The sequence below is a fragment of the Methylotuvimicrobium sp. KM2 genome, from assembly GCF_038051925.1.
Taxonomy (GTDB): Bacteria; Pseudomonadota; Gammaproteobacteria; order Methylococcales; family Methylomonadaceae; genus Methylotuvimicrobium.
On sequence record NZ_CP150634.1, the window covers coordinates 1,787,157 to 1,902,499 of the forward strand.

At 50.2% G+C, this 115,343-nt stretch carries 98 protein-coding genes, 1 other RNA gene and 1 pseudogene (1 of these 100 only partly in view); 62 read left to right on the forward strand and 38 right to left on the reverse strand.

Going from position 1 to position 115,343, the window contains the following annotated elements; all coding sequences use genetic code 11:
• Positions 1-752: 752 nt before the first annotated feature.
• The 10 genes from WJM45_RS07620 (at position 753) to WJM45_RS07665 (ending at position 8,932) form a co-directional block, all read left to right on the forward strand.
• Positions 753-2,096 (forward strand): ATP-binding protein, encoded by a 1,344-nt coding sequence (locus tag WJM45_RS07620; protein WP_341328362.1) that lies wholly within the window; start codon positions 753-755, stop codon positions 2,094-2,096.
• Between the two features lie 105 nt (positions 2,097-2,201).
• Complete coding sequence (locus WJM45_RS07625; protein ID WP_341328363.1) at positions 2,202-2,537, forward strand: hypothetical protein; 336 nt, start codon at positions 2,202-2,204, stop codon at positions 2,535-2,537.
• A gap of 784 nt (positions 2,538-3,321) precedes the next feature.
• An RNA gene (ffs, locus tag WJM45_RS07630) (signal recognition particle sRNA small type) lies at positions 3,322-3,418 on the forward strand.
• Positions 3,419-3,459: 41 nt separating this feature from the next.
• The gene (gene dnaX, locus WJM45_RS07635) at positions 3,460-5,088 is read left to right on the forward strand and encodes a DNA polymerase III subunit gamma/tau (RefSeq protein WP_341328364.1); all 1,629 of its coding nucleotides are present in this window, start codon (positions 3,460-3,462) and stop codon (positions 5,086-5,088) included.
• The gene (locus WJM45_RS07640; RefSeq protein ID WP_341328365.1) at positions 5,085-5,408 is read left to right on the forward strand and encodes a YbaB/EbfC family nucleoid-associated protein; all 324 of its coding nucleotides are present in this window, start codon (positions 5,085-5,087) and stop codon (positions 5,406-5,408) included. The genes dnaX and WJM45_RS07640 overlap by 4 nt, the downstream gene beginning before the upstream one ends.
• Position 5,409: 1 nt before the next feature.
• Entirely contained in the window at positions 5,410-6,006 is a 597-nt protein-coding gene (recR, locus tag WJM45_RS07645) for a recombination mediator RecR (protein ID WP_341328366.1), read from the forward strand.
• Positions 6,007-6,016: 10 nt separating this feature from the next.
• Entirely contained in the window at positions 6,017-6,355 is a 339-nt protein-coding gene (locus WJM45_RS07650) for a histidine triad nucleotide-binding protein (protein ID WP_341328367.1), read from the forward strand.
• A gap of 129 nt (positions 6,356-6,484) precedes the next feature.
• Positions 6,485-7,435, forward strand: a complete 951-nt coding sequence (gene cysK / locus WJM45_RS07655; protein ID WP_341328368.1) for a cysteine synthase A — start codon at positions 6,485-6,487, stop codon at positions 7,433-7,435.
• A 23-nt stretch (positions 7,436-7,458) separates the two neighbouring features.
• Entirely contained in the window at positions 7,459-8,121 is a 663-nt protein-coding gene (locus tag WJM45_RS07660) for a TatD family hydrolase (RefSeq protein ID WP_341328369.1), read from the forward strand.
• Positions 8,114-8,932: a tRNA threonylcarbamoyladenosine dehydratase gene (locus WJM45_RS07665; RefSeq protein ID WP_341328370.1), complete on the forward strand. Its 819-nt coding sequence runs from the start codon at positions 8,114-8,116 to the stop codon at positions 8,930-8,932. Before WJM45_RS07660 ends, WJM45_RS07665 begins: the two co-directional genes overlap by 8 nt.
• A gap of 247 nt (positions 8,933-9,179) precedes the next feature.
• On the opposite strand, the gene WJM45_RS07670 is transcribed toward WJM45_RS07665, so the two are convergent.
• The 3 genes from WJM45_RS07670 to WJM45_RS07680 form a co-directional block, all read right to left on the reverse strand.
• Positions 9,180-10,121, reverse strand: coding sequence for a zinc metalloprotease HtpX (locus WJM45_RS07670; RefSeq protein ID WP_341328371.1), 942 nt, complete (start codon positions 10,119-10,121; stop codon positions 9,180-9,182).
• A gap of 7 nt (positions 10,122-10,128) precedes the next feature.
• A complete protein-coding gene (locus WJM45_RS07675; protein WP_341328372.1) occupies positions 10,129-11,790 on the reverse strand; it encodes a putative transporter in 1,662 nt (553 codons plus the stop codon).
• A gap of 261 nt (positions 11,791-12,051) precedes the next feature.
• On the reverse strand, positions 12,052-12,648 hold the full coding sequence (locus WJM45_RS07680; protein ID WP_341328373.1) for a hypothetical protein: 597 nt from the start codon (positions 12,646-12,648) through the stop codon (positions 12,052-12,054).
• A 383-nt stretch (positions 12,649-13,031) separates the two neighbouring features.
• Here WJM45_RS07680 and WJM45_RS07685 point away from each other — a divergent pair, with 383 nt between their 5' ends.
• The 3 genes from WJM45_RS07685 to nhaD all read left to right on the forward strand — a co-directional run bounded on the left by WJM45_RS07685 (position 13,032) and on the right by nhaD (position 17,880).
• Positions 13,032-15,119 (forward strand): sodium:proton antiporter, encoded by a 2,088-nt coding sequence (locus tag WJM45_RS07685; protein WP_341328374.1) that lies wholly within the window; start codon positions 13,032-13,034, stop codon positions 15,117-15,119.
• Positions 15,120-15,228: 109 nt separating this feature from the next.
• Positions 15,229-15,810, forward strand: a complete 582-nt coding sequence (locus WJM45_RS07690) for a DUF1269 domain-containing protein (protein WP_341328375.1) — start codon at positions 15,229-15,231, stop codon at positions 15,808-15,810.
• A 663-nt stretch (positions 15,811-16,473) separates the two neighbouring features.
• Positions 16,474-17,880, forward strand: a complete 1,407-nt coding sequence (nhaD, locus tag WJM45_RS07695; protein ID WP_341328917.1) for a sodium:proton antiporter NhaD — start codon at positions 16,474-16,476, stop codon at positions 17,878-17,880.
• 96 nt (positions 17,881-17,976) lie between these two features.
• Here nhaD and WJM45_RS07700 read toward each other — a convergent pair whose 3' ends face one another.
• The 3 genes from WJM45_RS07700 to WJM45_RS07710 form a co-directional block, all read right to left on the reverse strand.
• Positions 17,977-18,717: a DUF5020 family protein gene (locus WJM45_RS07700; RefSeq protein WP_341328376.1), complete on the reverse strand. Its 741-nt coding sequence runs from the start codon at positions 18,715-18,717 to the stop codon at positions 17,977-17,979.
• A gap of 1 nt (position 18,718) precedes the next feature.
• Positions 18,719-20,956: a fused MFS/spermidine synthase gene (locus WJM45_RS07705; RefSeq protein WP_341328377.1), complete on the reverse strand. Its 2,238-nt coding sequence runs from the start codon at positions 20,954-20,956 to the stop codon at positions 18,719-18,721.
• A gap of 682 nt (positions 20,957-21,638) precedes the next feature.
• Entirely contained in the window at positions 21,639-24,431 is a 2,793-nt protein-coding gene (locus WJM45_RS07710; protein WP_341328378.1) for an EAL domain-containing protein, read from the reverse strand.
• A gap of 389 nt (positions 24,432-24,820) precedes the next feature.
• On the opposite strand from WJM45_RS07710, the gene WJM45_RS07715 reads away from it, so the two are divergent.
• Positions 24,821-25,876 (forward strand): HD domain-containing phosphohydrolase, encoded by a 1,056-nt coding sequence (locus tag WJM45_RS07715; RefSeq protein ID WP_341328379.1) that lies wholly within the window; start codon positions 24,821-24,823, stop codon positions 25,874-25,876.
• A gap of 11 nt (positions 25,877-25,887) precedes the next feature.
• Complete coding sequence (locus WJM45_RS07720) at positions 25,888-30,294, forward strand: transporter substrate-binding domain-containing protein (RefSeq protein WP_341328380.1); 4,407 nt, start codon at positions 25,888-25,890, stop codon at positions 30,292-30,294.
• Between the two features lie 731 nt (positions 30,295-31,025).
• On the opposite strand, the gene WJM45_RS07725 is transcribed toward WJM45_RS07720, so the two are convergent.
• The 3 genes from WJM45_RS07725 to WJM45_RS07735 all read right to left on the reverse strand — a co-directional run bounded on the left by WJM45_RS07725 (position 31,026) and on the right by WJM45_RS07735 (position 36,964).
• The gene (locus tag WJM45_RS07725; protein ID WP_341328381.1) at positions 31,026-32,558 is read right to left on the reverse strand and encodes a methyl-accepting chemotaxis protein; all 1,533 of its coding nucleotides are present in this window, start codon (positions 32,556-32,558) and stop codon (positions 31,026-31,028) included.
• Between the two features lie 182 nt (positions 32,559-32,740).
• Complete coding sequence (locus WJM45_RS07730) at positions 32,741-35,827, reverse strand: efflux RND transporter permease subunit (protein WP_341328382.1); 3,087 nt, start codon at positions 35,825-35,827, stop codon at positions 32,741-32,743.
• A gap of 45 nt (positions 35,828-35,872) precedes the next feature.
• Positions 35,873-36,964 carry a hypothetical protein gene (locus WJM45_RS07735; RefSeq protein WP_341328383.1) on the reverse strand — a complete coding sequence of 364 codons (1,092 nt, stop codon included), beginning with the start codon at positions 36,962-36,964 and terminating at the stop codon, positions 35,873-35,875.
• A gap of 124 nt (positions 36,965-37,088) precedes the next feature.
• On the opposite strand from WJM45_RS07735, the gene gcvH reads away from it, so the two are divergent.
• The gene (gcvH, locus tag WJM45_RS07740; protein ID WP_341328384.1) at positions 37,089-37,472 is read left to right on the forward strand and encodes a glycine cleavage system protein GcvH; all 384 of its coding nucleotides are present in this window, start codon (positions 37,089-37,091) and stop codon (positions 37,470-37,472) included.
• Between the two features lie 50 nt (positions 37,473-37,522).
• Here gcvH and WJM45_RS07745 read toward each other — a convergent pair whose 3' ends face one another.
• A complete protein-coding gene (locus tag WJM45_RS07745) occupies positions 37,523-37,654 on the reverse strand; it encodes a hypothetical protein (RefSeq protein ID WP_341328385.1) in 132 nt (43 codons plus the stop codon).
• A gap of 325 nt (positions 37,655-37,979) precedes the next feature.
• On the opposite strand from WJM45_RS07745, the gene WJM45_RS07750 reads away from it, so the two are divergent.
• The 3 genes from WJM45_RS07750 to mazG all read left to right on the forward strand — a co-directional run bounded on the left by WJM45_RS07750 (position 37,980) and on the right by mazG (position 40,250).
• The gene (locus WJM45_RS07750; protein ID WP_341328386.1) at positions 37,980-38,342 is read left to right on the forward strand and encodes a diacylglycerol kinase; all 363 of its coding nucleotides are present in this window, start codon (positions 37,980-37,982) and stop codon (positions 38,340-38,342) included.
• 175 nt (positions 38,343-38,517) lie between these two features.
• Positions 38,518-39,450 (forward strand): carbohydrate kinase family protein, encoded by a 933-nt coding sequence (locus tag WJM45_RS07755; RefSeq protein WP_341328387.1) that lies wholly within the window; start codon positions 38,518-38,520, stop codon positions 39,448-39,450.
• Positions 39,447-40,250 (forward strand): nucleoside triphosphate pyrophosphohydrolase, encoded by an 804-nt coding sequence (gene mazG / locus WJM45_RS07760; RefSeq protein ID WP_341328388.1) that lies wholly within the window; start codon positions 39,447-39,449, stop codon positions 40,248-40,250. The genes WJM45_RS07755 and mazG overlap by 4 nt, the downstream gene beginning before the upstream one ends.
• Before the next feature lie 726 nt (positions 40,251-40,976).
• On the opposite strand, the gene modC is transcribed toward mazG, so the two are convergent.
• Genes modC through WJM45_RS07780 form a run of 4 tightly spaced genes read right to left on the reverse strand, consistent with a single transcriptional unit; the run spans position 40,977 to position 45,041 of the window.
• The gene (gene modC, locus WJM45_RS07765) at positions 40,977-42,053 is read right to left on the reverse strand and encodes a molybdenum ABC transporter ATP-binding protein (RefSeq protein ID WP_341328389.1); all 1,077 of its coding nucleotides are present in this window, start codon (positions 42,051-42,053) and stop codon (positions 40,977-40,979) included.
• 3 nt (positions 42,054-42,056) lie between these two features.
• The gene (modB, locus tag WJM45_RS07770) at positions 42,057-42,734 is read right to left on the reverse strand and encodes a molybdate ABC transporter permease subunit (protein ID WP_341328390.1); all 678 of its coding nucleotides are present in this window, start codon (positions 42,732-42,734) and stop codon (positions 42,057-42,059) included.
• Entirely contained in the window at positions 42,731-43,495 is a 765-nt protein-coding gene (modA, locus tag WJM45_RS07775) for a molybdate ABC transporter substrate-binding protein (RefSeq protein WP_341328391.1), read from the reverse strand. Before modA ends, modB begins: the two co-directional genes overlap by 4 nt.
• Positions 43,496-43,526: 31 nt before the next feature.
• The gene (locus WJM45_RS07780; protein ID WP_341328392.1) at positions 43,527-45,041 is read right to left on the reverse strand and encodes an alginate export family protein; all 1,515 of its coding nucleotides are present in this window, start codon (positions 45,039-45,041) and stop codon (positions 43,527-43,529) included.
• 133 nt (positions 45,042-45,174) lie between these two features.
• On the opposite strand from WJM45_RS07780, the gene WJM45_RS07785 reads away from it, so the two are divergent.
• The 8 genes from WJM45_RS07785 to WJM45_RS07820 all read left to right on the forward strand — a co-directional run bounded on the left by WJM45_RS07785 (position 45,175) and on the right by WJM45_RS07820 (position 51,301).
• Entirely contained in the window at positions 45,175-45,393 is a 219-nt protein-coding gene (locus tag WJM45_RS07785) for a LysR family transcriptional regulator (protein ID WP_341328393.1), read from the forward strand.
• A 39-nt stretch (positions 45,394-45,432) separates the two neighbouring features.
• Positions 45,433-46,086 (forward strand): LysR family transcriptional regulator substrate-binding protein, encoded by a 654-nt coding sequence (locus tag WJM45_RS07790; RefSeq protein WP_341328394.1) that lies wholly within the window; start codon positions 45,433-45,435, stop codon positions 46,084-46,086.
• Positions 46,087-46,385: 299 nt separating this feature from the next.
• Entirely contained in the window at positions 46,386-46,712 is a 327-nt protein-coding gene (locus WJM45_RS07795; RefSeq protein ID WP_341328395.1) for a Plug domain-containing protein, read from the forward strand.
• Between the two features lie 70 nt (positions 46,713-46,782).
• Positions 46,783-47,958 (forward strand): transposase, encoded by a 1,176-nt coding sequence (locus tag WJM45_RS07800; protein WP_341325239.1) that lies wholly within the window; start codon positions 46,783-46,785, stop codon positions 47,956-47,958.
• Between the two features lie 78 nt (positions 47,959-48,036).
• Positions 48,037-49,677 (forward strand): TonB-dependent receptor, encoded by a 1,641-nt coding sequence (locus tag WJM45_RS07805; RefSeq protein WP_341328396.1) that lies wholly within the window; start codon positions 48,037-48,039, stop codon positions 49,675-49,677.
• 14 nt (positions 49,678-49,691) lie between these two features.
• The gene (locus WJM45_RS07810) at positions 49,692-50,285 is read left to right on the forward strand and encodes an ABC transporter substrate-binding protein (RefSeq protein ID WP_341328397.1); all 594 of its coding nucleotides are present in this window, start codon (positions 49,692-49,694) and stop codon (positions 50,283-50,285) included.
• Entirely contained in the window at positions 50,245-50,415 is a 171-nt protein-coding gene (locus WJM45_RS07815) for a di-heme oxidoredictase family protein (RefSeq protein ID WP_341328398.1), read from the forward strand. Before WJM45_RS07810 ends, WJM45_RS07815 begins: the two co-directional genes overlap by 41 nt.
• A 52-nt stretch (positions 50,416-50,467) precedes the next feature.
• Positions 50,468-51,301 carry a TOBE domain-containing protein gene (locus WJM45_RS07820; RefSeq protein ID WP_341328399.1) on the forward strand — a complete coding sequence of 278 codons (834 nt, stop codon included), beginning with the start codon at positions 50,468-50,470 and terminating at the stop codon, positions 51,299-51,301.
• A 56-nt stretch (positions 51,302-51,357) separates the two neighbouring features.
• Here the strand turns inward: WJM45_RS07820 and WJM45_RS07825 are convergent, their stop codons facing one another.
• Both WJM45_RS07825 and WJM45_RS07830 read right to left on the reverse strand, forming a co-directional pair.
• The gene (locus WJM45_RS07825; RefSeq protein WP_341328400.1) at positions 51,358-54,177 is read right to left on the reverse strand and encodes an EAL domain-containing protein; all 2,820 of its coding nucleotides are present in this window, start codon (positions 54,175-54,177) and stop codon (positions 51,358-51,360) included.
• 9 nt (positions 54,178-54,186) lie between these two features.
• Positions 54,187-55,548, reverse strand: coding sequence for a FecR domain-containing protein (locus WJM45_RS07830; RefSeq protein ID WP_341328401.1), 1,362 nt, complete (start codon positions 55,546-55,548; stop codon positions 54,187-54,189).
• 1,254 nt (positions 55,549-56,802) lie between these two features.
• Here WJM45_RS07830 and WJM45_RS07835 point away from each other — a divergent pair.
• The 4 genes from WJM45_RS07835 (at position 56,803) to WJM45_RS07850 (ending at position 59,602) form a co-directional block, all read left to right on the forward strand.
• Positions 56,803-57,081 (forward strand): hypothetical protein, encoded by a 279-nt coding sequence (locus WJM45_RS07835; protein WP_341328402.1) that lies wholly within the window; start codon positions 56,803-56,805, stop codon positions 57,079-57,081.
• Between the two features lie 544 nt (positions 57,082-57,625).
• Complete coding sequence (locus WJM45_RS07840) at positions 57,626-58,099, forward strand: hypothetical protein (protein ID WP_341328403.1); 474 nt, start codon at positions 57,626-57,628, stop codon at positions 58,097-58,099.
• Positions 58,011-58,985 carry a reverse transcriptase domain-containing protein gene (locus tag WJM45_RS07845; RefSeq protein WP_341328404.1) on the forward strand — a complete coding sequence of 325 codons (975 nt, stop codon included), beginning with the start codon at positions 58,011-58,013 and terminating at the stop codon, positions 58,983-58,985. Before WJM45_RS07840 ends, WJM45_RS07845 begins: the two co-directional genes overlap by 89 nt.
• 281 nt (positions 58,986-59,266) lie before the next feature.
• Positions 59,267-59,602 (forward strand): hypothetical protein, encoded by a 336-nt coding sequence (locus WJM45_RS07850; protein ID WP_341328405.1) that lies wholly within the window; start codon positions 59,267-59,269, stop codon positions 59,600-59,602.
• A 139-nt stretch (positions 59,603-59,741) separates the two neighbouring features.
• Here the strand turns inward: WJM45_RS07850 and WJM45_RS07855 are convergent, their stop codons facing one another.
• The 5 genes from WJM45_RS07855 to WJM45_RS07875 form a co-directional block, all read right to left on the reverse strand.
• Positions 59,742-60,017: an antitoxin gene (locus tag WJM45_RS07855; protein ID WP_341328406.1), complete on the reverse strand. Its 276-nt coding sequence runs from the start codon at positions 60,015-60,017 to the stop codon at positions 59,742-59,744.
• The gene (locus WJM45_RS07860) at positions 60,007-60,288 is read right to left on the reverse strand and encodes a BrnT family toxin (protein WP_341328407.1); all 282 of its coding nucleotides are present in this window, start codon (positions 60,286-60,288) and stop codon (positions 60,007-60,009) included. Before WJM45_RS07860 ends, WJM45_RS07855 begins: the two co-directional genes overlap by 11 nt.
• 275 nt (positions 60,289-60,563) lie before the next feature.
• The gene (locus WJM45_RS07865; RefSeq protein WP_341328408.1) at positions 60,564-60,977 is read right to left on the reverse strand and encodes a nuclear transport factor 2 family protein; all 414 of its coding nucleotides are present in this window, start codon (positions 60,975-60,977) and stop codon (positions 60,564-60,566) included.
• A gap of 228 nt (positions 60,978-61,205) precedes the next feature.
• Complete coding sequence (locus WJM45_RS07870; RefSeq protein WP_341328409.1) at positions 61,206-62,003, reverse strand: class III extradiol ring-cleavage dioxygenase; 798 nt, start codon at positions 62,001-62,003, stop codon at positions 61,206-61,208.
• 119 nt (positions 62,004-62,122) lie between these two features.
• The gene (locus tag WJM45_RS07875) at positions 62,123-62,467 is read right to left on the reverse strand and encodes a hypothetical protein (RefSeq protein ID WP_341328410.1); all 345 of its coding nucleotides are present in this window, start codon (positions 62,465-62,467) and stop codon (positions 62,123-62,125) included.
• Between the two features lie 238 nt (positions 62,468-62,705).
• On the opposite strand from WJM45_RS07875, the pseudogene WJM45_RS07880 reads away from it, so the two are divergent.
• Positions 62,706-63,613 (forward strand): annotated as a pseudogene (locus tag WJM45_RS07880) (site-specific integrase).
• Positions 63,610-64,755 (forward strand): IS91 family transposase, encoded by a 1,146-nt coding sequence (locus WJM45_RS07885; RefSeq protein WP_341325984.1) that lies wholly within the window; start codon positions 63,610-63,612, stop codon positions 64,753-64,755. The pseudogene WJM45_RS07880 and the gene WJM45_RS07885 overlap by 4 nt, the downstream one beginning before the upstream one ends.
• Before the next feature lie 300 nt (positions 64,756-65,055).
• On the opposite strand, the gene WJM45_RS07890 is transcribed toward WJM45_RS07885, so the two are convergent.
• Positions 65,056-65,742: a hypothetical protein gene (locus WJM45_RS07890; protein ID WP_341328411.1), complete on the reverse strand. Its 687-nt coding sequence runs from the start codon at positions 65,740-65,742 to the stop codon at positions 65,056-65,058.
• Between the two features lie 104 nt (positions 65,743-65,846).
• Here WJM45_RS07890 and WJM45_RS07895 point away from each other — a divergent pair, with 104 nt between their 5' ends.
• Positions 65,847-66,035 carry a hypothetical protein gene (locus WJM45_RS07895; RefSeq protein ID WP_341328412.1) on the forward strand — a complete coding sequence of 63 codons (189 nt, stop codon included), beginning with the start codon at positions 65,847-65,849 and terminating at the stop codon, positions 66,033-66,035.
• Between the two features lie 137 nt (positions 66,036-66,172).
• Here WJM45_RS07895 and WJM45_RS07900 read toward each other — a convergent pair whose 3' ends face one another.
• From WJM45_RS07900 to WJM45_RS07920, 5 genes are all read right to left on the reverse strand, one after another.
• On the reverse strand, positions 66,173-67,363 hold the full coding sequence (locus WJM45_RS07900) for a zinc ribbon domain-containing protein (RefSeq protein ID WP_341328413.1): 1,191 nt from the start codon (positions 67,361-67,363) through the stop codon (positions 66,173-66,175).
• Positions 67,364-67,375: 12 nt separating this feature from the next.
• Entirely contained in the window at positions 67,376-67,798 is a 423-nt protein-coding gene (locus WJM45_RS07905; RefSeq protein ID WP_341328414.1) for a zinc ribbon domain-containing protein, read from the reverse strand.
• A 154-nt stretch (positions 67,799-67,952) separates the two neighbouring features.
• The gene (locus WJM45_RS07910) at positions 67,953-68,525 is read right to left on the reverse strand and encodes a GTPase (protein WP_341328415.1); all 573 of its coding nucleotides are present in this window, start codon (positions 68,523-68,525) and stop codon (positions 67,953-67,955) included.
• 12 nt (positions 68,526-68,537) lie between these two features.
• Positions 68,538-69,431 (reverse strand): GTPase, encoded by an 894-nt coding sequence (locus WJM45_RS07915; protein ID WP_341328416.1) that lies wholly within the window; start codon positions 69,429-69,431, stop codon positions 68,538-68,540.
• A 244-nt stretch (positions 69,432-69,675) separates the two neighbouring features.
• Entirely contained in the window at positions 69,676-71,142 is a 1,467-nt protein-coding gene (locus tag WJM45_RS07920) for a hypothetical protein (RefSeq protein WP_341328417.1), read from the reverse strand.
• A gap of 318 nt (positions 71,143-71,460) precedes the next feature.
• Here WJM45_RS07920 and WJM45_RS07925 point away from each other — a divergent pair, with 318 nt between their 5' ends.
• From WJM45_RS07925 to WJM45_RS07985, 13 genes are all read left to right on the forward strand, one after another.
• A complete protein-coding gene (locus WJM45_RS07925) occupies positions 71,461-73,143 on the forward strand; it encodes an FAD-dependent oxidoreductase (RefSeq protein ID WP_341328418.1) in 1,683 nt (560 codons plus the stop codon).
• Between the two features lie 79 nt (positions 73,144-73,222).
• Complete coding sequence (gene feoB / locus WJM45_RS07930; protein WP_341328419.1) at positions 73,223-75,742, forward strand: Fe(2+) transporter permease subunit FeoB; 2,520 nt, start codon at positions 73,223-73,225, stop codon at positions 75,740-75,742.
• A 212-nt stretch (positions 75,743-75,954) separates the two neighbouring features.
• Positions 75,955-77,943 carry a cation-translocating P-type ATPase gene (locus WJM45_RS07935; protein ID WP_341328420.1) on the forward strand — a complete coding sequence of 663 codons (1,989 nt, stop codon included), beginning with the start codon at positions 75,955-75,957 and terminating at the stop codon, positions 77,941-77,943.
• Positions 77,944-77,946: 3 nt separating this feature from the next.
• Positions 77,947-78,669 carry an ATP-binding cassette domain-containing protein gene (locus tag WJM45_RS07940; RefSeq protein ID WP_341328421.1) on the forward strand — a complete coding sequence of 241 codons (723 nt, stop codon included), beginning with the start codon at positions 77,947-77,949 and terminating at the stop codon, positions 78,667-78,669.
• Positions 78,656-79,591 (forward strand): SufD family Fe-S cluster assembly protein, encoded by a 936-nt coding sequence (locus tag WJM45_RS07945; RefSeq protein WP_341328422.1) that lies wholly within the window; start codon positions 78,656-78,658, stop codon positions 79,589-79,591. Before WJM45_RS07940 ends, WJM45_RS07945 begins: the two co-directional genes overlap by 14 nt.
• 419 nt (positions 79,592-80,010) lie before the next feature.
• A complete protein-coding gene (locus tag WJM45_RS07950; RefSeq protein ID WP_341328423.1) occupies positions 80,011-80,748 on the forward strand; it encodes a ZIP family metal transporter in 738 nt (245 codons plus the stop codon).
• A 3-nt stretch (positions 80,749-80,751) separates the two neighbouring features.
• Positions 80,752-81,222, forward strand: a complete 471-nt coding sequence (locus WJM45_RS07955) for a DUF2202 domain-containing protein (protein WP_341328424.1) — start codon at positions 80,752-80,754, stop codon at positions 81,220-81,222.
• A gap of 35 nt (positions 81,223-81,257) precedes the next feature.
• The gene (locus WJM45_RS07960) at positions 81,258-81,896 is read left to right on the forward strand and encodes a class I SAM-dependent methyltransferase (RefSeq protein ID WP_341328425.1); all 639 of its coding nucleotides are present in this window, start codon (positions 81,258-81,260) and stop codon (positions 81,894-81,896) included.
• 230 nt (positions 81,897-82,126) lie between these two features.
• Positions 82,127-82,369 (forward strand): SDR family NAD(P)-dependent oxidoreductase, encoded by a 243-nt coding sequence (locus tag WJM45_RS07965; protein ID WP_341328426.1) that lies wholly within the window; start codon positions 82,127-82,129, stop codon positions 82,367-82,369.
• A gap of 279 nt (positions 82,370-82,648) precedes the next feature.
• The gene (locus tag WJM45_RS07970; RefSeq protein ID WP_341328427.1) at positions 82,649-83,512 is read left to right on the forward strand and encodes a restriction endonuclease; all 864 of its coding nucleotides are present in this window, start codon (positions 82,649-82,651) and stop codon (positions 83,510-83,512) included.
• Positions 83,513-83,593: 81 nt separating this feature from the next.
• The gene (locus WJM45_RS07975; protein ID WP_341328428.1) at positions 83,594-83,986 is read left to right on the forward strand and encodes an MAPEG family protein; all 393 of its coding nucleotides are present in this window, start codon (positions 83,594-83,596) and stop codon (positions 83,984-83,986) included.
• Between the two features lie 110 nt (positions 83,987-84,096).
• Positions 84,097-84,825 (forward strand): hypothetical protein, encoded by a 729-nt coding sequence (locus WJM45_RS07980; protein WP_341328429.1) that lies wholly within the window; start codon positions 84,097-84,099, stop codon positions 84,823-84,825.
• A gap of 559 nt (positions 84,826-85,384) precedes the next feature.
• A complete protein-coding gene (locus WJM45_RS07985; RefSeq protein WP_341328918.1) occupies positions 85,385-86,134 on the forward strand; it encodes a gamma-glutamyltransferase in 750 nt (249 codons plus the stop codon).
• A 100-nt stretch (positions 86,135-86,234) separates the two neighbouring features.
• Here WJM45_RS07985 and WJM45_RS07990 read toward each other — a convergent pair whose 3' ends face one another.
• A complete protein-coding gene (locus WJM45_RS07990) occupies positions 86,235-87,137 on the reverse strand; it encodes a LysR family transcriptional regulator (protein ID WP_341328430.1) in 903 nt (300 codons plus the stop codon).
• A gap of 106 nt (positions 87,138-87,243) precedes the next feature.
• Here WJM45_RS07990 and WJM45_RS07995 point away from each other — a divergent pair, with 106 nt between their 5' ends.
• The 5 genes from WJM45_RS07995 to WJM45_RS08015 all read left to right on the forward strand — a co-directional run bounded on the left by WJM45_RS07995 (position 87,244) and on the right by WJM45_RS08015 (position 91,360).
• Positions 87,244-87,846, forward strand: coding sequence for an NAD(P)H-dependent oxidoreductase (locus WJM45_RS07995; RefSeq protein WP_341328431.1), 603 nt, complete (start codon positions 87,244-87,246; stop codon positions 87,844-87,846).
• Between the two features lie 116 nt (positions 87,847-87,962).
• Complete coding sequence (locus tag WJM45_RS08000; protein WP_341328432.1) at positions 87,963-88,529, forward strand: YceI family protein; 567 nt, start codon at positions 87,963-87,965, stop codon at positions 88,527-88,529.
• A gap of 55 nt (positions 88,530-88,584) precedes the next feature.
• The gene (locus WJM45_RS08005; protein WP_341328433.1) at positions 88,585-89,442 is read left to right on the forward strand and encodes a pirin family protein; all 858 of its coding nucleotides are present in this window, start codon (positions 88,585-88,587) and stop codon (positions 89,440-89,442) included.
• Between the two features lie 206 nt (positions 89,443-89,648).
• On the forward strand, positions 89,649-90,602 hold the full coding sequence (locus WJM45_RS08010; RefSeq protein ID WP_341328919.1) for an ABC transporter ATP-binding protein: 954 nt from the start codon (positions 89,649-89,651) through the stop codon (positions 90,600-90,602).
• Positions 90,599-91,360: an ABC transporter permease gene (locus WJM45_RS08015; protein ID WP_341328434.1), complete on the forward strand. Its 762-nt coding sequence runs from the start codon at positions 90,599-90,601 to the stop codon at positions 91,358-91,360. Before WJM45_RS08010 ends, WJM45_RS08015 begins: the two co-directional genes overlap by 4 nt.
• 168 nt (positions 91,361-91,528) lie before the next feature.
• Here the strand turns inward: WJM45_RS08015 and WJM45_RS08020 are convergent, their stop codons facing one another.
• The 7 genes from WJM45_RS08020 to WJM45_RS08050 all read right to left on the reverse strand — a co-directional run bounded on the left by WJM45_RS08020 (position 91,529) and on the right by WJM45_RS08050 (position 98,057).
• The gene (locus WJM45_RS08020; RefSeq protein ID WP_341328435.1) at positions 91,529-92,002 is read right to left on the reverse strand and encodes a nuclear transport factor 2 family protein; all 474 of its coding nucleotides are present in this window, start codon (positions 92,000-92,002) and stop codon (positions 91,529-91,531) included.
• Between the two features lie 12 nt (positions 92,003-92,014).
• Positions 92,015-92,401 carry an adenosylhomocysteinase gene (locus tag WJM45_RS08025; protein WP_341328436.1) on the reverse strand — a complete coding sequence of 129 codons (387 nt, stop codon included), beginning with the start codon at positions 92,399-92,401 and terminating at the stop codon, positions 92,015-92,017.
• Between the two features lie 356 nt (positions 92,402-92,757).
• The gene (locus WJM45_RS08030) at positions 92,758-94,161 is read right to left on the reverse strand and encodes a cytochrome c peroxidase (RefSeq protein ID WP_341328437.1); all 1,404 of its coding nucleotides are present in this window, start codon (positions 94,159-94,161) and stop codon (positions 92,758-92,760) included.
• Positions 94,162-94,201: 40 nt separating this feature from the next.
• Positions 94,202-94,645, reverse strand: a complete 444-nt coding sequence (locus WJM45_RS08035; RefSeq protein WP_341328438.1) for a c-type cytochrome — start codon at positions 94,643-94,645, stop codon at positions 94,202-94,204.
• 43 nt (positions 94,646-94,688) lie between these two features.
• On the reverse strand, positions 94,689-95,042 hold the full coding sequence (locus tag WJM45_RS08040) for a NifB/NifX family molybdenum-iron cluster-binding protein (protein WP_341328439.1): 354 nt from the start codon (positions 95,040-95,042) through the stop codon (positions 94,689-94,691).
• 13 nt (positions 95,043-95,055) lie between these two features.
• Complete coding sequence (locus WJM45_RS08045) at positions 95,056-95,559, reverse strand: DUF1269 domain-containing protein (RefSeq protein WP_341328440.1); 504 nt, start codon at positions 95,557-95,559, stop codon at positions 95,056-95,058.
• Positions 95,560-96,758: 1,199 nt separating this feature from the next.
• Positions 96,759-98,057 carry a transposase gene (locus WJM45_RS08050; RefSeq protein WP_341325160.1) on the reverse strand — a complete coding sequence of 433 codons (1,299 nt, stop codon included), beginning with the start codon at positions 98,055-98,057 and terminating at the stop codon, positions 96,759-96,761.
• Between the two features lie 327 nt (positions 98,058-98,384).
• Here WJM45_RS08050 and WJM45_RS08055 point away from each other — a divergent pair, with 327 nt between their 5' ends.
• From WJM45_RS08055 to WJM45_RS08090, 8 genes are all read left to right on the forward strand, one after another.
• Positions 98,385-98,975 (forward strand): hypothetical protein, encoded by a 591-nt coding sequence (locus WJM45_RS08055; RefSeq protein WP_341328441.1) that lies wholly within the window; start codon positions 98,385-98,387, stop codon positions 98,973-98,975.
• A 113-nt stretch (positions 98,976-99,088) separates the two neighbouring features.
• Positions 99,089-100,399, forward strand: coding sequence for a TRAFs-binding domain-containing protein (locus tag WJM45_RS08060; RefSeq protein ID WP_341328442.1), 1,311 nt, complete (start codon positions 99,089-99,091; stop codon positions 100,397-100,399).
• A gap of 7 nt (positions 100,400-100,406) precedes the next feature.
• A complete protein-coding gene (locus WJM45_RS08065) occupies positions 100,407-103,016 on the forward strand; it encodes a patatin-like phospholipase family protein (protein WP_341328443.1) in 2,610 nt (869 codons plus the stop codon).
• A 63-nt stretch (positions 103,017-103,079) separates the two neighbouring features.
• On the forward strand, positions 103,080-104,750 hold the full coding sequence (locus tag WJM45_RS08070) for a hypothetical protein (RefSeq protein WP_341328444.1): 1,671 nt from the start codon (positions 103,080-103,082) through the stop codon (positions 104,748-104,750).
• A 239-nt stretch (positions 104,751-104,989) separates the two neighbouring features.
• Positions 104,990-105,976: an N-acetylmuramidase domain-containing protein gene (locus tag WJM45_RS08075; RefSeq protein WP_341328445.1), complete on the forward strand. Its 987-nt coding sequence runs from the start codon at positions 104,990-104,992 to the stop codon at positions 105,974-105,976.
• A gap of 631 nt (positions 105,977-106,607) precedes the next feature.
• Positions 106,608-106,868, forward strand: a complete 261-nt coding sequence (locus tag WJM45_RS08080) for a type II toxin-antitoxin system Phd/YefM family antitoxin (RefSeq protein ID WP_341328446.1) — start codon at positions 106,608-106,610, stop codon at positions 106,866-106,868.
• Positions 106,865-107,128 carry a type II toxin-antitoxin system mRNA interferase toxin, RelE/StbE family gene (locus WJM45_RS08085; protein WP_014148810.1) on the forward strand — a complete coding sequence of 88 codons (264 nt, stop codon included), beginning with the start codon at positions 106,865-106,867 and terminating at the stop codon, positions 107,126-107,128. The genes WJM45_RS08080 and WJM45_RS08085 overlap by 4 nt, the downstream gene beginning before the upstream one ends.
• 18 nt (positions 107,129-107,146) lie before the next feature.
• Positions 107,147-107,302 (forward strand): hypothetical protein, encoded by a 156-nt coding sequence (locus WJM45_RS08090; protein ID WP_341328447.1) that lies wholly within the window; start codon positions 107,147-107,149, stop codon positions 107,300-107,302.
• Positions 107,303-107,384: 82 nt separating this feature from the next.
• Here WJM45_RS08090 and WJM45_RS08095 read toward each other — a convergent pair whose 3' ends face one another.
• The 3 genes from WJM45_RS08095 to WJM45_RS08105 are packed head-to-tail and all read right to left on the reverse strand — an operon-like array spanning position 107,385 to position 113,061.
• On the reverse strand, positions 107,385-108,467 hold the full coding sequence (locus tag WJM45_RS08095; RefSeq protein WP_341328448.1) for an efflux RND transporter periplasmic adaptor subunit: 1,083 nt from the start codon (positions 108,465-108,467) through the stop codon (positions 107,385-107,387).
• Positions 108,464-111,736, reverse strand: coding sequence for an efflux RND transporter permease subunit (locus WJM45_RS08100; protein ID WP_341328449.1), 3,273 nt, complete (start codon positions 111,734-111,736; stop codon positions 108,464-108,466). The genes WJM45_RS08095 and WJM45_RS08100 overlap by 4 nt, the downstream gene beginning before the upstream one ends.
• A 59-nt stretch (positions 111,737-111,795) precedes the next feature.
• Positions 111,796-113,061: a hypothetical protein gene (locus WJM45_RS08105; protein ID WP_341328450.1), complete on the reverse strand. Its 1,266-nt coding sequence runs from the start codon at positions 113,059-113,061 to the stop codon at positions 111,796-111,798.
• A gap of 591 nt (positions 113,062-113,652) precedes the next feature.
• On the opposite strand from WJM45_RS08105, the gene WJM45_RS08110 reads away from it, so the two are divergent.
• Together WJM45_RS08110 and pta are read left to right on the forward strand one after the other, a co-directional pair.
• Complete coding sequence (locus WJM45_RS08110; RefSeq protein WP_341328451.1) at positions 113,653-114,996, forward strand: TolC family outer membrane protein; 1,344 nt, start codon at positions 113,653-113,655, stop codon at positions 114,994-114,996.
• Positions 114,997-115,295: 299 nt separating this feature from the next.
• Positions 115,296-115,343, forward strand: partial view of a phosphate acetyltransferase gene (pta, locus tag WJM45_RS08115; RefSeq protein WP_341328452.1) — the start only. 2,067 nt of this gene lie beyond the right edge of the window; only the first 48 of its 2,115 coding nucleotides appear in the window; its start codon is at positions 115,296-115,298; its stop codon lies off the right edge, out of view.

Here is a 115,343-nt window from a genome sequence, read left to right on the forward strand (position 1 = left end):
TTATACCGGCGAATGACAATATAAGGTACGAGTTATGATTTCTTCATGCAATTCGATGGATTAATTTTTACTTTCTCTGTGGTCGGCAATCGGAACAAGTCATGTGTACAGAGGTATAGGGTAGTATCTGTGAATGTGACTTTAGAGTGAGAATAGGGTCGATAATGATTTCTCAAAATACAAAATAATACCTGATTAGCAAGATGCTTCAGCTTGCCGAAGCCAAGTGTCCGAGCTGGGGTTAGTCGTAGTCGCAAAAACTAAAATATGCTGTTACCCAAGCTCCAGCTTGGGTAACCTGTTCAGGAAGCTCTAGCTTCCCGATAATCAAGAAAGATTTAACGAGCGAGCGAGTCGGGGGTGATTGAAAATGCGCGGAGGTTGTGTCGGTCTCAGGAAGCTCTTGCCCTGAGCGCAGCCGAAGGGGGAGCTTCCGGTGTGTCTTTCCCAAGCTGGAGCTTGGGAAAGAGCGTGATGTGGGTTGGCCGTTTTTAGCTTGACGCGCATGTCTTGCGAACCCCGACCTGCTAGGGATATGCTGATCTTTGGGCTTTAGCTGAAGAAACTTGCTAATCAGGAAATAATATGCCCCGAACGACTATTTTCTTGATCAGAGGTGAAACTTCCAGCTTCCTGATAGTCAGAATAAAACTTACAAAATGCGTTTTACCATGAAGGTCATGAAAAACAATGAGTTAATTCAATGCTTAGGATAAAACCTTTCTTTCTGTCACTTGCTACTGTGGTCTGCTTTGAATTCTAAATCGCTCAGTTTTCGTTTATTGGTTTCCGCCGGCGTCGTCTTAGCCTCGTTTTTTATATTGGTTGCCATCGTCTTGGAGCAAGGCTATCGAGAAAGCGCCGAGCAAACGCTCCGGGAAAACTTAAAAATTCAAGTTTACTCGTTGTTGTCGGCTGCTGAGCTGACTCGAGCCGGACGAATCAAGATGCCCAAAGAGTTACGAGAGCCGCGCTTCTCGAATCCAGGGTCCGGCCTTTATGCTTGGATACAGCCGGTCGATGCGGATGTCGTGTGGTTTTCCCCTTCGGCAATCGGTTTGACCGCCTCTTCAGCACCGGACATGGATTCTGGTCAATTTGTATTTTTGCTCGACGAACAGGGTCGTTATGTATTGCATTACAAAGTGATTTGGGAAAATCACCGAGGCAAGGAGCAAAAATATATTTTCAGCGTAGCCGAGGAAAGTATGTTTGTCGCTAAGCAAGTCGATCGATTTAAAACGGCATTAGGTTCTTGGTTGCTGGCGATGGGCTTGATTTTAATTTTGATTCAATTTTTAGTCCTGCGCTGGGGCTTGAGTCCGCTTCGTTTGATCGTAAGAGACCTGGAGTCGATCGAACGAGGAGAAAAGTCTCTTCTTGACGGTAGTTATGCTACTGAATTGCGAGGATTGGCTGGAAATCTTAATGCGTTGATTAGCAGCGAGCGGGCACATTTAGAACGTTATCGCAATACGTTGGCCGATTTGGCTCATAGCTTAAAGACCCCGCTGGCTATTTTAAGGGGGAGTATTGATTCGCCGGTGTTGGATAAAAAGACTGTACACGATCAGATTTCTCGTATGGATGAAATCGTGGAATATCAACTGCAACGGGCAGCGGCTAAGGGCGAAAAGAAGATAACCGGCACAATGGATGCTGCTATGGGAGTTGATAAGATTATAGCGTCAATGAAAAAAGTACATGCGGATAAGCCAATTGTTTTTGAGATCAAAAAGCCTGATAAATTTAAGATTTATTGCGAACAAGGGGATTTTTATGAGATCGCCGGTAATTTAATCGACAATGCTTGTAAATGGTGCGATAAAAAAGTCAGGGTTAGTATTTTGAATAAAAATCAAATCAAACAAGACGGCTTTTCGTTTTTATTGCAAATCGAAGACGACGGCCCGGGAATTCCTGTAGATCATCTAAACGATATTTTTAAACGAGGCGTCCGGGCCGACCAAAATACCGATGGGCACGGGATAGGCATGGCGGTGGTTAATGAAATCATCGATTTGTTGGGAGGGCAATTGTTGGGCGATAAAAGCCAAAGTTTGGGCGGCATGCGCTGGAGGGTTTATTTGCCGTAAAATTTATATGAGGTTTTCAGTTAATAATTTATACTGTTAGCTAAACTTCTTTAAACTATTTCTATAGTTTTTTGGCTAAATTAAAGTTTCTCCGGGGATGTATCCATGAACGAACCTAAATTATCATTTCCTAATGAATTAACTGAAAATGGCAATAAACCGGAATGGAGCGGCGGGATTTACTCGAGACTTAAAAAAGAGCCGCAAATGAATTGGGATAAAAATCCGGTCGATATTACGGGTTTTTTAAAAAAAGAACCGCCTGCCTCGACAGTTGAGGGTGAGCCGGTCGATTGGAAAGAATATGCTGTTCCCGAAATGAATGAAAAAGAAAAATTACTGAACGAATTGTTGCTGGAAAAAGATAAAACCATTGCGGCCAAAGATGAAATTATCGATTTACAAAGGAAGTTGATCGAGCAATTGTTGAAAGACCGCTAAGGTTGAATCATTAACCTTCTCGGCGATAATGCTTTTTCGATAATTGAATGTGATGAAGGGATCAGGGTAAACGCATTAAAATAATTAATATATCAATATGTTATCTTGTTGCTTAGAACGCTTAGTCAATTCAGTTTAACTTATGGTACCCCTCCCCGGGCCCCGTTAGGCCGCGCCGAGCACTGGCGATTTTGCCGAGAATAGCCCGTTAGGGGAGCGGCAGGGATGCCGCTCGTTTTCGGAGGGCTAAGGATAGCCCTTCCGAAAACCCTCGGCAAAATCGTCAGCGCGCAGGATGCAGCGGCCTCCGGGTGTCTGCTGACTCGCGCCATCCGGGCGCTCGCACTTCGTGCGCCTTTGGCGTCCCAATCCGCTCCCGGCGGATTGGTCTTTTGGATACTTTTCTTTGGACAAGCAAAGACAAAATCGCCTGGAGCGATTTTGAACAGCTTTAGCTGGCCCGCGGGGCGAAACCCAGGGATGGGTTTCGCAGCAGTATCGCGGTTGTCGGTCCGCGAACCGACTACACATAAGCGTCGCGATAGCGACACAAAGCGTTATTTAAATCCTATAGTTAACCAAGAAAAAGGAATATTTTAACTATCTGATTTTCTATAGTGGTTTAATGCGTTTGCCCTAATGAAGGGATAGGGTGGCGAGACAAGTACATTGGATTTAGTTTAGCAAAGTAAAATAAATTCAAATTTACGGTTGAATTAAACGAATGATTCAAGGATAATGCCCGTTCTCAGCCAATCAGGCTGTTAAGTAATTATGGTAACCGTGTCGGTCCTCCCGCAACGATACGCTGTAAACCCCGCCAGGCCCGGAAGGGAGCAACGGTAGCAGCGGATTCGTGTGCCGGGATGCGGCTGGCAAGGTTACCGCCCAATCTTAAAGTAACCTTCTCTCCGAGTCTGTAATGACTTACCAGGTTCTCGCCAGAAAATGGCGGCCTCATAATTTCTCCGAAATTGTTGGTCAAGAACATGTTGTCAAATCGCTGATCAATGCATTGCAACATGATCGTCTACATCATGCCTATTTATTCACCGGTACGCGCGGCGTGGGTAAAACCACGATAGCTCGAATTCTCGCCAAGGCCATCAACTGCGAAAACCTTCAAGGTCATAATCCTTGCGGCGAATGTAATGTCTGCATTCAACTCGACCAGGGCCGCTTTCTGGATTTAATCGAAGTCGATGCCGCTTCCCGAACCAAAGTCGAAGATACCCGAGATTTGCTCGAAAATGCGCAATATGCGCCGAATAGCGGTCGTTACAAAGTCTATTTGATCGATGAAGTCCATATGCTGTCGGGGCATAGCTTTAACGCCTTATTGAAGACGCTCGAAGAGCCCCCGCCGCACGTCAAGTTTTTGCTGGCGACTACCGATCCGCATAAAATTCCGGTGACCGTGCTATCCCGCTGCCTGCAGTTCAACTTGAAAAGAATGCTGCCGGAGCAAGTCTTCAAGCAAATGGAATTTATTCTTCAGCAAGAAGGCATCGAATCGGAATCGGCGGCACTCAGATTGCTGGCACGCGCGGCCGACGGGAGTATGCGCGACGGTTTGAGTTTGCTCGACCAAGCGATTGTTTATGGCAATGGCAAGGTTGGTCTCGACGATGTGTGTTTGATGCTTGGAACCATTGCTCAACATCCCGTCAACGATTTGCTGACCGCCTTGGCTGCTGCCAATGCGCAGGACATGCTTAAAGTGATCGGCGAAATGGCCGATTTGACTCCCGACTTCGGCGATGTATTGCAACAAATTTTGCAAGCGCTGCATAGGATCGCGCTTTATCAAGCGGTGCCCGACTCTATCGAACACGAGTTCGATGCGGATATGATTGTCGAGTTGGCTAAACTTTTCAGCCCCGAGGATATTCAGCTTTATTATCAAATTGCATTGATCGGCCGGCGCGATTTGGATTTAGCTCCCGATCCTAAAAGCGGTTTTGAAATGGTCATGCTGAGAATGCTTGCCTTTAAGCCTTCCTCGTTGCAGACGTCAACTACATCGGTCCCGCAACCGGCATACAGCGAGCCGGCAAAAAAACCTACAAATAAATCCGTTCCATTGCTCAAGGGTGCCGAACACGCTATAAAACCCACGGACGCTTTTGAGCCCGGTCCGTCCGGACCGGATACAAGCCAATGGGCCGACATGATAGCCGCGATGAGGATCGGCGGAATGACTCGCGAATTGGCGAATAATTGTGTGTTGCAAAGTATTGATGATAAAGTCTGTACATTGCTGCTCGACCCGGGGCATAAGCAATTAAGCGGCGCCCGAACGGTAGAGAAATTACAAAAATCGCTGCAGGATTTTTGCGGCAAACCGATCAAGCTCAACATTATTACCGAGAAAGCCGAAGTCGATACGCCGGCGGTACAATTACAAAAAGACCGAGAAGATTTGCAGCGTTCGGCGGTCGAGGCTATCGAAAACGACGAGACGGTACATGCGCTTAAAGAACGATTCGACGCCAGAATTTTGCCCGGAACGATAGAACCGGTCGCTCAACAAGACAGGAGAGACACATGAAAAATGCCCTAGGCTCATTAATGCAACAAGCCCAAAAAGTGCAGGAAGAATTGAAAAAAGCCCAGGAAGAACTTGCGCTAATGCAAGTACAAGGCGAATCCGGCGGTGGCCTGGTAACGGTCGTGATGACCGGTAAACGGGAAGTGAGAAAAGTCAGCATCGATGACTCGTTGGTCGGCGACGACAAGGATATGCTGGAAGATCTAGTGGCGGCAGCAATTAATGATGCAGTTCATAAAGTTGCTAAAATGAAGGAAGAAAAAATGTCCGCATTCACTTCCGGTTTTCCGATGCCTCCCGGTTTTCAAATGCCGTTCTGATATGATCAGGCAGGGATTGCTCGGGCAATTGATTTCGGATTTATGCGCCTTGCCCGGTGTCGGCCCTAAATCGGCGCAGCGAATGGCGTTTTATTTGTTACAGCGAGACAGGGATGGAGCTATACGATTGGCTGAAACGTTATTATCGGCCAGCAAAAAAATCGCATATTGCGAACAATGCAGAACCTTGACCGAGGACAAGCTGTGTCGGCTGTGTGCCGATAAATCCCGCGATTCATCGATGGTTTGCGTTGTTGAAAGTCCGGCCGATGTTTGGGCGGTCGAGCAAGCAGCAACTTTTAAGGGCGTTTATTTTGTGTTGCATGGACACCTATCTCCGCTCGATGGCATCGGTCCCGAAGAAATTGGATTGAATTTACTGGAGAATAGATTGGCGGCAGGCGATGTCGGCGAAATTATTTTAGCGACCAATTCGACCGTCGAAGGCGAGGCGACCGCACATCTGATTGCCGAGACGGCGAAGAAATATCAAGTCAAAGCCACGCGTATTGCACATGGCGTGCCGATGGGCGGCGAATTGGAGTATATCGACAGCGGCACGTTATCGCACGCGTTTAACGGACGCCGTCAAGTTTGAGGAGCTTACGATGACAGATTGTTTGTTTTGCAAAATGGTGAGCGGCGAGATCAAGCCGGATACGGTTTATGAAGACGATAAAGTCTTGGCGTTCAGGGATATTCATCCGCAAGCGCCGGTTCATATCTTGATCATTCCGAAAATTCATATTGCCACGTTGAACGAGCTTAACGATGCCGGCTTGGCCGGTCATCTATTACTGACCGCAACGAAGTTGGCGGCTCAGGAAGGCTTGTCCGAGGACGGGTACCGGACCGTCATTAACTGCAACGAGCATGGCGGCCAAGCGGTCTATCATCTTCATCTGCATTTGCTCGGCGGACGTTCGATGCGCTGGCCGCCGGGGTGATGGGTTCGCAATAAACTCTTCGCATAATGCCAAGTCGTCAGAATTCGATCGGCAAGAAAAAACTTGCCAGGTTAGGACCAATAATGAAATCATCAGGCCCTCGTCAAGTTAATAAAAACAGGAGGGGGTATGAATATTTTCGATGACAATTCATTATCGATAGGCCGTACGCCATTAGTGAAACTAAACCGTATCGCCGGCAACAAGGCTACGGTATTGGCCAAGATAGAAGGCCGGAACCCGGCTTATTCGGTCAAATGCAGAATCGGCGCGGCGATGATTTGGGATGCCGAACAACGTGGCATCTTGAAACCCGGCATCGAAATCGTCGAGCCGACCAGCGGCAATACCGGTATTGCCCTGGCTTATGTCGCCGCAGCGCGCGGTTATTCATTGACGTTGACAATGCCTGATACGATGAGTATCGAACGGCGTAAAGTCTTGGCCGCGTTCGGCGCCCAATTATTTTTGACGCCGGGCGCCGAAGGCATGAAGGGCGCGATTCAGCGCGCCGAAGAAATCGTGCAAAGCGATCCGGATCGTTATTTTATGCCGCAGCAATTTAAAAATCCGGCCAATCCCGCGATTCATGAAAAAACCACCGGCCCTGAAATTTGGAACGATACCGACGGCAGTGTCGATGTTTTGGTTAGCGGGGTCGGTACCGGTGGAACGATCACCGGTGTGTCGCGCTATATCAAACAGACCCAAGGCAAAAATATCTTGTCCGTCGCGGTCGAGCCGAAGGAAAGTCCGGTGATTTCGCAAAAATTAGCGGGTCAAGAGCTGCAACCGGGGCCGCACAAAATTCAAGGTATCGGCGCCGGCTTCATCCCGGATACGCTCGATTTGTCAGTCGTCGATCGGGTCGAACAGGTCGAAAGCATGGAGGCGGTTGAGATGGCTAGGCGATTAGCGCAAGAAGAAGGCATTCTTTGCGGAATATCCTGTGGCGCGGCTATGGTCGCGGCGATTCGGGTAGCCGAACAAGACGAATTTGCGGGTAAAACCATCGTCGTGATCCTGCCCGATTCCGGCGAACGCTATTTGAGTTCGGTGTTGTTCGACTCCCTTCATTAAATCAGGCTGAAACCCGTCTATCGATGCCGGTCGGTGCGTTGATCGATATTCACAGGCATGGCAAAGGCGAGGGCAAGGTTATTGTCAATTTCGATACTTCGGAATGGGCCGGCCCAGGCCATTGGACCGGCTATTATTCGTTAGGAATTCATCCGTGGTTTATCGAAAGGCAAGACTGTAAGGCGGCCCTGCGAACTCTAGAGTCCGCATTGGCCGATGCGAAATTATTGGCGCTCGGCGAATGCGGTCTCGATCGATTGACCGGCGCGCCTTTTTCCGAGCAAGAATCAATCTTCATCGCGCAGCTTGAGCTCGCCGAGCAATCCGGGAAACCGGTCGTGATTCATTGCGTGCGCGCCTTCAACGAATTACTCCGTATCAAATCGAAACGAAAATCCTCGGCGCCTTGGATCGTGCATGGCTTTAATAATAAGCCTTCAATCGCGGCGCGCCTGGTCGATCGGGGGTGTTATCTATCGTTCGGAAAGGCTTTGTTGCATCCTAACAGTAATGCCGCTAAGGTATTGCCCGCCGTGCCCGAAGACCGGATTTTTCTGGAAACCGACGATTCCGGTTTGGGCATCAATAGCATATACCGGGCTGCGGCGGCTATTTTGCAAATCGATTTGCCCGAACTTCAACAACGCCTCGAAAACAACTTTAACCGAGTTTTTTTACATGACTGATTTGAGCTGGCTGTCCCGTACCGAATTATTGATCGGGCCGGCCAAACTGGAGAGTTTGCAGAAGTCCCATGTTTTAGTGGTCGGCATGGGCGGAGTCGGCTCGTTCGCGGCCGAATTCATATGCCGCGCCGGTGTCGGCGAAATGACCATCGTGGACGGCGATGTGGTCGAGGCGAGCAACCGTAATCGTCAATTGCCGGCCTTGGCGACGACGCTCGGACAATCGAAAGCCGATCTCATGGGCGAGCGCTTGCTTGCGATCAATCCCGAGTTGAAATTGCACGTTAGGCACGAGTTCATCACGCCCGATACCGCGCCCGAGATATTGGACACGCCATACGACTATGTAGTCGATGCGATCGATAGTTTGACGCCGAAAATTACGTTGATACAGGCGGCTAAGCGACGCAAGATGAAGATCGTCAGTTCGATGGGGGCGGGGGGTAAGCTTGATCCGACACAAATCAAAGTGGTTGATATTTCCAAGACCTATCATTGTCCATTCGCACAGTTCATTCGGATTCGCTTGCGAAAAATGGGTATCCGGAGCGGCGTTAAAACGGTGTTTTCGCCCGAGGCCGTGATCAAGGAATCGTTGATGATGACCGAAGGTAGTCGGTATAAAAAATCCGCCTACGGAACGATCTCGTATTTACCGGCGGCTTTCGGCGGGGTCTGCGCATCGGTCGTGATACGCGCTTTAATGCAGAAACAAGCACTCGACTCGAAAAAAGGCTTAATTCTAGAAAAAGCATTTCACCATGAAGAACATGAAGGTAATGAAGAAAAAAACAAAAAATCAACGAACTAATTCTTCATGTCACTTTATAGTTAGTTCGTTATATTGAATACTTTCACTGACTCAGCAGGACCGTGGGAATCAGTAGAGTAGGTCGGGTTAGCGCTAGCGTAACCCGACATTTTGTCCATCGATATGTCGGATTACGACTCTGTCTAACCCGACCTATCCGGCTGGATACCGGCAATCCATGCCGGACCGAGGGTGGCTGTTAACTTAATGGTAGTGAAGCAGAACGTGTGAATCTTAGGGGAAGTTATTAGAACCACAGGCCGGTGATATGTCGCCTTGGGCTTCTGACAATTCGATCGCCGAGCCGAGCTTGAAAATCGATCAATTCCGGATAGGCCATGGCTCGGAAGGTTCGGTCTTTTTCCAGTTCGAGTAGGCGTTTTACGCGTTCTTCGGTTGGAGGATGACTGCGAAGTAGTGAAGGGGCTGAATCGCGTCCGCCGGGGAAGAAAATTCGTTTCCAGAGAGAATATGGAGCGTGTTCGATTTTAGTCAACGCCGAGGCTAGGCCGCGAGGATCCCCCGTGACTTCGGCCGCACATAGGTCGGCGTCGAATTCTCGGGTTCTCGATAGTGCCAGTTGGGTCAAAGCGCTGATATAGGGTGCGAAAATCATCAGCAAAATTAACGGCCAGTTAAAACGGGCTTCGGTCAATAAAATAAACGGTAAATTGATCAATAAGACCAATTGCCCGAACAACGATAATAAGCTGGTGCCGCGGCTGAATAAATCCGCCAAGCCCATAATCCAAATGTCGTTATTACGGATATGGCCGGCTTCGTGGGCCAGTACGCCTGCCAATTCGCGCAGGCTTAGTTGGCCGAACAAGCCGTCGGTTAAGGCGATGGCGGCATGGTTTTGGCTTCCGGTCGTAAAAGCATTGAGCGTGCTGCTCGGTACGCGGTACAAAACCGGTAAAGTATTCAAGCCCGAGCGCTGGGCGATTTGCAGTAATAATTGATAGAGTTCAGGCGCTCTGTCCGGCGTGATCGGAATTGCGCCATAAAGGCTCATCAGCCAATGCGGGGACAGAGTCGGATTCAAAGTGACGACCAGCAAGCAGGACAATGATAATGCGATCAGTCCATCCAAGCCGGCAAATTGCCAACCTAGCAAGGCCATGTAGCTTGCCATCGATAAGAGCAGAATCAAGGAGTAAAAACGGTTGGCGATCGTAGGGCGTTTCATAACTTTGCTAAATTAACAAGATGATCATCAATTGTGCCGCCATGATTCTGAGAATCATGACTAAGGGATAAACGGTTGCATAGGCGATCGAGACAGCAGGAGAAGGACTAAGCCCGTTAGCAAAAGCCAAGGCCGGCGGATCGGTCATGCTGCCGGCCAACAAGCCGCATAGCGATAGATAATTTAGCTTAAAAAATAGTCGTGCAATGAAACCGACGAGCAGCAACGGCAATAGCGTAATCAATGCCGCGCAAGCCATCCAAAAGAAGCCGTCGCCTTGAATTAGCGTGTCGATGAAGCGATCGCCGGAGTGCAGGCCCACCGCCGCGAGAAACAAAACGATTCCCATATCCTTGAGAATAATGTTCGAGCTTTTCGGCAAATGCCAGGTCATTGTGCCCCAATTGCCGATGCGGCTCAATACGATCGCAACAATTAATGGTCCGCCGGCTAGGCCTAATTTGACCGCCGAAGGCATGCCTGGAAGCCATATCGGCCAACTGCCGAGCAATATGCCGAGGCCGATGCCGATGAAGATCGGCACGATTTGCGGATGATTCAACGTTTCGAGCGAATTACCCAGTAGTTCCTCGAGGCCTGCTAGGCCTTCCTTGCTGCCGACAGCCAGTAACTCGTCGCCGAAATGCACATGCATCGCGCCGGTCGGCGTAAATTCCACGTCGGGTCGATGTATCCTCGATATTGTGACGCCGAACAAAGCGCGAAGGTGTGCGATCGATTGACCCACGGCCTTTTTGTTAGTGACGACGAAACGCCCGGTGTGGAGGTTGCTGCTAATATCCTGAATGTTAACGTTGGCCTCCGGGCCGATCAACATTTTTAGTTTTTCCAATTGTTTCGGGCTTCCAACTACGCGAATCGAGTCGCCGGTATACAGTCGGCTGTCAATTGAGGCAACAGAGACTTGACCGTCATGCAGTATTCGAGTTACTACGACGCCCATGGCTTCGAAAAATGAAATCTCGCCGATCGCGATATGATTAAGATTCGAATTTTCGACAGTTAGATCCTTCCAGACCGGTGCTTGAGCATTGGCCCGCTGAATGCGGGAGAACAAATCGGCTTCGTGCTGAATCATCACGTTGAAAACCCGCTTGATCAGAAGCATGGATAGAATGATGCCGATAATTCCGAACGGATAGGCGACCGCATAGCCCATGCCGGGGAGTTTTAAGGTTTCTGCATCGATCGTCGGTAAACCGCCTAACACTTCTTGAGCCGCTGCAAGCGACGGTGTATTGGTCGTCGCGCCCGAAAATAGACCGACTATCGCGGCAATCGGAATATTTTCGATCAGCCCGATCGACACGGCCGTTAGGGCGCCAAGCAACACGATCGTCGCGGCTAAGATGTTTAACAAAATGCCGTGATGATAAAATGCATGAATAAAGCCGGGACCGACTTGAAGTCCGATTGCATAAACGAACAGAATGAGTCCGAATTCCCTCAAAAAATGCAGGATTTCGGAGGAAATGGTGATCTCGAAATGGCCGAAAGCTAATCCGGTAAACAATACGCCTGCAATTCCTAGGTTAAAGTTAAAAAGTTTAAGGCGGCCTAGAGCTAGCCCCGACGCGGAAACTAGGCTGATGACGATTAGGCTGTGCGGGACCGATTCTTCGCTGAAAAGCTCAATAAACCAATTCATAGAAAACGAATGACTCCCTAAATGCGCGACTAAAAAAATTGGTTAAAGGCATGGAGTGTGACAGACGAGGAGCCTATCTGATAAATTCTTATAGTTATTAAGGATATGGCCGCATATTACCAAGAGATTCTGGAATTTAGTAGTTAGAAGCTTGGCGTTAGTTTGAGTGTTACCGGCATTCTCGCAAAATTGAGCTTATGCTGGCTTGTTATTAGGCGACAGCCGGTTAAGATGAAGGTCGACAATAAAATCTGCCGAAGTCTACTCTTCATCTTCGTAAATTTCATCTCCTCGATAAGCTTGCTCGATTTTGTTTCGGATAGACGGAAACAAAAAATATTTTTCGTAATAGAGTCCTAAAATAATAACGGGTATCGCGATGAATACCGAACGTCCGACTTCGCCTTCCACCGCAATCGTCAGTCCTGCCGTTAGGAAAAGAAAAAAACCGATTAAGTAGAAGCGAATACCGAGTAGCGTTCCGGTTAGGAACATGGTATGAGCAAGAATGATGTGAATAATCAAGCCGGTTGCTTCGGTTTCGATAATGCTGGCATGCCAAAGTAACATGATTAGCATTACCGCCATGAAAGCACTCAGCCAAAAAATCGATTCGTATTTTAGAAAATGCGGCGTATTTTTTCCGCTTTGCAGTGCCGATGCTTGTTCGCTAATAAACGAGCTAATAAAAAAAATCGGCGTCATCGTCAACCAGTAAAAAAGCACCGCTCGTTCGGATAGGTAACCGATCAGGTCGCCGATAAAACACAATCCGATTAGGCCTAGAAAAATAATTTCATGGAGGTAGATATTCCGGATAATGCCGTCTATGTTCCAAGGTTTTTTTTGTCGGCTCATGAGTGAGTTCCTAACGATTAGATTAGTCGCTAATATACGGCAAAAATAGTTTTTTAAAAACAATGTCCGCGATAGCGGTAAATGTTCAACGTAGCCAACTTTTTTCTTATGCACAGTCTACCTTTGACTTCTTTAGGATTTGGTCATAAATAATTTCCCTGTTTTATGGCGTAGGTATCTACACAGCCAGCTCCATGCTGGTCCCTCACCTAGCGTTAGGTGAGGGATCGAGCCCGAGGCCTCCTCCGGCACTGCCGAAATTTGAAGTGCGAAAGGTATATATGTAAAAGCCGATTGGGCGTTAAAATGGTCGGCCGATTCGAAGTAGTTTGTGAAAAACTGCTTGTCGGCATTACCCGTTCTTTTCTATTCGAGGCTTCTGAATGAATCTTGAAGTATTTTTAGCGTTGTTTAGCTTGATGCTAATTTCGTTGGCTGTATTCATGGTGGCGCAAAAAGCCCGCATTCCTTATACCGTGCTGTTAGTGATTGTCGGTTCGTTATTGGTGCCCTCGTCGCGGGTCGAAGCCTTCGCGTTTATCAATAGTTTCGAGTTGACTCCCGAGTTGTTGTTTTTCGTATTTTTACCGATTTTGATTTTCGAATCGGCTTATAACATCAAAATCGGCGACATGATTAACAATATCCGGGCGATCAGTTTGCTGGCGATACCGGGCATGTTGGTGTCGACTTTTTTTATCGGTATTGCCGGTTTTTATGTGTTCAGATGGATTGGCTTTGAAGTGCCGATTATCGTGACTTTATTGTTCGGCGCGATCATTTCTTCGACCGACCCAGTCGCGGTATTGTCTTTATTTAAAGATTACGGCGCGCCGAAAAGACTCACATTGATTTTCGAAGGCGAAAGCTTGTTTAACGACGGTACCGCGTTCGCTATTTTTTTGGTATTTCTCGAAATTTTATTGCACGGCTTTGCCGGATCAACCTCGATCGCGAACGGTTTTTTGAATTTTTTCATCATGCTGTTCGGCGGAATTATGTTCGGTTTGTTGATGGGGTTTATATTCGCGAAACTAATCGAGTGGGTCAAAGGCCGAGAGCATTTGGAAATAACGCTGACGTTGTTGGTTGCGCATTTTACGTTCATTTTGACCGAGGTGATCTCCGAGCATATTGTGCTTTTAGGTCAGCAGCTTCGCTTCTCATCAATTATCGCGACCTTGGTCGCGTCGATGGTGATCGGTAATTTCGGCCGGTTCAAAATGTCGCACGGCGTCGAAGAATATATGGAAAAGTTTTGGAGTTATTTCGGTTTCGTGACGAATTCGCTGGTTTTCATCTTAATGGGTTTGTTGTTCGTCAAACAATCAATTGATTTGCATGTTGCGATTCTGCCTATATTACTGGCGATTGTTGTCGTGATGCTGGGACGTGCGTTGTCTATTTATCCGTTGCTGGGGTTGTTGAATCTGACTCGGAAGGAAGAGCCGATTCCCGTTTCCTGGATGCATTTGTTGTCCTGGGGTAGTTTGAGAGGATCGTTAGCGGTCATCATGGTCTTATTGATTCCTGACGATGCGGCCTTGCCGGGTTGGACTTATGACTTTTCGGTCAAGGATTTCGTTACTGCAATCACGATCGGTTGTATTTATTTTACCTTGTTGGTCAAGGCGACTACGATCGGTAAAGTGATGCACGCGCTCGGTATCGACGCATTGACGGATTATGAAGAAGTCAGTTATTACAAAGGTAAGGCATTGATATATGATGAAGTCTTGAGCTCTCTGGAACGTTTGTTTCAAGATAGAAAAATCAGCGAGGAACAGTACAAGGCGATGCGCGATAGTTATCAGCGTTTACATGACCAGGCTTTGAGCGAATATAAAGGCAAGTTTCCGAATGCCGCGGAATTGACTGAGAAGTTACTGCGTATTTTTGTGCTGGGCATGGAAAAGAGCGAATTGAAAGAAATCTATCATCGCGGCGACATTAATGAGAAAGTCTATAAAAAAATTCTCAATTTGCTGGATATTCAAATGGCCCGTATCGAAAAAGGACATTCTCAGTTAAATAAGTTGGACGAGAAGTTTCCGGTGGACGGAATAGAGCGTCTGATCAATGGTGTGCGAAGATTGTTATTTTTGTCGTCGCAGAATTTGCAGCCCCAAGAGCTTTATATTTATTACCGAACTCAATATCAAATGCTCGAAACGGTGGTCGGAAGATTGGAAGGCTTGCAAGATAGCAGTCTAGGCGAGATTTTCGACGACGCCGATGCATTGTGCCGAACTATCGATCTATACAAAGCGTTGGCTGCGAATACCAAGCAAAACCTCGATAAGATGATTGAGTCGAATTACGAATTGTTAACGGATTTCAATTCGGTTAGCGGGCAAAAAGCGCTCGATGCCCAGCAAATGGAAACGCTGGACAAGTTGAGTAAAAATGAGATTATCAGTAGCAAATTGTACATTATGTTATTTAATGAGCTACGAGAAGGAAGGAAATAGGTGAAAGGTGAAAGAGGAAAGAGGGAGCTTGACAAGTAGTTAAAATACCGCATCATTCACTATTCACCGATCACTACCCGTCAATTTCGAATAATTGTTGAACCGACCCTTGAAAATCGGAATCAATGTAGAGAAGAGAGTTTTATATCGATTTGGATGTTATCCAGCTAATTTTGCGGAGAAGATCATGAGACGAATCTATTTTTTGGTTCCGGATATTGCTATCACTCATAAAATTGTGGACGAACTTAAGTCCGAAGGGATCGAAGAGCGCCATATTCATATTTTGGCGAAACGCGATACGCCGCTCGAAGGTTTGCCTGAAGCGGGCGTGACGATAAAAACGGATTTTCTTGCTGCTGCCGAGCGTGGCGCTGCGTTGGGCGGGTCGACAGGAGTACTAGCGGGGTTGGTGGCATTACGGTTTGCTGGTTTTGCGATTGCCGGGGGGCCTTTATTGGGCGTACTTTTGGTCGGCGCGACTATTGGTTCTTTGATGGGAGGGCTTTCGGGGATGAATTCGGGTAATTCTCGCTTGAGGCAATTTGAGGAAGCTATAGAAGCAGGGCAGCTGTTAGTGTTGATAGATATAAATAAAAATGAAATTGATGAAATTAGTCGGTTGATTAAAATGCACCACCCAACCGCCGAGTTCGAAGGAATTGAGCCGATTATGCCCCCTCCTTACTGAAATATTATTCAACTTTGCGGGGATGCTTCGATAACGGTAAGCATACCCCGCACCCTCAGTAAGCTAGAGCGATTTTCAGTATGAAAGGGTTAGGCCACATACGCATCAAGCCAAGCCACTTCCTCGCTACTAGGGATTTTGTAATAAATAACCTTCTGGAACTATGAGCTTTGTTGAGGGTTTGGTAACTCCCTTGACAGGCCCAGCACCTAAATGAAATTACCCAAAATAGTTAACCATGGCCAATGGGGGCTATGGAATTCATCCAGCACCTAAATTAGTCATGATATTAAACATAGCCAATCGGCTATGGAATTTAGGTGCTGGATTTAGGTGCCGGCGTTCCTCGAAGCATATCCCACGCCTTAAGATCAGCGAAACTGATCAAACTGGGAATTACTGGCTTCAACTGATTTTTTAGGCGTATCGGAATTCGAGGTTGTGAATGCGGAAAAAGTATCGATTCAATGCTTTTTTGCTGTTTATTATATTCTTGAAAAATAAGTAAAATATTTTTTTTAAAGGGTATTTTGAGTTTGTTGTTTCGGGCGTTTGCTTTGCATCGCTCTACGACTTAATGGATAATGGCGGCCTTTGTGCAAGCGAACTCGATTTTTCCTTGCGATTTTCCTTTCGTCATTTAGGATATATTCTGTGAAGAAAATGCCGCCTATCCGATTTATTCCTTTAACCCTATTTTTCTTGTTATTACCGGTATCCGCGTTTGCTTCGGTCGCCGGGCTTGAAACGATCAATTTGACCGATCATGCAGTCGGTTATTTTGCATTATTGATATTTGTCGTTGCTTATGTGCTAGTCATACTCGAAGAGCAAACCCATTTGCAAAAATCTAAACCCGTGCTGCTTGCGGCCGGTATCATTTGGGCGATGATCGCCTATGTCTACGCATCGCACGGCCTGAATGAAACGACCGAAGAAGCGTTGCGCCATAACTTTTTGGAATATGCCGAGCTTTTTTTCTTTTTGTTAGTGGCGATGACCTATATCAGTGCGATGATAGAGCGGGATGTTTTTCAAGCATTGCACTTCTGGTTGGTTTCTAAAGGTTTCAGTTATCGGCAAATGTTTTGGATGACCGGTATTCTCGCCTTCTTTATCTCGCCGATAGCCGATAACCTGACGACCGCGCTGATTATGTGTACCGTTGTGATGACGGTCGGTGCAAGCAGGCCGGAGTTTGTCGCGATATCCTGCGTCAACATCGTAGTGGCCGCGAATGCCGGTGGCGCGTTTAGTCCTTTTGGCGATATCACGACGCTGATGGTTTGGCAAAAAGGCATTATCGACTTTGGTGACTTTTTCAAGCTGTTTATTCCTTCACTCGTCAACTTTGCCGTGCCTGCCGCGATCATGCATTATTTTATACCGGTGGGTTTACCAACTTTACCGGAAGAGGATAGCGCCGAAATCAAACATGGCGGTTTAGTCATCGTCGGTTTGTTTTTAGGGACTATTGTAACGGCCGTATTGTTTCATCAGATTTTGCATCTGCCGTCGGCGTTCGGCATGTTGACCGGTTTCGGTTATTTGAAATTTTTCGGTTATTACCTGCGCATGAAACATCGACGCGAGTTTTCCAGTTTCGATTCGGTTCCGGGCAGCGAAGGGCAAGGGAGCGGTTTCAATGTCTTCAGCCAGATTGCTAAAGCCGAGTGGGATACGCTGTTCTTTTTTTACGGCGTCATCATGTGTGTCGGCGGCTTGGGCTTTATCGGTTATTTGAGCATCGCCTCGGAATTCATCTACGGCGAATTAGGCGCGACTTACGCGAATATTATCGTCGGCGTGATGTCTGCGATTGTCGATAACATTCCGGTTATGTTTGCAGTATTAACGATGAATCCCGACATGCCCGAAGTACAATGGTTGCTGGTCACATTGACTGCGGGCGTCGGCGGCAGTTTGCTGTCGGTCGGTTCGGCGGCAGGTGTCGCGTTGATGGGGCAGGCGCGCGGCAGTTATACCTTTTTCAGTCATCTGAAATGGACTCCCGCGATCGCGTTGGGATATGCAGCCAGTATCGGCGCGCATATGCTGATTAACGGTTGACCTATAGTTTCCCATAGAGATGCAAACTAACGCTTTTGTTTTGCTTCGACACATTAAGCTCGTTACATTTGGTTTGCATCTCTGCCGGAGTAAGCATTAAAAAAATCCGATTATCATCGCCTGAATCGCTCTTTCGTCGACACCCTTGACGCCGTATTTGTTGTACCAGTGCGAATATTCGGTACCAATGTAAATCGTGTCGTTTTTCCAACCGGCCAAATTGCCGATATCGACCAATAACTGCGGCTGAGCCAGAATGTTGAAGTTTCCCGATGTATTGGTATTTCCGGTTCTGAAGTCGGTAAAGCCTCGAAACTTAAAATTGATGCAGCCTATTGTGAAAGGTAGGCTCCAAACCGGCGTAAATTGAAAGCCGTAGCGGCCGCTAACATCGTCGGCTTTATAGACGGTCACGTCGAATTGCAGATAATCGAATAGACTGTTTGCAAGGTCGAAGCTTAAACCGAACATGTAGGCCTTAAAGTGGTCTTGTACCGGTAGATTGCTGATATTAAGGCCTAGCGCTAACGAAATATCCTTGATCGGACCTAATGCCAGATTGAGCCCGGTTACTTTATTCCAGCTTAAATAGGTGTAGACCTCGGCATAGACTTCGGTACCGACATCGTCGCGGGGCATGACGTCGACAAAGAAAAAATTGGTACCATATTGCCAGCCATGGGCATGTTCGACCGTGACCGTCGTTCGTTTCGGCTCGCCAAATTCGAAATCTCCTCCGTACAGCAACTGAACATTGCTCGCGGTCCAGTCAATCGCGTGAACAGGCAAGGCGCAACAAAGTAGCAGCGCAGACCAATACGCTGCTACTTTTGCCATGTTACTTCCAAATGCTGATGATATTCGTAAAATCATCGGTCCAGGGCCGCATGTCGAAATACAACGGCATTTTTTCCCAGCTTCCGAGTCGACTGGCGATGAGCGGGTTCAATAGCTTCTCGTCTTTCGCCATCACGACCCAATCGGTGGCCGTGACCAACGGAATCGAGCCGTCCGTTTTAAATTCCTGAATCAATGCGGCTAATTGCATTTGTTTGGCATGGTCGGCCAGCACTTTCTTCAAGGCCAGATGGCGATTGGTGATATGAAACGCCAAAATACCATTCGGTTTGAGTTTTTCGAAATACAAATCGAGCGCTTCGCGTGTCAACAGGTGGGTTGGTACGGCATCCGAGCTGAATGCATCCATGATCAAAAGATCGAACTTGCGGTCCGGTTCTTCCGCCAGAGATAGTCGAGCATCGCCGATATTATGGGTCAAATTGCGGGCACAGCGTTTCAGATAAGTGAAATAGTCCGGATTTTCGGCTATTTCGACGACCAGCGGGTCGATCTCGTAAAAAGTCCATTGTTGATTATCCTTGGCGTAACAAGCCAATGCGCCGGCGCCGAGGCCGACCGCACCGATGACCCAATCGCCGTTTTGCTCGTCATAGCTTTTAAATAACTGGCCCATCGGCCCGGGGCGGCTGTAATAGGTCAACGGAACAGTTTCCAAATGGGCTGCCAAGCGTTGCGCTCCGTGCTTGGTCGTGCCATGAAACAGCTCGCGGTATTTTTCCGGACGGTTTTGTTCATCGAGTAAAACATTTTCACGCACAGACAGTACGCCAAAGAAGGTTCGATCCTGAAAAATCGTGTTGGACACCAAACCATGCAAACCCTGCGTGAAGAAGATTAATGTTCCCGCCAGCAAGGCCAAAGATAAGGGCTGATTTCTGAACGCATAAGTCAGGCCAGCCAATAGAATCAAGCCTGTGCCGATCGTGTCGAGATATTGCGGCAGATCGTCTACCGTTAAATAGATGATCAATCCGCAGGCAATCACGATGGCCGGAAAAACGGCTTGCATAGTCCAGCGGTAACCGGTCGAGATATCCAATCCGGGGCGCAGCAGTAATGCCGCAATGATCATGATTGGATATTCGTAAACCGCATTGAAAACGAACGGTGCGACAAAGGTGTTGAACATGCCGCCGAGCATGCCGGCGAACGACATGATCAAATAAAAGTCGGTCAAATGCCGCGTATGGGGGCGTAGTCTGGCTAGTTCGCCGTGACAAACCATGATGGCCAGGAAAAAGGCGGTCGAATGCAGTACCAGATCGAGCCAATAGGGCAAGATTGCCGGATTGATGAACGAATAAGCGATAAAGGGTAGCAATATTACCGGCTGCAGTGCCGTCATGATCGGATGTGTTTTTAGGTTCCATTTCGAAAACACGATGATGAAAGACAGCAAATAGAGCGTTAGCGGAATGATCCACAGCAACGGCACCGATGCGATATCGGTGCTGATAAAGTTAGTCAAGCCCAACAGTAAGCTCGAAGGCACGAAGGCCAAGGCGAGCCAATGCAGGCGGGTTTTGTTGTCGAGCTCAGGGGACAGCAGGATGTCTTCCTGTGCCGATGCGTCCGTTCGCGGCGTGTTTTGCCACAAGCTCCACCCGCAACCGGCAATCATCAAACATAAGACTGCATAGCCGCCGCTCCAAACGATTTGTTGCAAAGCCAATCCGATATTCGGTTCGATCACAAATGGGTAGCTTAATAAGGCCAACAGGCTTCCGGCATTGCTTGCGGCATAAAGATAATAAGGGTCGTGACTGGTGTGGTGGCCGACTTGCGCGAACCATTTTTGCAACAGAGGCGCTGTGGTCGAAACGACAAAGAAGGGCAGGCCGATCGCCAGGAAAAGTGTGCCAAGCAGCCATAACGTCGGGTTGCTCTCGGTCGGAGGCGATAGATCATCCGGCAAAGCGACCGGCAATATCAACAGGCTGATCAATAGGACGGCGGCATGGATCTGAAGCTGTCGCCGAGTGTCTTGGCGAGTCGATAAAAAATGCGCATACATATAGCCTAGGAATAGGATGCTTTGATAAAACACCATGCAGGTATTCCAAACCGCGGGCGTGCCGCCCAATTTAGGCAAAATCAGCTTGCCGAACATCGGTTGTAGGCTAAACATCAGTGTGGCGCTGGTGAATAGCGTCGCGGCGAAAAGCAGAATGAGCGAGAGTCTGCGGTCTTGTAAAGAGAGTGACGGGGTGTTCATTATTATTATCGACTGTAAGAGTATGCTGTTTCGAGTGCGCTATGATAAAGCATTTTCAATGGAATTGGGGTGTTGGTCTTTGCAGTGGAGGTGGTTTGCCGGCCCGATGTATGTCTTGATGAACAGAGTAAATATATGTCACATTGCTAATCAAATTTTGGTAACGATAGATATTTCAATTCCGAAATTTGAAGTGTGGACAGCCGCGTAGCCCGGATGGAGCGTAGCGCAATCCGGGAGGTTCGGAGCCACGCCATTCCCGTATTCCGCTACGCTGCATACGGGCTACGCGCTTTAATAGTAACCTGGGAAAGAGCGAATGCGTTGGCCGTTTTTAGCTTGATGCGTATGGCCACCTAGCCCCCTTACAGCAGTTGTCAAAGTTATTTAATACTCGTTCCTAATCAAATTTCGGTAGCGATAAATATATGTCAGTTCCGAAATTTGAAGTGTGGATAGGTGTAATCTATAGGACTTACGCATTGACAGCAGAAAGTAGTCATGAAAGCCTATGGTGACTACTTTTTGATAAAATTTAGTTGTTAAATATCAATATATTAAAAATTTATCTAAAACTTGAAATCCGTAATTTTTACAGAGGAATTAAATCAAAAATCCTTCACTGAAACATATAAGCATATGAATTTTAATTACATATTTTTGTCAATGCGTAAGTCCTAATCTAGTCGTTTTTATCAAGAAACCATGACAAACTCTTGAGAAAGTTTTCTGCATCGGTTGCTGGTAGAGGCTTGCTGAAATAGAATCCTTGCACGTTATCGCAGTGGTTTGCTTTGAGAAAATCCAATTGGTTTTCACTTTCTACTCCTTCCGCCGTAACGGCTTTACCATGAGCGTGCGCTTTATTGATGATCGATATGACGCTGTCCGCATTTTTGATATTGACGGGTAGGGTTCGAATCAGTGCTCGATCGATTTTAATGGTTTGCGCCGGAAGGGAATCGAGCCGCTCCAAAATAGGCGAGTCGGAATTGATATCGTCTATTGCGACCGACAGGCCCGCAGCATTTAGTTGATCGATGATATTCACCGCAAGATCGATATCCTGCATGATCGTACTCTGTTTAATCTCAATTTCCAGCCAATTCGTAGTTGCTCCGAGGGTATCGATATCGCGTAGGATTCTTTCTACCAAGTTCTGTTGTTGAATTTGATTGAGCGAAAGATTAATGCTGATTTTGGCGGGTCTGAGGTTCATCTTTTCCCAAGCCAACGCCTGACTACAGACTTGTCTGACCACCCAGTCGGTAATTTTATCGATTAAGCCGGATTTTTCGGCGATCGGTAAAAATTCCGATGGCGACAAGATGCCTTGTTCGGGATGATACCAGCGGACTAAACTCTCGAAACCGATGATGCCGCTGTTGAACAATGCGTGTCGACTTTGATAATAAATCAAAAAGTGACCGTTCGCGCTTGGGGTTTGAGTATTTTCCAACGGATTTGCCGGGGTTGTCCGGCCTATTCGCAGACAATGTTTAACGGTTTTCGCCAAGTCTTCGGTCAATTGTTCGGAGCTTATGAAAGCCGGTTGCATGTCCTCGGAATAAAAGGCATAACCTAATTTTTCTTTCTTGGCGTGAAACATCGCGGTATCGGCATGATTGATTAGGCTATCGCCGTCGGTGCCGTTGTCCGGATATACAGAAACGCCGATGCTGCTTCCCACGGTCAGCATTTGTTCGCCGATGTAATAAGGCTGTTGCAAGACTTTAATGAGCTTTTCAGCGACCGATAGGGCGGCTTGGGCGTCGGAATCAGGTAGGAGAATGACGAATTCATCTCCGCCCATGCGGGCTGCAATATCGGAATCGCGTATGACCGACAGTATTTTTTGCGCCGTTTCCTTAAGAACTTCGTCTCCTGCTGCATGACCGAGCGTGTCATTGATCGATTTAAACTTATCCAGGTCAAGATAAAACAGCGTAATCGAAGCTTTGTTCCGGTGCGCAAGATTGATCGCTTGTTGTAGGCGATCGGCGAATAAGCGCCGATTAGCTAGACCGGTCAGGTCGTCGTAATAAGAAAGGGATGTGAGTAATTCATGCGTTTCTTTACGCTCGGTAATATCGTGTGCAATACCGTCGACGCCTATGCATTGGCCGTTTTGGTCAAATACGGGCGAGTCCATGACTTCAAGCCAATGAATATAACCATTACTATCGTAAACCTCGACTTCGTAAGGCGGTTGAGGCATGCCTTTTAAGCATAAATCCGTGTTTTTATCGATATTTAAATTAGCGGGGTTGTCGGTCAGGAATTCGCGGTGATTGGCGATAAACTCTTCCGTACTGTAGCCGAGTATATTACTGACCGAGGGGCTCACATAAGTCAGTAATCCCGAAGGGTCTTGGCGATAGAAAAAATACTCATGACGCAGATTCTCGACTAAGCTACGGTATTTTTGTTCGCTGGCTTTAAGTTCGGCAGTCCGTTGCTCGACCAAGTTTTCCAGTTCGTTTTGTAGATTGACTAACTGTTGATTGGCGAGCAACACTTCATCCTTGGATTGTTCGATACGGCGGTTTTGTCTTCGGACTTGAACAATCCAAAGCAACATGATGAGAAGCACGAATGCGAATGCAGCGACAATTTTTCCGATCAGGACATAGTCGGTGACTACCGTTTCAACCTTGGGCACCCATTTTTCGAAGATCGCCTGTTTTTCATCGGAGCTGAGCGAATCGAGTCCTTTTTGTAATATCGAAGCCAATTCCGGCCAATCCTTACGTATCGCGATACTTTCGTTTGCGCTGTTGTGATCATAGAACGCCGCTATATTAAGATCGTTGAGTTGGTGTTTATCGATTAAAAAATGACCTGTTCCGGTAAAAGTGATTGCTGCGTCCGCTTGCCGGTTAGCAACTGCTTTAAGTCCTTCGAGGAAAGATTCGACCGCATGTATTTTGATCGAAGGAAATTCTTCGCGAACTCGGTCGACATATTGATAATTGTCGACCAGGGCGATTTTTTTGCCGGCGATATCGGTGCGGCGCTTGATGGTGAAATTGTCTTTTCGGGCAATGATGACTAGCGATTTGTTGAGATAGGGTTGAGTAAAGAAAAACCATGTACGACGCTCCGGTCTATTAACCATCGTTGCCACGACATCGGTTTTTCTTGCGACGGCTGCTTCGTAAATTCGGTTCCATTCGGTTTGCGGATAAATTTCGAAGTCAATGCCTAATCGCCGGCTAAGTAGACTAATGATTTCAACAGCAACGCCTTCGACAATGCCTTCATCATTGACAAAGCTAAATGGAGGAAAGTCTCCGTCGAAAGCGATTCGGATTTTTTTATGCTTTTCCAGCCACTTCTGTTCTTCTGGATTCAAAGTTATAGTGCTTACCGGAACCGATGCTGCAGCCGAGTCGATCGTTGAATCAGCGGCAACCGACGGCATCGTTAAAAAAAGTAAAATAAATGGGATAATCAGTTGCACAATGAGATTCATGAATGAGTAAGAGTACGGAAAGCGTTTTACGCCCGTAATTTGTAATAAATTATAGATGGTTTTGTATTGAGTATGGGCAAGTTTTAGGCAGTTCGGTTCCCGGAAACCTATTCTTACTATTTATAGTTAGTAAGTTATTGATAAAAAATTGGAATGGCGATTCATGATTCAATTGGGCATTATTTTGTAATACTGTTGTTTCAATCATAACCAGCGATAGCCTTATTGAGTCCAAGCTATGCCGCCGCGATTTGCAATAAAAACCCTTTATATAATTTAAAAATCATTCAAATCGGCAAGTCATTGATTGCTCAACATTGACCATAGACAATTTCGGATTTGATTGCTACGCTTAATAGCACATTTCATGAAGCAATCGAACACACCCTATGCTTACATTCAATCGTATTCTGATTGTCGATGACGTCATCGATAACATTCGTGTCGCCATGAACTTTTTAAAGGAAGACAATTACGATCTCTCGTTTGCCGGCAGCGGAGAGGAAGCGTTGCGACTCATTCGAGATAATCCTGCGCCGTTCGATTTGATTCTGTTGGATATTATGATGCCGGGCATGGAAGGCTTTGAAGTCTGCCGAATTTTAAAAACTAATCCGCGCTATCAGGATGTGCCGATTATTTTTTTGACCGCCCGTGTCGATGTCGATTCAGTAGCGAAAGGCTTTTCTGTCGGCGGCGTCGACTATATAACCAAACCTTTTCATGCCGATGAATTATTGGCGCGCGTCAAGACGCATATCGACTTGTTTCATGCAAAAAAATTACTGCATGAACATAATATCGCATTGGAAGCAAAGGTCGCTTATGAGCGAGTCCGCTTACTTACGGAGTTGGAAGAAAATCAAAAAGAGATGATCTTTATGCTGACCGAATTGATGGAGTCGACTTCGGATGAAACGGGAAAACATATCAAGCGTTTGTCCGAGATTTCAGCATTGTTGGCTAAATATCATAAAAGTCTCTCCGTTCACGATATGGATATGTTGTATCATGCCTCCCCTATGCATGATATCGGCAAGATGATGATACCCAGGGAAATATTGAATAAGCCGGGACGATTGACCGAGGAGGAATTTAATGTCATCAAGTCGCATACTACTAACGGTTATCAACTACTATGCCGTTCGGATCGAAGAATCATTAAATCCGCTGCCGTCATCGCTCACGAACATCATGAGAAATGGGACGGTAGCGGATATCCGCGCGGATTGAAGGGTAACGATATTCATATTTACGGTCGAATCGTCGCATTAGCCGATGTGTTCGATGCGTTGACTCATGCACGATGTTATAAAGCCGTTTGGAGTCGCGATCGGGTTGTCGATTACATTGAGGGACATCGCGAAACGCAGTTCGACCCGGAATTGGTCGATATTTTCCTGGATCATGTCGATGAGTTTTTTGCAATCGCCGATTTAAAGTGAGTGTCGGTTCAATGCCGCCGATGCTTTTAAAAAGCGCTATTGTCATTTTGTTGTGCTTCTTTTATCTATTTTTAAGCAGCGCACACGCAGCAGGAGACGAATCGGCGCTAGACTCGGTCAGTATTCAATTGCGCTGGGAACATGGCTTTCAATTTGCCGGCTACTATGCGGCTATCGAGAAAGGTTTTTACCGGGACGAGGGACTCGAAGTTCAGTTAAAGGAAATCGATTATTCGAAAGACTTCGTTAAGCAAGTCCTCGGCGGGGAGTCGGAATACGGCGTAACCGATAGCACTTTGCTGATCTATCATTTACAGGGCGATCCGGTCGTTCTGATCAATCAATTCTTTCAACATTCTCCGCTGGTATTTATAGCACGCCGTGATTCGGGCATTGTCAGTCCTTATGAAATGATCGGCAAAAAGGTCGCGCTCGACTTATCCAGTCGCGGCGATGCGGCGTTGAATGCGCTGCTGCTGAAAACCCTCGGCGATCTCAATAAAGTTCAACGGATCAAGGCAACCGGTGACTCCTATCAGGATTTAATCGACGGCAAGATCGATGTCGTTACCGCCTACGCGTCTTCCCAACCGTTTCTTCTAAAAGAGCAAGGAATTGAAGTCAATGTCATTAATCCGCAAAATTATGGAACCGATTATTACGGAGACAATTTATTTACCACCCGCAATGAAATTATTGAGCATCCCGAGCGAGTCGAAAAAATCAGCCGGGCGACGCTCAAAGGTTGGCAGTACGCGCTCGATCACCCGGAGGAAATCATCGAGCTGATTATCGCTCGTTATAACCCTAAGCTTTCCCGAGCGTATCTGGAGTATGAAGCGCATATGACCCGGCAGATGATTATTCCGGAGTTGATACAGTTAGGCTCGGTCGATCCTAAGCGTTATCGTTTGACGGCCGAGGATTATCAACGTTTGGGTTTTGTCGAGCACAGTCGTATCGGGGATGATTTTTTTTACCGCTTGCCGAATGCCGAGACCGGTCCTGTATTGGCTTTTTCGGCGAAAGAGCGGGCCTGGATAAAACGCAACCCGGTGGTCCGATACGGTGGAGAGCGGGATTGGGCGCCTTACGATTTTGTCGATCGCAACGGCGCTCATACCGGCTTGAGCCGGGATATGTTGCAATTGATTGCGCAATATACCGGCTTGATTTTCGAAGCGGAGATCGACGAATGGAATAATCTGTTGCATAAATTTCGGCAACGCGAAATAGACTTATTGCCATCGCTTTATTATTCCGAAGAACGCGCCGATTATATGCTTTTTACCGAACCTTACCAGTGGATGCTGGATTATTTTTTCATTCATGAAGATGTCCCAGCCAAGTCCCTGGCGGATTTAGCCGGCAAAACGATCGCGATACCGAAAGGCTTTTTACATGATGACACCATAAAAAGCATGTTCCCGGAACTGAATATTCTCGAAGCCGAGGATCTAATGGGAGCTTTTCAAAGCGTCATCGAGAGAAAAGCGGATTTACTGGTCGATGCGCATTCGGTTATCACCTATTGGCTGAAACGCAATGCGATTACGACGATTCGTCCGTTTAAGGTATTGTCTCCCGGCGAGGCTCAGCAATTGCACATGGCAGTACGTACGGATTTGCCGGAGTTGCATTCGATTTTGAACAAAGCGCTTGCAGCGATTCCCGAACAGGAAAAACAAGAATTGCAAGACCAATGGTTCGACCCCAGGTTTAAGGGGCGAACGGTCGCTATGACCGCGGACGAGCAAAAATGGTTGGCCGAACATCCGGTGATTCGAATTGCCGCCAAGAGAAATAGGATGCCTTACGAAAGCGTCGATCACCAGGGCCGATATATCGGCATGGCGGCGGACTATTTAGCATGGGTTGCCAAAATACTCCGTATCGAGTTAGACATTATTCCGGTTGAATCGTGGCGCGAAGCCAACCAAAAAATCGAACACGGCGAAGTCGATATCGTGTTTGAAGCGCTGGATAGTTTAGACGATAAACGCTTGGTTTTTAGCGATTCCTTTTTCAGTAGTCCAGTCGTGATTGTGATGAGCGATCGAGAGCCCTATGTCGATAGTATCCGGCAAATTCGGCATCGCCGATTGGCGATCGTCAAGAGTTACGCTTATGCAGCGACCATTGCCGATCATTATCCGGAAATCGATTTTCATTATGTGGATTCGGTCGCCGAAGGTTTGACTGCGGTTTCGACAGGCAAGGTAGAGGCACTGTTTTGTACGCTAGCCGCAGCCGGTTACCAAATTGCTGACCAAGGCATCCATAATATCCGGATCGTCGGTAAAACCGAATTTACCAGCGAGCTGGGTTTCGTAGTTGCTGCGAAGCAGGCACAACTGGCTCCGCTGTTAAATCGCGCCTTACATGCGATCGGACCAAGCGAACAACAGAAAATACGCAATGCTTGGGCAAGCAAAAGTATTGCCGAAAAAATCGATTATCGTTTGATCGCGTGGATCGTTGGGGGCTTTTTACTGATATTGGCGTTCGTGTTCTTTTGGAACCGGCGTTTGGCCGACGAAGTGGTTCGGCGAAAGCAGAGCGAACAAAAAGTCGCATTATTGAACGAACGGCTAACGCTCGCGGCCGGAATTGCATCAATCGGCGTTTGGGAGCTAAATTTGACCGGCGAACCCTATTTGCTGTTCGACGAAAGGATGTTCGACATATACGGTTTACCGAAACAGCCGAGTCTTGCCTTTACCGAATGGATAGAACGTATCCATCCGGAAGACCGGTCGCTGGTTCATTGCTCGATCAGTCAGTTACAACAACGCGATGATCAAGCTCATAAGGAATACCGGGTTATTCGTCCGGACGGTATCATTCGCACACTTTACAGCGCCAGCCGAATTATTGGCGACGACAATAAACCGGGGAAAATCATTGGGGTGAGCTGGGATATCAGCGAGCGAAAAAATGCTGAAATCGCGCTGGCCAACGCCAAGGAGCAGGCGGAATCGGCCAATCAAGCCAAATCCCGTTTTCTTGCGAACATGAGTCATGAAATCCGAACGCCGATGAATGCGATTATCGGTTTTACCGAATTGCTCGACGAGCAAATCAAGGAACCCCATCTCAAATCTTTCGTGAAAACGATCAAAGCCGCCGGACAAAGCCTGCTGGCATTGATCAACGATATTCTGGATTTATCGAAAATCGAGGCCGGTAAACTCAGTATCGAAAAGCAAGCTTGCAATCCGCATCAATTATTTGCCGAACTGGGCGGAATTTTTACGATGAAAATGAGGGAAAAAAATTTGGCATTGATTTTAAATGTCGACCCCGCCATTCCGAACAGCTTGGTGCTCGACGCCACGCGTTTGCGTCAAGTGCTATTCAATTTAATCGGCAATGCCGTGAAATTTACCGATCAGGGTCATATTCGTTTGATTGCGCGTACCGCTAATGAAGACGAGATTCGTAGTCGATTGGATTTATGTATCGATGTCGAGGATACCGGTATCGGCATTTCACAGGAACATCAACAAGTTATTTTTCAAGAATTCGAGCAATCGGAAGGGCAGGATATTCGTAAATACGGCGGTACCGGTTTAGGGCTTGCGATCAGCCGTCGTTTGGTCGAAATGATGGGTGGCGAGATTACTGTGAGTAGCCGTTTGGGCGAAGGCTCCAGGTTTACCGTCAGGCTTTACAATGTCGATATCGCGTCCATCGAAGAATCCGAACCAATGCCGATCGGGACGAGTCATCAAAAAATCCGGTTTCACCCGGCAACGGTTTTGGTCGTCGACGATATCGAAAATAATCGGCGTTTATTGCAGGAGAATTTTTCCGGAACGGCTTTGACTGTCTTGACGGCCGAAAACGGGAGGGATGCCGTCGAAGCGGTTAAACGGCAGACTGTCGATTTGATATTGATGGACATTCGTATGCCGGTGATGAACGGCTATGAGGCGGCCGAGATAATAAAATCGGTTAGCGATACGCCGATTATCGCGTTGACCGCGTCGGTCATGAAAGACGAATACGACCGGGTAAAAACCGCGCACTTCGACGCTTATCTGAGAAAACCGGTGTTGAAAGCCAGCTTGATTGAAGAACTGGCCAAATTTTTACCGTTCGATAGGGATGAGGAGGATCGAGCTGATCCGGTTCAAGTGTTATTGACTGAAGATCAACGGGCGATATTGCCTGAAGTGTTGGCGGCCTTGGAAAAATTGAGTCCTCAATGCGAGCAGGCGGCCTCTAATAATAATATTTCGGCAATGAAAGCATTTGCCGAAAACGTGTCGGCAATCGGCGAGCGTCACCGGTTTACCCCAGTCCTTGACTATGCTGAACGTCTCGAACGGCATATCGATAGTTTCGATATTGTCGAAATCAAGCAAGGTTTGAATGAGTTCTCGGCTCTAATCGAGCTATTGCGGGATTCGTAGGGCATTGCACTCGTTAGTTGAATCCGCGTTTCAAATCCGCGAACTTTCACAGTAACGTTCATGAAGGCCTAGCCATCGTCCCGGTAAATGAAAGCTCTCTGGGGTGGGGAGGGTGCGGTCACTCGCCCGATAGGACGCCGTGAACCCAGCACCTAAATCCAGCACCTAAATTCCATAGGTCTTTGGCAATGATTCAAAATCATGGCTTATTTAGGTGCTGGATGAATTATCCAAGATAGTTTACCAAAGCCAATGAGCTATGGAATTTAGGTGCTGGGTGAATACGTCCATGTAGGCTCGACGGCGGCTATCCCTACCGCCGACGCCTGTCGATCGAGCAACCGCCCCCCTCTTCGGAACCGGCATTGTGTTGAATATCGAAAAACTAGATTAAGCCGCGTAGGTCGGGTTAGCGCCAGCGTAACCCGACGTTTCCGGATAGTCGGGTTACGGCTACGCCTAACCCGACCTACCCGCTAGCCATCGCCCCGGCAAATGAAAGTTCTCGGGTGGGGAGGGCGCGGTTACTCGCCCGACAGAACGCCGACGTCTGTCGGTCGGTCGAGCAACCGCACCCTCTTCGGAACCGGCATTGTATTAAATATCGAAAAACTAGATTAAGATTTCAAATCCACGAACTTTCACAGTAACGTTATCTACTATTTTATGGCAAGCTGTTGAAAGACTTCATGAACTTCATGTGCTTCATGGTTAAACTGCCGAATTTAGAATTAACGGTTTTGGACGTCATCATCGACTTTGAAAAAAGCCATGGCTTGCTGAAGTTCCTCGGCATTGCCGGAAAGTTCTTCGGCCGTCGCCGCAAGCTGTTCGGAAGCGGCGGCATTTTGTTGGGTGGCCTTGTCCAGCTGCGTCATCGCTTCGTTGATTTGGGCCAAGCCCGATGCTTGTTCGTTACTGGCGGATGTGATTTCTTCGATCAAGGTTGCGGTTTTGCCGATATCCGGAACGATTTGTTGTAGCAATTGCCCGGCTTGGTTGGCGATATCGACGCTGTCGGTGGCCAGTTCGCCGATTTGTTCCGCGGCTTTGCGGCTATTTTCGGCGAGATTTCGAACTTCCGATGCGACGACCGAAAAGCCGCGCCCGTGTTCGCCGGCGCGAGCCGCTTCGATCGCGGCATTGAGCGAGAGCAAATTGGTTTTTCTGGCAATGTCTTCGATAATCTCGATTTTATCGGCAATTTCGCGCATTGCCTGCACGGTCCGAGATACCGCATCGCCACCTTGTTGTGCTTCCATTGCCGTTCCTGTCGCGATTTTGCTGGTTGCGACAGCATTTTCGCTATTGTGTTGCACCGATGCGGTCAGTTGTTCCAAGCTGGAAGTCGTTTCCTCCAGTCCCGAGGCTTGTTCCGTGGCGCTTTGGCTAAGGCTCTGCGAGGTCGCGCTGACTTCGTTCGCGGCACTGGTCAAATAATCCGCACGGTTTCTGACTTCCTCAACCGTTTGCTTAAGGTTGTTGATCATTTCCGCCATCGATGCATACAAGCTTTCCTGGTCGCCGGGTTTGACATCTAATTTCATCGTCAAGTCGCCAAAGGCCATACGTTTCGATATCGCCGCCAGTTCCGCCGGTTCGCCGCCGAGCTGTTTAAGAATGTATCTGACGATGACAGTGGCAAGGATGATACCCGCCAAAACCGCAGCAATTGTAATGACAGTCAAAACGAAACGAGCTTGAGTGCTGTCGTTTTCCATGGCTTGTTGAATGGCGGCTGCCGAAGCATTGACGATGTTGCGCATTTGCCCAAGATAATGCTGCACGCTTTGGAGATTGGGCACTGTTTCGTTTTTATATAGCGCGCTGGTTTGTTGAGTGTCGCTCAGGTCAGTGTTTCGGGCCGTGTTGACGCGCGCATCCCGGATTAATTTCGCCGATTCGTGCAAGAGCCGGTGCGGTTCTTCGACATCGGCGAGTAGAGGTTTTAATTCCGGAAAGCGCGATTCGGCGTGCCGTCTTTCCTGACCGTAAAACCATTTTCCGAAGGCGCATTGCGTATGATCCAACTGTATATTCAAATCATGCGCATGATCGTCATAAACAAAGTCATTGAGTTGGGCCGCCCAATTTAGATGATCGACCTCGCGCTCGACCAAAGCGGTTCGCAGATTATCGGCTTCGACGACATTACGAGTTTCGTCGACTAGCGAAATAAGCCGTTGAATTCCGAATCCGGATGTCAGTAATAACAGAGCCAGGATGCCGGCGAAACCAAGTGAAATTTGCGTTCTGAGTTTCATGGATGAGACTTGATATGAAGATAAGATGATTTAAATTTTAGCGCACAAAATTTTAAATGCTGCTATTAATTCTAAGGGTCGGCGTCCTTTGACGGGCACCCCGGTGCCGAATTTTGATCTACGAAGGGTATAACTTCTTCTTCATGATCTTCATGGTGAAATGCTTTTTCTAGGTTCATCGCTTAAAGTTTTCCCTGAAATCTGCCGAATCGTAACAAAATAACCGGCATGAGTAGTAGGTTGAGTAGCGTCGAGGAGGCCAAGCCGCCGATGATGATTGCCGCCATCGGCCCCATGATTTCGCGCCCCGGATTATCGCTATTCAGTGCGATAGGCAGCATCGCTAGCGCGGTGACCAATGCGGTCATTAGAATCGACGGCAGCCGTTCTTCCGCCCCTTGCATGGCCGTGGCGAAATCCCAACTTTTGCCGTCGGTTTGCACTAGATGCCGATAATGGGCGATCAACATAATGCTGTTACGTACTGTGATTCCGAACAGCGTGATGAAACCGACGACAGAACCGACCGATAGTGTCGCGCCGGTCAATAACACCGCCGCAACACCGCCGATCAGTGAAAACGGCAGATTTACGAGTGTCAATACGGTGTGGCGAAAGCTGCCGATCGCAATGTGGATGAGCATCAATACGCCCGCACCGGCCAACAGCGAATGCAATATCAATTCTTGACGGGCCTCGGCTTGTTCGATCGCGGCGCCGGTAAATTCCGGATACATATCGGCCGGAAATTGGATTTCGCCGAATACTCTTTGCTTCAATTCGGCGACGAACGACTCGTAATCCCGGCCGATAATGTTCGCGGTAACGGTCTGCCGTCTTTGCGCTCCTTCATGCAGGATATTGTATCGTCCGGAGCTTTGCTCGATAGCGACGACTTGCCCGAGCGTCACGAGCGTACCGTCCGGGGCGCGTATCGGCAGTTTTTTAAGTGCTTCGGGCTTATTGCGGAGATTGGCATTGAGGGTAACCGCAATGTTGTCAATGCGGTTACCCTCGAGATGTTTGCCGACGATGCGGCCTTCATAGGCGCTTTGTACGGAACTCATGACGTGCGCCGGGCGAATGCCCCAAAATGCCAGCTTGTCCGATTGCAAGCGGATTTCGAACATCGGCGTGCCGGGCGGCGAGCGGACCGTCACATCGGCTGCTCCCGGCATCGATCTTAACAGTCCAGCGACTTCCGCAGCCTTCATATCGAGAGCTGCCAAGTCATTGCCGAAAACATTGATCGCAAGTGGCGACGTATAGCCGGAAATGGTTTCGTCGACCCGTTCGGTCAAAAAGGTATTGGCTTCAAACGCGATGCCCGGAACTCCGATCAAAGTCTTACGCAGTTGGTCCAAGACTTGTTGTTGTTCCGGACCGGACATCGGCGCCAGGCGCACTTCATATTCGCTGTAATGACTGCCGTAGGTATCGGCGCCACGCTCCGCGCGCCCGGCCCATTGCGAAACCGAAACGATGCCCGGAATTTGTAAAAATTGCTCGGTGATTTTCGTACCGATTCGGATCGACTCTTTCAGCGCCGTGCCCGGAATACTGCTGGTATGCACGATATAATGACCTTCACGTAGCGGCGGTAGAAATCGGCTATTCGTGAACAACAATGCAGCCAGGCCGGCGACACAGATTAGCACGGCAGTCGCTATCGCTAATTTAAAATGCCGGCTAACGAAACCGAGACAACGCCGGTAAACCGGTTTCAAGCACCGGATCAGCGGCGGTTCTTTTTCGCGTGAGTCGTTTTTCCTCAATAACAGGAAGCACAGAGCCGGAGTTAGTGTTAATGCCGCGACTAGCGACATGAGTATGGCAAGAATGTAGGACATGCCCAGCGGTGAAAATAGACGTCCGGCGACGCCGGTCAAAGTTAGCAGCGGTACGAAAACGAGGGCGACGATAAAACTGGCATAGACCACAGAGCCTCTGACTTCCATCGAGGCGGAGTAGATGACTTCGGAAACAGGGAGCGGTGCTGCCGAAAGCCGATTTTCGCGGAGTCGACGAAAGATATTTTCGGTATCGATGATCGCATCGTCGACGACTTCGCCGAGTGCAATGGCAAGTCCGCCCAAGACCATGATATTCAAATTGATGCCGAATTCGAGCAGCACTAGAACAGCGGCAATCAGCGATACCGGTATTGCCGTCGCGGCGATGAAGGCGGTCCGTATTTCGAATAGAAATAGATAAAGCACGATCAGAACGCACAAGCCGCCGATTAATAAATGTCCCGATAAGTTATGCAACGAGGTTTCGATGTAATCGGCCGGACGGAATAAGTTCGGATAAAAATCGATCGCTTGCTTGGCGAATAGTGTATTGAATTCGCTCAAGGCTTTTTCGACTTGTTTCGAAACGGTGAGCGTATTGGCGCCGTATTGGCCGATGACCATCATGACGATACCCGGATGGCCCATGATTTGTGCGGCGCCGATCGGAGGTTCCGGCCCATAGCGAATATCGGCGACATCGGCGAGTTTGATGCTTCGGCCTTGAGTATGTCTAACAATAATATCTTGTAGGCGTTCGGGGCTGAGATTTTGGCCGGAAAGCTTGATGCTAAAACGCTGGTTGTCGGTTTCGATAAAACCACCGCCTTGAAGGTTCGTCGATTCCAAGGCAGCTTGAACGACTTCGTCGAGCGCCAAGCCGAAGCGCTGCAAACGGGCGGAGTCGACTTGAATTTGCAATTGCCGAATTTCACCGCCGAATACATTGACATCGGCAACGCCAGGGACCGCCATTAATCGCGGCACGATCGTCCAATCGGCAAGGCTTCTCAGCGCCATTAAATCCTGCCGATCCGAATGGAGACCGATCGTCAAAACCGTTGCCGATGACGAAGACAGCGGCACGGCAAGAGGCGGGCCGATGCCTTGCGGCAGACGATTGGCGATACCGGCCAGGCGTTCGCCGACCATTTGCCGATTTCGGTGGATATCGCTGCTTTCTTCAAAAAGCGCGGTCACGACCGATAAGCCTTGTATCGATTCCGAGCGGACCGTTTTTAAGCCGATCAGTCCCGAGATCGAGCTTTCAATCGTTTGCGTGACCAGCGTTTCGACCTGCTCGGCGGAATAGCCGGGCGCTTCTGTTTGGATGACGACTTGCTTCGGCGAGAACTCCGGAAAAATATCGAGGCCTGCCACGGCGAAACGATAAAAGCCGTAGACGAATAGAACTATTGCCGAGACGATCACGATGCCATATTGACGGATCGCAAAGCGTATTAAGGCGCTCAACATTTTAAAACAGATTTTGCGCCGCCCTGAGTTTCGGTGTTCGGCAAATCAATCATCGTCATCATCATCTTCATCATCGGGAATTTGGCTTTTGAATTCCTCCGAAAGCAGCATTTGCGCACCAGTTACGACTAATTCCTGGCTCGGCCGCAAACCGTCCGTGACGAAATAGCCGGCATCCGTGTCGATAAATTCGGTAATGGTCAGTCGCTGAAAATGTTCCGGGGCTGTTTTGACGTAAACGAAAGCTTGACCGAGATGGCGAATGACGGATGATACCGGAATTAACACGCCGACTTCGGCGTTTTCGCGTAATGGGATGAAGGCGGCGATGCGCATGCCGGTTCGAATTTCGCCGTTTTCGGTTTCGAAAAAATAACTTTCGCCTTGGGTCAGCGGGTCGGTTTGCGGTGCAGGCGATATAAAACGCGCCGGTTCGGTTCGGTTTCGCTCGCCGTAGCGCGAGACCTGGATTTCGTCGAGCGTACCGACCGGTTTATTATTAGGCGGCAACGAGATATGCAATAAATTCTTTTGTCCGGAAAGATAGGGGCGCAGAGTGTCGGTATTGGCATCAAGAAACAATTCGGCAATCACTTGGCCCCAATTGAGTACCGCCTCATTGCGAACGGTTTCGATTTGTAGACGGCTGCCTTGAGTTATCGCTTGTTCCGACTGCCATTGCGACTGTTGTTCTTGAAGACTGCGCCCGGAAACGGCGCCGCCACGGTGTAAAAGCCGAGTTCGGTCGATCGATTGTTGAGCCAGCGTCAGTCGAGACTTGGCACTCTCATGCCCGCTGAGTGCTGCGAGGTAACGGTTTCTCAAATCCAGCAGCGGTTGTAACGCAACGACATTACCGTACGCGGTCAGTTCCGGACGATACCGATAAGGTTCGAGTTTCATTGTTTTCAGGCCGGAGCGAATTTGAGCGGCCGAGTCTATGTTCAGAGTGCCTTCATCCCCGTAGTCGTCATCATCGGTTTCGCTTCGAACGAGAGCTGTTTCTTTGTCTTGAGACGCCGCAAAAGCAATGCCATTAGCGCTTAGTGCAAGCGCTAGGCTAATCAAAGTCGGCCATTTCAATTCGCCTAACAAGGTTATAGGGCGACTGGCGAAGTTAATAAAGGAGAATTTCATGTACGGCATAAGCAAATTATAAGGGCCGGAAGGCGGGTAATCGAAATTATTTGTTGTTTTTATAATGGATCGCGTTATTCTTTACGGTTTGCGCCGTTAGGCATTTTTGAACGGAGGACTATCGATGAGCGATTTGCCGGAAAATTTAAAGTATGCAAAAACCCATGAATGGGCAAAACTGGAAAGCGATAATGTAGTGCGCATCGGTATTACCGAATTTGCGCAAGCCGAGCTCGGCGATTTAGTCTTTATCGAACTGCCTAAGGTCGGGCGTGTCGTTAAAGCGGGCGAACAATGCGCGGTCGTCGAGTCGGTCAAAACCGCTTCGGATTTATTCAGCCCCGTGTCCGGGGAAGTCGTTTCGGTTAATGAGGAACTATCCGATGCGCCGGAGCAGGTCAACGACGATGCCTACGACGCTTGGCTGTTTTGTGTGAAGGCCGACAATCCGGCAGAATTGGATTCCTTGCTGGATGCTTCGGCCTACGGTCAATTGATTGCCGAATAAGCAGAAAGCGTTGTTTGACGCGTTATGGGGGGGGCGGTCATACGCTCAAGCTAAGCACAGGTCACCGCTGCTAAATCGTTACCGACCGCTTCCGGCGGGTCCAAGTAGCGTAGCCCGGATGGAGCGAAGCGCAATCCGGGTAGTTCGGGGCTACGCCATTCTCGTATTTCGCTACGCTGCATACGGGCTACATACTTGAATAGCAACTTGAAAAAGAAAGGATGTGAGTTGGCCGGTACTTTGCTTGTAAGTGATACGTCCGCTTGTCATTTATCCACAAAATCTGTGGATAACTCTGTGGATAGCGTCTTGAGAAGATTCTCAACAATTTGACTTTGCAGGCGTTTTTACAAATCGAACAAGTATTGGTCGGAATATAATATTATTAATAAACAATGACTTATAAAAATTATCAAGCTTATTAAGACGCTGTAAAATCATTGTAATTAAAATGACAAAAGGCTTGTGTAATCTGGCGTTTTAATCTACCGAAACTTGTATCAAACTATGGCAAATCAAAACGCAAAAGGTTTTAAACGCATCGTAAACGCTTTTTTCTTTTCGCTGTCGGGCTTTAAGGCCACTTGGTTTCATGAAGAGGCGTTTAGGCAAGAGGTTTGGTTGTTTATAGTCACGACGCCGTTGGCCGTTTGGCTCGGCGAGACAAACATCGAGAAATTGCTGCTTATCGGCAGCATCGTCCTGGTTTTATTGGTGGAGTTGTTGAATTCGGCGGTCGAGGCGGTCGTGGACCGGGTCGGTTTCGAGCATCATGAACTGTCCGGTCGGGCCAAGGACATCGGTTCGGCCGCTGTCATGCTTTCTTTGGTTTGGGCGGCGGCGACCTGGATATTGATTTTATTTTTGTAATTATTCAGCGTAAGTCATGTATGAGAAGGTGTCAGGCATTGATTTATAAGGCTGTCTGCAACAGGACGTTGCAGTCAGAGCTTACAGGGATGTATTCACGCGTCCTTAGAAATCAATGCCTGACACCAACCTACCGCATGCGCTGAATAATTACTTATTTTTTTTAGGAGAAACAATGAGTGCATTAATCTGTGGTTCGATGGCTTACGATACCATCATGGTCTTTCATGATAATTTCAGGAATCATATCTTGCCGGAAAAAGTCCACATTCTTAATGTTTCGTTTTTGGTGCCGGTCATGCGCCGCGAATACGGCGGTTGTGCCGGTAATATCGCCTATAACCTCAACTTGCTTGGCGAAGATCCTTTGATCATGGCGACGGTAGGGCATGATTTCGAGCCGTATTCGCAGTGGTTGTCTCAATGCGGCTTGTCCAGCGAATTCATTCGTATTCTCGACGACAATTACACCGGTCAGGCTTATATCACGACCGACCAGGAAGACAATCAAATCACGGCGTTCCATCCCGGGGCGATGAGTTTCTCGCATTTGAATTCGGTGCCGACCAACGGTTCGATTAGCATCGGCATCGTCTCTCCGGACGGCAAGGAAGGCATGCTGCAGCATGCCGAGCAATTCGCCGAACAGGGCATTCCGTTCATCTTCGATCCGGGCCAAGGCATGCCGATGTTCGACGCCGATGAACTATTGATGTTTTTGGAACAGGCGACTTGGGTCACGCTAAACGACTACGAATCCGAAATGATGCAGCAGCGCACCGGTTTGTCGTTGGATGAAATGGCAGATAAGGTCGATGCACTAATTGTTACTTTAGGCGGCAACGGTTCGAAAATATACGTCGGCGGCGAGTGTATCGAGATTCCACCGGTTAAGCCTGCCGCGGTTGTCGATCCGACCGGTTGCGGCGATGCTTACCGCGCCGGACTCTTATATGGATTGATGAACGATTTGGGTTGGCCGACGACCGGCAGGATCGCTTCGTTGATGGGCTCGATAAAAATAGAGCATCACGGCACGCAAAATCACAGCTTCGACATCGATTCATTTAAGGACCGTTACCGAGATACCTTCGGGGCGTCGTTTTGAGTCTAAGCAATACCGAAAAATTGCTCGGCATTATGGCGCGGCTTCGCTCGCCGGACGGCGGCTGTGCCTGGGATATCGAGCAGGATTTCTACAGCTTAATCCCGTACACGATCGAAGAGGCTTATGAAGTCGCCGATGCGATCGAGCGTGGCGATCTCGATGACCTCAGGCTCGAACTCGGCGACTTGTTGTTGCAAGTCGTTTTTCACTCGCGCATCGCCGAGGAGCGTGGCTTGTTCGATTTCGAACAAGTCGCGGGCGGCATTGCCGAAAAGTTGGTCAGACGGCATCCTCATGTCTTTGGCGATACTGTCTATCACAGCGATGAAGAGCGCAAGCAAGCTTGGGAGCAAGCTAAGTTGGAAGAACGTCAATCGAAACGCTCCGCTGAATTACCGGACAGCGTGCTCGATGGCGTCCCGGGGAATCTACCTGCCTTGGTGCAATGCGAAAAAATCCAAAACCGCGCCGCAAGTCATGGTTTCGACTGGCCCGAAGTCTTGCCGGTGTTCGATAAAGTTACCGAAGAATTAGAAGAAGTCAGGGAGGCGTGGGAGTCGGGCGATCAGGCGCACATTCAAGAAGAAGTCGGCGATCTGCTGTTAGTCGCGGTCAATCTTGCCCGGCACCTGAAAGTCAATCCCGAGATCGCGCTTCGCGAAAGCACCAAAAAGTTTTCGGCGCGTTTTCAATATATCGAAAGGCATGTTCAAGAATCCGGGCGCGATTTGAGAGACTGCAAATTGACCGAGCTCGATGCGTTGTGGGACCAAGCGAAACAGGCGTTGAAAAAGAAGTAGGTCGGGTTAGGCGTAAGCCGTAACCCGACATGTAGGTTGATCGATTCTCTATTCTCTGATTTCTAGGCAAAGAGCTTGGGGTTGAGTGAAATAGGCATTGTGTCGCTATCGCGACGCCAGTTTGACGTCGGTTCGCGGACCGACAGCCGCGATACTGCTACGAAACCCATCCATGGGTTTCGCCCTGCGGGCCAGCTAAAGCTGTTCAAAATCGCTCCAGGCGATTTTGTCTTTGCTTGTCCAAAGAAAAGTAACCAAAAGAAAAGACACCCGGAGGCCGCTGCATCCTGCGCGCTGACGATTTTGCCGAGGGTTTTCGGAAGGGCTATCCCTAGCCCTCCGAAAACGAGCGGCATCCCTGCCGCTCCCCTAGCGGGCTGCTCTCGGCAAAATCGCCAGTGCTCGGCGCGGCCTAACGGGACCCAGGGGAGGGTGCTTTGAAACATATCAAATTCGCTACTTCCCAAGCTCTAGCTTGGAAAGTAAAAGCCGGAAGCTCTGGCTTCCCGAAACCTACTGGACCGATTGGGCTTTTCTCCGCTGTAATTGCTGAAAGCGAAAGAGCATTAGCTTCTTTTTCACTTGTATCGCGAAGCTAGAGCTTCACGTATCTGCTTCCCAAGCTTGGAGCTTGGGAAACAGCAGAATCACTTGAATTACTCATTGGGTGATCAAATTGGAAGGTATAACTAATTGAATATTCTCGCGTATTTCGTGGACAAAATGTTATTCCATTAATGCCACTGATTTAATTTGTAGCCAGATCGCTTGGCCGGGTGCTATTTCAAGTAAATGCGCCGAACGCTTGGTCAATCGTGCAACCAAAACGCTCGGCCCGACTTTGACGCTGACCAAGGCCAATCCCGGATGTTCGTCGTCCGCGATGGCTTCCACCTCGCCGGGCAGTACGTTCTGAATACTGGAATGCTCTTGATTGTCGCGGGCTAGGCTGATATCTCTCGCCAGCACTCTGACGCGGACACGGCGGCCGAGCGCAAGACCTTTGTCCCGCGTCCACAGACTGCCGCCGGGAAAATCCAATTTTGCCAAATGCCAGTTTGAGTCGCGTTCCGCAACGAACGCGTCGAGCACGACGCCGGTCTCTTCGCCGAGACGTATCGGCAAATCGATTCTCGCCAGTGTTTCCTTGAGCGGTCCGTGAGACAAGACCTTGCCGTTATTCATCGCAACCAGATAATCGGCCAACCGGGCGACTTCGTCCGGCGAATGGCTGACATAAAGAATCGGGATGTCCAGTTTGTCGTGGAGTTTTTCCAAATAAGGCAGAATCTCTTGTTTACGGGCCGAGTCCAGGGCGCTGAGCGGTTCGTCCATCAACAGCAGGCGCGGATTGACCGCGAGCGCGCGGGCAATGCCGACGCGCTGACGTTCGCCTCCGGACAGACGGTCCGGTTTCCGGTCCAGCAAATGGCCGATACCGAACAGTTCGATGATCGGATCGAGATCGGTTTGCCGGGCAGTTGGAATTCTTTTTCGGCCGTATTGCAGATTATTCAGCACGGTCAGGTGCGTAAACAAACTCGCTTCCTGAAAGACATAGCCGATCGGTCGTTTGTGCGGCGGCAGCCAGTTCTCGCCGTTTTGCCAGATTTCGCCTTTGAACGACAAGAATCCCTGTCCGGCGCGTTCCAGTCCTGCAATGCAGCGCAGCAGCGTGGTCTTGCCGGAACCGGACTGCCCGAACAACGCGCTGACGCCGCGTCCCGGCAATGTCAGGTCGATATCGAGCGAAAAGCCGGGCCAATTCAATAAAAAGCGGGCTTCGATTTGGTCTTTCGTCATCGTTCAAGCCTTTTTCGCGCCGGGCCGCCAGGCGTAGACAGTCAGCAGGACCATGAAAGAGAAAATCAGCATGACTGCGGCCAAACTGTGCGCTTCGCCGTATTCCAACGCTTCGACGTGATCGTAAATCTGCACCGACGCGACGCGGGTGATGCCTGGAATGTTGCCGCCTATCATCAGCACGACGCCGAATTCGCCGACCGTGTGCGCGAACGTCAGTACGCCGGCGGTCAGGAAACCGGGCAAGGCTAGCGGCAGCGCGACGGTAAAAAACGCGTTCAACGGCGAGGCGCGCAATGTCGCCGCGGCCTCCAGCGGTCTGTCGCCGATGGCTTCGAAGGCATTTTGCAGCGGTTGCACCATGAACGGCAGCGAATAGAATACCGAGGCCAATACCAAGCCTTCGAACGTGAAAGGCAACGGATCGACTCCCAGCCCTTTTGTCAATCGGCCGACCGGGCCGTTCGGCCCCATCGCCAGCAACAAATAAAAACCCAGCACCGAAGGCGGCAACACCAACGGTAGAGCAACGACGGCGCCGATCGGGCCTTTCCAGCGCGATTTCGTTCTTGCGAGCCACCAGGCGATAGGCGTACCGGCGACGAACAGAATCGCGGTCACGACCAGCGCCAGTTCGAGAGTCAGGATGACTGCTTGGAGGTCGCCGGTGCTCAATATCATTTGTCTTTCGCCGGTAACGTGAATCCGTAGCGGGTCATCACCTCGCGCGCCGGCTTGGAGTCGACATAGGCGGCGAAGCGTTCGGCCAGGATATTGTCCGCTGCCCGTTTGGTGATGATATAGCCTTGTGCGAGCGGTTCGTGCAGCGTGTCGGGGATCAAATAATGGCCGCCTTGCCCCGCCAGTTCGGGATTCAACGCCAGAGATAATGCGATGATGCCGATTCGGGCGTTGCCGGTTTGCACGAATTGCGCGGTATGCGCGATATTTTCTCCGTACACCAATTTCGGTTCCACGGCCGCCCAAATTCCCGTAGTGCGGAGCGCTTCCTCGGCCCGTTTGCCGTAAGGGGCGTGTTTCGGATTGGCGATGGCAATGCGGGTAATCGATGAATCGGTCAGGTTTTTCAGCGTCAGTTTGGAGGCATCCATCTGCGCGCTCCATAACACGATGCGACCCACGGCATAAGGCTTGACTTCGGATGCCGCGAAACCGGCTGTCGCCAGTTTTTCCGGAAACGCGATGTCAGCCGAGAAATACAGATCGTAAGGAGCGTCCTGCTGAATCTGCGTAAAAAACTTCCCCGACGAGCCGTAAACGATTTCGATCGTGTCGTCGGGATGCGCTTTCCGGAATTCGGCGGCGATTTCATCGAGCGCGAACTTGAGGTCGGCCGCCGCCGCAATCACGATTTTTTCTGCATGAGCGAGCGTAGCCGCCAAACAACAGACGATCAGTAGTAACGTTTGAATCGATTTCATCAGTTTTTCTCCGGCGGTGATGGATCGGCAATCAGAAGCGAAACAGGCTTTGTACATAGAAATAATCGACGTCCTGGCCGTCGGGCGCATTCGGCGCGTCGCGCGCGAAACCGCCTTTGAACAGATGCGTCCAGCCGGTTTCGAAGTTCAGGCTGCTATTGACGTTCCAGCGTGTCGACAGCTCGATCTGGTGGCCCAGATAGTCGCCCGATGCGCCGCTCGCATCGCGCAAGCCTGCCGCCGTCCAGGAGTCGCGGCTTTCGGCGAGCCAGAAAAAACGATGACTGAAAAAAGCCTGCAGATCGTCGCGCGGCGATATATTCACCCGGTAGCCGGGCGAATTAAGATTGCCGCGCGCGACGACGCCGTAGATGCCGGTCGGGCTGTATTCGAATCGCCTCGCCCCGAACAAGGTATCGAAACGCTCGCTTTTGTCGTCGTTCGGATCGCTGTCGCCGCTCGCGTAATCGTAGTGCAAGGCGAGATGCGGCGACCACGGCATGTCAACGGTATAGCCGACCGAAACGTGCTGAAACCAGGCCGTATGATCCAAATCGCGTCCGTCGCCGGATTCGTTCGTCGCGCGCATCGTGCCGAATTGTCCGGCGGTTTCGAGTTGAAAATCGAATTCGCCTTTGGCTGCCTTGCGGTACCAGCGCATGCCCGGCGTGAACAAACGCCGGTTGCGCGTCGCATTATCGTTTTGATCGCCTTCGCTCAGATGATACAGATAGAGTTCGGCATTGGTTTTCCAGCCTATGTCGTAAATCTCCAGAAAGCCGCCTGAAAACCAGGTCTTGTACAATTCCTTATCCCACTCATGCTTGCCGTCCAGCATTTCCTGCCGGTCGTTCGGATAGCGGCCGACCGGCATCGTTACGAAACCGTTGAATTGCCATTTGCCGTTGTCCTGGAAACGCAGTCGCGCACCGGTGAAGGCATTGATCGTGTTGCGGAAGACATTGCGCGCGACCAGACGGCGGCTGCCGAAATTGAGCGTCTGCCGGCCGAGAATCACTTCGGTTCCGATGCCGCTGTCGAGAAAATTCCGTTGTGCGAAGGCCAGGTAAGCCTGTAGAAAATCGGCTTCGTTGGCATGGGTATTGTTGATCGGCGATCCCGAATCGCTGCCGAATTGCCGCGAATCGAGAAATTCGACGCCGAAACGAATCGCATCGAAGCTCGCCTCCAGGCTCAGGCATGTTTCCAGCGGAATCTGTTGATCGCCTCCTTGCGCATGGGCTCTAAATTGCCCATCGAGGATTTCATAGCGAGTGCGTTGTTCGAGCGAGATCGAAAGCCAGTCGGGCAGTGTTAACGCGTCATGTAAGTTCCAGAGCGGTTTTTCATAACGCGGCTGATCCGCCAAACGGTCGTTCATTTGACTCGAAAAGCAAGCAAACGGCGGTGTGGCCGGTCTCTTAGTCGTGGCATTGGCCAGTGCAAACGGAGTCGAAAGCATTCCGGCGACCGCCAGCGTAATACCGGATATGGCAGTGTCTGTCGAATTTACCGATGCTAATTTGGAAAATGGCTTTTTGAACATCGCGTTAATATTTACGGTCGGGTTGAAATTGTCGCATTTAACGAATCGTGTGTTTGCTCCTATCGTTATATTGTTAAGTATATAATGAAAGGCACAAAATGATCCATTTAAAACCACACGAAGAAATGCGGGCATGAAAAAACTTAACTACTTGATTGCGCTTGCCAGGATCGGGCATTTCGGTCGCGCGGCGGAAGCTTGTCATATTTCCCAGCCGGCATTCAGCTCGGCGATTAAGCATTTTGAAGAGGAATTGGGCGTGACGCTGGTTCGGCGCGGCCAGCGCTTCATGGGATTGACGCCGGAGGGTGAGAGAGTCTTGCTTCGCGCGCAACGCTTGGCGGCCGATTAGGAAAGTTTAAAGCAAGAAGCGGCCGCTTCCGCAGGGCAGTTGGCCGGTACATTGCGGATCGGCGTCATTCCGACGGCCTTGACGGCTTCTACATTTTTCACCCAAGCTTATCGAAAAGAATATCCCCGCATGCATTTTAAGTTGTTCTCGCTGTCCGCAGAGATCATCTTTCGTAAACTCGATGCTTTCGAGCTCGATTTGGGTTTCACCTACCTTGGAGACCCGCGCCTGCAAGGTTTGCATATTTTGCCGTTGTATCGGGAAAATTATGTCTTGCTGGCGCGCCGGTCCTGGGAGGGCGCTAGGCTGTCATCGATGACTTGGCTCGATGTTGCCAAACTTCCGTTGTGCCTGCTCACGCCTAACATGCACAACCGGCAATTACTCGATGCCGTATTCCGCGACGCCGGAGCATCGCCGAACGTAGTCGTCGAGACCGACTCGGTGCTGACTTTGTACGCCCATGTGGTTGGTGCAGGATTGTTTACGATCCTGCCGCATAGCCTGTTAAGTACGATCGGAACAGGGCAAGAGCTGATTGCGATGCCGCTGCATCCGCCTTCTTATCGTCAAATCGGCTTGATCGCACCCTATCAAAAACAACCTTCACAAATGCGAGCAGCGGCATGGAAAATCGCTAAAACGCTTGAATTACAAAAACAATTCGATGGCTTGATAAGCCGTTTCGATTGATCGATTCGAATAATCGATTGGCTTGTGCTGTGGGTAACGGTCGACAATAACCGGGTGCTGGATGTGCGTTGATACGAGCGATGTGTATCTTCAATTGGTATGGAGCATGCTGATTAACGTTATGTAGTCTTATACATAAAGAATATTGGGAAGTCGATTCCTTGGGTTTGTAATGATTGCTACAAAACTTTGGCGCTTGTCATGAACAAGACATTTGCCGGATCGGTGGTTGGCAATAGTTAAACATAATTATTTTGATGGGTGGGCTTATGCGAAAGTTAATCTTAGGGATGTCTATAGTGGCTTGGCCTCTAGCGACGACAGCAAATCCCGATATATTCAATTTGGGTGTGGTGGAAATAACGGCCGAGGCCGGGCAGGAAAAATTCAGCGGTAAGGAAACCATCACTGCCGAAGACATCGCCCGTTACAACCGCAACGACGTGGCTTCGGCGTTGAACTTGTTGCCGGGCGTGTCGATACAGAATTTGGGGCAACGTAACGAACGTTTGATATTTATCCGGGGCTTCAATTTGCGCCAAGTGCCGTTGTTCATGGACGGCATTCCGGTGTACGTCCCTTACGACGGCAACGTCGATTTGAACCGCTTCACGCTGATTGACTGACAAAACTCAAAAGTCGAAAAGATTAGGAGATAATATCGATATTTGACCGGTTCTAGCAAGGAAGCGAAACATGCAACAGAGCACGCCTTTATACGATAGCATCTTGAAATTATTGCACCATGCGCCATGGCGCGATAGACGACACCTGTATACCGTGGCTTGGATGGTGTTGGGTTTATTATCCAGTGGTTGGATCAGTCTAAGTAAGTGGTCGCCTTATGTCGTGAGTCGTGCGGAGCTGGCGCAAAGCGTCGAGAGACGCTTCAAGCGTTGGCTGACGAATGGGCGTATCGATGTGTTGCGGTTGTATGCGGCGTTATTGCGGGAGGCTCTGAAGGACGTAACGGAAGAGCCGTTGCTGGTCGCTTTAGATACTTCGATGCTCTGGGACACGTTCTGCGTGATCCAGTTGGCGCTGGTTTATCGTGGGAGGTCGATTCCATTAGTTTGGAAAGTGATGAAACATCCCAGTGCGAGCGTGGCGTTCAAAGACTACCGAGGCGTATTGGGGTTTGCGGCGCGACTGTTTCCGGAACGAGAGATCATTTTGCTGGCGGATCGTGGCTTTTTACATGGCGAATTGCTGAATTGGATTCGCAAGACGGCCGGCTGGCACGCGCGTATTCGCTGCAAGCGTTCCGTCGGGTTTTACCAAAAAACGGGCAGCGGCTACCGCAAGTTGGCCTTACGTTTGCTAGCCGGGGAAGTTTGTTATTACCACCATGTCGGGGTGACCGGTGCGCATATCCCTGCGCACTTGGCGGTCGGCTGGGAAAAAGGGGCGAAAGAACCATGGATCATCGTCAGCGACCAACCCACCAATGGCGATACGCTCTATGAATATGGGCGGCGCTTCAACATCGAAGAGGGCTTTTTGGATCACAAATCCAACGGTTTTCAGTGGGAGTCTTCGCAATTGCGCGAAACCGAGGCGCTTCAAAGGCTCTGTTTCATCATGGCGGTCGCCACCTTGGTGTTGGTTTGCCAAGGGGGTGCGGTCGTTGCCTCAGGCAAGCGGCGGCGTGTCGATCCGCATTGGTTTCGCGGTTATAGCTATGCCCGTATCGGCTGGGATTGGATACGGCGTGCTTGCGCTCGCGGTGATGCCATTATTGACAGTCTAGTTCTGCACGCTTTGCACGACCCCGAGCCCGCTCGGGCGAGTAAACGGCAACCCGATCGATCCCGCTGGATGGATGATTTGCCCTGCCGCATTTTTCTTTTTACTATGCAATTAAGGAGTTAAGAGTTTTGTCAGTCAATCAGCCGCTTCACGACCTTCGATATCGGCCAGATCGATGTCAGCAAGGGCAATGCGTCTGTGATGTACGGACCGAATACCTTGGGTGGCAGTATCAATCTGATCAGCCGACGACCGTCCAAAGAGCTGGAAGCTAATTTAACGCTCGGCATGGGCATGGATTCGCAATTTGACGATAATTATTATCAAACGTCGTTGAACGTCGGTTCCAATCTCGGTTGGGGCTATATCCTAGGGGGATTTTCGTTTCTGGACCGTCAATCTTGGCGTTTGTCCGACGATTTCAATCCGATGGCTTTCGAGGACGGCGGTATCCGCGAAAACTCCGGCAACACCGACTACAAGGGCAGCATCAAAGTCGCGTTGACGCCGAATGAAACCGACGAATACGCGGTCGGCTTCAACACGCAAAAAGGCCGAAAGGATACACCGCCTTACGCCGGTACCGATCCTGACGTGCGAACGCGATTTTGGCGCTGGCCTTATTGGGACAAGGAAAGTATCTTTTTCGTATCGCGTACGCAATTCGCCGATGTTCATACGGTTAAGCTGCGCGCTTACCACGATACCTTCAAAAACAGTCTGATGTCGTTCGACGATGAGACTTACAGCCGAATCAGCCGGCCCTATGCCTTCGACAGCCAGTACAACGACTATACCTTCGGCGGCGGCATCGAATATATCAATACCTGGTTCGATCATCACGAGATCAAGTTGGGTTTCAACTACAAACAGGACGTACACCGCGAAGTCGACAACCTCGATACCCAAACCCATGTCAACACCCGGCCCAAAACGCCGAAAGAACGCTCGGCCGACGAATATTTTTCGTATGCGATAGAAGACGTCTATACGCCTACCGATGCCTGGCGGTTCGTGTTCGGCGCGAGTTACGACCGGCAACACCGTTTGCAGGCGCAGAACTGGACCGGTACCCAGATGCAGTTGTTTCCGTTGAGCAATCAGGATGCTTATAACGCTCAAGGTGTGGCTTATTACGAGCTGTTCGAGGATTTAGTGCTGCATGCTAGTCTGGCGCACAAAACCCGGTTTCCGACGATCAAGGACCGCTATTCGTTTCGTCTGGGCAATGCTTTGCCGAGTCCCGACCTGAAGGCCGAAAAAGCGTTGAATTACGAGTTCGGCGTTGACGGCAAGGCATTCGGCATGCTCGATTACGGTGCCGCGCTATTTTTCAATCAAATCGACAGCGCGATCGAGGAAGTCACGCTGGACAAAAACTTTTGTACCGCGCAAGGGCTCAATCCGCGCTGTTTTCAACAGCAAAACATCGGCGAACAGGAAAATCTCGGCATCGAACTGTACACCACCGTCGATATCAACGACGCGTGGCGCTTGCATGCCAATTACACCTGGCTCGACCGCAACAATATTACTAACCCGGCTATCAAGCCGCTCGACACGGTCAAACACAAAATGTTCGCATCATTGGAATATCAACCCTTCCAGTATCTGCGTCTTTTGGCGAGCGCCGAATACAATTCCGACCGGTTTAGCGATACGCTGGGCGTGAGAATTGCTGATGAATTTGTCATGGCCAATCTGAAAGCGACCTTTCCGGTTCATGAAAATTTTAGCGCCGAATTCGGCGTCAACAACGTCACCGACGAAAACTATGCCTATCAGGAGGGTTTTCCCGAGCAAGGGCGTAACTATTTCGCGAACCTGAATTTGCGCTATTGAAGCTGAGGAAATAAATGATGAGATTTCGATTCGTAGTTTTTATGATGGCGTGCTTGACCGCTTACGATGTGACGGCCAAACAAACGTTGACGGTGCTGACGGCTTATCATGAAGAAGCCGTCGCCCAATTTGAAACCGTGTTCGAGCGCGTGCATCCCGACATCGACGTCAAGATCATTTGGCGCATGCCGCACGATGCGCTGCCTTATCTACGGCAACCCGAGCAAAGCGGAGTCGATGTTCACTGGTCGGCTTCCCTGCACAATTATTTACAGTTGAAACGGGAAGGCATTTGGCAAAAGCTCAACATAGATTATAGCGGCCTACCGGACAATTTGGGTGCGATGCTGCTGGCCGATCCGGACGGCTTTTACCGAGCAAGCGAAATAACCGGCTACGGTTTCGTGCTGAATCCCGATTATTTGCAAAAACACGCTCTACCGCAACCGAGGGCCTGGCAGGATCTGGCCGATGCGCGTTATAGCGGCCATATCGCGTTGCCTGTGCCGTCCCGATTTCGAGGCCGGGGGGCGAGATTGGCGCACGCCGCCTTTGTGGGGTATCGGCTTGGTCGAGCGCATCAACGGGCACAGTTTCTTTCTACATGACGGTCGCGCTAGAAATCTAATGGAAGCCGTGCTTTGGCATGGCGGCGAGGCACGCCTTGCCAGGCGCCATTTCGAACGCTTGTCATCGGATGAGCGTTGGCATGTCGTTCGATTTTTGGAATCGTTATGACGTTTCCAATTAAAATTAGAATCGTTTACTGCAAAATTAAGGGATGTCGACCATGACAGAAACCGAAAAACCTTCCACCGCTATCGCTAAAGAAAGGCCGTTCGAACGGCTTGTCGAAGGCGAGCTACGCATTGCCGGCGCATTTACTTGGAAGTTGTGTAATTTACTGAGCGCGATCGAATCGACCGGTTCGCTCAATCGTGCCGCGAAACAGGTCGGTCTGAGTTACAAGGGCGCATGGGAAATTTTGGAACGCGCCAACAATCTTTCGCCGCGGCTGCTGGTGACGACCGCAATCGGCGGAAAACACGGCGGCGGCAGTGTTTTGACCGACGCCGGAAAAAGCCTCCTGAAACTGTTGGCCAAACTGCGTAAAGAGCACGATCAATTTTTGGATCGCATCAATCAGGAGTTGATCAACAATTCCGAGTTTAATTACTTAATCAGGAGAACCTTTATGAAAGCCAGTGCACGTAATCAATTTTTCGGAACCGTCAGCGAAATACGTGAAGGCGGTATCAATGTCGAAATCGTCATTGCATTGAAAGGCGGGGATACCTTGGTTGCAGCGATAACCCAGGAGTCGATGAAGAAACTGGGTGTCGCGGTAGGCGTCGAGGTCGTGGCGTTGATCAAGGCGCCGCAAGTGTTGATCGTGAGCGATCTAGGGCCGTACCGGCTGAGTGCTCGTAATCAGCTTTCAGGATCGGTGTCGCGCCTGCAAAAAGGCTCGGTGAATACCGAAGTGGTAGTAGAATTGCCCGGCGGCAATTCGGTTTATGCGTCGGTGACCAACGACAGCGTCGAGGAGTTGGGGCTTGTCGAAGGAAACGACGTCATTGCGGCCTTTAAAGCCAATGCGGTATTTTTGGCGGTCGCCTCTTGAGTGGCGTTGAACAGAAACGGAGTTTGCAATAAACGAGGAGTCCATATATGGGTATATTATTTTTGTTCGCCATTTTCGAGATCGGCCAACAATGAGTTAACTTCATCGACCGTTAATGGTTTATTGAAGTAATATCCTTGAATTCCGTCGCATGCAAAATTTTGAAAAAATGCCAATTGCGTTGCCGTTTCTACACCTTCGATGACAACGCTCAATTCCAAGTTGTTCGCCAGTGTAATTATTGCTTTGGCAATCGCCGCATCGCCCGAGTCGGTTGCGACGTTTTTTACGAAACACTTGTCTACTTTGAGTTGATCGATGGGTAAGTTCCTCAATAAGTTGAGAGACGAATAACCGGTTCCGAAATCATCGATGGCAATGGAAACGCCTTGAGATCTGATTCTAGTTAATATATCGATAACCGTGTCGATATCGTCGGTTAACACACTCTCGGTAATTTCCAGCTTAATGACGCCTTCGGGGATTTTATGCTCGATCAACAATTGCGTGATGCTTTCGGCAATATTCGTCTGTAGAAACTGCCTTGGCGAAAGATTAACCGAAACGGTAAATCCGGTGAAACCGTCATCCGACCAAGCCCTCACTTGCCGGCACACGTCAGCAATAACCCATTCGCCAATCGGGATGATTAAACCGGTTTCCTCCGCCAGCCCGATAAATTGGTCGGGGGAAATAAATCCTTTTTCTTCATGGCGCCAGCGCAATAAAGCTTCCAACCCTACTAAACGCTTTCCCCAAAGATCCCATTGCGGCTGATAAAACACCTCAAATTCTTGCTTTGCTATAGCTTGATGAAGATCCGCTTCAAGAGCCAATCTCTCGGCCGTCCATTTTTCGATTTCCGGACTATAAAAGCCATACCGGTTGCGGCCAAGCGCTTTTACCCGATACATTGCCGTATCCGCATATCTCATTAGATTTTCTTCTTGTTCGGCGTCTTGCGGAAAAAGGCTGATTCCAATACTGAAACTTATATAAAGTAACTTATCTTGAATAACGAATGGTTCTGAACAAGCCAGTCTGATCTTTTCGGCAACTTCCGCAGCGCTTTGAGAATGGTGAACATTGGCTAAAATTACTACAAATTCGTCCCCGCCCCATCTTGCGGCACTATCGACCGATCGAATGCAGCTTTGTAAACGTAGAGCAATATGCTTTAGTAATTCATCGCCCGCATCGTGCCCTAAACTATCGTTTATTTTTTTAAAATGATCCAGGTCCATGAAAAATATAGCCGCACCGCTCCGGTCGCGTCGTGCTTGAGCCAATACTTTGTTGAGGCGATCGCTAAACAACACGCGATTCGGCAAACCGGTCAGGGTGTCGTGTGTAGCTAAGTGTGTCATTTGGCGGCTGATTTGCAACGTTTCGCTGATATCGCTAATAGCCAAAACGTAACCTTCTCGGACTCCCCGATCGTTTAGCATGATATTCATTGTTATTCTGACGGCGATCTGCGCTCCATGCCGGTTTATCAAGAATAAGGGCTTTTGTTCGATGCCGGACGAAATATCGGCGTTGCAGTTCCCGTGCAGATCGTAAAATCTGGCCGATGTTTCATATCCGTCAACCAAATTGACGACTTCGTTTAGCGTTTTCCCCCTTACTTCTTCGAAAGAATAGCCGGTCAAGCGCTCGGCTACCGGATTCATAAATCTAATGTAACCGTCGGCATCCGTCGCTACAACACCATCACCTACCGATTTAAGGATAGTAGCGGTATTCTTTTTTTCCCTTGCCAAATAGAGGTCTGCGAATTCTAAACGCCGCGCAGTCCATAGGGCATGGAGGAACAGCTGCCCAGCTAATGAGGAGGCTGGAGAAAACCAAATCGAAACCCGATTCATCAAAATATAAGCGGAAACGACGGTACATATCAACACCGCCACCGAACCTAATAAGCCGATCCAAGGCATTTGAATCGATTGAGTCCGGCTTGCAAGCACTACCAGTAAACACGACAACAATAACTGCGATGGATGATTTAACTTATTGATCGATAAATTATTTAAGAGTGCATTGAGGACTTGTCCGTGCAGCTCCAGACCGCTCATGGGGTTCGTGTTGACAGTAACCGGGGTGGGAAACCGCTGTCCGAGACCGGACGCCGTCATGCCGATCAGCACCCAGCGCCCTTCGAGACGGTTTAAAAAACGGTCGTCGGACAAGGCATCTACATAGGATATTCTTTGCAGCTTACTTAATGAATTGATAAAAGGAATCGCAACGGGTTCCGATCGTTGCCAATGCTCGACATCATGGCCGGCCGCATGGGGAAAATTTATCGATTTATTTCCCGTTTGCCAAACGGCTTGAGCAAAATAAGGCCAGGGATAGCCGTCTTCCATCTGCCAAAGAAAGACGCTTCTGACTACATTGTCTTCATCAAGCCGAATCTCGGTATGGCCTACCGAAGCAGCAGCTTGAGCAAACTCTAAAAGCGGCGGGATGAATTTTTGTTGCGTAGTATTTGGTTGAAGTTCGGGGGCTAACGGTAAAACGACACGGCCGTTTCTAGCGATGGCTCGCGCCAAAAGACGGTCCCCTTGCGAGTCTCCTTGTTCCGCCTCGGCGAATAATATGTCCATTCCAACCGCATTAACTTTTACCGATGTCAACCTGTCCAAAAGCCGAGCATGTAGACGACGGGACCAGGGCCAGCGGCCCAATTGCCTAATACTTTTTTCGTCGATCTCTACTAGTACTATGTCGGGATGGACGGTATGTTTAGTCAGTCGCACGGCCCAGTCGTAAATAAAAATATCCCAATTTCGAAGGTAATCCGAATAAGTCAAACCCATTGTTACAAAGACCGCAAGAATCAAGCTCGAATGGGAAATGGGAAATTTCGTCATTAACTACTATCAAATGGCGAACAAAGCGAAAAGCAACAATAGCAACAGCCACCAATACCAACTCCTCGGCACTTCCAAAGTTTGCGTGGTTCCGAAAGGATTTTCGAATCCGTCTGCATCGATCGTACGAATCCGCATGTAATACGTGCCACTATCCGGTTTATCGAGTTCGATATTCGGTTCATCGACTGTTTTGTCGACAAGCGGTGCCGAAAACGAAGGCTCATCGGCCAATTGGAATTGATACCGTTGACCGGGTAACCCGGCACGCCACCGGATTTGTAAATGCTCGTCGGATATCTCAGGCTCTTCGAGTGCCGGAGCCGGAACGACTCGGCGAAAATGTTGAGCATCGCTGAAAGGGCCCAACCCCTCATTTTCATCAACTGCAGCCACTCGCCAGTAGTAATCGCCCAAAGGTAATTCGTCAGGCGATACGAATTGACTTTCGTCAACTTCTGAATTATCGGTAACTATCTCCCGGAACTTCGAATCTTTCGCAAGCTGAAAATAAAATTGCTCGATATCGACGGGTTTAGACCACACAAAAACAGCGCGTTCTTCGGTCACGCCGCTTGCCGGTTTCGGCTCTAACAACAACGGCGGTTCCGGTCTCGCATTAAGCTCGATTCGAGTAGCCGCGTTCAATCCTTCAAGACCGCTGGCGTCAATGGCACGAATTCGAAAAAAATAATTCCCGTCGGGTAAATCAGGGCCTTTAAACAGATTCCCGGCAAAAGTATTATCGAGCATCAAACTACGAAAATCTTCCCTTAGACTGATTTGTACCCGATATCCCGAACTACCGGCAACTTCAGGAATCCCAAGTTGAATCGGAACTTGTTCCAATACTCGAGGCAACGCGTCGACATTAGGAGCAGGCAATAAATCGACAGGAAGCGCAGGAGGTTCGGAGCCGCGAATCAACAAACCTTGATTCGCCTTTACGAATCGCGAGACGCCCGAGCCGGTCACTTCGATCTTTCCGCCCAGCACTTCAGCACGGCTGACAGCGTTTTCCTCGTCTTGATTGACACGGTAGTCCGTGCCTCTAACGGAAGTAGTAGCGGAAGGCGTTTTAATCTCGAAGCGATTAGCTGGTCCGGTACTCGGCTCGACTTGAGTTTCCAACCTTCCTTTCTCGAGCATCAACCGGTTATCGACCATTCCGGAATCGCCGAATATGCCGATTCGGTCCAAATGCAAATGACTTTTTTCCTGTAGTAACAAAAACGAGCCGTCGATAAATTGCAATCTAACATTGCTGTCGTCCAGGGTTTCAATTTTATCCCCTTCTACCAGCAAGCTACCGGCACTTAATGGAAAACGCCGACCTCCATCTGCCTCTATAACCCATGCTTGGCCATGCATGTCGAAAACCCTTACAAAAAAAGGAGACGTTTTAAGCCACTTGACGGGAACTTTAATTTTGGTGCCCGGTGGAATCTTATATGGATCTACTATTTGATTGTAGGTTTTGAGGCGTTCGGTAAAAGACACGTTTTTAAGGTAGCGATCGGCCAATACCCACAAGTTTTCACCCGCACTAACCGTGTAAATTCAATCGTCGGAGGCAATAACGCGAGTCGATGACAAAAAGATGAGTATGAGAACGAATAATAGTTTACGTTGGACTCTACCATTCAAGTCATGATGATCTCGCATAAAAAATTTCCTCTCCTGTTTACAGTGTTTGCGGTTTATGATGCATGCTTCCTTGTTCGTCTATTTCATGATTCCGTATTTTAAAGCTTAGTCCACGCCGAATTAATCGTCTACCAGAAAAAAGGGAGGGGCGAAGAAAGATCGGCTTAAGGTCTTGTGTGACAAGAGAAGCTAATAATTTCTTGCAGTGCCGGATGGGTGTTGTAGGACTGTCCGAACTATCAGTTTAAATCTTCTGCTAGCCTGGACGAAACGATGTTGCCGGCCTATTTCAGAGGAAAATGTAGCTATCGAGAAATAGGGTATTATTTTGAATTATACCTTTCGCACTTCAAATTCCGGCATTGCCAGAGGAGGTGCCTGGTTGTCCGATAAAGGCTTTGCCAGCATGGAGCTGGCATAGAGCCTACATGGACGTATTCACGGCGTCCTTTAGCGGACACCCAGGCACCGAATTTTGATCTACGACGGGTATACATTGTACAACTGTCGGTAAAACCATTAGAGAAGCAAGATTAAAAAAGAAAGCCATGAACCTAAGGAATATGCACAAAATAACTGCTACAAGTAATAGGCTTTGCGGCGTCCTGTCAGGCGAGCAATCGTACCCTCTTCCACGCCCAGAGAATTGGAAAGCAGTCATTGACTATTTCCTAAATGGTCTATTTAGTAGAAAAGATAACCGTTTCAACTGCTAACGCGAACATAGCCAAATAAAACAGGGAAGCGCTGGTTGCGATGGCAGAAATCATGCCGGCAAGCAACGGAATGAGAGGCTTATTGTTGTAGATGCGCGATGATATTAGCGTGGCGAATAGCAAAATAAAAGTCAGGAGGTTTTCTAAGGGTTTGCTCAGTTAGATCAAATTAAAACCTTGCAAACCCGAGTTAAGTACTTGCGCATAAAGCTCGATGCCATTCATGGGTTCCGATTGACCCGATAAAGGTGTTGGAAACCTTGTGGCCAAACCGGCAGCCGAAGCTCCTCAAGACAATCTTATTTTCCAGAGACAAGTCGGTTGTTTTCTCTTGAAGGACATCGAGATAAGAAATTTTTTGAAACTCGCTGTTAACGGCAAAGGGAATCAAAACGCGTTGATTGCGCCACCAAAGGTTCGAACGGGAAGGATGCATGTTGGGACGGCTTTCGCCTTGCCATTTCAATTTATGGTTTTTGGAAAAGATAGATTTAAAAACAAGCATAAAAAAACTTCTACAAAAGTAGCCAAGGGGTCGTGACTTTTGCAAATACGTGCTTGAATAAACGAGACTTGATGCAAATTACAAGACTTGACCGTTCGCAGTAACAGCAGTAAATCTAGCGGGTTAAAGTCCCGTCCAAGGAATTGTCCGTACGCCTTGGTAGTATGAGGAAGCGGCATCGTGGTAACACGGTGTCGTAAGTTTCCAAACAGCAAGAGAGCAGGCCGTAACGCAAGTGAACCTACACGTAGCCTCGTAAACGAATTGGAGGAGCCGACCCTGTGGTCAGAAGGGGAAGGCCGTTGGATGGATACTGAAATAACGGAAGTGGTATCCGTCGACTTCCGGGGTAGCAGGGTCGGCATGTTCTTGAAGATTCATTGCCCAGTGCTGGAGACCCGTTGCGGCGGTGGGGAGGCCATCGACTATTGCGTATAAGGAAACGAAGGCGCAATAGGCCGTAACGGGAGTCGGAGGGGTTCATAGTACCGATGGAAGTCTAGGGACAACATAACCCAGACCGAGGGAAGGGACCCTGCTTTGTTCATGTAACCGAAGAGTGGAGGAAAAGGGGATTGCCATGTTGCTAATAACCCCTGATGAAATCAGGACACTACAGAGGAAGCTCTATACCAAGGCCAAGCAAGAACCGGCCTATCGCTTCTATGCGCTCTATGACAAGGTGTGGCGGGCAGACATCCTCATGTTTGCTTACCGCCTTGTCCGTGCTAACAAAGGAAGTCCCGGCGTTGACGGAGTGAACTTCGAGGACATAGAGCAGAAGATAGGGATAGACCAGTTTTTGTCGGAATTAGCTCAAGACCTGAAAGACAAGACTTATCACCCAAGTCCGGTACGGCGCGTCATGATTCCCAAAGCGGACGGCAGTCAGCGCCCGCTGGGCATTCCGACGATCCGCGACCGGGTAGCCCAGATGGCGGTAAAACTCGTCATTGAACCGATATTTGAAGCGGATTTCTGCCCGAACTCCTACGGATTTCTGCCCGAACTCCTACGGATTTCGGCCAAAGAAATCGGCCCACGACGCGGTTGATGAAATAGCGGAAGCGCTACATCAGGGCTATACCCAAGTGATTGATGCCGATCTGTCGAAATACTTCGATAGCATCCCTCACGCCAAACTGCTGGCCGTTATTGCCGAGCGCATTGTTGATGGTGCGATATTGCACGTCATCAAGCTATGGCTCAAAGCACCGGTCATCGAAGAGGATAAGGACGGCACCAAGAAGCATATGGGCGGCGGCAAAGCAAACAGCAAGGGCACGCCGCAAGGTGGAGTCATTTCACCGTTGCTATCGAACTGCTACCTGCATTTACTTGACCGGATATGGGAGAAACATCAGCTACGATGGAAGTTAAAGGCGCGCATCGTCCGTTATGCGGATGATTTTGTCGTGCTGTGTGCAGGTGCAGTTGATGCACCATTGGCCGCGGTACGGCATGTGCTGGATCGTCTTGATCTTGAGTTGAATGATACCAAAACCCGCATAGTTGATGCCAGAGAGGAAAGTTTTAACTTCTTGGGTTTTTCAATCAGGGTGAGCAAGGGATTGAAGTCGGGCAAAAGTTATCCGCATGTCTGCCCGGCACCGAAATCGCTTGCGAAAATCAAAGACCGTATAACGCAATTGACCGCACGGGAGCGTACGCCGATACCGTTGGAAGATATTATAGGAAGCATGAACGCCAGCCTTCGCGGCTGGTCGGGTTACTTTCACTATCGCAATTCCAATGGCGTACTGGAAAAGGTGAAGACGCATGCTGAAGAACGTCTGCGAAAGCACCTCATGAAGCGGCACAAGGTCAAAGACCGTGGGATCGGCCTCGGTCGTTTCCCAAGCCAGCAGTTATATGCGAGATACGGGTTATACAAGGTTCCGACAAAGGCGGGCTGGAAAACAGCGCATGCCGTGGTGTGAAGAACATCGGAAAGCCGTGTGCGTTAATAGCGCATGCACGGTTTGATGAGGGAGGACAGGAGAAACTAACTATGATAAAGCTAATGAGGCACCGCCAGACGAAAGGGGCGGAAACAGATAGGCCATGTCTACGGAAAGTGAAATCCTGTTCTCTACTCTACCCTATTCAGTATCCGATCGAGTTTTATAACGATGCAGGGCGTGAGCAAGAAGCCGAGCCATTTTACGAGCGCTTGGAAAATTAGGAATATCTGCGTAATTCCGCGCAGGAAGAGCGATCGTTGATTCTGGAATCCGACGAATTTATTCCTCACGGCCTAGACCCCGACATCGTCGCCGATTTTGTCGGCTATTTCGATCGGCACCCGGTCATTGCGAAGGTGTATCTGGTGCAAAAATCGGTGAAATACACGCCGGAATATCCTTGCTATGTGATCGCTTACCGAATCAAACCGAAATTTTGGCAGACGCAGGCAAAAGTCGATGAGCAAGTTTCATCGTTCATCGATAACTCCGGTTTGTCGCAAGACTATATGTTCATCTCCGCCGACTCGGTGAAAAGATTGGAATCCAAGCTGAAAAAAGTCGAAGGTTCCGATGTTTATCGCAGAAAATAACCTAACGATCATGAAGTTACTCATCACACCGGATAATGAAAGTAATCAGAGAGGGTGCGGTTATTCGCCAGACAATCGGTAACCGGCGCTTTTGTAGTGAGCGTAACGAACGAAAAATGCGTCCGTGTTTACGGCCTTGCTATGCATTTTTATCTACTAGCCGACCCGTTACATATTTATGTAGGACACTAGATATTAATGTTTGATATGGCAAACCTTCAATCAGAGCTTTTTCCTGCAACAACTCTAAATCCAATTCTGACATTCGAATATTTACACGCTTGTCTTTCCTGAAGGTGTTTTTTGCTGCTGCCTTATATTTATTAATTTCATCAGGGCTTGCAACTGAAACCCACTCATCAGCTTCATATGACTGAAGTAGTTCCTTCTCTTCCCGGGATAACTTATTCATCATTCACCTCAATATATTTCTTTGTGGCCTTCCTGCTTGGAATGATGGTTTTCAGGAAGAACTCTGTTTCGTTTTCAACGAATGGCACAAGGTAGGCATAGTTTTCGATGTTGACTATGAACATACGCTGCTTCGGATATTTTGCAGGATTCGGGTGCTTCACTACATCCAAAAGCCCTTCATTCTCAATGTGATAGATAATTCTCTCGAACGATATACCCCGTTCCCGAATTAACTGCTCATTCTTCTCTGAGTTCCAAGCGAAGTGATTCATGCTTAAAATTTAGCACAACGTGTGCCTATTGCAATCATTTTGTTGCATAATCGCGGCTCTCACCAGCGGGGTGGGCGGCAAGCTGTAAGCTTGACGGCTGCGCAGTCTGGTGAAGTGCCTTGTTCCGGCGCAAGGCGCGACGGGACAAGGCCGAACGAAGTGAGCGCCGCGATTCCCGGCGGCGAAGCCGCCGGGAACGCCGCAATTCACCGGCGCGTAGCGAAGCGGAGCGTCCGAGTGAAATTGCCTTGTTAGGCCAGTAGTTCGCTACGAAGCTATTGAAGCTCATCGGGTTTTCCGCTGACTGAAATCATTTGCCAAGCGCCATCCATTTTAAGATATACCTCGCTCCATTTCCCGGTAACCTTCAACGCTTCACCGCCCTTCGGGATGACAGTTGCCGTGTATGTATAGTGCGCTACACCTACCCGACCATCATAAACCTGAACGCTCAATGGCTGTAGTTCATACTTTTGTAGTTCCGGCGAATTATCTGTTACTGAATTAACCGCCGCTTCTCGATCGTGAGGGAGCGGTGAACTCATATCCCAACCTATATAGCGCGGATGAAGGGTGGAGCGAATTTGATTCTTATTGCGATTCATCGACAACGCCCAAAGAGCAAGAACTCTCTCCCAAAGTTCGCTTTGTTCTGGTGAGAACTCATTTATGCGGATATAGTTCGACATTATCTTCCTTAATGGCCTAATCGCGGCGCTCACCAGCGGAGCGGGCGGCAAGCTGTATGCTTGACGGCAGGTCCGTCTGGTGAAGCGCCTTGTTCCGGCGCAAGGCGACGGGACAAGGCCGAACGAAGTGAGCGCCGCGATTCCCGGCGGCGAAGCCGCCGGGAACGCCTGAGCTAACCGGCGCCAGCGAAGCTGGCGTCCGTGTTCAGCGATTTGTTAGCAGTCGGCTCACCACACATACATACTGGACTCTTTGTTCATAACCCTAAGATTGATCGCTTCCGCTGGCTGCCCGGCAGCAGCGCCGAAACACACATGAAGCGGCAACAGGTGCTCCTCTCGCGGATGGCAATACCTTGCTCCAGGGGCATCGGACCAGCGAATTAGTTTTTGTCGCCGTTGCGCTGCTGAATAGGTTGAATTACAGCATGAATCGCCTAACCACTGCTCAAAATCGCGATTGGACTGGGATGATTCAACGGTCTCTGGGGCAAAGAAAGCTTTCAAATTATGGAATGAAAACCCCGAACCAATGAGCAATACGTTTTCACGCTCCAAGTCTCGTAATGCCTCACCGACAGCTATGTGGCTTTCAGGATCTAGCGAGCTCAACAAAGACAGTTGGACACAGGGAATATCTGCCTCGGGGTACATGATCTTAAGCGGCACGAAAACACCATGATCTAACCCTCGCTCTTGATCCATGTTCACATCAATCCCAGCGGATTCAATCAACCTATGTAGCTCGCCAGCTAATGACGGCTCGCCTTGGCAAGGATATGTAATGGAATACGATTCTTCGGGAAAGCCGTAATAATCGTAGATCAGCACAGGGTTTTCAGTTGCCGTGATGGTTGGGACTCTCTCTTCCCAATGAGCGCTGACCACGACAACGGCCTCTGGGCGACCTAGCCTTGCACCCAATATCTCCAAGGAAGTCACCATTTCACTATGGCCAGGATCACCTAAAAGCGGCATGGGACCACCACCATGAGAAATAAATACGGGCTGAATTCGACTTGGCATTTTCTTTCTCCCGACTGCTAACGCTTTGCTAATGGGCTGCCGCAGCGCAGCGTAGGCAGTCCCGTGGAGGCCACGCCGTTTGTGGCCGGAACGAAATTTAGCAAATTGTTAGGCAAATTCTAGTAGGATACAGTCCAGCTTCCGTTATTTGTGACTACATCAACCTGAGCTGCCTCGCACGGCCCAGAAAATGAAACTGATACCGACTCCCCAAATTTCAATTGTTTTGGCAAGATGGGCTTTCCATTAAAGATATTTTTATTTTCGATCTTGCAGTTACCTCTATTAACTATAATGTCTTCAACAGTAACTTCATCGCTAATTGCTTTCACTTTCACTTGAACATAGTTAATTCCGAAAAGCTGATTGACCTTGTCGTAAGTTTCAATGTCGACATTAGGTTCTGACTTCCCACATCCAATTAGCAATCCGGTTAAAGCGAAAATCACTACCATTTTTTTCATTTAGTTTCTCCGTTTGAAATTTGCGTGACTATTGTCACTGCCTAACGTTTGGTTAAGGGGCGGGCTTTAGCCCGTCCCAGCGAGCGCAGTGAGCGATTTGAACCAGTTGTTGAACCAGTTGTTGGACGAAGCCGCTAACGCGGAGAAAAGCCGTGCCGCTTGATTGACGATAAAATGTAACCTCACGCCCTCATTATACGAGGGAACATTCCACGACGAATCATGAGGTTACACAGCTATGACAGCATCATCCGCGTTCGATTTCAAGCAAAACTATCAAACTCATCTCAAACACCTGAAACTCAAAGGGCTTCAGCCGAAGACGGTCGAGGCCTATTCCCGGGCCATTCGGCGCATCGGCACGTATTTCGATGAACAAATCCATGATTTATCCGAAGCGCAATTGCTCGAGTATTTCTCCGATTTGCTGGCATCCCATTCTTGGAGTTCCGTGAAGCTGGATCTCTACGGGCTCAAGTTCTATTATCAACATGTGCTGCGCAAGCCTTGGGCGCATTTGGATTTAATCAAGCCGCCGAAGGGTCAGCGCTTGCCGGATATCGTCACGGTTGCAGAAGCGCAGCGTTTGTTTATGGTAACCCGCTCGGTAAGTTACCGGGTGTTCTTTTTCACGCTCTATAGTCTGGGATTGCGCCTCGGTGAAGGCTTGCGGCTTCAGGTAGGCGATATCGATGCTGAGCGGCAGCGTGTCCATATTCGGGATGCCAAAGGCAACAAGGACCGCTTGGTACCGCTGCCGGAAACGACATTGGTTTTACTGCGCCGCTTTTGGCAAGTGCACCGCAATCCGGTGTTGCTGTTTCCCAGTCGCCAAGGTGGTCCGAAGTCGGCGCATGCGGCCACTACCCCACTCGATCGTGGCGGCGTGCAAGTGACTTTGCGTAAAGTCGCCGAGGAATGCGGTCTAAAAAAAAGATCACTCCGCACTGTTTACGTCACAGCTATGCCACACACCTGATTGAAGCCGGCGTCGACCTGCTTGAAGTTCAAAAAATTCTCGGTCATCACAGTATTCTGACTACCGCACGTTATACGCACTTGACCGACGATACCGACCGCAATGCCGGTCAACTCATCAATGCCTTGATGGACGGCTTTGTTATCGACTGGGGGAAAGTCCAATGATTCTTCTCTCATCCATTATTTCGACCTTCGAAGCCGAGTTGCGGGAACAGTACGCGGGTTCGCTCTTACCCAGCCATTTGAATGCGCTGGCCGCCATGAAACAGTGCCGCACCACGCACAGCCCCGTGATGCAAGCGCAATGCGAGGACTGCGTTCACCAAGACTTCATCCCGCACTCCTGCGGTCATCGCCACTGCCCGCATTGCCAACAGCACGAGAGCCAGCAATGGCTGGAGCGGCAACTCAAAAAACAGGTGCCGGCCGAGTATTTCCTCATCACCTTTACCCTACCGAAGGAGTTCAGAGTGCTGGCCTGGCAACAGCAACGCACCCTGTACGATTTGATGATGCGCTGCAGTTGGGAGACGTTGAATACGTTTGCTCAAAACGATGCGCAATTAAAGGGTCGCGCCGGGGCGATCTCGGTGCTGCACACCCATTCTCGCCGGCTCGACTACCACCCGCATGTGCACGTCATCATGCCGGCCGCCGCCATCGATACCGAACGACGACTGTGGCGAACCAAGACCGGTAAGGGCCAAAGCAAAAAGCCCAACCCAAGTCAAAGCGGCACCGGCTATTTGTTCAATCACAAAGCCCTGGCCAAAGTGTTCCGCGCGAAACTGCTCGACGCCATCAATCATGTAGGCTTGGCACTGCCGGAACGGTATCCCGAAACCTGGGTCGTCGACGTCAAGTCGGTCGGTAACGGCGACAAGGCGCTGGTTTACCTGGGCCGTTATCTCTACAAAGGCGTCATCCAGGAAAAGGACATCATCGCCTGCAAAGACGGCCAGGTGACCTTTCGTTACCAAGACAGCAAGACGAAACAGACACAAACCCGAACCCTACCCGGTGCCGAGTTCCTGTGGTTGATGCTGCGTCATATTTTACCGAAAGGCTTTCGGCGGACGCGCAACTTCGGTTTTTTGCATCCCAACAGCAAACGCTTGATCAGCTTGTTGCAACTGCTGCTCGGTGTGAATCCGAATCAGGACTTGGCTTGGCTGAAAAAACGCCCGGCACTGAAGTGCCCGTGCTGCGGCGGCGATATGCGCATCGTGAAAACGCGGATACCGAAGGTCTACGCTATCCCGTTAAGTCGATCAGACCATAATCCACAGGTCGCTTCGGTTATGTAGACGACCCGCACATTCTTCGGATGGGTCAGCATCGGCATTCGGCTGCCGAGGACATCGCGCGGCCCAAAATCAGGCTATAATGCGCCTAAAAGCGCTGTCTTTGCGCTTTTGTAGCGGCAAACGCAACGGTTTCAAGCTTATTGAGGTGTCGCCGCTCGCAAAAAGCCGCGGCACCTACAAAACGCCAAAAGCTATTTTCATATATAAAGCATCCAACCTACTCTGAGTCAACCGGGCCGGGCTTGTCCAACAAACGGTTAGATTTTGGTTCGCGTTGCTCACAAAATCTAACCTTATTCGTTAGATTGCTTTCTCGTTATTGGTGTATCCCTTAATGTACGTCGCCACGAAGAGCGCCACACATGCTGCGATATTTACAAAGGCACCCCACTGTATAAGGTTAAAGAAGTTCGGTGCGTTCCTATTCCTTCCGGCAAACGAACCAACAAAATCATTGGCCTGGTTTAGTCCTGAGAACAAGTCGTAGTACTGGAAGAACAGTATTCCAAGTACGACGCCCCCCAATATGCGTGTGTACAATTTTGTTGCACCACCATAGAAGAAAATAGCCAATACAATCAGCAACATGAAGAGCAGCTTGCCAGTTCCATCGTTGATAAGGCTGCCTTTACCTAGAAATGGTATTTCTATTACTGGGAAGAATAGCGAAATCAAAACTGCTATTGCTGCTAAAAGCCCCAATTTGTTGTGCATACCATTACCGAACAAGGCGCTTATTTTTTGTCCTAACCCTGAACCTTGAAAGTCAGATAATTTTTCCGCGAAGTTTCCTGAAATGCTTGGGCTGCTCAGTGCATATATTTCAGACGCAACGTTATCTTTAGCTACGAAGTCGATTTTTGCGCCTGTGCGTGGAGCACCATTCGACTTCCAGTCACTATCAGCGAAGTCAAATCTGTCACCATTCTCACTCCTAACAACCCCCTTTTTGGTTGATTCATCAAAATGAAGTACTGTACCTTCCATTTTTTCTCCTTTTTTGTTGTGTAAATTAATCTAACGCCAAAATCACCGGCCCGCGATAGCGGGTCAGGTGAATTTTATGGTTATGCGAATTACTGGAACTAAACATGAAAAAACAAATTGAAACAATAGTTTTAGAAAACAAAACTGGACAACGCTTACGAATATACAAAGTTGAAAACTCAAATTCATTTTGCATCGGCTTAGAAGATGATAGCGATCATTTTGAGTTCGAAGCTGGTGATGCAGAAGAGATCACAAATGCGATAGACGTTGTTGTTGATTCATTTGCATAACGCCAGCGTAACGGGCCGGTTTGGAGCGTCAGCGGAAAACCGGTCACGTTGACGCAATCGTTAGGCCAAATGCGTGATTAAGATCCTCATATTTTTCAAAATCAACGACACTGCCCCCACTGATTCTCATCTACATTTTAATCGACTGGACTGTTAGTGACTGATCCATCAGGGTAATGAATAAAGCCGTTTTCATCTTGCCAAGGCTTCCTTTGCAATTTATTTTTAAGTTCATCCTCTCCATTGGGTCTGGCGTTCGGATTATCATCGATAATATCACCCATCATTTTTTTCTTTTCGTTATGTTGTGCAGGTGCTTCCCCAGGACTTTCTTGACTTGTCGACTGTGTTACGTCTGTGCTAATCATTGGTGAGTGTGTGGCTTGCTTAACTTCACCATTAAAAAAAACACTAGCCGCACCATCTTTTTTTACAATGAGCTTATTTCCATCGGATAAACTCTCTATATTTTCTGAACAGCCATCTATCTCCACTTTTCCCGTTACCGATTCTGTTTTACTGTCAAAAGCTATTGCATACGTTGTTGCTGGACAACTGGCGCCTCCTTCTCCAGTTGAAACAATCAGCACATATTTCGTTCCAAATGAATAGGCTTTTTCTATTGCTACATAACCAGTTGCATCTGGATATTCAACAACATATTCAAGAATATTAATCACGCCTGCTCGTGATAAATAATTTATGGCATTCCCGTATTCTAGTGGCTGCACGGAAAATGTGTCTCCAACCGCACCATTAGACACAATCAATTGCTCATATGACATTATTGGAGCTGCCGGGACGGATTCAGCTAATATCCGATATGAATCTGATTGTTCAGAATGCTTTGAAGCTGTAAGTGACCAGTTGGTATCAAACTCACCATTAATGCGGTGCTTCATCCGGTCTTCGATCACACCGATGGCGATGCCCAAAATAAGACTCGCAACCATGATGATCCAGCCAGCGAGGCTCCATTTTTTCTGCACACGGTTGAAGTGCTCAACGCTGGGCCATGCCTTGTTTCTCCATGCCCACTCGCGCCCCTTGAGGCCGAGGATCACCATCATGACGAGATTGACCAAGGGAATCAGGGCCATCAGTCCGATCCAAGTTTTGTTGAAGATAGCCCATACCCAGGAAAGCCAGAAAGCGCCCCATGACCAACCCTTGATGCCTTCTGGCAAGGCGCTAGCAGGCAGGCTTGCCGCTTGGGGTGGGACGGATGTGCTAGCGGCAGCCAGAGTTTGCTGCGCGCCGCAATGGGGACAGTTGTGAGCGGATGAGGGGATTTTCTGGCCGCATTGCATGCAAAAGACGAGTTCCAAAAGTAATTCTCCTTATTCAAGTGAGAGACCAAACAGACTGAGGATGAGCAAGAGGTTGATGCCGCCGATGACAAGGCTGGCAATCACCATGCCGCGCCCGCCGCGTTTCTGCACGAGGCTGACGATGCCGAGCACCCCTGCCGGCAGGCCGAAGACGAGGCCGCTCGCGGCGCTGTTTGCTGCATCTTCGGCGAGCTTCTTCTTGAGCGAGTGGCTACCGAAGGCGGATTCGATCTGGCTCAAGGTGTTGAGCGTATCCATGTCGCCGAATGTGGCTAGAAGCAGCAATAACGTGAGGATGGAAAGCACGAGGGCGGTGACGGCCATCCAGATTGAGGGGCTGGGTGCTCCAACAGGTTGGAAGTTGAAACCGCACTGGGGGCAGAAGCGGGCGGATTCGTGCAGTTGTTTGCCGCAGGATCGGCAGTAGATCATTGTATTAGCTCCTTTTTCATGGTGCTTGTAAGTGAATGCAAACAGAGAGAGGGGAATCTGGAGACCCCCAACAACAAGGGTAACTTGACGGCGAAAGCGTAGCGACGATAGGAGCGCAGCTTTTGCCGTTCAAGTTGACCCGCTGGTTAGGTCGCTACGATTCTTCACAGAGCGCTTCCGTGATAACAGAAGCATTTGGATGCCAACCAACTTTCACATTATCTATCAGAATGTACTTATTAAAACCGGTAAACGATGCATTTCCTCGCACTCTTCTAAGATAGTCTTCTATCTCACAAATTCGAGCGTTTGCTGCCTCATTAAGTTTTGACATTTCGACCTCGGCGCAGAATGTAAATACCAGCCAAGCATTTCTCCAAATTGATGAGCCTAATTGCTCCGTGATAAGACGTAGAGTTTCCTTGTCCTCAGCTCGAAACCTAGTATCATCGAGGCGTGAGAGAAAAAGCGCGGTGTCAATCGGATTCTCTGCAATGAATTCTCGGATAATCTTCAGATATTTAAAATCGGTTTCGCGGCAATCATCGGCGAGACCCGGTGTATCGATCAGACACAAAGGACCATACTCTGTACCGTGGGAGTAAGTTTCAGCTAGTTTTGTGCATGCCTCATATCGGTTGCAACGCGCCAATTCCACTCCAAACGAAGCATTTACAAAGCTCGATTTCCCTACACCTGTTTTCCCAACGAGAAGAAACCGCTTCACGAAAATTCCCAATTAGTCCCATAACCATGCAACGAGCCCGACAGTAGCTCCAATAGTACCGCCGATTGCGGCACCGACCGGACCAAACGCTGCGCCAATGCCTGCACCAGCGGCAGCCAAGCCCGGGATAACTTTGGCATCAATTTGTTTTTTAACTTCACGCTTCTGCTCGGGGGTGAGTTTAATTCGCGCCTCTGTCCCAGGCTCCTTAGGCTTCACACTGCTTGTAGTGGCGAGCAGAAATGGTGCAGCTCCAGATTTCGAGATGCGCTGCCAGATTTTGGTATAAAGCTCGCCGAGCCACTCGGTTCCGTTAGGTATCGTGTGTGAATGATTGTCCACCGCTACTGACGGAATTTCAGACGCGATAAGCTCCTCTGAATGCCTAGCAATTTCTTTCCGAATCAGATCAGTTCTCTTCATAAAAGCTTCTTCATACTTGTCAGCGCCAACCTTACACGCGAACGTGAAGACAATAATGGCATGTTCCCATACATGCGGACCAAATGCCTCTGAGATCAGCTTAATTCCTCGCTTTTCATCGGAAGACACTCTCGTTTCATCCAAGCGCGTAACAAACCATAAGCAATCGAAATTCCTTATCTTGGATTTAATCATCCCAAGATATTTTTCATCATTTTCCGCCTCCTCTATGTCATCGCAGAGTCCAGGCGTATCTATAACCGTAAACTTAATCCCGTTAAGCTCCGAATCGTAGGTCTCAACGCTCATTGTTGTAGCTTCGTAGTCACCTACCCGAGCGACATCTTTTCCAATAAGGCTGTTAACCGTGCTGGACTTACCAACACCAGTTCTACCCGTTAGTAGAAAGGACAATCGACGATCTTTTCCTCTCTTCAGTTTTTCAAGCAAATTCTCAGCAAGTGTCTTTGCTTCTGCGTTCATTGTCTGTCTCCGGTGTTGTTGTTCGATGCCTTCCAATGTTTACCTAACAAGTCATTGTCCCGACCGGGCTAACATACGGCATTTCCTGCTCAATTGTCAATAATGCAGCTTCAACGCTAGTTTTTCTAAACCGTATAGCCTGCATTTATTCATGACAAACCGATCGGGATAATTCCAAAGCCATGTTTTGAATAACCAACTCAAACGACAGTTAAACATCTAAATTTGGGAGTAGATACGGATATCATTTTTCCTGAGCTATCAATTGTTCCAGTAAAAACGCATCGTCGAAATGTCTTCGGCCGACGAAAGCTATCGCATGGCTGCCCCATTGACGCATTGCGCCGGGGCTCGCGACGCCGAAAGGCCATAACAAGAATCTTTCGGCCCTTCGGCTGACCTCGATAATGCCTTCGGGCCCGAATAGATTGCGCCGTTCGTTGTTGCCGATAGGCAGCGATCGCAAGTTGTCGTAAGGTTTGAAGCGATACGGCGCGGCGTTTGCGGCATCGGCTACCGTTACCTGCTGCAGATAATGCGTTCTGTTCGACAAGCGTAGCAGCAAGCGTGTTTCGTAGGGATTAACCGATATTCGTTTCGGCGATAACACGGCTTCCGTTCCGTCTGCGTTTGGCAATGCTATGAAGCCGTTTGCAGGAAACAGTTTGTAATAACAACCGCAGGCATGAATGCTGTCGTAGGCGATCGGCAGGCCCTTGCTGCTCAATGTCACGCGCCAAATCACGCTGTCCAACTCGCCGCCGTAAAGATCGAACGTCCCCGTTTTTTCGCGCGCCGGCATCCAGACTTGATAAATCAACTGCAACAAATTTTCGCCGTGAAAACGTGTATAGGAGTGTTTGACGTAGACTGTCGGTTTTTCGGTGTCGATCGACGGTTTGCCGTCCGCATCGAGCGTCACGGTGCCGATTAGATCGGTTTCGTTGCGCGTGTCGATTTCCCAGACCGGTGCGAATTGCGCGAACAGGCGATCAAGCAGTTCTGTTTCGAACAGCGGAATTTGCAGCGGGTTGCGGTAGGCTTTGGCGAATCTATCGGCCGCTTCTTGCTGAGTCATCGACGCAGTTCGGGGCGGCGCGTAGCGGATTAGTTTGCCGGATACCGGAATTTGCTCGATCGGCAGTTGAAAGGGGGCGTTTAATTCTCTGTGCAAGTCGTCGAGCGCAACCCCGGCGAACCAGCGCAGCAGCGGGTAGGCTCCGGCAACTCGTTGCCAAGTTCGGTAATTGTCGGGCACCTCGACTCGATCGGCTAATTCGGTTTTATTAAAAAAATCCGAACCGGCCAGCGCGAGGCCGCATTCGTTGAGCCTTTGCCGAAACGACGAACCCGCCGGCAAGCCGGAAGTTATGACGGCGGCCGCGTCTCGCGGTAAATTCGCGAATTCCGCCAATCTCGCGTTCTCATCCAGTTGCCGCATTTGTTCGAGCCACTGCGCATAAGCCGAATCGGACATTGCAGTACCGGCAAATGAAGCAAAAAATCGATTGCCGCGAAGATAGGGAAAGCCGGGAATCCGCATTTCTCCGGTATCTTCGGCGTCATTTGCGAAAACGGCATCATCGAGCTCTTGGTAAAATTGCAAACAAGTCGCTTGCTGTTTGCCCCGCGGTGCGATCAAAACGGCGTCGGTCGAGACACAGCCCGTTATGAATAGACATGACAATAAGGCGATTCTCATTGCGGGCATCGTGGCAATCCTTGGGGAAAACGGTTGTGAAAGATCATTATTGTATCCGATTTTCCCAGTCGGCTTAGATACGCCCAGTTTGTATCTTGTAAGGAATAGGCCCCGATCAATCGTGAGCATGCCGGCCGCCGGAGACAAACTTGTTCCGTAAGGCTCATGCCGGCTCGTTATATAGTGTTCGCACATCGAATTTCGGCAGTGCCTGAGTCGGCGATAAAGATTGGGGCAAGGCCAAAGAGCATTGGCGCGAATCGGTCGAGAAGCTGCTTTTCAGAAATGTCTCACAATTCTATCCTTTTTCTGCTAAGGTTTTTGATTATGAATTTAAACAAAAAACGTATACTGATCGTCGGCGGCGTGGCCGGCGGCGCGACTTGCGCGGCGCGGGCGAGACGGCTTTGCGAAACCTGCGACATCGTCGTTTTCGAACGAGGCCAGCACGTTTCGTTCGCCAATTGCGGCCTGCCTTATTTCGTCGGTGACGTGATCGACTCCGAAGCCAAGCTGCTGGTGGCCAGTCCGGATTTGTTCGAGCACCGTTTCAACATCGAAGTCCATACCGAAACCGAAGTCACGCGCATTGATCGGCAAGCGCGGACGATAGAAGTGCGTGATTTGAAAACGGATACGTACCGCGAAGAAGCCTATGATGCCTTGGTTTTGGCGACCGGCGCCCAGCCGATCCGTCCGCCCTTGCCGGGCATCGATCTGCCGGGAATCTATGTCTTGCGCAATATTCCGGATAGTCGAAAGATCAAGGCCGCCACGGCTCAGGCAACGCGCGCCCTGATCGTCGGAGGCGGTTTCATCGGGCTCGAAATGGCCGAGAATCTGGTGGCATTGGGACTCGACGTCACGTTGCTGGAATTGGCAGGCCAAGTGCTGCCGCCGCTGGATGCCGAAATGGCCGGCTATGCGGCGGAGCGTTTGAGAGACAACGGCGTCGAATTAAGGCTCGGCGAAAGCGCCGTGTCGTTCGAACGGCATCCGGAGCGCGGTTTGATCTTGCACACCTCGAAAGGCGCAAAGCTCAACACCGATCTGGTCATCCTGGGAATCGGCGTGCGTCCCGAAGCCACGCTGGCTCGGGAGGCCGGATTGGAACTGGGCGAGCTCGGCGGAATCCGGGTCGATCCCTACATGCGGACGAACGATCCGGCGATTTGGGCGGTCGGCGATGTCGTCGAAGTCAAAAACCGTGTCACCGGGCAATGGCAACTGGTCCCGCTGGCGGGGCCGGCGAACCGGCAGGGACGGGTTGCTGCGACGGCAATCATTCATGATTTCTCTTGCGGAGAAAAAGAAGCATTGCCGCCCTTGGTTTTTGACGGCGTGCTGGGAACCGCCGTCTGCGAGGTTTTCGGGCTCACCGTTGCTTGTACCGGCGCCAGCGAAAAACTATTGAAGCGGCTCGGCATCGAGTACGAGAAGGTCTATTTGCATCCCGGCCACCATGCCAGCTATTTTCCCGGTGCGAAACCGATACATATCAAACTGCTGTTTTCGAAGACGGACAACAAGATTTTGGGCGCGCAAGCCGTCGGCGAGAAGGACGTCACGCGGCCGATCGACGTCATCGCGACGGCGCTGATGCAAGGAGCCACGATATTCGATCTGGAGAATCTGGAGCTTTGCTATGCGCCGCAGTTCGGCGCGGCCAAAGACCCGGTCAACGTCGCCGGCATGTTGGCCGCCAACCATCAGCGCGGCGATTTTCCTTTGGCGAACTGGGACGAGCTGGAGACAACCACGGCCTTGTTGGTCGATGTGCGCAGCGCGGATGAATATGCCGGCGGTCATGTTCCGGCTGCGCAAAACTTACCGCTGGAATCGTTACGCGACCGCATTCACGAGTTACCGAAGGATCGTGATATCTGGTTGATCTGCGGTGTCGGCCAACGCGCTTATTATGCGTATCGTCTGTTGACGCAAAACGGATTGCGGGTCAAAGTATTGTCCGGCGGCATGAAGACTTACTCGGCAAGAAGGCGGGCGATGTAAGCTGACGAGCTAGCTGATTCAGCAAAGGCATTGGCGTTTTTTGCGTTTTATCAAGGAACAAGGGTGGCTTTTAATGCACATGACTTTGAGCGATATGAAAGCGGGCGACTGCGGACGCGTCGTGGGTTATGACAAAAGCTTCTTGCCTTACCGGCAGAAACTGCTGGCGATGGGTTTGACACCGGGCACCGAATTCAAAATTATGAGAATCGCGCCGTTAGGCGACCCGATTGAAATCAGAGTGCGCGGTACCGATCTCAGCGTGCGCCCGGATGAAGTTGCCGGCTTGAGAATCGAGCGTCTGGACAAGGTGCCGCCGGCCCTGAAACCTGTCTTGCAGAAACAAGAATACACCGTCGCCGTCATCGGCAACCCCAACTGCGGTAAAACCACGCTGTTCAATGGTTTGACCGGTGCCCGTCAGCATGTCGGCAATTGGGCCGGCGTGACCGTCGAGCGCAAGAGCGGCTCTTATCGGTTCGATGACAAAACCGTCAAAATTGTCGATTTGCCCGGCATCTATGCATTGGATGTGAGCGGTACGGCCACGGCGCTGGATGAAAAAATTGCCAGGGATTACATTCTTTCGCGGCAGGCGGACCTGATCATCAATATCGTCGATACATCGCATCTCGAACATAATCTCTATCTGACGACACAACTGTTGGAAATGCGGTTGCCGATGCTGGTGGTGTTGAATAACATGGACGACGCGACCGGCCGCGACATCAAGATCGATAGCGACGAAATAGCCCGCCGCCTCGAATGTCCGTTGGTTTCATTGGTTGCGACCCGAGTCGATGAGGTCAGGGCCTTGAAAGCGGCGATCAACCAATGTCTGGAGCATAAAGTGTTGTCGCATTCGGTGATCGATTATCCGCTTGCGATTCGGGAGGCGCTGGATCGACTCACACCGATGGTCGAGCAACAATTGGACAACCGTTACGGCGATGCGCGCTGGTTCGCCGTCAAATTGCTGGAACAAGACGCTTTTGCGCTCGGCCATGCCGATCCGTTACTGACCGAGACCGCGAAACAACTGCGCCGGGCGATCGAAGACCAAGCCGCCGAAGAGACGGATCTTTTGATCGCGGACAGCCGCTACGGTTTTATCGGTCTATTGGTCAATGAGACGCTCACGCGGCAGTCCGAGCTGGGCAGGAACCTTTCCGACAAGATCGATCATGTGATATTGAACCGTTTCTTGGCCATACCGATCTTCTTCGGCGTGATGTATTTGATGTTCACGTTCACGATCAAGCTCGGACGCGCGTTCAAGCCGTTCTTCAACGACCTGACTCAGGCGGTTTTCGTCGATGGCATGGGGCATTTCCTGATGCTGCTCGACAGTCCGCAATGGCTGATCATGCTGATCGCCCAGGGTGTCGGCAACGGCATCCGGGAAGTGGCCGCGTTCGTTCCTATTCTCGGTTTTCTGTATCTGTTCATTTCGGTATTGGAGGAGTCGGGTTACATGGCCCGCGCGACGTTTGCAATGGACCGTTTGATGCGCGTACTGGGACTGCCCGGCAAGGCCTTTGTGCCGATGATTCTGGGTTTCGGCTGTAACGTGCCGGCGATGCTGGCGACCCGGACCTTGGAGAATCCGCGCGGCCGGTTGCTGAGCATCCTGTTGAATCCGTTCATGACCTGCGGCGCTCGGCTGGCCGTATTTACCTTGTTCGCCGCAGCTTTTTTCCCGGACCACGGCGGCTTGATCGTATTCATGCTTTATTCGATAGGCGTGTTCTTCGCCGTGCTGACCGCATTGCTGCTGAAGAACACGTTTCTGAAAGAGGAATTTTCGCTGGTGATGATGGAAATCCCGAATTATCACGTTCCGAAGCTAAAAAATGTATTGATTAACAGTTGGACCCGGGTCAAGACCTTCGTCGTGCGGGTCGGAAAAATCATCATCACGATGGTCGTGCTCTTGAACATACTCGGTTCGCTCGGGACGTACGGCGGCTTTAAACCGAACGACATCGAACATTCGGTGCTCAGCGCCGCGGGACGTTCGGTGACGCCGGCGTTGGCGCCGATGGGTATCGACGAAGACAATTGGCCGGCGACGGTCGCGTTGTTTACCGGTATCCTGCATAAAGTCGTCGTTATCAGCACGCTGAAAACGATCTATGCCGAAACCGGGCAGGCGGCTTCCCCCCGGCAGGTTCAGTCCTTCGACTTGGGCAATGCGGTAGAACGGGCCTTCATGACCATCCCGATGGGACTGAAAAAGATGTTCGGTGCCGGCCCGGTCAGCCAGTCGGCCGGTCAGGACCCGTTTGTCGCGGCGCTGCATCGGTATTTCGACGGATCGATCGGCGCGTTTGCCTACTTGCTGTTCATCCTGCTTTATTTTCCTTGTATCGCGACTTCGGCGGCCGCCTACCGGGAATCCAGTCTCGGCTGGTCGTCGTTCATGGTACTCTGGTCTACGGGATTGGCTTATCTGACCGCGACGCTGTTTTATCAGTCGGCGACTTTTAGCGAGCATCCGGAAAGCTCGGCGGCCTGGCTGGCCGGGATTGCGATGATCGCCGTTGCGGTTGTGTTGGTGTTTCGTTATTGGGGGAAACGCCGGCAATCATCGATCTGAGACTTCTAGCTCCGTAGGGTACGCTGTGCGTACCATGGCAACCCCACCGGCGTTCCCTGGTTCCCACGGTCCTCCGTGGGAACCGATACCGGCTTTAAGAGTGGCACGTTGTATTTAAGCCCGGTATGCATTCCCACGCAGGAGCGTGGGAACGAGAGGATGTCGGTTTACGCTGACGCTAACCCGGCCTACATCTGATAAAGGGCATAAACATGATTGATAAAACCTATTTCGACAAAATCGATGCGGAACTGCTGAAGATCAGTCCGCGTCAAGACATCATGCTGCTGCGCGTCATCGCGGCCGTGATTCCGGTTGTCTTGTTCGGCTTGGATGCGCTTTATGATTTGCCGGTCTTGTATTGGCTGGGCATTCCCTTATATCTGTTCTGTTTGGCGCTCTATCTCGAAAGCCTGTTGAAAAGCGTGTTGTTCTTGCGCAAGGTTTCGGCGGAACTGCTGATCGTACTGGTCATGACCGTGACGCTGATCGATGGCGCGCCGTTGAGCGGGGCGATGGTCGCCTGGTTCATCGGCCTGGGGTTGTACATCTCGTTCACGATCATCCGGAAGAACCGGGAAAAGATCGAAAGCCTGATTCAGGAGGGCAAAAAGACCGCCCGGATGCTGCAGGACGGCGACATCGTCGAAGTGCCGATCAACCAAATTCGGCTAGGCGCCACGGTGCTGATTCCGAAAGGCGCAATGGTTCCGATCGACGGAATCATCATCGAAGGCGCCTCGGCGATCGACGAATCGACGATTACCGGCGAACCTTTTCCGGTATATAAGGAGACCGGGGCCAGCGTGACATCGGGCACGCTGAATCTGAGCGCGCCGCTGCAGGTCAAGGCCGATAAAAATGGGGACGATTCGTTTCTCGCGGTGATCACTCAGGAAATCGAAAACAGTCTGGAGAACAAATCCGATCTGCAGCGGCGCGCCGATACCACGGTGCAGATTCTGTTGCTGTCGGTTACGGCCTATGCTTTTTTGCTGCTCTACATTACCGGCAGCCTGCATTTGATGGCGACGGCGCTGGCGGTGGTTTGCCCTTGCGCCTGGGCGCTGGCGACGCCGACCGCGTTCGCCGCCAATATCGGGCGTCTGGCCCGCTCGAATATTCTGGCCCGCGGCGGCGAGCCGCTGGAAAACATGCAGGACATCAAAACGCTGATTCTGGATAAAACCGGCACGGTCACGTTGGCCGAACCCGAGGTCAGCCGGGTCATCGAAATGGGCCTGACGACACAGCGCCTATTGGAACTGGCCGCATCGATCGAATCGCGTTTCGATCATCCGATCGCGCACTCGATCGTCAATCATGCGAAAAAGCAGGGTCTGAATGCCTTCCTGCCGGTCGAGAAAGCCGAGGATCTTCCGGGCCGAGGCATCAAGGCCCGGATCGAAGGCCGGGAAATTCTGATGGGCAGCGCCGAAACGCTAAGTCTTCAGGACATCGAATTGCCGGCTATCGACTATACAGGCCGTGCAATCTGGCTGGCGGTCGACCGCGAAGTCCAGGGAGTCATCGTCATTCGCGATATCATGCTGTCGGAAATGCGGGGCTTGGCCGATACGATCCGCGCCTGCGGCATCGAAAAGGTCGTGCTCGCGACCGGCGATAACGAAGAACAGGAGGCCAAGCGCGTGGCTGATTATATCAACGCCGACGAGTACTATTTCAATTGCAAGCCGGACGACAAAACCGCGCTGGTCAAAAAATTTCAGGAACAGGGCAAAGTGGCGATGGTCGGCGATGGCGTCAATGACGCGCCGTCTTTGGCCGCCGCCAATGTCGGCATCGCGATCGGCGGGCACAAGAACGTCAATCTGGCGATCATTTCATCGGATGTCGTCATTCTCGGTCACGATGCTCAGGATCTGGTTACGATCTTGCGGCTCGGTCATAAAATGGGCGGAATCATCCGGCAAAATTATCTGTGGGCCGTCAGTTTCAACAGCGTCGGCCTGGCGCTGGCGACATTCGGCCTGCTCAATCCGATCTTTGCCGCGCTGCTGCATCATGTCAGTTCGGTGTTTGTCGTCGTCAATGCGGGGCGCTTGTATTTTACCGGCATCGAGCAATCGCCGGTCGGTCCTATGTTCAGAAAAATGGATGAGCTGACAGGACGCGATCAGCACTGCGAACCCGAGCGCTTGCGCTCCGATTCCGACGTGGTCGCTGAGCAGGAGTCCTGAAGGATGTCTTTGCTGGTGTTGAGTCATGTCGTTTATGCGGCGGGACCCAAAAAGATTCTCGACGGTCTGGATTTCGCTATCGACGAAGGGGATGTGCATGCGCTGATCGGCACGAACGGCACCGGTAAGAGCACCCTGGCGCGCTTGATCATCGGCAGCGAGGGTTGTCGGCTGAATGCCGGGAAAATCCTCTTTGCCGGCAGGGACATCGGCGCCTGGACGATGTACGAGCGCGCCCAGGCAGGCATCTCGATGGTCTGGCAAGAGCCGGCCTTGTTCGAAGGCATCTCGGTGCGAGACTATTTGAGCATTGGCCGTGGTCAAGCCGACTTATCGGAATGCTTGGCCCAGGTCGGATTGAACCCCGGCGACTATCTCGACAGGCCGCTGGACAAATCGATGAGCGGCGGCGAAAGAAAACGCATCGAGCTGGCATCGATGCTGGCATTGCGGCCCCGGCTTTGCATTTTGGACGAACCGGTGTCCGGCATCGATTTGGTCTCGGTCCGGAGTATCCTGGCCGTGATCAAGCAAATACAACAAAACGGGTCGTCGATTCTGCTGATCACGCATCGCGAAGAAGTCGCCGGCATTGCCGACAAGGCTTCGCTGTTGTGCGGCGGCAAAGTCGTCATGACCGGCGCGCCGGATAAGATCATCCAAAATTACAAGGCCAGACATTGTGTCGTTTGTAACGGCCGGGAGTGCGACTATGCCGCTGACTGATCGATTCATTCCGTTACTGAACGCGAGCGGCATCGATCGCGGTATCTTGGACGACCGTGATACCGCGCATATCGCGGCGGACGGGCAATCGCTGCTCAGCCGGCGGTCGATTCCGGGTCTTTCGATGAATATCGATGAAAGCCTTGGGTTGACGAAGGTCGACATCAGGATAGAGCGCGATACATACATCGTGAATCCTGTTCATCTTTGCTTCGCGCTGCTGCATGGCACCGGCAGTCAAAACTTTTGCGTCCATGTCGTGCTCGAACCGGGCGCCAAGGCCGATTTCATTGCGCACGGTCTGTTCGCGAATGCTCAAGTCGTCAAACACACTATGCAGAAGCTCATCGAGATCGGCGACGGAGCGCAGGCGCATTTCACCGATAGTCATATTCATGGACTTTCCGGTGGTATCGAAGTCAATTCGACAGCACAGATCAAAGTCGGCAAGCATGCGCGTTACAGCGCGGATTTCTCGTTGACATCGGGCAGGGTCGGGCGGCTCGATTTGAATGAATCGATACAGGCCGACGATTACGCGGTCGTCGAGATCATTTCCCGTGTCTACGGGCATGACGACGATTCGATCCAAATCAACGAAGAAGTCAGTCTTAACGGCCGGTTCTCGCGCAGCATGATCAAAAGCCGCGTCGCGTTGGAAGACGAAGCCCGGGCGGACATCGTCGGCATCACCGAGGGCCGCGCCGAAGGCTCGCGCGGTCACATGGATTGCATGGAAATCATCAAAGACCAAGCGGTCGGGCAATCGACGCCGGTCGTCAAAATCAGTCATCCGCTCGCAAAGATCACTCATGAAGCGGCTATCGGCACGGTCGACAAGAAGCAATTGGAGACCTTGATCGCGCACGGGCTATCACCCGAGCAGGCCACGAACATGATCGTGCTGGGCATGTTGCGTTAAATCGATCGAGGGTTTACGAATGCTGCTATGGATAATCGGGTTCAGCCTGTTGGGCAGTATCGGCGCTATTGCCGGCGCGGCCTTGTTTTCCCTGGTTCCCACGGTCCTCCGTGGGAACCGATACGCGCGCTGAGAGTATTACGTTGTGCTTAAGCCTTGGTATGCATTCCCACGCAGGAGCATGGGAACGAGAGTTCAATCAGTTGAGGGGTACTATGAATGCTGCTATGGATAATCGGGTTCAGCCTGTTGGGAAGCTTAGGCGCTATTGCCGGCGCGGCTTTGTTTTCCCTGGTTCCCACGGTCCTCCGTGGGAACCGATACGGGCGCTGAGAGTATTACGTTGTGCTTAAGCCTTGGTATGCATTCCCACGCAGGAGCATGGGAACGAGAGTTCAATCAGTTGAGGGGTACTATGAATGCTGCTATGGATAATCGGGTTTAGCCTGTTGGGAAGCTTAGGCGCTATTGCCGGCGCGGCCTTGTTTTTGTTCTTTCCGGAAGGCATTCGTAGAGTGCTGGTTCCTTGTTTGATCAGCTACGCGACCGGCACGCTGCTCGGCGCGGCGTTTCTCGGCATGTTGCCCGCCGGGCTGAAACAGGCTCCGGCGATCGCCGTCATGGCGACGGTCTTGGCCGGCATGGTCGGCTTTTTCGTTTTGGAAAAGCTCGTCATCTGGCGTCACTGCCACAATAGCGGATGCAAAGTACATAGCCATGCCGCGCCGTTGATTCTGATCGGCGATGCCTTCCATAATTTTGTGGACGGCGTGGTGATCGCCGCAGCGTTCCTTACGTCTATACCATTGGGCGTCACTACCGCATTGGCGGTGATTGCGCACGAGATCCCGCAGGAAGTCGGCGACTTCGCCATCCTGCTCGACAACGGCTACAGTCGTGTGAAGGCCTTGGTGCTCAATGGGCTATCATCCGTCGCCACATTGCCCGGTGCTTTGGTCGCCTATTTTTGGCTGGTCGAGACACGCGAGGCGGCGCCCTATATTTTGGCGATCTCTGCCGCCAGCTTCATCTATATCGCGACGGCTGACCTGATTCCGGCCTTGCACCGGCAGACTAGTCTGCCGACATCGCTACGCCAAATAGTGCTGTTGCTCGCGGGCATCGCAACCGTCGCTTTCTTTCACCTTGGAGGATAAACCATGAACCGGCTCACCGAAACTGAAATCGCCGCCCTCAACGAGGTCTTGGATGATGAATACCGGGCCTTGGCGATTTACGATCAAGTCATTGCCGACTTTGGCGATGCGCCGCCGTTCAGCAACATACGAGATGCGGAAAGCCGACACATAGAAGCGCTTTGCACCCTTTTTTCTCGCTATGGGTTAACCGTTCCCGAGAATCCCTGGTTGGGTAAGGTTGAGCGTTATGCGAGCCTGAAAGAAGCTTGCGAAGCCGGCGTCGCCGCCGAAATCGCCAATGCCGAAATCTACGAACGTCTAATTCAAGCCACGGAGCGACCGGATATTTTGACCGTGTTCCGCAATCTTCGGGATGCATCGCAGCAGCGCCACCTGCCGGCGTTTCAACGATGTGCGCAAGGATCATCCGGACGCGGTGGACATGGCGGCGGGGAAGGTCGGCGCGGCAGACACGGGTGCGGCCATGAGTAGGATCGCGGAAGGCCGTTGTCAAAAGGAGTCGCGCCATGGCTAGGGCGGCGCCGTTCGAGGCTCATCATCAACGTTACGAGGCATGGTTCGAAAAGCATGAGGCTGCTTATATCTCGGAATTGCTGGCCCTGCGGCCATTCGTGCCCTGGGAAGGCTGCGGCGTCGAGATAGGCGTCGGCAGCGGTCGATTCTCGGCGCCGTTGGGGGTACAGGTTGGCGTGGACCCATCGCGAGCGATGTTGGCCCATGCCGCGGCGCGAGGCATAAAGGTCGTGGAAGGCATGGCCGAGAATCTGCCTTTCGAAGACGGCACCTTCGATTACGCGTTGGTGGTAACGACCATCTGTTTTGTCGACTCCCCAGTGAAAATGCTTGCCGAGGCGCATCGTGTACTTAAACCGGGCGGTCGCCTTGTGATCGGTTTTATCGATAGGGAAAGCGCCTTGGGACAAGATTATCTGGCGCATCAGAACGAGAGCGTATTTTACCGCGAAGCCACATTCATATCGGCTGACGAAGTGGAGCAACTTCTGCTGGAAACCGGTTTCTCGATCGACGCTTGGGGCCAGACGCTCGCCCGCCCATTGCACGAAACTCGAGAGATCGAATCGCTAAGGGCAGGGCGGGGGCAATGTGCATTCGTTGTCGTCGCGGCAACGAAAGAGGATTGGTAATTATTCAGCATAAGTCATATATAAGAAGGTGTCGGGCATTGATTTATAAGGCTGTCTGCAACAGGACGTTGCAGTCAGAGCTTACAGGGACGTATTCACGCGTCCTTAGAAATCAATACCCGACGCCAAACCGACCAAATGCGCTGAATAGTTACGATGATTGATTCATTGAAAACGAGAGTTACACGATAATATACGGGGCTAAACATCCCTCGATGGAGTGCGGTTTCATGGATTCATCTCTTTATTCATCAAGTGCTCAAAATTCCGGTGCACGGGTTTATTTGGTCACAGGCGCCACCGGGGCGATTGGCAAAGCCATTGCGCGGCAACTGGCGGCAAAGCCGAATTCCGAAGTCGTATTGGTCTGCCGCGATGGCGAAAAAGCACAACGAGCGGTCCGGGAAATCATCGCTGCCACCGGGAACGAAGCAGTGCGCTTCGAGCTCGCCGACTTGACCCCTTCGATGTGACCCCTTCGATGCTGAGACGCATGATCCTTCGCACGCCACAACCGGTAGAGCTTGCGAACTTGAACTTGACTTCGGAAATAGTACCATCTAAAGTCAGCGGCAATTTAATGGGCGGGCAAATCTGCCTGGATTGTCAGCTAATATCAAGTTATCGAGGCAACTATGCGCGGTTTTTCAAATATCAAGGCAAAAGTGCCTGAAAATACCGGTAATATCAACTTGTGTGGGTAGATATGCCTGAGAATCAATAATTAGGTGTAAAAAGCGAAACTTACTCTCATGCCAAAAACTGGGAAATCACTAGAAAAACTAGTCTCAAGTCTTGAAAAAGCGCTTGGTGATTCAGGAAATGTTGTTGTCGAATCACCAAAACGCTTAACGGATAAAATTACGGGTAAGTTGCGTGAGCATGATGTGGTATTAACAATAAACCAAGCGCATCATCAAGTAATCGTGGCCATAGAATGTAGGGATCGATCTAGACCAATTACTGTGAATCAAGTCGAGGGGTTTTGGAAAAAATGCCAAGATACCGGTGTAGATCATGGCGTAATAGTATCCTCTATGGGCTTTTACAATACGGCAAGACAAAAATCCGATTTTCTGGGCATTCGATGCTTAGATATTGAGGAAGTCGAATCGTTTGATTGGATGCTCGCTCAAGGGATGCATTCATTAACGAAAAGGCTGTTGCATCATGATTGGGTGTTTTATCCTAAAAAAGAAGGCATTGCTGATAAAACAAATATGGAGGTAATGGATGTTGAAGGAAACTTGCTAACTCAGGAAGTCCTTACCTCAAATGCTTTATCCCAATTAACCAAACTTCTATCGGAGCCATTGGCTCCAGTTGAAAAGGATTCTGTCACTGTTAAATTCCCTGGAGACAATTTAATAATAAGAAATACAGAAACAGGAGAAACCAGTCCTGTAAAGTATGTGATGGCGACATTGCATTATTCTATAGTGGATGAATTTATTCCTTTTAAGCTTATTCAATACAAGGATGCAGACGAAAATATTACTGAAGCGGCTGTGGCAGATTTTAACGCAGGCAATATAACAGGGAAATTTATGATTGTAGGTAAGTTTGACGAGGAGAAAAAAGTTGTTTTTGTGCCAGACAAAGCAAAAAACACCTAACAATACGCTCGTTCGGGCAAACTACGCTTCGCTTCGTTTGCGCCGCACAGCTTCAATGTTAAAGCATCACTGGGAGGAAATATGATAAGTTCTTTGTATGCTGCGATGTTGGCATTATTGATTGTCTGGTTGTCGCTTCGGGTCATAAAGTTGCGCCGGGAAAAGAAAGTGCGTCTCGGCGATGGGGGCGAACCTGAACTCCAGGCCGCGATCCGAGCCCAGGGAAATGCAACAGAATATATCCCTATCTCTCTCATCTTGCTCGTTCTGCTTGAGTTAAGCGGTGCTCATGTAGCCCTTGTGCATTCCGGCGGTATTGCTATGCTCGTTGGTCGCATCTTGCATGCCAGGGGCTTGCTGACCGAAAGCCTTCGTTATCGCATACTAGGAATGCAAGTTACCATTTTTACACTGATCGGTTTGGCAGTAGCCAATCTCGCTTACGTTGTGTACAGCGGCTTACGGACGCTCTAACATGGCGCTCAAAGGGACGTGCCGCCTCATGGCGGTTTTTTAAGTTTTGTTATTTATCAAGCTTTGGGGATTAGCATCACTGTGACTGAATCGGTGGCCGGGAGAGTCTGATGACCATTACGAACAAGCAATCCGGTACAAACGTGCACGAAATTGCCGACGGGATCTATCGCATCAACACGCCGATTGTGATCGAAGGTGCGGGCGGGTTCTCATTCAATCAATACCTCATCGTGGACGATGAACCATTGCTCTTCCACACCGGCCCGCGAAAATTGTTTCCATTGGTGCGAGAAGCAGTCGGTGCCGTTTTACCGGTCGAGAGCCTTCGCTACATTGCGTTTTCCCATGTCGAAGCCGACGAATGCGGATCGCTCAACGAATGGCTCGCCGTCTCTCCGCAGTCGATACCCCTGTGCGGCGCGGTTGCCGCCATGGTATCGGTTAGCGACCTTGCTGATCGGGCACCCCGTGCGCTTGCCGACGGAGAACGGCTCTCCCTGGGCAAGCACTCCGTGCGTTGGTTCGACACACCGCATTTGCCGCACGCGTGGGATTGCGGCTTCTTGACGGAAGAGCTAACGTCCACATTGCTATGCGGCGACTTGTTCACGCAGAAAGGCGCTGATCTTCCGCCTATCACGGAGTCGGACATCCTGGGACCGAGCGAGGCATTCCGCCACGAGATGGACTACTTCTCGCACACGAAGAATGCACGCGCGATGCTTGAGCGTCTGGCTTCGACAAACCCTTCAACGCTTGCATGCATGCACGGTAGCGCATGGCGTGGCGATGGGGCGAAACTGCTTCGCGCGCTTGCTGACGAGCTATCTGCATGACTGGGTCTGTGCTACCCGCATGGACCAGGCGTTTCAGCGGACGCAGACGAACCGCATCGCTGAGCTTGATCGTTAAGCAATTGGAACAATGGAAGCCTTACCGTACAAAGAGCTATTGAGCATTGTTGCCATCGTGTTGACGTTTCTGGCGACGGCTCCTTACATATATTCCATTTTGAAAGGTGCGACCAAACCGCATGTATTTTCTGCTGTTACCCAAGCTCCAGCTTGGGTAACCTGTTCAGGAAGCTCTAGCTTCCCGAAAATCAAGAAAAATTGAACGAGCGAGTCGGGATTGATTGAGAATGTGCGTAGGTTGTGTCGGTCACAGGAAGCTGGAGCTTCCGGGGTGTCTTTCCCAAGCTGGAGCTTGGGAAAGAGCGTGATGTGGGTTGGCCGTTTTTAGCTTGACGCGCATGGCTTGCGAACCCCGTCCTGCTAAGGGTATGCTGATCTTTGGGCTTTAGCTGAAGAAACTTGCTAATCAGGATCTATTATATGATTTTTTCGTGCAAACGCCGGTCACTAAACGAGATGTCGAAGACACGGATTTTTTCCGATTTCTGCGGATTTCGAAACGGTCCGGCAGGAATTTCATATCGGCTTGGGCTCGGTGGCGACACCCGGTACCGTCAAAGGACTGTTCGCGGTTCATCGTGAACTCGGTACGCTGCCGATGACGGTTCTGGCCGAGCCTGCGATCGAACTGGCCCGCGGCGGCGTGGTCATGAATGCCTTTCAGGCCTATATCTTTGATATCGTCAAGGCGATTTACCTGGCCTATCCCGACACGCGTAAAACCTTTGGCAGCAAAACGCATCAAGGCCAATTGCTGCAGCAAGGGGAAGTATTGTATCTGCCCGATTTAGCCGATTGCCTTGAGGTGCTGGCTCGGGAGGGCGAAGCGTTTTTTTATCAGGGTGAGATCGTGAGCGCCGTCATAAGGCTGTGTGCCGAACGAGGCGGGCACCTGGTCGGCAAAGATTTCAATGATTATCGGCTGGTCAAACGCAAGCCGTTGTCGATCGATTATCGCGGAGCCACCGTGCTGACCAATCCCGCCCCCAGTTCCGGAGGCACGCTGATTACTTTTGCTTTGCAACTGCTGCAAGCTTTCGACCTGTCTCGCCATAGCCCAAGCACGGTCCCGTATCTCGATTTGCTGGCTCAGGTTCAAGACATGACCGATAAGGCGCGCATCGACGCCTACCTTGACGATCACACGCACCATCCCGGAGAGCATGTCTTGGATGCGGAAAACGGCGAAGCCTATCGTACTTACCAGGTCTTGCAATCTAGCATGACATAATCACATGCTCTGCTCGTGACTCACGATTAATTTGACTTAGAAACGCGCATGAATTTCAGGTCCCTGATTTATTCCATGCCCATTACTTAGTGCGTCAGTCTTATCCCTGGCCTTGTGCTTTAGCAATGACCGATTCCGTTAAAATATCGGCCAAGCGCCTGACGCCGGGGCCCGCAAAGTCGGGGTTCGCCAGGATCAGGTAGAGCGGTACTTCTCGTGTATTACCTTCTCTCAAAGGCAATGGCTCTAGAATCCCCGTTCGCAATTGTTCACGAATATGTTCTACGGGTAGCCAGGCAAAGCCATGTCCCATACTGACGGCCTGAATGGATGTGGCCACCTGGCTCACCGTCCAACGCTGATCAACTTCGACCGATACCGAGCGGTTATCGCGCTTCGCGCCGGAATCCCGAATCACAACGTGCCGATGTGCGCGCAAGTCCCGATAACTCAATTCACGGCCTAGCCGATGGAGGGGATGCTCGGCATGAGCGACGGCCAGCAAGCGAATCCGCATCAACAGATTTCCCAGAAAACCCGGGGGCAACTGCGGTGAAATGGCCAAATCCAAATGCCCGCTGAGCAGCGCATCCGAGGTTCCCCCCAATACCGACTCGATCAATTCGACTCGCGTCCCGGGGCTCTCCTGGCCGAAACGCGCCAGGCACGTCAATAACAGCTCGGAAGGAAACAGGATTTCAGCGACGAGGGTGATAACGGCTTCCCAGCCGGCCGAAAGTTTATGCGCCGCGCGTTCTAAATCGCCGGCTTCATTCACCAGAGCCAAGGCGCGCCGGTAGAGCATTTGTCCGGTCGGGGTAAGTATGGCCTTGCGCCCTTGAATCTCAAAGGCTTTAACGTCCAGCAAGGATTCAATTTTTTGTACGGCATAACTGACGGCCGATTGGCTTTTGGACAGTTTTTCTGCGGCTTGGGCGTAACCCCCGGCGTCCACGACTTCAATCAAAGACCGCCATTGCTCCAGTGTAATATGTGGATTCATGATAACTTATCGAATAAATAGATAAATATAGGCTAATTATTATGCTTTTTTATCGTTTCAGTAAGGGGTTAAATAGCATCACATTAACTGAATAGAGGAAAAGACGATGACAACCCTGTTGCAAATCAATTCAAGCATCTTTTCGAATGGCGGTCAGTCCAGCCAATTAGCCAATGCGTTTGTCGCCAAATGGCGGGTCAGGAACCCGGAAACAAAGGTGGTCGTTCGTGATTTGACCAATGAACCATTGCCTCACCTGGATGCGCAGCGGGTTTCGGCCTACTTCGCGCAGCCCGGTGCCCGGACGCCGGAACAGCAGTCCTTGGCCGACGAATCGGAGACACTGATCGACGAGATCAAGCGGTCGGATGTCATCGTCATCGGTTTGCCGATGTACAATTTCGGTATTCCCTCGACGCTGAAAGCCTATTTTGACAGGATAGCCCGTGCCGGGTTGACTTTCCGATATACCGAGAACGGCCCCGAAGGATTGCTGCCGGGCAAAAAAGTCTACGTTTTTGCGGCCAGAGGCGGGATGTATGCGGGAACGGCTCTGGATAGCCAAACCAATTATGTGCGCGATTTTCTCAATTTTTTGGGTATCACCGATATTGAATTCGTCTACGCGGAAGGGCTTAATATGGGTGAACAGGCCAAGGATCAGGCGCTGGCCGGAGCCCATCGGCGGCTTGCAGAATTAGCCGACTGAATCGCAAGCCGAAAACTTTGAGACTGTCTTCAACAAAAGTTAGATTCGGTATCGCCTTCCAATTTACGCCGGAAAATAGCATTTTATTTTTATCCAATCCACCGAGGAATTTCATTATGAAACGCATCGCACTATTATCGTTAGCGGCGACTTTTTCGGCGGCTACCCTAGCCGCGCCCGAAACCTACGTCATCGACGGCAGCCATACCTTTCCCGGCTTTTCTTACAGCCATCTCGGGTATTCGACCCAAATGAGCCGTTTCGACAAGACGTCCGGCAAAATCGTACTCGATCGCCAGGCAAAAACCGGTTCAGTGGAAGTCACGGTCGATACGACGTCGGTCAATACCGGCTTACCGTTATTCAACGAACACATCCAGGGTGAAGATTTTCTGGATACCGCCAAGCACCCCGCAATGACATTCGCTTCCGACAAACTCCTATTCGAAGGTGACATGTTGGTGGCGGTGGATGGCACGTTGAGATTGAAAGGGATCGCCAAACCCGTGACGTTGACCGTAACATCGTTCCAGTGCATGCCGCACCCCATGTTGGAAAAAGACGCTTGCGGCGCTAACGCTACCGCCGTCGTCAAGCGGTCCGACTTCAACATGGGCAAATATGCACCTCAGGTAAGCGACGAGGTGACCCTTACCATCCCGGTCGAAGCCGTCAAGGAATAAGCTTCGCATCATTCGACCACTGTAAATAGGAGGTCGTTAACATGAGGAAACTGACATGAGCATACGCACGCTTCAACAAATCATTCCAGCCATTGCGACTTCGGACGGCGGCGGCGTTAAACTGCGTCGTAGCCTTGGACAAAAGCAAGCACTGCGGGTCGATCCTTTCTTGATGCTGGATGAATTTTCTTCCGAGCATGCCGACGATTACATCGCCGGTTTTCCGGATCACCCGCATCGCGGTTTCGAGACCGTTACCTATATGCTGGAGGGGCACATGCTGCACCAGGATCATCTCGGCAATCGGGGCGATTTAAAAAGCGGCGGCGCGCAGTGGATGACCGCCGGCCGAGGTATTATTCATTCTGAAATGCCCCAACAAGAAAGCGGTCGCATGCGAGGCTTTCAGCTTTGGGTCAACTTGCCTGCGAAGGAGAAAATGAAACCGGCCGGCTATCAGGATGTCCGGCCTGAAGAAATTCCGTTGCAAAAATTGCCGGGCGGGGGGCAAGTCAAAATTATTGCGGGAATTGCCGACATCGCCGGCAATCCCATCGCCGGGCCGATTCAGGGAATAAGCACCGAGGTCTTGTTTTTGGATGTCAGGCTACCTGCGGGCGAAACTTTTAGCCTCGCGATAACTAAAGATCACAATGCCTTTGTTTATCCCTATGAGGGCACATTGGCGATAGGACCCGCGGCAAATAGACATATCCTGGCATCGCACAGTGCCGGAGGGCTTTCCGACGGCGACCGGATTGAAATCTTGTCTGAAGAGCACGCAGCGGCATTCTTGCTGTTGGCCGGCCGGCCGTTAGGAGAGCCGATCGCTCAGTACGGGCCTTTCGTGATGAACACGCGAGAAGAAATCGAGCAGGCCATGGCCGACTATAGGAATGGGCAACTGGTATGAGCGGTTGCCGTTGCCGACCATCGTATCGCCCAACACGATATATCCGTTTGGTGGGAGTCGGGTCCGCGCGATGAAAAAACGAACCTAATTCCACGGCCGGCTTGATTGTAAACCCGAGTCATGAAACGATTGCGCATGAATTCGGCAACCGAAGTCAAAATCCACCTTCTATATCGAATTCATCTATGAAAACAGCCACGGCAGCGATGACCGCCAATAGCTCCGCCCCCATCATTTCCGTATGCGGCGTCAACAAGACCTATGCCGGCGGTTTCCAGGCGCTCAAAAAAATCGACCTGGACATCAAACGCGGCGAGATATTCGCCTTGCTCGGACCCAACGGTGCGGGCAAGACGACGTTGATTAGCCTCATCTGCGGCATCGTCAAGGCCACTTCCGGAACCATCATCGCCGACGGGCACGATATCATGCAAGACTACCGTGCGGCGAGGGCAACCATCGGTTTGGTGCCTCAGGAACTGCATACGGATGCGTTTGAATCGGTCTGGGCGACGGTCAAATTCAGCCGGGGACTGTTCGGCAAGGCGCCCGATGCAGCCTACTTGGAAAAAGTCCTGCGCGACCTCTCCTTGTGGGACAAGCGGAACGCAAAAATCATGACGCTCTCGGGCGGTATGAAACGCCGGGTTCTGATTGCCAAGGCGCTCGCGCATGAGCCAACGATATTGTTTCTCGACGAGCCGAGCGCCGGCGTGGATGTGGAGTTACGGCACGACATGTGGCGCATGGTGCGGGCGCTTCGTGCTCAGGGTACCACGATCATTCTGACCACTCATTACATCGAGGAAGCCGAAGACATGGCAGACCGCATCGGAGTGATCAGCAAGGGTGAACTGATCGTCGTTGAAGACAAAGCGGTGCTCATGCGCAAGCTCGGCAAAAAGCAGCTCACCCTGACTTTGCGGCGCCCGATGACCGGCATCCCGGCCGGATTGAGCGCTTGGCCGTTAGTGCTCTCCGGCGATGGACATGTCCTGGTTTATAGCTTCGACGCCCAGGAAGAAGAAACCGGGATTGCCGAGCTGTTGCGTACGCTCGCCGAGCACGGCATCGAATTCAAAGATTTACGCTCCAGGGAGAGTTCACTGGAGGACATTTTCGTCAGCCTGGTACATCGGCCCAAAGGAACACAAGAATGAATATTTACGGCATTCGCGCCATTTACCATTTTGAAATGGCGCGCACTTTTCGTACGCTGTGGGAAAGCATCGTAGCGCCGGTGCTGACCACCTCGCTGTATTTCATCGTATTCGGCAAAGCCATCGGTTCCCGTATGGGCGACATCGACAACGTCAGCTACGGCGCCTTCATCATCCCAGGGCTGGTAATGCTGAATTTGCTGAACGAAAGCATTTCCAATGCTTCTTTCGGCATCTACATGCCCAAGTGGGCGGGTACTATTTACGAGCTATTATCGGCACCGGTTTCGTGGTTCGAAGTGCTAATCGGTTATGTGGGGGCGGCGGCGACCAAATCTGTGATGTTGGGCCTGCTCATTCTGGGCACGGCACGCATTTTCGTGCCCTACGAGATCGCCCATCCCGTGTGGATGGTTGCCTTTCTGTTGCTGACGGCGGTGACTTTCAGTCTGTTCGGCTTCATTATCGGCCTGTGGGCCGATAGCTTTCAGAAACTTCAAGTGGTCCCGATGTTGATCGTTACGCCGCTGACCTTTCTAGGCGGAGCGTTCTATTCGATCGATATGTTGCCGCCATTGTGGCAGAAGATCACGCTATTCAATCCGGTGGTGTATTTGATAAGCGGTTTTCGCTGGAGTTTTTACGGCATAGCTGACGTGGATGTCGCCGTCAGTATCGGCATGACGTTTGGTTTTCTCATGACATGCCTGATTTTTGTATGGTGGGTGTTCAAGACGGGTTACAAGATTAGACATTGAGACGGTGCTTGCTTTGCGGAGTGCCCGTGACTTGGCCGCCGTCGCGGGATGCGCGAATTAAATCGGCCATGACAGATGTCGGAATAGAAAAACGCTTTGATCAATAACTTGAATTCAAGTGACGTGATAGACCGTTTACCAGCCTTACCTTCACCTCCAAGCCACTAGTTACAAGCCCAAATCGCTCAAACCGGCGTGATCGTCCGGCCGACGGCCCAGCGGCCAGTGGAACAAGCGTTGTTCTTGTTTTATCGGCAGGTCGTTGATGCTGGCAAAGCGTCGCTGCATGAAACCTTGCGGGTTGAACTCCCAGTTCTCGTTGCCGTAGCTGCGGAACCATTGTCCGGAATCGTCATGCCACTCGTAAGCAAAGCGCACCGCGATGCGGTTGTCGGTAAAGGCCCATAATTCCTTGATCAAGCGGTAATCCAGTTCCTTGGCCCATTTGCGCTGCAAAAACTGCCGTACTTGTTCGCGGCCTTGCGGAAATTCGGCGCGGTTACGCCAGACCGTGTCTTCGGTATAGACCAGAGCGACGCGATCCGGGTCGCGCGAATTCCAGGCGTCTTCAGCCATGCGCACTTTTTGCGCCGCGGTTTCGGCGGTAAAGGGCGGTACGGGGGCTTTGATTTCTTGGGTCATGGTATGTCTCCGTTACTCTGAAAGTATGCGAACCGAAGCGGGAGCGGTTGCTCGATCGACAGGCGTCGGCGGCAGGGCAGATTTTTGCTCCTCGGCAATTGCTGAGTTACAAGGATGTAACGAACGCAGAAAATGCAGGAGCATTTTTCTGCCCTGCATTGCTCTAATACACGCCATCCATGGCGTAATGCAAAAGCTGCATTCATGCCATCCATGGCAATCAGTCGCCGCCAGTTTCATTTGTGCGACCTGATTATCGATTTCAGTCGGCACCGGATGTACGGCATTTTCGAGATCGCCGCCATGCCGCCACAAATAGGCCATGCTCAAGGCCTGATTGGCGAAGCTCATATCCATTACGGCGGTCGGATGGCCTTCTGCAGCGGCGAGGTTGACCAAGCGTCCTTCGGCCAGCAACCGGACCTGACGGCCGTCTGCCAGCGTATAGGTTTCGACCGACGCAGAGCGTCAATGCCATTAAGTTAAGGTCCTTGGAGTTTTACTCCCCTATTTGAAAAAGAGTGGCTGGGGGAGATTCTTCCTCGTTCCCATCGCTCCAGCGTGGGAACGCATACCAATCTGGTTTCAACAGCCAAGATACGGATTCCCACGGAGGACCGTGGGAACCAGAAAAGGCTTAACTTAATGGCAGTGACGCAGAGCATGGGAACGAGCGCTTTGTGGGGATACATCAGCCTCAACCCCCCTTTTTCAAAAGGGAGGGCAATCATTAAGCTGCCGTGTATCGAGCCAGATCAGCGAATGTCCTCGGCGGTCAATTCGCTAAGCGGCTTACCTTTGTATTCGCCAGTGAGTGTTTTCAGGAAAGCAACCATATCGCCGATTTCATCGCTGCTGAAGTCTTTGTCGAGCTGAACCTGTCCCATGATGCGGACCGCGTCGGCAAGCGTTTCGGCGGAGCCGTCGTGGAAATAAGGGAAGGTCAGTTCGATGTTGCGCAGCACCGGCACTTTGAAGAAATGACGGTCTTTTTCCTGCTTCGTGACATTGAAACGGCCGTTGTCGACTTCGGTCAACTCGCCGCCGCGTTGTTTGAAATAATCGCGCGCGACTCCCATTTTTTCATACGACAAGCCGCCGAGTGCCGGGCCTGAATGGCACGATGCGCAATGCGTCTTGAACAGTTCATAACCGGCTTTTTCTTCGTTCGTCAGCGCGGTCACGTTGCCGCGAAGGTACTGATCGAAGCGGGAATTTGGTGTAACCAGCGATTCCTCGAACACGGCTATCGCATGTGTTACGGTTGCTTTGGTCAAGCCTTGATCCGGATACAGTTTTGCGAAGGCTTGTTGATAGGCTTCGTCTTGCTTAAGTTTTTCGACGACCTCATCCCAGACCGCGCCCATTTCGATCGGGTTCGCCACCGGTCCTGCCGCTTGTTCCTGAAGGTCTTTTGCACGTCCGTCCCAGAATTGCGCGAGGTTATACATCGCGACATAGACGGTCGGCGAATTGATCGGTCCCAACTGGCCGCGAATGCCGGTTGCAACTCTGGCTTGATCGGTGCCGCCGCGCGTCAGGTCATGGCAAGATGCGCAGTTCAGCGAATCGTCTCCGGACAGTCTGCGGTCGTGGAACAGCTTGTCGCCGAGTGCGACAATTTCAGGGTCGAGATCGACCGTAAGCGGCAGCGGTTGCACCGGTTCGCCCTTGAATTGATTGGCTGCGTCCTTGCTCCATGGATGTTTGGCGCGCTCTTCAGCGATCCAGGTAAGCAGCGTCGTTTTTTCTTCATGGTTCAACTTGCCGTTCCAATGCATCAGAAGGTATAGCGCCGGCGGCATGCTGTCGTTGCGAATAACGCCTTCTAGCCGGGCCAACATCAACGGTGTGAAACTGTCCTTGCCGCTGTAGGCTTCTTTCGTCAGCAACAATCGTTCGCTAGCCTCCTCGATGTCGTGCTCCATCAGCTGTTTTGCGATCGGTAGGCCGGAATAGATCGGCATGCGAGTCATGCCGGGAGAATGACAGTCGACGCATTTGTTTTGCAAAACCCGCGAAGCCTTCGCGAAATTGTCCGATTTGCCTGAAATCACTTCAATCGGCTCGTTTTCGCCGGACAAGCCAATCAAGTTCGAAATCGGCAGAAACAGGAAGACTGCCACCAGAAAGATAATGAACCATTGGATTTTTTTCATAGTTCGACTCCGCGTTTTTTGCACTGTCTTGGAAAAAGGTTTATTCCTGCAAACGATATAAGTATTCAGTCAGAGCAAGAATACGGCTGCGAGCGGCAGATTCGGTATCGGCCTCGGGGTAGTTGTTGAAATAGAGAGAGGTTTGGTTGGTAAAGGCTCGGCCCCAGATCGGCATGTCGCGTGGCCCGTGAGATTTGACTTCCTCCCTTCCGTCGATGATCTTATAGACGCGGTCGAACGGGAATACGCCGTTGTTGTTCTTGGCTAAAACGGTTAGATTCGGAACCGGTCTCACCAGCAAGGCTTTAAATGGGCCGTCGTCGCCTTTTCCGTTGATTCCATGACAAACTGCGCATGCCGATTCGTATTCCAGTTTGCCGACATCCAATTTTTCGTCGGCAAATGCTGTTGTCGTTGTTGATCCGGCGAGGATCGCGAAGCTAAAAGCGGCTGCGTTGGACCTGAGTGATTTTCTGGTTTTCATAATGCCTCCGATAGCGAATTTACTTCATTAAGATGGCACCGGTTCACCGATGTTTGTGTTCGTGATGTTCGATCGGTTCCGATTTCAATGCGCCTTTTATAAAGGCTTCGATAGCCCGGTCGGGATCAATTTCTTTTGTAACGATGACTTTGACGGCTTTATCCGCCAAACGACGCGCGAGACCTTCCCCGATGCCGCCGCAGATCAGAACGTTGACATCATCCAGTGGAGTAGGCTCGAATCGGGATGCTTCATGGAAAGACTGCTCCTTGCTCAGTTCTAAAAGCTCCTTTCCGGTAATGCCGTCGTGTTCAATGCGGTATATCCAGAATTTTCTACACCGGCCGGTGTGGCCGGTGATTTCCTTGCGGTTTTGACTGGCGACGGCAATTTTCATGATTATCCCCAAATCAATAGGATGGCGGCATCAACGGTTCGATACCTTCGAATTGCGCGCTCGGATGATGTTTGACGATCAATTGGCTGATAGTATCGATACGCTCTGTCGGGATATCGATCATGACCAAGAACGCGCCGTTTTCGATTGCTTCGGAGTATTGCTTGACGCGCGAATTACCAACCTCGAGGCCGGCCAGACCGCTCATTATTGTGCCAATTGTCGCACCGTAGAGCAATACACCTAGAACCGGGCCTCCGGCAATCGCAAATCCGGCAAATCGTAAACCAACGAGACCAGCGAGTAGTCCTGTTGCTCCGCCTAACGCAGCGCCACGTTCCATTGCGGGAACAAAGTCGGTTTTTTGAAATTCCGAAGCTTCGGGTAAGTCATCGAGCGGCGTGTCGCGTTTGGCTAGTATGTGGATGTGTCTATCTTCGATTCCTTCCAAACGAAGTTCATCGACGATTTTATGTGTGGTTTCAATGTCTGGGGACAAAAAGTAAATTCTTCTCATGAACTTTCCTGTATGTAGTCAATAATTGGAAATTGTAGTCTTTATTTTTATCAGCGTATATTGACTGATAAAGTTATTCATCGTTAATACACACTTTCAGTTGAAAAACCGTCTAAGAATATTTACGGCATCATTCTCTCTACCAATATTTATTGTCAGGCAAAACCTTCACAGCGGCCGGTTAAGGCTGGTGCGGTCGCGGCATCGAGATACGGGCGAAGGACCATGGCACGCAATTCATCGTCACCGAAGAAGTTATTTTTCGCTAAATCCTTAGTCTTCAGCAGACGTTAAGTTTATAGAGCTAATTTGATAATTCTCGTTAATACATTGAAATTTAAGTATCTTATAGATTTTCAGTTAGTGCATAAAAAAACCATACCATTTACCCACTATACTCATCGGAGATCAAAATTCGGAACCGAGGACCCGTCAAAGAACGCCTTGGATACACCCATGTCGGTCCCTCACCTAGCGCTAGGTGAGTGAACGAGCACCCCGGCACCTTCTCAAGCTAATGCCGAAATTTGAAGTACGAAAGCTATAATCAGGCAAATTGACATCAAAACAGAGGGCAAGATTGCTGTCATTGCCGCATAAAAAAAGCGCTTTATTCGAAAGAATAAAGCGCCAAGGCCTTAACAAACAATCACAAAGGAGGAGGACACACAACGAAAGCATTTCTGCTTACTTATGCTAAGGCATTTCCTATGCCATATTTTATTAAAAATAAATAAGTTGTTGATATAAATTAATTAAAGATTTACTTTGGAAGCGCGGTCAATGCGCGATAACCGGTTTCTAGAAGGAAATAATGGCTTTTAATGCCCAAAAGTAACGTTTTATTGAAGTAAGCTCCCTGTTTTGGTGCATGAGTTGAATGAGTTATATCCCTTTCGCACTTCAAATTTCGGCAATGACAGAGGAGACGCCTGGGTGTACTCGGCCCCTCACCTAGCACTAGGTGAAGGGCAGCACGTAGCCCGTATGCAGCGAAGCGGAATACGGGAATGGCGGGGCTCCGAGTTTCCCGGATTGCGCTACGCTCCATCCGGGCTACGCTGTTTAGACTCGCCGAAAGCGGTTGGTAGCGATTTAGCAGCGGAGATGTCTGTGCTTAGGATTTGGTCGTAAACAACTTCCCTATTTTAGGGAGGGTTCGGTAGCATAAGCGCCAACTTAAGCATCTAAGTTATTGATTAATAAGTGCTAACATCTAAAACTCGACTTTCAGTAATGAGCTCCAAAACGCGACCCGGCAAACTCTGAAGCTTTCTCTTGCGCGGACGTTCGCAGAGGCTTTTTATTTGGTCATCAATAAAGCGCTCATTTTTTGAAAAACAATTCGTGAGTCCTGCCTTGATCTCATTGGCGATCGTGCGCCATAAATGCCAATGGGTAATCGAACGATCGCCGGCCATCGTGGTGGCCGCTTGGCCGAAACGGCGTTGCGCGATTTTTTGGGTCACTGCGGCAAACAGTAACTTACCGTGCAAATATAAATCCGCCAGCTTGCTGTCTTTTCGGGCGCGTAGCCGGTCAATATCAAGCAAGCTTTTCAGGCGTTTTATGACCAGCTCCACTTGCCAGCGAACCCGGTAGAGCTCAGCGATTGATTTCGTGTCGAGCAGCGATTCGGGAATCGAGGTAAAAACCAATACCCAGCCGCTCAGCATCAAGGTCTTTTGGCTTGCCGTGCGGCCTTTCTTGCGCGCGTTTTGTTTCGCTTTGCGGCGTGCTTGCGCCGCCTGTTCCGGCGGTAACGGCATGGCATGCACCACGCCTTCGATACGTTTGTCTTGATGACACAGATAAACCGGTATCGCACCCGGCTGACCATTCAAATCGCGTATGCGCTGTTCCCAGTCGATTTTGACACCTTTCGGTTCGTTGCACCGTTCGTAAAGCGTCATGCTGTGCGGATTATAGCGCAGCACGACGTGGCCGCCGCGATCAATGAGCGGGACTAAAGACTTCGGTTGGTTGTAGCCTCGATCAACTAACGCGACATCACCTGCAGCCAACTGGTAATGATCCAAGCTTTCGCCGACTTTATCGGTCGTGACGTTGACCTCGCGAAGTGTCAAGCTCATCAAGTCGATCGCCACATGGAGGCGATACGTCGTTTCGTTCGCTCCCGGCTCTTGCACAGTCGAACCGTCAATCACAATGAAATTCAGCGCACCGTGATTGACCGCTTTATCCAACCCGAACACACTCTTCAGTAACGATTTAATCCACGACACGCAGGCCGCCAATCGCTTGATCACCGCCGTATCGCTCAAATAGCCTTGAAGCTTGGCGACTTCGCCGGCGCAGCTGCGCAACGACAAGTCCTGTCCGCAATACAACAGGACTAACTGCAATAACTGCAGCGGTGATCGGATTTTCCGCGCTCGTGCAAACGCCTGTAATTCATAGGCCCGCTCCTGAAAATCCGTTGGTAGCTCTTGCAAAAAGTCATCAAAAAGCGTATCTGTTAACTGTGGCTGCATCATAGGGATTTTCACTTTCGTCGGTAAAAATACTCTATGTTGTGGCCACATCTTGATTTTTCAACTGTGAATCAAGGCCTTGCGTCTTAAGTTGGCGCTTATGGGGTTCGGTAGCTCGATTGGCAGGTGTCGGCGGCAGGGAAAGCCGCTGTCAAGCCTACACGGACGTATTTACCCAGCACCTGAATAAGCCATGATTTTGAATCATTGCCAAAGGCCTATGGAATTTAGGTGCTGGGTTCACGGCGTGTTTTGACGGACCCTCGACGCTGAAATTTGATCTACTATTGGTATGCAGCAAGTTCCGGCCTGACAAACTTCGGAGTATGCATGAATCCATTTCGAAAAAATGAAAGCCGATGGCGGCCGCGTCAAGTTTTGTTATTCAGCGGACACATGGTCGATGCGCCGGATCGGAACAAACCCAGGTTTCCAGCCGATAAGGAAGCTGTCGCCGCGAAAAAAATAGCCGATACCCTCGATAAACTCGGTGCGGGTCCGCAAGATCTGGCATTGACGCAAGGCGCCTGTGGAGGAGATATTCTGTTTGCCGAAGCCTGCCTGCAACGTGGCGTAAGACTCCATCTTTTGTTGCCATTTGAAGAACCGGCATTCATTCAGAGATCTGTGCTGTCAGGAGGTGAGTCTTGGCGGGACCGTTACTTCGCGATCAAACCGCACGCACAAATCAAAACCGCACCGGTCGAATTGGGTCCGCCGCCTGAGGATGTCAATCCTTATGAGCGCTGCAACCTTTGGTTGCTTTACTCGGCATTGGCTTACGGCACGGAAAAAGTGCGCTTCATTTGTCTTTGGAACGGAGAGGGCGGTGATGCCCCGGGAGGAACGGCGCATATGTATCATGAAGTGAATGATAAGACCGGTCAGGTGTATTGGTTGAATACCCGGGAATTGTGGTGAAGCGTTTCGCGGATTGTATTGCATCTATTGTCGCTTGGATCGACCATAGGCGGGGGCGGCATGGAATACGCAGTCCATCATCGTAAACTGGAGCATTTCGAAGGATGTTTAGTATGAAACAATGTTTTGTCATCCAAGGCTACGGTAAGAAAACCGATTACACCAACGGTCGCGAGCTCGATCTCGATGCCTCTTACGAAATCATCAAAACGGCGGTCGAGTCGGCCGGGCTGGAATGCGTTCGCGCCGACGAAATCGTTCACGCCGGTACGATCGATGTGCCTATGTACGAACGGCTGTTAAATGCCGATCTGGTCATTGCCGACCTGTCCACTTACAACGTCAATGCAGCTTTCGAACTCGGCGTGCGTTATGCTTTGCGACCGCATACGACCATCGTTTTGGCCGAAGAGCAGTTTAAAAGTCCTTTCGATATGTCGCATATCGTAATTCGGCGCTATAAGCATTTAGGAGAAGAGGTCGGCTACAAAGAAGCCCGGCGCCTCATGAAAGAGTTGCAGGACTCGATCAAACAAATTATCGGCAACCCCGTAACCGACAGCCCTGTCTATACCTATTTGCCGCAATTGAAGCCTCCGCAACTAGCACCACAACTGTTTAAATCGGCGGCTTCGCCTTCCGCACCGAAACCGTCCATTACGTTAGCTGGAACTTTGCGAAGTCCGGTCGCAGAAATCATTGGCGAGGAAAATCCCAGCGCCAAAAAGATGCTCGACAAGGCGATGGAAAGCATTAAAAACGACGACTTTTCGTCGGCCAGACTTTTGTTGCAAGAAATTAATAAAATGCGTCCTGGAGATTCGTTCGTAGTGCAGCAATTGGCCTTGGCGACTTATAAAAGCAAACAACCTTCCGTTCTCGAGGCGTTGGATGCGGCCTGCGAGATTCTCAAAGTATTGAACCCGGAAATGTCCAACAATCCGGAGACGCTAGGTTTGTGGGGCGCGATACATAAACGCATGTGGGAGGAATGCGGTCGTCCGGAATGCCTGGAAAAGAGCATATCCGCTTATGAGCGCGGTTTTTATATCAAGCAGGACCATTACAATGGTATCAACCTGGCCTACCAGTTAAACCAGCGGGCCGTTCATGCGTTGCAAGACGGTAATCGCGAAGAGGCTTTGGCGGACTTTGTGCAGGCCAAACGCGTGCGTAAGGATGTCATTCGGTTCGCGAGCCCGTTAGTCGACAAGTTGGAAGATAAGCATGGACGTTATTGGGTGATCGCCACGCTCTTTGAAGCGGCGATAGGGCTTGGTGACAAACAGGAGGCAGCCAAATGGGAAGCCCAGGCCAAAGCCATGGACGTGCCGAATTGGATGCAGCAAACCCGCGAAACTCAAGCGATAAAATTGAAAGATTTGCTCACGCAATATGTAGAGTTGACCAACAATAACAATTAGAGGTGGGATGATGAACGCAATCGAAACGGCCGACAATATTTTATCGGGAAGCGAATTTCCGGATTTACCCGACTTAAAAGAACTGATAGGAGTTTTGAAAGGTGAGCTGGAATTCAGTATAGCGCGCAGGGTTTTGGAAAAGGCTCGTGACATTTATCCTGAAGAGATTTGGGTCGTTCAACAGTTGGCTTTATGCACCTATAAGGACGAAGAACGCTATCCCAAACATCGCTTTGAAGAAGCATTGATGTTGCTGGAATCGATTGGTTTACGCGACTCGAAAAAACGAGACTCAGAAACCTTGTCGTTGGGTGGTGCGATTTATAAAAAGCTTTGGGAATTTTGCGGACAAATCGACTACCTCTATCAAAGCCTGTCTTTTTACCGGGCAGCTTTTGAAGCCAATCCGGATCGCGATTTGGGGTATGCTGCGAATAATGCGGCTTATCTTTTAGATTTGCTCGCGGCGCGAGCCGAAAGCCTCGAGCAACGAAACGGCATTAAGACCAAGGAAGCGCAAAAGTTCCGAAAAGAGGCATCGGACTTGCGCAAAAAGAGTTTGGAAATTTTGTTGGCTCGACAAAATGAACCCGAATTGATCAACAATTATTGGTTTTCAGTCACGATCGGCGAGGCTTATTTCGGTTTGGCAGATTATGCTGAAGCGGGTGGATGGTTGGCCAAGGCACGCACTTCAAAACCGGAACCGAAAGAATGGGAACTTCAGTCTACTTTTCGCCAATGGGTAAGATTGGCAAAAAATCAAGACCTCGATGTCCCCGATGAAACGGAAGAACCGGAAACTTGGCATGAAGCCTGGCAAGCATTGCATCGACTGCTGGGCGACGAAACAGCCAATGCGTTGATGTGTTATCGCGGCAAGGTCGGATTGGCTTTGTCGGGCGGCGGATTCCGCGCTTCATTCTTTCATCTTGGGGTGATGGCTAGGCTGGCAGAGGTCGATGCGCTACGCGGTGTCGATGTACTATCGACCGTTTCGGGCGGCAGTATTTTGGGTACTCAGTATTATTTGGAAGTGCAGAAATTGCTGGAAGATTCGTCGAAGAAGTTGGATCGCGATGATTACTTGGATATCATCGAAAAGCTGCAAAAAGATTTTTTGCAGGGCGTGCAAAGCAACATCCGTATGAGGGCATTCAACGATTTTATCGATAATGTCAAGATGTTGTTTTCCAAGGGCTATACGCGCAGTCATAAATTGGGCGAGCTTTATGAAAGCAAGCTGTATTCTCAAGTGGACGATGGTAAAGCCTACCTTCCGCGCAAAATGCAGGATTTGATGGTAGAGCCCGCGCACGGAAGGTACCAGGGAAAAGCTTTTAGACCGAATTTCCATAATTGGCGACGGCGGGCCAAAGTGCCGATTTTGATGTTGAATACCACATCGCTGAATTCCGGCCATAATTGGTTCTTCACCGCCAGTTGGATGGGTGAACCGCCAGGAATGATCGACATCGACAGCAACGAACGTTATCGCCGGCTGTATTATCGGCAAGCACCGGAAGACAGCCTCAAAAATTTCAGATTGGGCTATGCCACGGCGGCCTCGTCTTGTGTGCCCGGATTGTTCGAACCGCTCGTGTTGAGCGGACTGTATCCGAAGCGTGCCGTCAAATTAGTCGATGGTGGCGTTTATGATAATCAAGGCATTCAGGGCTTGCTTGCGGAAGGATGCACGCTGATTTTATGTAGCGACGCCAGCGGGCAGTTGAACGATTCGCATGATCCGGCCGATGACCCGGGCGGCGTGGTTCTGCGGACCGTATCTGTGTTGCAGGATAGAATTCGGGAAGCTCAATATCAAGATTTACAAGTCCGCTTGGATAGCAAGGCGTTGGAAAGTGTGTTTTTCGTTCATACCCGAAAGGATTTGACGCCTCAGCCTTTGGATTGGATAGGTTGCGACAATCCCCGCGGGCAGACTGACGAAGAACACCTGACATCCTACGGTGTTTCGAAGGATCTGCAAGAAAAAATTGCAGGGCTTCGCACCGATCTCGATTCGTTTACCGAAGTAGAAGCGTATTCGCTGATGGCCAGCGGCTATTTGATGGCAGACCGGCAATTGAAGGATTTGGATCAACGGCACAAGGCGGAGCGTAATCCAGGCACTTGGGGCGATTTCGACATCCAGGCAGCGCCCCAAAGAGATTGGGAATTCTTGAAATTGAAAGCCATTCTGGCCGAGAAACCAGATCAACAGGCAACAAAGCAAAGAATGGACTTAGCTTTTCAATTGCAGGTCGGCGGGAGTCTGTTCTTCAAAGCTTGGCATTTGGTCTCCGGTTTAAAGATTGCGGCATTCGTCGCTATCGGCCTCTTGTTATGGGTAATGATCGAGCTTGTTGCCGCACAATGGAATAGTGTCGTGTTTTCGATGTCGGTCGGCGGTTTGATTGTCGTGCTTCTAGGTTTATTGGCGGCATTATTTCTTCCGGCAATAAAATGGTTGAATCCAAAGGAAGAGGTTAGAAGCATCGTGATCAAGGTCGCGATTGCATTAACCGGCTATCTCATGGCCAAGCTGCATTTGCTGCTTTTCGATCGTCTGTTTTTGAAGCGAGGCCGACTGGCGCGATTGCTGAGTTTGAAATAGACCAGCCTTGTACAATGCAGACCGGCAATGCGAAATTAACGGCGAAAGATAAAGTGAGGTCTTATGAATTTACTGGACGGACAGCTTTTTTTTGCATTAATCGCCGCGCTGATATTGTCTTGGGTTGCGGGCCTGCTTATTGCTCGGCGTTATCGCAATAAAGTACTCGAGCTGATGATGGTTGGCGATGCGCCTGATGACTCGGTTGCTAAGGATTTGGTCGTAAATAACTTTCCTATTTCACGGCGTCCTGTCAAGCGAGTTACCGAATCCTCAACAAAGCTCATAGCTCCCGGACGTTATTTATCACGAAACCCTAAGGCCGATTCAACGTTTTCGGCCGATAGTGAGGGTGACCGGTTTTCGGTCGAAGGTATCGATTTGTTTCGTCAGAATTCCCATGCACTTTGGCGGTTACGCATCGCATTTACGCTGGTTTCGGCTATCGTTGCAATAGTTGTTGCTCTTAGCGCTCAAACTGCTTATGTGGAAGAGGCCTATAGTTGGCGCCGGACGACGATTCTGACTTTGGTTTATGCGTGGCCGTTAGTGCCTGGAATAGGATTGTTGGAGCGTTGGTCTCGATGGAAAATTCTGATCGTATCTGTGTTTTATATGTTATTGGCCGGCCTGTTGGTCATTGTAAGCTCTTACGACAGACAGATTTCGGTCGAAATGATGTTCTGGTTATTCGGTCAGCAGGTGCCGTTATTAGTCTTTGTGTTTTTTATGACCGGTCCGAAATTACGCGCCGTCGGACCGTATTTGTTGATCGTGTTTTTTTTGTTGGCCGCGTCATCTTTGACCGGATTAAGTGTTCTCGAACAAGCGCTGGGGGACGAACCGGATTCTTGGGTAATGGATTGGGTTTCGGCAACGAATGCTTATTTCGTTTTTATCTTGTTCAGTGTTGCGCCATGGCTGTTGGCTTATTATCCGGTTCGCCTGCTGGCGAGAGGCGTTGCTACGGCATATCGTAAAAAACTATTTTCAGAACCCTTATACCTGTTCTCCGGTTTATGGGCTATTGCCTTGCTTTTTCATGCGATGGTGCTTAGTCATTCGCTCGGTTTTCAGGCGTATTTAGTCTTATTTGCCTGGGTTATTATTCCTCTGTCGTTTGTTGTGTTGGCCCCAGTGTTGCGGCAACGCCATCAAGCGCCGACATTGTTGCTGTTGCGCGTGTTTCGGTCGGATAATCGTATTGAATCCTTATTCGATCAAATCGTCGAGCGGTGGCGTTATTCCGGCAAAACTTTGTTGATAGCGGGTAAGGATTTATCATTGCGCACGCTTGAGCCGGACGAATTGTTTACGTTTTTGAGCGGACATTTACAAGAACGTTTCATTAGCAGCGAGACGCGGTTGCAACAAGCTTTGCAGGATTTGGATTTGTTACCTGACTTGGATGGTAGGTTTCGTATCAACGAGTTTTTTTGCTTCGACGGTACTTGGCAGAGGGTACTGTCCGTGTTGGCGCATCGAGCGAATTGTGTTTTGATGGATTTGAGGGGGTATTGCTCGGACCGGCAAGGCTGTAGTTATGAGTTGAGTGTACTCGCCGCTATGCCGCATTTACGCAGGCTGGTCATTTTGTTCGATAAACAGACGGATAGAAAAACGGCCGAGCATTTACTGAAAAACAGTCTTATAAAAATTGATTGGATAGACAGCGATGCGAAGAGCGACTCTGAGTTCTCGCAGAAAATTTTGAAACCTTTATTGACCGCATGAATTGAAAAGCATTCTAAGGAATATGCACAAAATAATTTCTACAAGCATCACGCTTTGTGGCGGTTCGGTGACTCGCTTGACTGGGCGCCGTGAATACGTCCATGTAGGCTTGACGGCGGCTATCCCTGCCGCCGACACCTGTCAATCGAGCCACCGAACCCCCTTTCTACATTTGTCGAAGTTATTTCATGTTTGTTCCTAACGATGATTGGTTTATTTCATTTTTGGAGTTTGATGCCATGACTATAACAAGCTTAATGAATGATGCGCGAATCGGAAGGATTATCGCAGATGCAAATGATCATGACGACCAATGGAGAGACGATCTACAGCGTTTTTTGAACGGAGATGCTTCATTGACGCGAGCCTCGGCCGGCGAAAGCGGTATCAAGGCGATTCAGCGCTTACTGATTTTCTTGGGATATTCGACGACATCGACCGGCGCTTTCACGATCGACGGCGATTTCGGTCGCGGTACCAATCGTGCGGTCGCTCAGTTTCAGTTCGAGCACGATTTGAATCCGGCGATTCGCCGAAAAACGATTTGCTACGAGTGTCGATGGAATACGGCGCGGACTCTGATAACGGTGATACCGGACGCCAAATTGACTTTGACTACGTTGGAAAAAATGCTCAAAGCCGCGCTTGATAGAATTGACGCCGGACATATCATGACCGGGCGCTTCGATGATGCGATCTTTCATTTGAATGCATTACATAAAAGGCGTTTTTTGGATTGCCGGGGCATTCTCGACCGCTATGGAGAAATGGCGCAACAGGCTTCGAAACAAATCGAGCAAGACAAAGGCGTTGCAGTCCGCCCCGAATGGATTTTAGCGATCATTCGCCAAGAGACCGCCGGCGTCATAAGGCCGAGATTCGAACAACATTACTTATCGCGATTGAACAAACAGCACCCGGGTGCACCGTTGGAAGAGTTGCGCATGCAATCGATGAGTCTCGGATTGGGGCAGATCATGGGAGCTAACTTCAAAATGGTCGGAGCTAAATCGGCGACCGAGCTTTTCACCGCGCCGGCCGAACAACAGGTGGCTTTCGTCGCGCGATTCCTAACCGGCAGAAAAGACGCGGTTAAAAAAGCGAAGCCTGAAGAGGCCGATTTTCGGAGTGTCGCCAGATATTACAACGGGCCGAAATACGAAGCCCATCATTATCATGAGCAACTGGCCCGCTGGCACCGCGAGTTTAAGGCTTTAATGCAATAAACCGAACATTCATAATCCTATTAAGAACAGTTGTCTCGTTCCCAAGTTCTACTTGGGAATGCTTACCTTTAAGCTCTGCTTATTGTTCGCCAAGCGGAGCTTGACGGTAGACACTCCCAAACAAGAGTTTGGGAGCGAGCAATCTTACGGCATGCGACCCCGAGTGCTGGAGGCTGCCTCGCTTCATTACAGTGCCAGGGATTATTTGGGGCAAGCGGGGTTGATAGAAGTTTGTCGACAGTGGTAAGTGAGGTATGCATTCCCACGCGCGAGCGCTCATCGTTATACATAAATTGTAGGGTACGCTGCGCGTACCAAAGCCGTGCCCTGGCGGCTCGGTTGGCACATGAACATTGCGGGGTTACCATGGTACGCACAGCGTACCCTACGCGGATCGCCTAGCGCTAGGTGATCCGCGAGTGTTAAGTGACAATAAAGGGTATTGATGTCTCGTTGGTTAAGATTGCGAAAAGGTAATTTTTGACTTATGTATAACGATGAGCGCGCGAGCGTGGGAACGAGGTATCCCCAAGGAGATGGCATGATGAAAAACACTGAGGAAAAAACCCAAATGATTTACTCATCTCGGTCATAGTGGTACATTATCCGGTACATTAATGAGGGCAAAATAATGATAACTATCACAGCAACTGAAGCCAGAAAAACCTTTTTTGAGCTGATTAAACAAACCACTCTGCAACATGAAATTATTGAGGTGCAGCATAAGTCCGGCAATGCCGTCATCATGTCTGCCGATGACTACGACAGTTTACAAGAAACCTTACTGCTTCTCTCTCAGCCTGATTTTAAACAAGCATTTGATGAATCTATCCAACACGCAGAAACAGGCGAAGTCGCCAGTTTTGAGGAGGTCTTCGGAGAGCCTTTGTGAGCTGTGATCGCTATCAGATTGAGTTGACCAAGCAAGCACAAAAAGACATTGCCAAACTGACACCTAAATTAAAAAACAAACTCAAGGACATTTTACGCCATAAAATTTCCATTGCACCGTACTCAGGTAAACCGCTGGTGGGTGATTTGACGGGCTATTATTCCGTGCGTCTGAGCTTTCAAGACCGTATTGTTTATCGCATTGAGAATGATCGCTGTGTGGTATTAATCGTTAGGGCAAAAACACACTATGGCGAGTGAACCTATGAATTAGGAATAATGATGACAAACACCCAAGAAAAACACTTTGAAGCAGCAATAGAACATCATTTTCTTAATAACGGTTATCAGCCAGGTGATTCCCAAGATTTTGACCCAGAGCTTTGTTTGGAGAAAGACCGCTTTATTGCCTTTATCCAAGCAACTCAAGCTTAAAACCTGAGGTGTTTTGGAAGACATTCACTGAACGGAAACAGCCAATGTGATTGCCAAGCCTACATGAACGTTATGATAAACATCAAACGCCTTCGGCCAATGCGCGTTCCGGTGGAACCAATTGCTCGCCGCCCGATAAGCCGGAGACGACTTTGATCTGGCCGTCCGGTAAGGTGCGGCCGAGGCGGACGAAACGGCGCTCGATTTGGCCGTTATTCAGTATCCAGACGACATCGAGTTGACCGACTTGATGCACATAGTCTTGCGGAATCGAAAGCAATTGCTCTTCGCCTTGCGGAATGCGAATACGGACGAAGAGGCCGGGGTACAAGCCGGGACGGCTGTCGATGCGCATTTTGATTAGAAAGTTTCGCGCACCGGGGTTGGCGGCCGGGACGATTTCTTCGATGACCGCAGGTAAGGTCAGTTTCAATGCTTCAACACTGACCTCGAGTGACTGCCCGGTTTGCAGACCGATCGCGACCGATTCGCGGATAAAGGCTTCGACGCGAAGCGCCGCCGGATCGTAAAGCGTCAGGAGTTTTTTGCCGGGATAAGCCACTTCGCCGGGTTCGGCGTGCCGGTCTATGACTCGAGCCGGAAAAGTCGCCCGAATTATACTGAAATCCTGAATGGAGCTGGCTTCCTGTAGCTGCGATCCGGCCGCCGCACGTTGCGATTTGAGGCTTTCATAATCGCTCTTGGCTGCATCCAGCGCTGCTTGCGTCGCGCTTTCTTGAGCGAACAGTTTTCGGGTGCGCTGATAATGCGCCTCGGCGCCGGCTAGGCGCGCGTTCAGCGCATTAATGTTTTGTCTCGCCTGCGCGGTTCGGGCGGCAATGGCTTCATCGTCGAGCGTAATCAGTAAATCGCCCGGCTTGACGCTATCGCCCGATTTAACATGAATCGCTTTGATGCGAGCTTGAACTTGTGCGCTGATATCGCCGGACTGCTTCGATTCCAACGTGCCGGTGGCCTTTTCGAAGACAGGTACCGTGACTCTTTCGACCGTCAGGCTCGGGCCTTGATAAGCCGGTCCGCTCGCTAAGGTTTCGGGTTTGATTTTGCTTTGAAAGGCGCCTGCCATCCACAGAATCATCAATAACAAGATCAGTAGGGTAACACCTGATAGAGCCAGCGTTTTTAGATTATTCGGTAAAGTCATGTTGTGGCGTTCTCGCTTTTGGCATAGATCAAATAATAAACGGCAGGTATCACGAACAGCGTAAACAATGTCGAGGCGATGATGCCGAAGATAATCGCTATCGCCAAGCCGCTGAATACCGGGTCGAGTACGATAACGAGGTTACCGAGTAAGGTGGTTCCGGCTGTCAATAATACCGGGCGCATTCTGACGTTACCGGCTTGCCGTAAGGAGTCCTTTAATCCCAGTCCTTCGTTTCGGGCTTGTGTGATGAATTCGACCAGAATCAGCGAGTTTCTGACCACGATACCGGCCAGTGCGATCATGCCGATCATCGCGGTCGCAGTGAATAACACTGGATCGGGACTGCCGTTGATAAAGCGTTCGCCGAATTGATTCAGCATCCAGAAGCCGGGCATGATTCCTATCACGGTCAGCGGAATCGACGACATGATGATCAGCGACAACGTGGTCGAGGCGGTTTGTATCCGCAATACGAAGAAGATACCGACCAGCGCGAACGCGAAGGCGATGCCCATGTCGCGGAATACGTCGACCGTGATTTTCCATTCGCCTTCGCCGCTCCAACCGATCGTGATGTCGTCGGGTAACTGCCAAGGAATGCCGCCGCCGGAATTTAGAAACGTGCGCCAATTCCAATCCGGGGCCGAGGTTTTCGCTCCGTTCAAATCGGCATTGATATCGGCGATTACTTCGGCGGGCGTACGGCCTTCCAACTCGGCCATGACATAGACGACCGGTTTCAAGTCTTTGTGATAGATCGATTTTTCGGCCTCGGATTCGACGAAGGAGCCCAATTCGGCCAGCATCAAGACTTCGGCACCCGGGTTTCTATCGGGTTTGATCGGCAATACGCCCAAATCGCGCCGGCTGCTGCGCACGCTTTGCGCAAGCCTGAGTTTAATCGGAACAGGGCGGACTTCGCGTTCGAGATGGAAATAGCCGGGAATATGGCCTCGATTCGCAAGGCCTAAGTTCATAGCTAGGTTTTCGGTGGAAATACCGGCCAGCGCGGCTTTTTCTTTGTCGGTTTCGAAACGCCAACGCGGTTGGCTGTCTTCAACGCTCGAGTCGATATCGACGACAAAGGGCTCTTTCGCCATTCTATCCATGACGACTCGAGCGGCCTGGCGTTGCCGTTCGTAAGGCGTCAGCGTGCCGCCGTAAATTTCGGCGACCAGTGTGCTGATGACCGGCGGGCCGGGCGGAACTTCGACGACCTTGACTGAAATGCCGTCGATATTGAGCGGCGCCAGCAAGGCTCTGAGTCTTAGGAGCACGGCATGCGATTGATGTTCGCGTTCTTCCTTAGGCGCCAAAGTCAGGCGGATATCGGCCAAGTGCGGCGCGATGCGGTAATCGTATTGCCGAACCAAGCCGTTGAAGTCGATCGGCGACGGCGTGCCGGCAAATGCCGCGATTGCCTTGACCTCAGGCAGACGCGCGGCAATCGCGGCGGCCGAACGGGTAACGGCGGCGGTATGTTCGAGCGTGCTGCCCTCCGGCATGTCGACGATGATCTGCATTTCGTTCTTATTGTCGAAAGGCAGTAATTTTAAAGGTACTAGGCGCAATACCGGCAGTAGTGCGGTCAAAACGAACAAGACCAGCATCGCAATGATGACGATCCAGGCTGACTTGCGATTAGCGATGCAAGGTTCGATCAGTTTTTCATAACGGCTAGGCCCGGTTGTCGTTTCAAGATCGTCTTCGGCCGGTTTCAAAGCCTTGCCGGCTAGCCACGGCGTCACGATGAACGCCGTAACCGTCGATAGAATGACCGCTACCGGCACGTTGAATGCCATTGGCGCCATGTAAGGCCCCATCATGCCGGTAATGAAGGCCAGGGGAATAAAGGCCAGGATGATCGTGATCGTCGACATCAGCAGCGCCGGCCGGATTTCGGCGATCGCCGCGACGATACGTTCATTCAAACTACCTTGGCCGAGGCGCATATAGCGTTCGACATTGTCGACGCCGGTGATCGGATCGTCGACCAGCAAGCCGAGCGATAGGATCAGCGCGAATAAGGTCACGCGGTTGATCGTATAGCCGAAAAACATATCCAGTGCCAAGGTGGCGCCGTAACAGACCGGAATCGCCAAACCGACCACCAGGGCAGGGCGCCAGCCGAGAAAGATACCGATGAATAACACCACCGTAACGACCGCGAATGCGAGGCTCGTGGTCAGGTTATTGACTTTTTCATCGGCGGTTTGGCCGTAATCGCGCAAGATTTCGAGTCCGATTTCGGGCGGCAGCAATTCTTGTTGCAACTGAGTCAATTTACGATGCACATTTTCGGCGACCGCGACCGCATTGGCGCCGCGTTTTTTCGCGACCGCGATCGTGATCATCGGGTAATCGTCCTTGAAATCGGCGGATAAGGGGTGGCCGTCGGCAAACTGAATCCAGCTGTAATGATCCGGTTCTTCCGGGCCGTCGGTGATGTCGGCGACATCGCGCAGATATATCGGAATACCGTCGACGGTATTGACGACCAGCGTGCTTAATTGTTCGACCGTTCTGACGAAGTCGCCTGCTTCCAATTGAATCGAGCGATTGTTGGCCGAGACGAGTCCGGCATTATGTAATTGATTGGCTTGTCGGATGGCGCCTGCTACTTCGATGGCCGTGGTTTTCCGGGCCGCCATGCTTTGTGGGTTGAGCATGACATTGATCGTTCTGGCGCGCCCTCCGACCACGTTGATTTGATTGGTGTCGGTGATTTGCTGCAATTGCACGGTAATTTCGTCGGCAAAGCGGCGCAACTCATAGTCGCTGTAAAGGTTCGGCGCCCGGCTCCAAAGCGAAGCCAATACGATCGGCACGTCGTCGACTTCGGCCGGTTTGACTTGCCATTCGGTTACCGCCGCCGGAATTTGATCTTGATTCGAATAGAGTTTGTTATAAGTATTTAATAAGGCATCTTCCCTGTCTTCGCCGACAAAAAACCGCAAAGTCACGATGGCTTGACCATTGTTCGACCTCGAATAAACGTGTTCGACACCGGTAATTTGAGTCAGCAGTTTTTCCAAGCGCAAGGTAATCTGCTTTTCGACTTGTCCTGCGGGTAGGCCCGGAGCGGCAACGATGACATTGGCCATCGGCACGACGATTTGCGGTTCTTCCTCGCGCGGCGTAAACGTCAGCGCAATCGCGCCGAGCGCCAAGGACAGCGTAAAAAAGAATACCGGCAGGCCGCCTTGCAGCGCGTAAGCGACAAGGCGGTCTAGCGGGTGATTGAAGGATGCGGAAGAAGTAGTCAATTTAATTTAATATTAGTGAACTCTAATATAGCGATTTATAGCATAGCTAGCATAGTCTTTCAATCAATTGTTTCGGTCCATTGGCAACGCTTTTTGACAAGTTTAGAGGTATTGGCGTTGCCGATGCCTTTGGCGATTAAGGCTACGACCCTTTTGTCGGTGTTATAGCCGATGTGTGCATCGAGCGGATTGGCAAATTTTCCTAAACCGAAAGCGTCAAAAATTTTCGCGACGTTGATGTTGATATTCGTGACATCGGCGCACAGTCTCGAGTCAATATATTTATCGACAAAATTCTGCTGTATCGCATAACTCAATAAATCGTTCGGGTCGCTGAAAGCAATGATTGGCGTTCCGCTCAGAATTCTTTTATCGTAATTCTCGCCTTCGGGGTTGCAATAAGCGTTCTGTTGGCTATTGATTTCCGGTACTTGACGGCCTAGTTGCAACATCGGCAACTGATTCGACATCATGTAAATCGGAATGACTTTTTGTTGCAGGGCTTTTACCAAATCTTTCGGGCGGTCGAGCTCGGGCCTGAAACTGCTATCGCTAAAAAACCGGGCAAGCCGTTGCAATCCGTCGATTGTGATTCGGCTGCCGAGACTATGCGATACGACAGCGTATTGGTCGTTTTTTAAATTTTCAACCGCCGCTAAATCGTCGAAAGTACAGCTTTTCGCTTGCTGATCGGGTAAATCGTCCCATAAGCCTTTGGTCATCCAGCAAAACGATTGCGTAAACGAAATCAAAATGTCTTCTCGGCTATCGCCGAGATAGATAATCGGATCGGGGCCGGTATCGTTGGAAAATCGTTTCAATAAATCGTTGACTTCGGCGCGGCGAAAGGAGTATTCGCCTGAGTTGTCATAGGCCAGAATCGCTTTTTGTTGAGCGGTGATTTCGGACCAGGTTAGCTCGTAAAATAATAATTCCTGATCGCGTCTCTTGTTGAGCAAACGATGAATTCTCAAATTGCCGAGTTTTTTCGATTCGTCTAAAGGATCGCGCAGAAAAATGTCTTTGTTACGTTTAGCTCTGACAGTTAGGTTCAGTGATTTGGCGAGCTTTTCGAGAAATTGTGTTGAATAGCCCGGCAGTCTATCGCCGACTCCATGAACCATTAGTACTTTCATTTTACCGCCCGCATTATTTAGATGCGGCTTGATGCCTTCAAAAGGGCTGCCGGTAACTTCACATAATCGGGTATCGGCGGCTTCTTGTTTTTCGAAATAAGCTTCGGCGATGCCACGTCCGAAACTGGCGCAACCGCTGGAAAATATACTGAAAATGGCAATAACGAGAAGAGGGGCGATTTTTTTCATGGCAACAGGTTTTGAAGGACATTAATATAAATTACATAACAAAGGTAACTATTCAGTCCCCTGATAATTAGCGTTCCCACGCTCTGCGTGGGAACGCCTGAGTACCGCTTTAGCGGTACGAGACGCTAGAGCGTCACGGTCTTCGTTCCCACGCCGGAGCGTGGGAACGATAGGGGTGTGAATAATTACAAACAAAAACTACTTTAAATAATCTATTTAAACTTCTAATTTCACTTTTATGTCGAGTCTATAATGGGGCGTTGAGAAAATAAATAGTAACGAATTTTTTTGGGTGTAGGTGTTAGAATCGGCTCAGTATTCGGTATTAGTTGAAAGCCCCGCCACTACCTACCGGAAACACTTGTCAATCCAAAGTGAATTGTAGGGTACGCTGCGCGTACCTAATGTCAGCACAAGGTAGCACATGAGGGCGTTTTAAACTACGGGTAGGACTACTGTGGTATGTACAGCGTCCCTTGCAGTCTTCACTTTCAAACATTAACGCGAATATAGTCTTAAAATTATATCTTCTGTGATTCAGAATGGAGACAAGAGTCGAATTAATATGTTTAAAACCGGGTTTATCCTCAAATGAATAGTAGCAGGTTTTATTTTTTTAAAAGCGCCATCGTGGCGCTATTGGCTTTACTTGTTCAAAATCAGTCCTTTGCGCAAGATCTTATTGAAGTTTATACGCAAGCCCTGGAAAATGATCCGCTATTAAAACAAGCGCTTGCACGGCAGTATGCCAACGCGGAATTCAAGGATCAAGGCATTGCACGTTTGCTACCCACTATTTCGGCGACCGGTGCCAGTAGCCGGGAATGGCTTCACAACAAAAAAGCCGGTGGCTTCGATTTTCGAGGTCCGCAGACTAATCAAGAATTTTGGAATAACACTTTTAGTCTTAATTTTGTGCAACCGGTTTTTCATTGGGATCATTGGATTCAATTAAGCCAGTCGGATAACCAAATTGCTCAGACCGAGGCCGAATATTTGGCGGAGCTGCAGAACTTAATGGTTAAAATTACCGAGGCTTATTTCAACGTGTTGTCTGCGCAGGACGGTCTAGACTTTGCGGTTGCCGAAAAAAATGCGATTGCTCGTCAACTGGAGCAAGCTCAACAGCGTTTCGAAGTCGGTTTGATTGCGATAACCGATGTTTATGAAGCGACGGCTGCTCATGATTTAGCCTTGGCCAATGAAATCGAAGCGGATAATAATCTCGATAATCAAAAGGAAGCTTTGCGTGAAATCATCGGCGAATTTGACGGGGAGCTTAGTCCCATAGGAAAAGAGTTGCCGTTGATTGTCCCTGAGCCCAATGAGATGAAGGCATGGAGCGATGCGGCGCTAAACGGCAACTTTTCGATCATTTCGGCATTCAATCAGGCCGAGTTCGCCAGGAAATCCGTCGAGTTGCAAAATAGCGGTCATCTGCCGCAATTAGATATCGTCGGTTCCTATGGCGTGTCGGATAATACCAGTACTTTCGGTTTTCGCGGCGATACGCAAAGCATCGGTTTGCAATTGAATGTGCCGCTATTCGAGGGCGGTGCGGTGAATTCGCGCACTCGGCAAGCAAGGCAAGAGTTTGAGGCGGCCAAACAAAATCTGATAGCGGCAAAGCGCGCCGTCATACGCCAGGTGAACAATGCCTACCGAGGCGTGAATGCCAGTATCAGTCGCGTCGACGCATTGAAATCGGCCGTTAAGTCGGCGGAGAGCGCGTTGGAAGCAACCGAAGCCGGTTTGGAAGTCGGTACTCGAACCATGGTTGAAATATTAGCCGAACAAAGAAACCTTTATCGTGCAAAACGAGATCATGCGCGCTCGCGCTACGATTATCTGATCAACAGTATTCGCCTGAAACAAGCAGCCAGCAGTTTGAGCGAAAATGATTTGGAATATATTAACTCGCTACTGTCGCATTAGTCTTATGATAAACCTGGATAAGGCTCGTCGGAACCCAAAAAAGCAGGCGCTTGCAAAATATAGCAAAACGATGAAGTCTTGCGCGAGTTGCCGTTGTCGCTACAAAGATCATGGTTCCAGGATGTTATTTATCGCAAAATCCTAAAGACTGTCGACATCATTCAGCCTCTTTCATCGTTCCTACCGCCCCTGAGTGGGATGCATACCGATCTTGCCTCGACAACCAAGGTATGGGTTCCCACGGAGAACTGTGTGAACCAGAAATAATTCTTTCCCCATAATTGATTCTTTAAACAAAAATGTCCCAAGTCTCTAAAAATATTTATATAACCGGTGCCGAACAGGGC

Excerpts from the sequence above, each read along its gene's own strand:
- WJM45_RS08035 (WP_341328438.1), bottom strand. The coding sequence starts at position 94,645 with ATGAAAACCAGAAAATCACTCAGGTCCAACGCAGCCGCTTTTAGCTTC.
- WJM45_RS07665 (WP_341328370.1), top strand. The coding sequence starts at position 8,114 with ATGACTGATTTGAGCTGGCTGTCCCGTACCGAATTATTGATCGGGCCG.
- WJM45_RS07995 (WP_341328431.1), top strand. The coding sequence starts at position 87,244 with ATGACAACCCTGTTGCAAATCAATTCAAGCATCTTTTCGAATGGCGGT.
- WJM45_RS07725 (WP_341328381.1), bottom strand. The coding sequence starts at position 32,558 with ATGAAACTCAGAACGCAAATTTCACTTGGTTTCGCCGGCATCCTGGCT.
- WJM45_RS07685 (WP_341328374.1), top strand. The coding sequence starts at position 13,032 with ATGAATCTTGAAGTATTTTTAGCGTTGTTTAGCTTGATGCTAATTTCG.
- WJM45_RS08015 (WP_341328434.1), top strand. The coding sequence starts at position 90,599 with ATGAATATTTACGGCATTCGCGCCATTTACCATTTTGAAATGGCGCGC.
- WJM45_RS07700 (WP_341328376.1), bottom strand. The coding sequence starts at position 18,717 with ATGGCAAAAGTAGCAGCGTATTGGTCTGCGCTGCTACTTTGTTGCGCC.
- modC (WP_341328389.1), bottom strand. The coding sequence starts at position 42,053 with ATGACGAAAGACCAAATCGAAGCCCGCTTTTTATTGAATTGGCCCGGC.
- WJM45_RS07680 (WP_341328373.1), bottom strand. The coding sequence starts at position 12,648 with ATGAGCCGACAAAAAAAACCTTGGAACATAGACGGCATTATCCGGAAT.
- WJM45_RS07705 (WP_341328377.1), bottom strand. The coding sequence starts at position 20,956 with ATGAACACCCCGTCACTCTCTTTACAAGACCGCAGACTCTCGCTCATT.
- WJM45_RS07960 (WP_341328425.1), top strand. The coding sequence starts at position 81,258 with ATGGCTAGGGCGGCGCCGTTCGAGGCTCATCATCAACGTTACGAGGCA.
- cysK (WP_341328368.1), top strand. The coding sequence starts at position 6,485 with ATGAATATTTTCGATGACAATTCATTATCGATAGGCCGTACGCCATTA.
- WJM45_RS07865 (WP_341328408.1), bottom strand. The coding sequence starts at position 60,977 with ATGTCGAACTATATCCGCATAAATGAGTTCTCACCAGAACAAAGCGAA.
- WJM45_RS08040 (WP_341328439.1), bottom strand. The coding sequence starts at position 95,042 with ATGAAAATTGCCGTCGCCAGTCAAAACCGCAAGGAAATCACCGGCCAC.
- WJM45_RS07650 (WP_341328367.1), top strand. The coding sequence starts at position 6,017 with ATGACAGATTGTTTGTTTTGCAAAATGGTGAGCGGCGAGATCAAGCCG.
- WJM45_RS07660 (WP_341328369.1), top strand. The coding sequence starts at position 7,459 with ATGCCGGTCGGTGCGTTGATCGATATTCACAGGCATGGCAAAGGCGAG.
- WJM45_RS07885 (WP_341325984.1), top strand. The coding sequence starts at position 63,610 with ATGATTCTTCTCTCATCCATTATTTCGACCTTCGAAGCCGAGTTGCGG.
- feoB (WP_341328419.1), top strand. The coding sequence starts at position 73,223 with ATGACTTTGAGCGATATGAAAGCGGGCGACTGCGGACGCGTCGTGGGT.
- WJM45_RS08095 (WP_341328448.1), bottom strand. The coding sequence starts at position 108,467 with ATGACTTTACCGAATAATCTAAAAACGCTGGCTCTATCAGGTGTTACC.
- WJM45_RS07890 (WP_341328411.1), bottom strand. The coding sequence starts at position 65,742 with ATGGAAGGTACAGTACTTCATTTTGATGAATCAACCAAAAAGGGGGTT.
- WJM45_RS07990 (WP_341328430.1), bottom strand. The coding sequence starts at position 87,137 with ATGAATCCACATATTACACTGGAGCAATGGCGGTCTTTGATTGAAGTC.
- WJM45_RS07810 (WP_341328397.1), top strand. The coding sequence starts at position 49,692 with ATGATGAGATTTCGATTCGTAGTTTTTATGATGGCGTGCTTGACCGCT.
- WJM45_RS08030 (WP_341328437.1), bottom strand. The coding sequence starts at position 94,161 with ATGAAAAAAATCCAATGGTTCATTATCTTTCTGGTGGCAGTCTTCCTG.
- WJM45_RS07785 (WP_341328393.1), top strand. The coding sequence starts at position 45,175 with ATGAAAAAACTTAACTACTTGATTGCGCTTGCCAGGATCGGGCATTTC.
- WJM45_RS07895 (WP_341328412.1), top strand. The coding sequence starts at position 65,847 with ATGAAAAAACAAATTGAAACAATAGTTTTAGAAAACAAAACTGGACAA.
- gcvH (WP_341328384.1), top strand. The coding sequence starts at position 37,089 with ATGAGCGATTTGCCGGAAAATTTAAAGTATGCAAAAACCCATGAATGG.
- modB (WP_341328390.1), bottom strand. The coding sequence starts at position 42,734 with ATGATATTGAGCACCGGCGACCTCCAAGCAGTCATCCTGACTCTCGAA.
- WJM45_RS07920 (WP_341328417.1), bottom strand. The coding sequence starts at position 71,142 with ATGCCCGCAATGAGAATCGCCTTATTGTCATGTCTATTCATAACGGGC.
- WJM45_RS07870 (WP_341328409.1), bottom strand. The coding sequence starts at position 62,003 with ATGCCAAGTCGAATTCAGCCCGTATTTATTTCTCATGGTGGTGGTCCC.
- WJM45_RS07855 (WP_341328406.1), bottom strand. The coding sequence starts at position 60,017 with ATGATGAATAAGTTATCCCGGGAAGAGAAGGAACTACTTCAGTCATAT.
- WJM45_RS07860 (WP_341328407.1), bottom strand. The coding sequence starts at position 60,288 with ATGAATCACTTCGCTTGGAACTCAGAGAAGAATGAGCAGTTAATTCGG.
- WJM45_RS07830 (WP_341328401.1), bottom strand. The coding sequence starts at position 55,548 with ATGCATGGCCAAGCATGGGTTATAGAGGCAGATGGAGGTCGGCGTTTT.
- WJM45_RS07805 (WP_341328396.1), top strand. The coding sequence starts at position 48,037 with ATGTACGGACCGAATACCTTGGGTGGCAGTATCAATCTGATCAGCCGA.
- WJM45_RS08060 (WP_341328442.1), top strand. The coding sequence starts at position 99,089 with ATGAAACAATGTTTTGTCATCCAAGGCTACGGTAAGAAAACCGATTAC.
- WJM45_RS07750 (WP_341328386.1), top strand. The coding sequence starts at position 37,980 with ATGGCAAATCAAAACGCAAAAGGTTTTAAACGCATCGTAAACGCTTTT.
- WJM45_RS07640 (WP_341328365.1), top strand. The coding sequence starts at position 5,085 with ATGAAAAATGCCCTAGGCTCATTAATGCAACAAGCCCAAAAAGTGCAG.
- WJM45_RS08065 (WP_341328443.1), top strand. The coding sequence starts at position 100,407 with ATGATGAACGCAATCGAAACGGCCGACAATATTTTATCGGGAAGCGAA.
- WJM45_RS08045 (WP_341328440.1), bottom strand. The coding sequence starts at position 95,559 with ATGAGAAGAATTTACTTTTTGTCCCCAGACATTGAAACCACACATAAA.
- WJM45_RS07780 (WP_341328392.1), bottom strand. The coding sequence starts at position 45,041 with ATGTTCAAAAAGCCATTTTCCAAATTAGCATCGGTAAATTCGACAGAC.
- WJM45_RS08000 (WP_341328432.1), top strand. The coding sequence starts at position 87,963 with ATGAAACGCATCGCACTATTATCGTTAGCGGCGACTTTTTCGGCGGCT.
- WJM45_RS07745 (WP_341328385.1), bottom strand. The coding sequence starts at position 37,654 with ATGCAGCGTAGCGAAATACGAGAATGGCGTAGCCCCGAACTACCCGGA.
- WJM45_RS07670 (WP_341328371.1), bottom strand. The coding sequence starts at position 10,121 with ATGAAACGCCCTACGATCGCCAACCGTTTTTACTCCTTGATTCTGCTC.
- WJM45_RS07935 (WP_341328420.1), top strand. The coding sequence starts at position 75,955 with ATGATTGATAAAACCTATTTCGACAAAATCGATGCGGAACTGCTGAAG.
- WJM45_RS07875 (WP_341328410.1), bottom strand. The coding sequence starts at position 62,467 with ATGAAAAAAATGGTAGTGATTTTCGCTTTAACCGGATTGCTAATTGGA.
- WJM45_RS07825 (WP_341328400.1), bottom strand. The coding sequence starts at position 54,177 with ATGACGAAATTTCCCATTTCCCATTCGAGCTTGATTCTTGCGGTCTTT.
- WJM45_RS07820 (WP_341328399.1), top strand. The coding sequence starts at position 50,468 with ATGACAGAAACCGAAAAACCTTCCACCGCTATCGCTAAAGAAAGGCCG.
- WJM45_RS07965 (WP_341328426.1), top strand. The coding sequence starts at position 82,127 with ATGGATTCATCTCTTTATTCATCAAGTGCTCAAAATTCCGGTGCACGG.
- WJM45_RS08105 (WP_341328450.1), bottom strand. The coding sequence starts at position 113,061 with ATGAAAAAAATCGCCCCTCTTCTCGTTATTGCCATTTTCAGTATATTT.
- WJM45_RS07950 (WP_341328423.1), top strand. The coding sequence starts at position 80,011 with ATGCTGCTATGGATAATCGGGTTTAGCCTGTTGGGAAGCTTAGGCGCT.
- WJM45_RS07975 (WP_341328428.1), top strand. The coding sequence starts at position 83,594 with ATGATAAGTTCTTTGTATGCTGCGATGTTGGCATTATTGATTGTCTGG.
- WJM45_RS07720 (WP_341328380.1), top strand. The coding sequence starts at position 25,888 with ATGCCGCCGATGCTTTTAAAAAGCGCTATTGTCATTTTGTTGTGCTTC.
- WJM45_RS07755 (WP_341328387.1), top strand. The coding sequence starts at position 38,518 with ATGAGTGCATTAATCTGTGGTTCGATGGCTTACGATACCATCATGGTC.
- WJM45_RS07710 (WP_341328378.1), bottom strand. The coding sequence starts at position 24,431 with ATGAATCTCATTGTGCAACTGATTATCCCATTTATTTTACTTTTTTTA.
- WJM45_RS08010 (WP_341328919.1), top strand. The coding sequence starts at position 89,649 with ATGACCGCCAATAGCTCCGCCCCCATCATTTCCGTATGCGGCGTCAAC.
- WJM45_RS07730 (WP_341328382.1), bottom strand. The coding sequence starts at position 35,827 with ATGTTGAGCGCCTTAATACGCTTTGCGATCCGTCAATATGGCATCGTG.
- WJM45_RS07955 (WP_341328424.1), top strand. The coding sequence starts at position 80,752 with ATGAACCGGCTCACCGAAACTGAAATCGCCGCCCTCAACGAGGTCTTG.
- WJM45_RS07715 (WP_341328379.1), top strand. The coding sequence starts at position 24,821 with ATGCTTACATTCAATCGTATTCTGATTGTCGATGACGTCATCGATAAC.
- WJM45_RS08090 (WP_341328447.1), top strand. The coding sequence starts at position 107,147 with ATGATGACAAACACCCAAGAAAAACACTTTGAAGCAGCAATAGAACAT.
- WJM45_RS07915 (WP_341328416.1), bottom strand. The coding sequence starts at position 69,431 with ATGAACGCAGAAGCAAAGACACTTGCTGAGAATTTGCTTGAAAAACTG.
- nhaD (WP_341328917.1), top strand. The coding sequence starts at position 16,474 with ATGCCGCCTATCCGATTTATTCCTTTAACCCTATTTTTCTTGTTATTA.
- WJM45_RS08110 (WP_341328451.1), top strand. The coding sequence starts at position 113,653 with ATGAATAGTAGCAGGTTTTATTTTTTTAAAAGCGCCATCGTGGCGCTA.
- WJM45_RS07980 (WP_341328429.1), top strand. The coding sequence starts at position 84,097 with ATGACCATTACGAACAAGCAATCCGGTACAAACGTGCACGAAATTGCC.
- WJM45_RS08050 (WP_341325160.1), bottom strand. The coding sequence starts at position 98,057 with ATGATGCAGCCACAGTTAACAGATACGCTTTTTGATGACTTTTTGCAA.
- modA (WP_341328391.1), bottom strand. The coding sequence starts at position 43,495 with ATGAAATCGATTCAAACGTTACTACTGATCGTCTGTTGTTTGGCGGCT.
- WJM45_RS08005 (WP_341328433.1), top strand. The coding sequence starts at position 88,585 with ATGAGCATACGCACGCTTCAACAAATCATTCCAGCCATTGCGACTTCG.
- WJM45_RS08075 (WP_341328445.1), top strand. The coding sequence starts at position 104,990 with ATGACTATAACAAGCTTAATGAATGATGCGCGAATCGGAAGGATTATC.
- WJM45_RS08055 (WP_341328441.1), top strand. The coding sequence starts at position 98,385 with ATGAATCCATTTCGAAAAAATGAAAGCCGATGGCGGCCGCGTCAAGTT.
- WJM45_RS07800 (WP_341325239.1), top strand. The coding sequence starts at position 46,783 with ATGCAACAGAGCACGCCTTTATACGATAGCATCTTGAAATTATTGCAC.
- WJM45_RS07905 (WP_341328414.1), bottom strand. The coding sequence starts at position 67,798 with ATGATCTACTGCCGATCCTGCGGCAAACAACTGCACGAATCCGCCCGC.
- recR (WP_341328366.1), top strand. The coding sequence starts at position 5,410 with ATGATCAGGCAGGGATTGCTCGGGCAATTGATTTCGGATTTATGCGCC.
- WJM45_RS07675 (WP_341328372.1), bottom strand. The coding sequence starts at position 11,790 with ATGAATTGGTTTATTGAGCTTTTCAGCGAAGAATCGGTCCCGCACAGC.
- WJM45_RS08070 (WP_341328444.1), top strand. The coding sequence starts at position 103,080 with ATGAATTTACTGGACGGACAGCTTTTTTTTGCATTAATCGCCGCGCTG.
- WJM45_RS07735 (WP_341328383.1), bottom strand. The coding sequence starts at position 36,964 with ATGAAATTCTCCTTTATTAACTTCGCCAGTCGCCCTATAACCTTGTTA.
- dnaX (WP_341328364.1), top strand. The coding sequence starts at position 3,460 with ATGACTTACCAGGTTCTCGCCAGAAAATGGCGGCCTCATAATTTCTCC.
- WJM45_RS07970 (WP_341328427.1), top strand. The coding sequence starts at position 82,649 with ATGCCAAAAACTGGGAAATCACTAGAAAAACTAGTCTCAAGTCTTGAA.
- WJM45_RS07945 (WP_341328422.1), top strand. The coding sequence starts at position 78,656 with ATGCCGCTGACTGATCGATTCATTCCGTTACTGAACGCGAGCGGCATC.
- WJM45_RS07925 (WP_341328418.1), top strand. The coding sequence starts at position 71,461 with ATGAATTTAAACAAAAAACGTATACTGATCGTCGGCGGCGTGGCCGGC.
- WJM45_RS07840 (WP_341328403.1), top strand. The coding sequence starts at position 57,626 with ATGTTGCTAATAACCCCTGATGAAATCAGGACACTACAGAGGAAGCTC.
- WJM45_RS08080 (WP_341328446.1), top strand. The coding sequence starts at position 106,608 with ATGATAACTATCACAGCAACTGAAGCCAGAAAAACCTTTTTTGAGCTG.
- WJM45_RS07625 (WP_341328363.1), top strand. The coding sequence starts at position 2,202 with ATGAACGAACCTAAATTATCATTTCCTAATGAATTAACTGAAAATGGC.
- WJM45_RS07940 (WP_341328421.1), top strand. The coding sequence starts at position 77,947 with ATGTCTTTGCTGGTGTTGAGTCATGTCGTTTATGCGGCGGGACCCAAA.
- WJM45_RS08020 (WP_341328435.1), bottom strand. The coding sequence starts at position 92,002 with ATGACCCAAGAAATCAAAGCCCCCGTACCGCCCTTTACCGCCGAAACC.